General features: G+C 60.7%; 107 protein-coding genes, 2 tRNA genes and 1 pseudogene (2 of these 110 only partly in view). 39 read left to right on the forward strand and 71 right to left on the reverse strand.

Translation table 11 applies throughout. The features are described 5' to 3' along the window. A protein-coding gene (ptsP, locus tag BLU85_RS16365) for a phosphoenolpyruvate--protein phosphotransferase (RefSeq protein WP_053180992.1) crosses the window boundary here: on the reverse strand, positions 1-163 show its 5' portion. It extends 2,117 nt beyond the left edge of the window; 163 of the gene's 2,280 nt are visible here — the first part of the coding sequence; its start codon is at positions 161-163; its stop codon lies off the left edge, out of view. A gap of 22 nt (positions 164-185) precedes the next feature. Continuing rightward, complete coding sequence (locus BLU85_RS16370; protein ID WP_003186867.1) at positions 186-665, reverse strand: RNA pyrophosphohydrolase; 480 nt, start codon at positions 663-665, stop codon at positions 186-188. Between the two features lie 143 nt (positions 666-808). Between BLU85_RS16370 and BLU85_RS16375 the strand changes: the two genes are divergently transcribed. Then, a complete protein-coding gene (locus tag BLU85_RS16375) occupies positions 809-1,465 on the forward strand; it encodes a histidinol-phosphatase (RefSeq protein ID WP_092201330.1) in 657 nt (218 codons plus the stop codon). Positions 1,466-1,568: 103 nt separating this feature from the next. Here BLU85_RS16375 and BLU85_RS16380 read toward each other — a convergent pair whose 3' ends face one another. Both BLU85_RS16380 and ilvA read right to left on the reverse strand, forming a co-directional pair. Further along, positions 1,569-1,997 carry a DUF2269 family protein gene (locus BLU85_RS16380; protein WP_092201328.1) on the reverse strand — a complete coding sequence of 143 codons (429 nt, stop codon included), beginning with the start codon at positions 1,995-1,997 and terminating at the stop codon, positions 1,569-1,571. Between the two features lie 47 nt (positions 1,998-2,044). Beyond that, positions 2,045-3,559 (reverse strand): threonine ammonia-lyase, biosynthetic, encoded by a 1,515-nt coding sequence (ilvA, locus tag BLU85_RS16385; RefSeq protein ID WP_092201326.1) that lies wholly within the window; start codon positions 3,557-3,559, stop codon positions 2,045-2,047. A gap of 159 nt (positions 3,560-3,718) precedes the next feature. Between ilvA and rpiA the strand changes: the two genes are divergently transcribed. After that, on the forward strand, positions 3,719-4,393 hold the full coding sequence (gene rpiA, locus BLU85_RS16390; RefSeq protein WP_092201324.1) for a ribose-5-phosphate isomerase RpiA: 675 nt from the start codon (positions 3,719-3,721) through the stop codon (positions 4,391-4,393). Positions 4,394-4,534: 141 nt separating this feature from the next. Here rpiA and BLU85_RS16395 read toward each other — a convergent pair whose 3' ends face one another. The 4 genes from BLU85_RS16395 to BLU85_RS16410 form a co-directional block, all read right to left on the reverse strand. After that, entirely contained in the window at positions 4,535-5,449 is a 915-nt protein-coding gene (locus BLU85_RS16395; protein ID WP_092201322.1) for an SdiA-regulated domain-containing protein, read from the reverse strand. A 121-nt stretch (positions 5,450-5,570) separates the two neighbouring features. Next, positions 5,571-6,503 carry an SdiA-regulated domain-containing protein gene (locus BLU85_RS16400; protein ID WP_092201320.1) on the reverse strand — a complete coding sequence of 311 codons (933 nt, stop codon included), beginning with the start codon at positions 6,501-6,503 and terminating at the stop codon, positions 5,571-5,573. A gap of 231 nt (positions 6,504-6,734) precedes the next feature. Then, a complete protein-coding gene (locus BLU85_RS16405; protein WP_092201318.1) occupies positions 6,735-7,400 on the reverse strand; it encodes a fumarylacetoacetate hydrolase family protein in 666 nt (221 codons plus the stop codon). Positions 7,401-7,441: 41 nt separating this feature from the next. Beyond that, a complete protein-coding gene (locus BLU85_RS16410; RefSeq protein ID WP_092201316.1) occupies positions 7,442-8,836 on the reverse strand; it encodes an FAD-binding oxidoreductase in 1,395 nt (464 codons plus the stop codon). A 205-nt stretch (positions 8,837-9,041) separates the two neighbouring features. Between BLU85_RS16410 and serA the strand changes: the two genes are divergently transcribed. Further along, positions 9,042-10,271 (forward strand): phosphoglycerate dehydrogenase, encoded by a 1,230-nt coding sequence (gene serA / locus BLU85_RS16420; RefSeq protein ID WP_092201314.1) that lies wholly within the window; start codon positions 9,042-9,044, stop codon positions 10,269-10,271. 190 nt (positions 10,272-10,461) lie between these two features. Here serA and BLU85_RS16425 read toward each other — a convergent pair whose 3' ends face one another. Continuing rightward, positions 10,462-10,887, reverse strand: coding sequence for a DUF4399 domain-containing protein (locus BLU85_RS16425; protein ID WP_092201402.1), 426 nt, complete (start codon positions 10,885-10,887; stop codon positions 10,462-10,464). Positions 10,888-11,020: 133 nt separating this feature from the next. On the opposite strand from BLU85_RS16425, the gene BLU85_RS16430 reads away from it, so the two are divergent. Then, the gene (locus BLU85_RS16430) at positions 11,021-11,587 is read left to right on the forward strand and encodes a transporter substrate-binding domain-containing protein (RefSeq protein WP_092201313.1); all 567 of its coding nucleotides are present in this window, start codon (positions 11,021-11,023) and stop codon (positions 11,585-11,587) included. Positions 11,588-11,747: 160 nt separating this feature from the next. On the opposite strand, the gene BLU85_RS16435 is transcribed toward BLU85_RS16430, so the two are convergent. The 12 genes from BLU85_RS16435 to BLU85_RS16495 form a co-directional block, all read right to left on the reverse strand. Next, positions 11,748-12,377, reverse strand: a complete 630-nt coding sequence (locus BLU85_RS16435; protein WP_092201311.1) for a class I SAM-dependent methyltransferase — start codon at positions 12,375-12,377, stop codon at positions 11,748-11,750. A 163-nt stretch (positions 12,378-12,540) separates the two neighbouring features. Continuing rightward, complete coding sequence (locus BLU85_RS16440; protein WP_025211262.1) at positions 12,541-13,185, reverse strand: methionine ABC transporter permease; 645 nt, start codon at positions 13,183-13,185, stop codon at positions 12,541-12,543. Continuing rightward, a complete protein-coding gene (locus tag BLU85_RS16445) occupies positions 13,175-14,299 on the reverse strand; it encodes a methionine ABC transporter ATP-binding protein (protein WP_092201309.1) in 1,125 nt (374 codons plus the stop codon). Before BLU85_RS16445 ends, BLU85_RS16440 begins: the two co-directional genes overlap by 11 nt. Before the next feature lies 1 nt (position 14,300). After that, positions 14,301-15,110 (reverse strand): MetQ/NlpA family ABC transporter substrate-binding protein, encoded by an 810-nt coding sequence (locus BLU85_RS16450; protein WP_092201307.1) that lies wholly within the window; start codon positions 15,108-15,110, stop codon positions 14,301-14,303. A 199-nt stretch (positions 15,111-15,309) separates the two neighbouring features. Beyond that, positions 15,310-16,668 (reverse strand): LLM class flavin-dependent oxidoreductase, encoded by a 1,359-nt coding sequence (locus BLU85_RS16460; protein WP_092201303.1) that lies wholly within the window; start codon positions 16,666-16,668, stop codon positions 15,310-15,312. Beyond that, entirely contained in the window at positions 16,668-17,861 is a 1,194-nt protein-coding gene (locus tag BLU85_RS16465; RefSeq protein WP_092201301.1) for an SfnB family sulfur acquisition oxidoreductase, read from the reverse strand. The genes BLU85_RS16460 and BLU85_RS16465 overlap by 1 nt, the downstream gene beginning before the upstream one ends. A gap of 23 nt (positions 17,862-17,884) precedes the next feature. After that, the gene (locus BLU85_RS16470) at positions 17,885-19,126 is read right to left on the reverse strand and encodes an SfnB family sulfur acquisition oxidoreductase (protein ID WP_092201299.1); all 1,242 of its coding nucleotides are present in this window, start codon (positions 19,124-19,126) and stop codon (positions 17,885-17,887) included. A gap of 439 nt (positions 19,127-19,565) precedes the next feature. After that, positions 19,566-20,336, reverse strand: coding sequence for a hypothetical protein (locus BLU85_RS16475; RefSeq protein ID WP_092201297.1), 771 nt, complete (start codon positions 20,334-20,336; stop codon positions 19,566-19,568). A gap of 504 nt (positions 20,337-20,840) precedes the next feature. Then, complete coding sequence (tcyN, locus tag BLU85_RS16480) at positions 20,841-21,602, reverse strand: L-cystine ABC transporter ATP-binding protein TcyN (protein WP_092201294.1); 762 nt, start codon at positions 21,600-21,602, stop codon at positions 20,841-20,843. A gap of 3 nt (positions 21,603-21,605) precedes the next feature. Further along, positions 21,606-22,271: a cystine ABC transporter permease gene (gene tcyL, locus BLU85_RS16485; protein ID WP_060739686.1), complete on the reverse strand. Its 666-nt coding sequence runs from the start codon at positions 22,269-22,271 to the stop codon at positions 21,606-21,608. Next, the gene (tcyJ, locus tag BLU85_RS16490; protein ID WP_092201292.1) at positions 22,271-23,065 is read right to left on the reverse strand and encodes a cystine ABC transporter substrate-binding protein; all 795 of its coding nucleotides are present in this window, start codon (positions 23,063-23,065) and stop codon (positions 22,271-22,273) included. Before tcyJ ends, tcyL begins: the two co-directional genes overlap by 1 nt. A 307-nt stretch (positions 23,066-23,372) precedes the next feature. Then, a complete protein-coding gene (locus BLU85_RS16495) occupies positions 23,373-24,365 on the reverse strand; it encodes a D-cysteine desulfhydrase (RefSeq protein WP_092201290.1) in 993 nt (330 codons plus the stop codon). A gap of 506 nt (positions 24,366-24,871) precedes the next feature. Here BLU85_RS16495 and betT point away from each other — a divergent pair. Then, positions 24,872-26,833, forward strand: a complete 1,962-nt coding sequence (betT, locus tag BLU85_RS16500; RefSeq protein WP_170847592.1) for a choline transporter BetT — start codon at positions 24,872-24,874, stop codon at positions 26,831-26,833. Positions 26,834-26,984: 151 nt separating this feature from the next. Here betT and BLU85_RS16505 read toward each other — a convergent pair whose 3' ends face one another. Then, positions 26,985-27,725 (reverse strand): SDR family oxidoreductase, encoded by a 741-nt coding sequence (locus BLU85_RS16505; protein WP_092201286.1) that lies wholly within the window; start codon positions 27,723-27,725, stop codon positions 26,985-26,987. 130 nt (positions 27,726-27,855) lie between these two features. On the opposite strand from BLU85_RS16505, the gene BLU85_RS16510 reads away from it, so the two are divergent. The 4 genes from BLU85_RS16510 to mgrA all read left to right on the forward strand — a co-directional run bounded on the left by BLU85_RS16510 (position 27,856) and on the right by mgrA (position 30,648). Then, positions 27,856-28,746: a LysR family transcriptional regulator gene (locus BLU85_RS16510; RefSeq protein WP_092201284.1), complete on the forward strand. Its 891-nt coding sequence runs from the start codon at positions 27,856-27,858 to the stop codon at positions 28,744-28,746. A gap of 127 nt (positions 28,747-28,873) precedes the next feature. Beyond that, positions 28,874-29,056 carry a type II toxin-antitoxin system HicA family toxin gene (locus tag BLU85_RS16515; protein ID WP_092201282.1) on the forward strand — a complete coding sequence of 61 codons (183 nt, stop codon included), beginning with the start codon at positions 28,874-28,876 and terminating at the stop codon, positions 29,054-29,056. 92 nt (positions 29,057-29,148) lie between these two features. Further along, positions 29,149-29,550, forward strand: coding sequence for a type II toxin-antitoxin system HicB family antitoxin (locus BLU85_RS16520; protein WP_063325186.1), 402 nt, complete (start codon positions 29,149-29,151; stop codon positions 29,548-29,550). A gap of 60 nt (positions 29,551-29,610) precedes the next feature. Next, the gene (mgrA, locus tag BLU85_RS16525; RefSeq protein WP_092169235.1) at positions 29,611-30,648 is read left to right on the forward strand and encodes an L-glyceraldehyde 3-phosphate reductase; all 1,038 of its coding nucleotides are present in this window, start codon (positions 29,611-29,613) and stop codon (positions 30,646-30,648) included. Between the two features lie 60 nt (positions 30,649-30,708). On the opposite strand, the gene tauD is transcribed toward mgrA, so the two are convergent. From tauD to BLU85_RS16560, 7 genes are all read right to left on the reverse strand, one after another. Further along, positions 30,709-31,551 (reverse strand): taurine dioxygenase, encoded by an 843-nt coding sequence (tauD, locus tag BLU85_RS16530; RefSeq protein WP_092201280.1) that lies wholly within the window; start codon positions 31,549-31,551, stop codon positions 30,709-30,711. A 49-nt stretch (positions 31,552-31,600) separates the two neighbouring features. Beyond that, entirely contained in the window at positions 31,601-32,440 is an 840-nt protein-coding gene (gene tauC, locus BLU85_RS16535; RefSeq protein ID WP_092201278.1) for a taurine ABC transporter permease TauC, read from the reverse strand. Next, complete coding sequence (tauB, locus tag BLU85_RS16540) at positions 32,437-33,231, reverse strand: taurine ABC transporter ATP-binding subunit (protein ID WP_092201276.1); 795 nt, start codon at positions 33,229-33,231, stop codon at positions 32,437-32,439. The genes tauC and tauB overlap by 4 nt, the downstream gene beginning before the upstream one ends. Before the next feature lie 25 nt (positions 33,232-33,256). Next, complete coding sequence (gene tauA / locus BLU85_RS16545) at positions 33,257-34,234, reverse strand: taurine ABC transporter substrate-binding protein (protein ID WP_092201274.1); 978 nt, start codon at positions 34,232-34,234, stop codon at positions 33,257-33,259. A gap of 317 nt (positions 34,235-34,551) precedes the next feature. Beyond that, entirely contained in the window at positions 34,552-36,135 is a 1,584-nt protein-coding gene (gshA, locus tag BLU85_RS16550) for a glutamate--cysteine ligase (protein ID WP_092201272.1), read from the reverse strand. A 269-nt stretch (positions 36,136-36,404) separates the two neighbouring features. Beyond that, the gene (locus BLU85_RS16555) at positions 36,405-36,788 is read right to left on the reverse strand and encodes a PaaI family thioesterase (RefSeq protein ID WP_060739674.1); all 384 of its coding nucleotides are present in this window, start codon (positions 36,786-36,788) and stop codon (positions 36,405-36,407) included. After that, positions 36,788-39,112, reverse strand: coding sequence for a Tex family protein (locus BLU85_RS16560; RefSeq protein WP_092201270.1), 2,325 nt, complete (start codon positions 39,110-39,112; stop codon positions 36,788-36,790). Before BLU85_RS16560 ends, BLU85_RS16555 begins: the two co-directional genes overlap by 1 nt. 357 nt (positions 39,113-39,469) lie before the next feature. Here BLU85_RS16560 and ompR point away from each other — a divergent pair, with 357 nt between their 5' ends. Together ompR and BLU85_RS16570 are read left to right on the forward strand one after the other, a co-directional pair. Beyond that, complete coding sequence (gene ompR, locus BLU85_RS16565) at positions 39,470-40,210, forward strand: osmolarity response regulator transcription factor OmpR (protein ID WP_003196691.1); 741 nt, start codon at positions 39,470-39,472, stop codon at positions 40,208-40,210. Positions 40,211-40,324: 114 nt separating this feature from the next. Next, positions 40,325-41,638, forward strand: coding sequence for an ATP-binding protein (locus BLU85_RS16570; RefSeq protein WP_060739672.1), 1,314 nt, complete (start codon positions 40,325-40,327; stop codon positions 41,636-41,638). Between the two features lie 124 nt (positions 41,639-41,762). On the opposite strand, the gene rimK is transcribed toward BLU85_RS16570, so the two are convergent. Continuing rightward, positions 41,763-42,668, reverse strand: coding sequence for a 30S ribosomal protein S6--L-glutamate ligase (gene rimK / locus BLU85_RS16575; protein ID WP_003196697.1), 906 nt, complete (start codon positions 42,666-42,668; stop codon positions 41,763-41,765). Then, positions 42,665-43,129, reverse strand: a complete 465-nt coding sequence (locus BLU85_RS16580) for a retropepsin-like aspartic endopeptidase RimB (protein WP_170847591.1) — start codon at positions 43,127-43,129, stop codon at positions 42,665-42,667. The genes rimK and BLU85_RS16580 overlap by 4 nt, the downstream gene beginning before the upstream one ends. 253 nt (positions 43,130-43,382) lie before the next feature. On the opposite strand from BLU85_RS16580, the gene BLU85_RS16585 reads away from it, so the two are divergent. The 3 genes from BLU85_RS16585 (at position 43,383) to BLU85_RS16600 (ending at position 46,710) form a co-directional block, all read left to right on the forward strand. Beyond that, on the forward strand, positions 43,383-43,787 hold the full coding sequence (locus BLU85_RS16585) for an RNA-binding S4 domain-containing protein (protein WP_092201268.1): 405 nt from the start codon (positions 43,383-43,385) through the stop codon (positions 43,785-43,787). 297 nt (positions 43,788-44,084) lie between these two features. Then, positions 44,085-44,987, forward strand: coding sequence for an Hsp33 family molecular chaperone HslO (hslO, locus tag BLU85_RS16590; RefSeq protein ID WP_092201266.1), 903 nt, complete (start codon positions 44,085-44,087; stop codon positions 44,985-44,987). A gap of 178 nt (positions 44,988-45,165) precedes the next feature. Further along, a complete protein-coding gene (locus BLU85_RS16600; RefSeq protein ID WP_092201264.1) occupies positions 45,166-46,710 on the forward strand; it encodes a phosphoenolpyruvate carboxykinase in 1,545 nt (514 codons plus the stop codon). A 77-nt stretch (positions 46,711-46,787) separates the two neighbouring features. Here BLU85_RS16600 and BLU85_RS16605 read toward each other — a convergent pair whose 3' ends face one another. The 3 genes from BLU85_RS16605 to BLU85_RS16610 form a co-directional block, all read right to left on the reverse strand. Beyond that, positions 46,788-47,141, reverse strand: a complete 354-nt coding sequence (locus BLU85_RS16605; RefSeq protein WP_060739667.1) for a DUF1493 family protein — start codon at positions 47,139-47,141, stop codon at positions 46,788-46,790. Between the two features lie 90 nt (positions 47,142-47,231). Then, on the reverse strand, positions 47,232-47,363 hold the full coding sequence (locus BLU85_RS31425; RefSeq protein ID WP_256326549.1) for a hypothetical protein: 132 nt from the start codon (positions 47,361-47,363) through the stop codon (positions 47,232-47,234). Positions 47,364-47,484: 121 nt separating this feature from the next. Next, a complete protein-coding gene (locus BLU85_RS16610) occupies positions 47,485-48,549 on the reverse strand; it encodes a S8 family peptidase (protein ID WP_092201262.1) in 1,065 nt (354 codons plus the stop codon). A gap of 257 nt (positions 48,550-48,806) precedes the next feature. Between BLU85_RS16610 and BLU85_RS16615 the strand changes: the two genes are divergently transcribed. The 3 genes from BLU85_RS16615 (at position 48,807) to BLU85_RS16625 (ending at position 52,535) form a co-directional block, all read left to right on the forward strand. After that, positions 48,807-50,735 carry a RecQ family ATP-dependent DNA helicase gene (locus tag BLU85_RS16615; protein ID WP_092201260.1) on the forward strand — a complete coding sequence of 643 codons (1,929 nt, stop codon included), beginning with the start codon at positions 48,807-48,809 and terminating at the stop codon, positions 50,733-50,735. A gap of 107 nt (positions 50,736-50,842) precedes the next feature. Beyond that, entirely contained in the window at positions 50,843-52,069 is a 1,227-nt protein-coding gene (locus BLU85_RS16620) for a 3-hydroxyacyl-CoA dehydrogenase (RefSeq protein ID WP_092201258.1), read from the forward strand. Between the two features lie 46 nt (positions 52,070-52,115). Continuing rightward, complete coding sequence (locus BLU85_RS16625; protein ID WP_092201256.1) at positions 52,116-52,535, forward strand: acyl-CoA thioesterase; 420 nt, start codon at positions 52,116-52,118, stop codon at positions 52,533-52,535. Positions 52,536-52,613: 78 nt separating this feature from the next. On the opposite strand, the gene BLU85_RS16630 is transcribed toward BLU85_RS16625, so the two are convergent. The 4 genes from BLU85_RS16630 to BLU85_RS16645 form a co-directional block, all read right to left on the reverse strand. After that, entirely contained in the window at positions 52,614-53,093 is a 480-nt protein-coding gene (locus tag BLU85_RS16630) for a glycine zipper domain-containing protein (RefSeq protein WP_072409178.1), read from the reverse strand. A 281-nt stretch (positions 53,094-53,374) separates the two neighbouring features. After that, on the reverse strand, positions 53,375-55,723 hold the full coding sequence (locus tag BLU85_RS16635; protein ID WP_092201254.1) for an FdhF/YdeP family oxidoreductase: 2,349 nt from the start codon (positions 55,721-55,723) through the stop codon (positions 53,375-53,377). Beyond that, complete coding sequence (gene fdhD / locus BLU85_RS16640) at positions 55,720-56,559, reverse strand: formate dehydrogenase accessory sulfurtransferase FdhD (protein ID WP_092201252.1); 840 nt, start codon at positions 56,557-56,559, stop codon at positions 55,720-55,722. The genes BLU85_RS16635 and fdhD overlap by 4 nt, the downstream gene beginning before the upstream one ends. Before the next feature lie 93 nt (positions 56,560-56,652). Then, the gene (locus tag BLU85_RS16645) at positions 56,653-57,540 is read right to left on the reverse strand and encodes a LysR family transcriptional regulator (protein ID WP_060739659.1); all 888 of its coding nucleotides are present in this window, start codon (positions 57,538-57,540) and stop codon (positions 56,653-56,655) included. 133 nt (positions 57,541-57,673) lie between these two features. On the opposite strand from BLU85_RS16645, the gene lysM reads away from it, so the two are divergent. Further along, a complete protein-coding gene (gene lysM, locus BLU85_RS16650) occupies positions 57,674-58,114 on the forward strand; it encodes a peptidoglycan-binding protein LysM (RefSeq protein WP_092201250.1) in 441 nt (146 codons plus the stop codon). A 110-nt stretch (positions 58,115-58,224) separates the two neighbouring features. Here the strand turns inward: lysM and yrfG are convergent, their stop codons facing one another. Next, positions 58,225-58,887: a GMP/IMP nucleotidase gene (gene yrfG, locus BLU85_RS16655; RefSeq protein ID WP_092201248.1), complete on the reverse strand. Its 663-nt coding sequence runs from the start codon at positions 58,885-58,887 to the stop codon at positions 58,225-58,227. 88 nt (positions 58,888-58,975) lie between these two features. On the opposite strand from yrfG, the gene nudE reads away from it, so the two are divergent. Beyond that, a complete protein-coding gene (gene nudE, locus BLU85_RS16660; RefSeq protein WP_053117370.1) occupies positions 58,976-59,542 on the forward strand; it encodes an ADP compounds hydrolase NudE in 567 nt (188 codons plus the stop codon). Then, positions 59,539-60,366, forward strand: a complete 828-nt coding sequence (gene cysQ / locus BLU85_RS16665) for a 3'(2'),5'-bisphosphate nucleotidase CysQ (protein WP_092201246.1) — start codon at positions 59,539-59,541, stop codon at positions 60,364-60,366. The genes nudE and cysQ overlap by 4 nt, the downstream gene beginning before the upstream one ends. Before the next feature lie 74 nt (positions 60,367-60,440). On the opposite strand, the gene BLU85_RS16670 is transcribed toward cysQ, so the two are convergent. The 7 genes from BLU85_RS16670 to rfbB form a co-directional block, all read right to left on the reverse strand. Beyond that, a complete protein-coding gene (locus BLU85_RS16670) occupies positions 60,441-60,896 on the reverse strand; it encodes a YiiD C-terminal domain-containing protein (RefSeq protein ID WP_092201244.1) in 456 nt (151 codons plus the stop codon). 37 nt (positions 60,897-60,933) lie between these two features. Next, positions 60,934-62,325, reverse strand: coding sequence for a sigma-54-dependent transcriptional regulator (locus tag BLU85_RS16675; RefSeq protein ID WP_092201242.1), 1,392 nt, complete (start codon positions 62,323-62,325; stop codon positions 60,934-60,936). Continuing rightward, positions 62,322-64,130, reverse strand: a complete 1,809-nt coding sequence (locus BLU85_RS16680; protein WP_092201240.1) for a sensor histidine kinase — start codon at positions 64,128-64,130, stop codon at positions 62,322-62,324. The genes BLU85_RS16675 and BLU85_RS16680 overlap by 4 nt, the downstream gene beginning before the upstream one ends. A 68-nt stretch (positions 64,131-64,198) precedes the next feature. Continuing rightward, positions 64,199-65,083, reverse strand: a complete 885-nt coding sequence (gene rfbD / locus BLU85_RS16685; RefSeq protein ID WP_092201238.1) for a dTDP-4-dehydrorhamnose reductase — start codon at positions 65,081-65,083, stop codon at positions 64,199-64,201. Next, the gene (gene rfbC, locus BLU85_RS16690; protein ID WP_092201236.1) at positions 65,080-65,625 is read right to left on the reverse strand and encodes a dTDP-4-dehydrorhamnose 3,5-epimerase; all 546 of its coding nucleotides are present in this window, start codon (positions 65,623-65,625) and stop codon (positions 65,080-65,082) included. Before rfbC ends, rfbD begins: the two co-directional genes overlap by 4 nt. Further along, positions 65,622-66,497 carry a glucose-1-phosphate thymidylyltransferase RfbA gene (rfbA, locus tag BLU85_RS16695; protein ID WP_092201234.1) on the reverse strand — a complete coding sequence of 292 codons (876 nt, stop codon included), beginning with the start codon at positions 66,495-66,497 and terminating at the stop codon, positions 65,622-65,624. The genes rfbC and rfbA overlap by 4 nt, the downstream gene beginning before the upstream one ends. Next, entirely contained in the window at positions 66,494-67,576 is a 1,083-nt protein-coding gene (gene rfbB / locus BLU85_RS16700; protein WP_092201232.1) for a dTDP-glucose 4,6-dehydratase, read from the reverse strand. The genes rfbA and rfbB overlap by 4 nt, the downstream gene beginning before the upstream one ends. 207 nt (positions 67,577-67,783) lie before the next feature. Here rfbB and BLU85_RS16705 point away from each other — a divergent pair, with 207 nt between their 5' ends. The 8 genes from BLU85_RS16705 (at position 67,784) to BLU85_RS16740 (ending at position 76,820) form a co-directional block, all read left to right on the forward strand. Further along, complete coding sequence (locus BLU85_RS16705; RefSeq protein ID WP_092201230.1) at positions 67,784-70,696, forward strand: aminotransferase; 2,913 nt, start codon at positions 67,784-67,786, stop codon at positions 70,694-70,696. A 253-nt stretch (positions 70,697-70,949) separates the two neighbouring features. Then, the gene (gene aguA, locus BLU85_RS16710) at positions 70,950-72,056 is read left to right on the forward strand and encodes an agmatine deiminase (RefSeq protein ID WP_092201228.1); all 1,107 of its coding nucleotides are present in this window, start codon (positions 70,950-70,952) and stop codon (positions 72,054-72,056) included. Between the two features lie 243 nt (positions 72,057-72,299). Continuing rightward, the gene (locus BLU85_RS16715) at positions 72,300-72,500 is read left to right on the forward strand and encodes a hypothetical protein (protein WP_057449186.1); all 201 of its coding nucleotides are present in this window, start codon (positions 72,300-72,302) and stop codon (positions 72,498-72,500) included. A 537-nt stretch (positions 72,501-73,037) separates the two neighbouring features. Continuing rightward, positions 73,038-74,324 (forward strand): OprD family porin, encoded by a 1,287-nt coding sequence (locus BLU85_RS16720; RefSeq protein ID WP_092201226.1) that lies wholly within the window; start codon positions 73,038-73,040, stop codon positions 74,322-74,324. Positions 74,325-74,616: 292 nt separating this feature from the next. Beyond that, positions 74,617-75,363: a 2OG-Fe dioxygenase family protein gene (locus BLU85_RS16725; protein ID WP_092201224.1), complete on the forward strand. Its 747-nt coding sequence runs from the start codon at positions 74,617-74,619 to the stop codon at positions 75,361-75,363. Positions 75,364-75,376: 13 nt separating this feature from the next. Next, positions 75,377-75,814: a GNAT family N-acetyltransferase gene (locus BLU85_RS16730; RefSeq protein WP_170847589.1), complete on the forward strand. Its 438-nt coding sequence runs from the start codon at positions 75,377-75,379 to the stop codon at positions 75,812-75,814. Then, positions 75,811-76,524 carry an AzlC family ABC transporter permease gene (locus tag BLU85_RS16735; protein ID WP_053117411.1) on the forward strand — a complete coding sequence of 238 codons (714 nt, stop codon included), beginning with the start codon at positions 75,811-75,813 and terminating at the stop codon, positions 76,522-76,524. The genes BLU85_RS16730 and BLU85_RS16735 overlap by 4 nt, the downstream gene beginning before the upstream one ends. After that, complete coding sequence (locus BLU85_RS16740; protein ID WP_072409143.1) at positions 76,503-76,820, forward strand: AzlD domain-containing protein; 318 nt, start codon at positions 76,503-76,505, stop codon at positions 76,818-76,820. The genes BLU85_RS16735 and BLU85_RS16740 overlap by 22 nt, the downstream gene beginning before the upstream one ends. Here the strand turns inward: BLU85_RS16740 and BLU85_RS16745 are convergent. After that, positions 76,737-77,663, reverse strand: coding sequence for a LysR family transcriptional regulator (locus BLU85_RS16745; RefSeq protein ID WP_092201222.1), 927 nt, complete (start codon positions 77,661-77,663; stop codon positions 76,737-76,739). The two genes, BLU85_RS16740 and BLU85_RS16745, sit on opposite strands and share 84 nt — an antisense overlap. A gap of 343 nt (positions 77,664-78,006) precedes the next feature. Between BLU85_RS16745 and BLU85_RS16750 the strand changes: the two genes are divergently transcribed. Together BLU85_RS16750 and BLU85_RS16755 are read left to right on the forward strand one after the other, a co-directional pair. Next, positions 78,007-78,417, forward strand: a complete 411-nt coding sequence (locus BLU85_RS16750) for an MbcA/ParS/Xre antitoxin family protein (protein ID WP_072409138.1) — start codon at positions 78,007-78,009, stop codon at positions 78,415-78,417. Further along, positions 78,417-79,094, forward strand: a complete 678-nt coding sequence (locus BLU85_RS16755) for an RES family NAD+ phosphorylase (RefSeq protein ID WP_060739640.1) — start codon at positions 78,417-78,419, stop codon at positions 79,092-79,094. The genes BLU85_RS16750 and BLU85_RS16755 overlap by 1 nt, the downstream gene beginning before the upstream one ends. Positions 79,095-79,148: 54 nt before the next feature. Here BLU85_RS16755 and BLU85_RS16760 read toward each other — a convergent pair whose 3' ends face one another. Next, positions 79,149-80,756, reverse strand: a complete 1,608-nt coding sequence (locus BLU85_RS16760; protein WP_092201220.1) for a methyl-accepting chemotaxis protein — start codon at positions 80,754-80,756, stop codon at positions 79,149-79,151. A 332-nt stretch (positions 80,757-81,088) separates the two neighbouring features. Continuing rightward, positions 81,089-81,367, reverse strand: coding sequence for a DUF3077 domain-containing protein (locus BLU85_RS16765; RefSeq protein ID WP_060739638.1), 279 nt, complete (start codon positions 81,365-81,367; stop codon positions 81,089-81,091). 581 nt (positions 81,368-81,948) lie between these two features. On the opposite strand from BLU85_RS16765, the gene BLU85_RS16770 reads away from it, so the two are divergent. Then, a complete protein-coding gene (locus BLU85_RS16770) occupies positions 81,949-82,590 on the forward strand; it encodes a BRCT domain-containing protein (protein WP_092201218.1) in 642 nt (213 codons plus the stop codon). Between the two features lie 551 nt (positions 82,591-83,141). On the opposite strand, the gene BLU85_RS16775 is transcribed toward BLU85_RS16770, so the two are convergent. Continuing rightward, positions 83,142-84,011 carry an ImmA/IrrE family metallo-endopeptidase gene (locus BLU85_RS16775; protein WP_092201216.1) on the reverse strand — a complete coding sequence of 290 codons (870 nt, stop codon included), beginning with the start codon at positions 84,009-84,011 and terminating at the stop codon, positions 83,142-83,144. A gap of 14 nt (positions 84,012-84,025) precedes the next feature. Further along, entirely contained in the window at positions 84,026-84,397 is a 372-nt protein-coding gene (locus BLU85_RS16780; protein ID WP_092201214.1) for a helix-turn-helix domain-containing protein, read from the reverse strand. A gap of 212 nt (positions 84,398-84,609) precedes the next feature. On the opposite strand from BLU85_RS16780, the gene BLU85_RS16785 reads away from it, so the two are divergent. From BLU85_RS16785 to BLU85_RS16800, 4 genes are all read left to right on the forward strand, one after another. Next, complete coding sequence (locus BLU85_RS16785; protein ID WP_092201212.1) at positions 84,610-85,359, forward strand: multiubiquitin domain-containing protein; 750 nt, start codon at positions 84,610-84,612, stop codon at positions 85,357-85,359. After that, positions 85,334-86,521, forward strand: a complete 1,188-nt coding sequence (locus tag BLU85_RS16790) for a ThiF family adenylyltransferase (protein WP_092201210.1) — start codon at positions 85,334-85,336, stop codon at positions 86,519-86,521. Before BLU85_RS16785 ends, BLU85_RS16790 begins: the two co-directional genes overlap by 26 nt. Further along, positions 86,518-86,949: a ubiquitination-like system serine protease family protein gene (locus BLU85_RS16795; protein ID WP_092201208.1), complete on the forward strand. Its 432-nt coding sequence runs from the start codon at positions 86,518-86,520 to the stop codon at positions 86,947-86,949. Before BLU85_RS16790 ends, BLU85_RS16795 begins: the two co-directional genes overlap by 4 nt. 780 nt (positions 86,950-87,729) lie before the next feature. Beyond that, entirely contained in the window at positions 87,730-89,898 is a 2,169-nt protein-coding gene (locus BLU85_RS16800) for a cysteine peptidase family C39 domain-containing protein (protein WP_092201206.1), read from the forward strand. A 738-nt stretch (positions 89,899-90,636) separates the two neighbouring features. Here BLU85_RS16800 and BLU85_RS16810 read toward each other — a convergent pair. Then, positions 90,637-90,912, reverse strand: a complete 276-nt coding sequence (locus BLU85_RS16810; protein WP_092201204.1) for a hypothetical protein — start codon at positions 90,910-90,912, stop codon at positions 90,637-90,639. Continuing rightward, positions 90,909-91,889: an integrase domain-containing protein gene (locus BLU85_RS16815; RefSeq protein WP_092201398.1), complete on the reverse strand. Its 981-nt coding sequence runs from the start codon at positions 91,887-91,889 to the stop codon at positions 90,909-90,911. The genes BLU85_RS16810 and BLU85_RS16815 overlap by 4 nt, the downstream gene beginning before the upstream one ends. A gap of 1,106 nt (positions 91,890-92,995) precedes the next feature. On the opposite strand from BLU85_RS16815, the gene BLU85_RS16825 reads away from it, so the two are divergent. Continuing rightward, positions 92,996-93,343: a hypothetical protein gene (locus BLU85_RS16825; RefSeq protein WP_092201202.1), complete on the forward strand. Its 348-nt coding sequence runs from the start codon at positions 92,996-92,998 to the stop codon at positions 93,341-93,343. Positions 93,344-93,377: 34 nt separating this feature from the next. Here BLU85_RS16825 and BLU85_RS16830 read toward each other — a convergent pair whose 3' ends face one another. The 8 genes from BLU85_RS16830 to BLU85_RS16865 all read right to left on the reverse strand — a co-directional run bounded on the left by BLU85_RS16830 (position 93,378) and on the right by BLU85_RS16865 (position 100,395). After that, complete coding sequence (locus BLU85_RS16830) at positions 93,378-94,697, reverse strand: tyrosine-type recombinase/integrase (protein ID WP_092201200.1); 1,320 nt, start codon at positions 94,695-94,697, stop codon at positions 93,378-93,380. A 172-nt stretch (positions 94,698-94,869) separates the two neighbouring features. Further along, positions 94,870-94,945, reverse strand: a tRNA-Thr gene (locus BLU85_RS16835). Between the two features lie 75 nt (positions 94,946-95,020). Next, positions 95,021-95,845, reverse strand: a complete 825-nt coding sequence (locus BLU85_RS16840; RefSeq protein WP_092201198.1) for an FkbM family methyltransferase — start codon at positions 95,843-95,845, stop codon at positions 95,021-95,023. A gap of 331 nt (positions 95,846-96,176) precedes the next feature. Beyond that, complete coding sequence (locus tag BLU85_RS16845; protein WP_092201196.1) at positions 96,177-97,412, reverse strand: methyltransferase; 1,236 nt, start codon at positions 97,410-97,412, stop codon at positions 96,177-96,179. Further along, positions 97,393-98,082, reverse strand: coding sequence for an ABC transporter permease (locus BLU85_RS16850; protein WP_060739629.1), 690 nt, complete (start codon positions 98,080-98,082; stop codon positions 97,393-97,395). Before BLU85_RS16850 ends, BLU85_RS16845 begins: the two co-directional genes overlap by 20 nt. Further along, positions 98,079-98,774, reverse strand: coding sequence for an ABC transporter permease (locus BLU85_RS16855; RefSeq protein ID WP_092201194.1), 696 nt, complete (start codon positions 98,772-98,774; stop codon positions 98,079-98,081). Before BLU85_RS16855 ends, BLU85_RS16850 begins: the two co-directional genes overlap by 4 nt. Positions 98,775-98,852: 78 nt before the next feature. Next, positions 98,853-99,608, reverse strand: a complete 756-nt coding sequence (locus BLU85_RS16860) for an ABC transporter substrate-binding protein (protein WP_060739627.1) — start codon at positions 99,606-99,608, stop codon at positions 98,853-98,855. Positions 99,609-99,621: 13 nt separating this feature from the next. Continuing rightward, positions 99,622-100,395: an ABC transporter ATP-binding protein gene (locus BLU85_RS16865; protein WP_092201192.1), complete on the reverse strand. Its 774-nt coding sequence runs from the start codon at positions 100,393-100,395 to the stop codon at positions 99,622-99,624. 396 nt (positions 100,396-100,791) lie between these two features. On the opposite strand from BLU85_RS16865, the gene BLU85_RS16870 reads away from it, so the two are divergent. Next, positions 100,792-101,241, forward strand: coding sequence for a hypothetical protein (locus tag BLU85_RS16870; protein ID WP_092201190.1), 450 nt, complete (start codon positions 100,792-100,794; stop codon positions 101,239-101,241). Positions 101,242-101,250: 9 nt separating this feature from the next. Here the strand turns inward: BLU85_RS16870 and BLU85_RS16875 are convergent, their stop codons facing one another. The 10 genes and pseudogenes from BLU85_RS16875 to BLU85_RS16920 all read right to left on the reverse strand — a co-directional run bounded on the left by BLU85_RS16875 (position 101,251) and on the right by BLU85_RS16920 (position 109,798). Beyond that, positions 101,251-101,697, reverse strand: coding sequence for a hypothetical protein (locus BLU85_RS16875; protein ID WP_092201188.1), 447 nt, complete (start codon positions 101,695-101,697; stop codon positions 101,251-101,253). A gap of 40 nt (positions 101,698-101,737) precedes the next feature. After that, complete coding sequence (locus BLU85_RS16880; protein WP_092201186.1) at positions 101,738-103,972, reverse strand: ATP-binding protein; 2,235 nt, start codon at positions 103,970-103,972, stop codon at positions 101,738-101,740. Beyond that, positions 103,969-104,574: a biliverdin-producing heme oxygenase gene (locus BLU85_RS16885; protein WP_092201184.1), complete on the reverse strand. Its 606-nt coding sequence runs from the start codon at positions 104,572-104,574 to the stop codon at positions 103,969-103,971. Before BLU85_RS16885 ends, BLU85_RS16880 begins: the two co-directional genes overlap by 4 nt. Positions 104,575-104,647: 73 nt before the next feature. Further along, a pseudogene (locus BLU85_RS16890) lies at positions 104,648-105,057 on the reverse strand (DUF1016 N-terminal domain-containing protein); the annotation flags it as partial. Positions 105,058-105,146: 89 nt separating this feature from the next. Then, entirely contained in the window at positions 105,147-105,554 is a 408-nt protein-coding gene (locus BLU85_RS16895; protein WP_063323372.1) for a hypothetical protein, read from the reverse strand. A 61-nt stretch (positions 105,555-105,615) separates the two neighbouring features. Continuing rightward, the gene (locus tag BLU85_RS16900; protein WP_092201182.1) at positions 105,616-105,945 is read right to left on the reverse strand and encodes a DHCW motif cupin fold protein; all 330 of its coding nucleotides are present in this window, start codon (positions 105,943-105,945) and stop codon (positions 105,616-105,618) included. A gap of 116 nt (positions 105,946-106,061) precedes the next feature. Next, a tRNA-Phe gene (locus BLU85_RS16905) sits at positions 106,062-106,137 on the reverse strand. Between the two features lie 102 nt (positions 106,138-106,239). Continuing rightward, positions 106,240-106,512, reverse strand: coding sequence for an oxidative damage protection protein (locus tag BLU85_RS16910; protein WP_092201180.1), 273 nt, complete (start codon positions 106,510-106,512; stop codon positions 106,240-106,242). After that, positions 106,509-107,576, reverse strand: coding sequence for an A/G-specific adenine glycosylase (gene mutY / locus BLU85_RS16915; RefSeq protein WP_072409095.1), 1,068 nt, complete (start codon positions 107,574-107,576; stop codon positions 106,509-106,511). The genes BLU85_RS16910 and mutY overlap by 4 nt, the downstream gene beginning before the upstream one ends. Continuing rightward, positions 107,573-109,798 (reverse strand): AsmA family protein, encoded by a 2,226-nt coding sequence (locus BLU85_RS16920; protein WP_092201178.1) that lies wholly within the window; start codon positions 109,796-109,798, stop codon positions 107,573-107,575. Before BLU85_RS16920 ends, mutY begins: the two co-directional genes overlap by 4 nt. A gap of 416 nt (positions 109,799-110,214) precedes the next feature. On the opposite strand from BLU85_RS16920, the gene BLU85_RS16925 reads away from it, so the two are divergent. Together BLU85_RS16925 and hisB are read left to right on the forward strand one after the other, a co-directional pair. Then, positions 110,215-111,876, forward strand: coding sequence for an OFA family MFS transporter (locus BLU85_RS16925; RefSeq protein ID WP_092201176.1), 1,662 nt, complete (start codon positions 110,215-110,217; stop codon positions 111,874-111,876). 297 nt (positions 111,877-112,173) lie between these two features. After that, a protein-coding gene (hisB, locus tag BLU85_RS16930; RefSeq protein ID WP_003186751.1) for an imidazoleglycerol-phosphate dehydratase HisB crosses the window boundary here: on the forward strand, positions 112,174-112,549 show its 5' portion. Its footprint extends 218 nt past the window's final position; the window shows 376 of its 594 coding nt (coding positions 1-376); it begins with the start codon at positions 112,174-112,176; the stop codon falls past the right edge of the window.

Below are 112,549 nucleotides of genomic sequence, written 5' to 3' on the forward strand. Positions count from 1 at the left end.
TGGCCATCAGCACGAAACGGTTGGTCTCGGGGTCCAGCAGGTAGACCGAGCAGACCTGGCTGCCCATGGCCTCTTTGACGCGCAATACAATAATCCCCAACGCCGCCTTGAGATCCTTGGCGGAGTTAACTTCCTGGACGATCTTGCGCAGCGTATTGAGCATGGCTCGGGGTCGAACTCCGTCGTCAGTCGCGCGTCAGAAGGCGCGGGGCAAGCTCTTTGAGAGCGCGTCGATACACTTCGCGCTTGAATGTCACCACCTGGCCCAACGGATACCAATAGCTGACCCAGCGCCAGCCATCGAACTCCGGTTTACCGGTCAAATCCATCCGCACCCGCTGCTCGTTGGAGATCAGGCGCAGGAGAAACCATTTCTGCTTCTGGCCGATGCACAGCGGTTGGCTGTGCGTGCGGACCAGGCGTTGCGGCAAACGATAGCGCAACCAGCCTCGGGTGCAGGCGAGTATTTCGACATCTTCTCGCTCGAGCCCCACTTCTTCGTTCAACTCGCGGTACAAGGCCTCTTCCGGCGTCTCCTGGGGGTTGATCCCACCCTGGGGAAACTGCCAGGCGTCTTGATTGATACGGCGAGCCCATAGCACCTGCCCAGCATCATTCGTAAGAATGATCCCCACATTGGGACGGAAACCATCGGGATCGATCACGGCAACAACCTCGCAAACGCATGTCGCCGCATTGTTCCACAAAGGTTGTGAAAGCAGCAACGAGCGCCCCTAGCTTATGTGCACTCTTGTGAAAAGTCCGTATTCTGGACGCCTTTCTTCAGATTTTTCAGCGAGTAACTGCAATGCGGCTGGCTTTATTCGACTTGGATAACACATTGCTGGGCGGCGACAGCGACCACGCGTGGGGCGATTACCTGTGTGAGCGCGGTTTTCTGGACGCTGTCACGTACAAGGCACGCAACGACGCGTTCTACGAGGACTACCTGGCCGGCAAGCTCGACAACGCCGAGTACCTGAATTTTTGCCTGGAAATCCTCGGCCGTACCGAAATGCACGTGCTGGCCCAGTGGCATCAGGACTACATGCGCGACTGCATCGAGCCGATCGTATTGCCCCAGGCCATCGAACTGCTGAAGAAGCACCGTGACGCCGGCGACAAGCTGGTGATCATCACCGCCACCAACCGCTTCGTCACCGCGCCGATTGTCGAGCGCCTGGGCGTCGAAACCCTGATCGCCACCGAATGCGAGATGATCGACGGGCGCTACAGTGGCCGCAGCACCGACATCCCGTGTTTTCGCGAGGGCAAGGTGACTCGGTTGAACCGTTGGCTGGAAGAAACCGGGTATTCCCTTGACGGCAGCTATTTCTACAGCGATTCGATGAACGACTTGCCGTTGCTGGAGGTGGTGACGCATCCGGTGGCGGTGGATCCGGATCCGAATCTCCGGGCCGAGGCCGAGAAGCGGGGTTGGCCGGTGATCAGTCTGCGCGGCTGAAACAGCTTTCGCGAGCAGGCTCGCTCCCACAAGGATTTGTGGACGACGCAAATCCCCTGTGGGAGCGAGCCTGCTCGCGAAAGGGGCGACACGGTCCAAAGCCTTAAACCGGCTTGGCCCCCATCAAACCCGCAATGGCGATAAAGCAGACGACGCTGAACAGCGCCAGGGCCAAGGTGAATTTGCCGTTGCCCGCCGTCGGCAACTTGCGCAGTTTGTTCAACCGCACCAATAGCCAGAACCCGGCCAGCGCCGCCACGGTGTACAGCACGCTGGAAGCCAGCAGCCAGGTCTGGCCCAGTGGCCAGCCGACTTGATGAACCATCCACCATCCGGTGAAGGGCAGGCTCGCCAGTGCCAGGATCATCACCAGCCAGATGAACAGTCGCGGCCGTTGCAGCGCGCGCGCGGCCGCCGTGGCATCGCCGTTGCGTCGCGTGCGCCAGACCCAGACGGCCAGCCCCAGGGCGCCTGCCAACAGCAACACCGTGGCGACGACGTGAGCGATTTTCAGCGCGGTTAACGTTTCCATCGTTCGATTTCCTTATGGCTTGCTCAACAGCTTAGCCTCTGTAGGGTTCACCCCAGGAACAGTTGATACGCCGGGTTGTCACTTTCATCCCAGTACGGATAGCCGATTTCTTCCAGGGCGGCGGGAACCAGGTGGCGTTCATCGTGAGGCACTTGCAGCCCCGCGACCACGCGGCCGTCCGCCGCGCCATGGTTGCGGTAGTGGAACATCGAGATATTCCAGCGCCCACCCAGCTTGTTGAGAAAGTTGAACAGCGCGCCCGGGCGCTCCGGGAATTCGAAGCGCAGCACCACTTCATCGATGACATGGGCCGCATGGCCGCCGACCATGTGGCGGATGTGCAACTTGGCCAGCTCATTGTCGGTCAGGTCCAGCACCGGGAAGCCTTGTTCGGTCAGGCTGGCGATCAGCGCGCTGCGCGGGTCGTTTTCCGGGTGGGTCTGCACGCCGACGAAAATGTGCGCTTCACTGCCGGTGTTGTAGCGATAGTTGAATTCGGTGATCTGGCGCTTGCCGACGGCTTCGCAGAACGCCTTGAAGCTGCCCGGCTTCTCGGGGATGGTCACGGCGATGATCGCTTCGCGGCCTTCGCCCAGTTCGGCGCGTTCGGCGACGTGGCGCAAGCGGTCGAAGTTGACGTTGGCACCGGAGTCGATGGCCACCAGGGTCTGGCCGCCGATGCCCCGTGACTCGACGTATTTCTTGATCCCGGCCACGCCCAGGGCGCCGGCAGGTTCGGTGATCGAGCGGGTATCGTCGTAGATATCCTTGATGGCGGCGCAGATCTCGTCGGTACTGACGGTGATCACTTCGTCCACATGATGCTTGCAGATATCAAAGGTGTGCTGGCCGATCTGCGCCACGGCAACGCCGTCGGCGAACAGCCCCACGGTCGGCAGCACCACGCGTTCGCCCGCGGCCATGGCCGCTTGCAGGCAATTGGAGTCGTCCGGCTCGACGCCGATGATCTTGATGTCCGGGCGCAGGTATTTCACGTAGGCCGCGATCCCGGCAATCAGCCCGCCACCGCCCACCGGGACGAAAATCGCATCCAGGCGCCCAGGGTGCTGGCGCAGGATTTCCATCGCCACCGTGCCCTGCCCGGCAATGGTGTGGGGGTCGTCATACGGGTGGATGTAGACGTAGCCCTTTTCGTCCACCAGTTTCAGCGAATAGGCCAGGGCTTCGGGGAACGAATCGCCGTGCAGCACCACTTTGCCGCCACGGGAGCGCACGCCTTCGACCTTGATTTCCGGCGTGGTCTTGGGCATCACGATGGTGGCCTTGACCCCCAGCACCTTGGCCGCCAGGGCCAGGCCCTGGGCGTGGTTGCCCGCCGAAGCCGTGACCACGCCGCGGGCGCGTTCTTCGTCGCTGAGCTGGGTCAGCTTGTTGTAGGCCCCGCGAATCTTGAACGAGAACACCGGCTGCAAGTCTTCACGCTTGAGCAAGATGCTGTTGCCCAGCCGCTCGGAGAGCTGGCGAGCGGTCTGCAGCGGGGTTTCCACGGCAACGTCGTAAACGCGCGAGGTGAGGATCTTTTTGACGTACTGTTCAAGCATCGGAAAGCATCACTGAGCGGGTTGGGCAGGACCAGGGAGTCTAACCCGGCTTTTGGCCGGGCCACCACAGGGATCTGCGTTCAATCAAGCAATGACCAAGGCCCTTGCGACGCCTATAATGCCGGCCTTTCGTTCCCTCTCGGCACCTTCGGAGCCCGCATGACCCAGGATCAACTCAAACAGGCCGTGGCCCAGGCCGCCGTCGACCTCATCCTCCCGAAACTGGATGACAAGAGCGTCGTCGGGGTCGGCACCGGCTCCACGGCCAATTGCTTCATCGATGCGCTGGCGCAACACAAGGGCGCGTTCGATGGCGCGGTCGCCAGCTCCGAAGCGACTGCCGCGCGCCTCAAGGGTCACGGGATCCCGGTGTACGAGCTCAACACTGTCAGCGACCTGGAGTTCTACATCGATGGCGCCGACGAAAGCGACGCGCACCTGAACCTGATCAAGGGCGGCGGCGCGGCCTTGACCCGCGAGAAGATCGTCGCGGCGGTGGCCAAGACCTTCATCTGCATTGCCGATGCCAGCAAACTGGTGCCGGTGCTGGGCGCGTTCCCATTGCCGGTGGAAGTCATTCCCATGGCCCGCAGCCACGTGGCCCGGCAACTGGTGAAGCTGGGCGGCGACCCGGTGTACCGCGAAGGCGTGCTCACCGATAACGGCAATATCATCCTGGACGTGCACAACCTGCAGATTACCAACCCGGTGGCGCTGGAAAGCCAGATCAACGCCATCGTTGGCGTGGTCACCAACGGTTTGTTCGCGGCGCGTCCGGCGGATGTGCTGTTGCTGGGAACCGCTGAAGGGGTGAAGACCCTGCGGGCTGAGTAAGTTGGCGAAATAGCTCTTTTGAGTGAAGCAGTCCCTGTGGGAGCGAGCTTGCTCGCGATAGCGGTCTATCCGACACATTGATGTTGGCTGACACACCGCCATCGCGAGCAAGCTCGCTCCCACATTAGGTTTTGTAGTGCATCAAGGCTGTGGCTTCTTGAACACATAGAACAGGTTCGGCTCGCTCACCAGATACAGGTTGCCGTCGTCGTCCATGGCCAGGCCTTCGGCCTGGGGCACGGTTTTCTGCAGGCCCTGGCCCCCCTTGCTCAACGACAACGTGCTCAACGGCCGGCCGTCGATATCCAATTCGATAATCAGCCGCGATTCATCGGACAGCGCCAGCAAGTGGCCGCTGCGTTCATCGTATTGCAGGCTTGAAAGGTCGCGCACGAACAGCCCGGCATCGCGCTTGGGGTTGTTGATCACATGGACCGCGTAGGACTTTTCCGGATTGTGGTGGGGAAACCCATGCACTTCATAAATCAGCATCGGGTCACGTTCCTTGGCCACGAACAGGCGTTTGCCCACCGAATCGTAGGCCAGCCCTTCGAACCCCTTGTTGCCGCTCATGTGCACGCCGAGGGTCATTTGCTCGGCGTCGGCGGCGTCGAGGAATTGGGTGTCGTCCTCCAGGTGAATCTTGATCAGGCGCTGCTGGCGTTCGTCAGTGATGACGTAAGTGTCTTCGCTGATGAATTCCACCGCCTCCGGATCGCCAAAGCCGATCAGGGCGATGCGCCGCAAAATCTTGCCGTCCAGCGACAGTTCGATCAGCTCGGCATTTTTATTGGTCACGGAGAACAGGCTCTTGCGGACCGGATCGAACGTCAGCGCGGAAACGTCATCGTCCAGGCCGTCGATCACCTGCGCCTCCACCGTGACCCGGTATTGGTCCAGGGCGATGGTCTCTTCGCTGGTGGGTTTCCAATAGGTGTTGAGGTTGAACCAGGCGCGCTCGAACAGGCGCAGGTGTTGACCGACGGCGATCAGGAGGATCAGCGCCAGCGTCAGCAATATCAGGATCAAGGGTTTGGGACGGGCGAGTCGACGCATGTTGGGGTGGGCTCGGATGAGAACAGGTGGGTGGAAATACCACGGCTGCCTGAACTGAAGCTTAATGGCTGTGTGCCACACCCTACAACGAAAGGGAACTTGTCCTACAGAATTAGTGCTGTCAGCGCTGTTTTTCGAAACGATAGAACAGATTCGGTTCGCTGACCACGTACACGTTGCCGGCTTCGTCGACGGTGACGCCTTCGGCGCGAGGGATCGTGTCTTTCAGGCCGTTGAAGCCACCCAGCAAGGTCATGAAGCTGACCTGCTCGCCTTTTTCGTCCAGCTCCAGCAGCAGGTGGGAGTCGGCCGAAAGCACCAGCGTGTGGCCGGTGCGCGGGTCGATCGCCAATGCCGAAAGGTTGCGCAGGTCCAGTTCATTGCTGACATGGATCTGCTTGTCGCCCTTGAGCAGTTGGCTGCCATCGCTTTTCCAGGTGAACAAGGCCGGGGGGCGTTCTTCGCCGAGCACCAGTTGCTGGTTGCGCGGGTCCCAGGCGATGGCTTCGAACCCTTTGTTCTGGTTCCGTGAGGCGCCCAGGTCATAGTGAGGAAAATCAGTGCTGTTCAGTTCGCGGGTGTTGGCATCCACCTGGACGATCGACAACATGTGATTGCGCTCGTCGGTAATCGCCAGCAGGCCATTGGTCATGCAGGTCACGCCTTCAGGGTTGTCCCAGCCCACCAAAGGCATCTTGCGCAGCACGTCGCCCTGCAGGGTCAGTTCCACCAGGAACGGGTTCTTGCCCATGACCGCGAACAGGGTCTTGGTCTGTGGGTTGTAGGCCACATCGGACGCCTCGTCCTTCTCCATGCCCGGTAGCGGCTTGGCGTCGATCACGGCGCGGTAATCCGGCAGCCAGATGCTTTCCTGGCGCTGGGCCGGGCTCTGGAAGTGTTCCGATAGCCAAAGCAGGCCGCGGTCGTCCCAATGCATCGCAACCGCCAGGCCATAGGCTGCGGCCACCGCCAGCAGCGACCAGGCATACCAGGGCAGGGCGAAGCGCGAGCGGCGGGCAGGTTTGGCGACAGGCAGTGCTTGGGTTTTGGCCATCGGGGAATGCGTTCCAGAAAATTCGGCTAGGGGAGTGGCTGGCTCAGATGCCGCATTCCCCGGGATTATCCGGATGGCATGTGAAAAAAACGGTAAATGATCGCAGATGCGTCATGTATCCCAGTGGAAGCGAGCTTGCTCGCGATGAAGCCATCACCTTCAACAGGGATGTTGGCTGGCACACCGCTATCGCGAGCAAGCTCGCTCCCACATGGGGGCAAAGGTTGGCCGTCAGCGAACGCTGCTTTCGAAGCGGCACGCCCCTGGCAGTTCCAGGATCAGCTCATCGCCCGCGTTCAGCGGCCCGACGCCCGCCGGGGTGCCGGTGAGGATCACGTCGCCGGCCTGCAGCGAGAAGCAACCGGCCATGTATTGGATCATCGGCACGATGGGGTTGAGCATCAGGCGGCTGTTGCCGTCCTGGCGCACTTCACCGTTGATGGTCAGGCGCACGGGAATGTCGGTCAGGTCGGCAAACGTGGCGTTCGAAACAAAGGGGGCAATCACCGCCGCGCCGTCAAAGGACTTGGCAACCTCCCAAGGCAGGCCCTTGGCCTTGAGCTCGGCCTGTTTGTCCCGCAGGGTCAGGTCCAGGGCCGGGGCGAAGCCGGAGATCGCATCCAGTACTTCTTCAGCGCTGGGCTTGGTGGACAGCGGCTTGCCGATCAGTACGGCGATTTCCGCCTCGTAGTGCACCGAGCCACGGTCGGCGGGAATGCTGAAGCCGCCTTCCAGTGGCACCACACAACTGCCCGGCTTGATGAACAGCAAGGGTTCGGTGGGTACCGGGTTGTCCAGTTCCTTTGCATGTTCGGCGTAGTTACGGCCAATGCACACCACTTTCCCCACCGGGAAATGAATACGTGTACCGTCGACATACTGGTGCTGATAGCTCATTACCGACTCCTGCTTCTGGGGTTCATCAGGTGTTTTAGGTATCAAATCGCGAAAATCTTGCCCGGGTTCATGATGCCGTTCGGGTCGAAGACCGTCTTCACGGCTTTCATGTATTCGATTTCTACCGGCGAACGACTATAGGTCAGGTAATCGCGCTTGGTCATGCCCACGCCGTGTTCGGCGGAAATCGAGCCGTTGTACTTCTCGACGGTTTCAAAGACCCATTTGTTCACGGTCGCGCACTTGGCGAAGAACTCATCCTTGCCGAGGTTTTCCGGCTTGAGGATGTTCAAGTGCAGGTTGCCGTCGCCAATGTGACCGAACCAGACGATTTCGAAATCCGGGTAGTGCTCGCCGACGATCGCGTCGATTTCCCGCAAGAAGGCCGGGACTTTCGAGACAGTCACCGAAATGTCGTTCTTGTAGGGCGTCCAGTGGGAAATGGTTTCGGAGATGTACTCGCGCAGCTTCCACAGGTTCTGCAGTTGGGTTTCGCTCTGGCTCATCACGCCATCCAGTACCCAGCCCTGCTCCACGCAGTGCTCGAAGGTCTCCAGGGCATGGTTGGCGACCTCTTCGGTGGTGGCTTCGAATTCCAGCAGGGCGTAGAACGGGCAGTCGGTTTCGAACGGCGCCGGAACGTCGCCACGACCGAGGACCTTGGCCAGGGCCTTGTCGGAGAAGAATTCGAAGGCGGTCAGGTCCAGCTTGCCTTGGAAAGCGTGCAGCACCGGCATGATCGAGTCGAAGTCCGGGGTGCCGAGCACCATGGCGGTGAGGTTTTTCGGCGCGCGGTCCAGGCGCATGGTGGCCTCGACCACGAAGCCCAGGGTGCCCTCGGCGCCGATGAACAGCTGTCGCAAGTCGTAGCCGGTGGCGTTCTTGATCAGGTCCTTGTTCAGCTCCAGCAGGTCGCCCTTGCCGGTGACGACCTTCATGCCCGCCACCCAGTTGCGGGTCATGCCGTAGCGAATGACCTTGATACCGCCGGCATTGGTGCCGATATTGCCGCCAATCTGGCTGGAACCCGCCGAGGCGAAGTCCACCGGGTAGTACAGGCCATGCTCCTCAGCCTTGTTCTGCAGCTGTTCGGTGACCACGCCGGGCTGGCACACGGCAGTGCGGTCGGTCAGGTTCACGTCGAGAATCTGGTTCATGTAGTCGAACGACACCACGACTTCGCCGTTGGCGGCCACGGCCGCGGCGGACAGCCCGGTGCGCCCGCCCGATGGCACCAGCGCGACCTTGTGCGCATTGGCCCAGCGCACGATGGCCTGGACCTGCTCGGTGGTCTTGGGAAAGACGATGGCTGTCGGCGCCGGGGCGAAATGCTTGGTCCAATCCTTGCCGTAAGCGTTCAGGGAGTCGGCATCGGTCAAGACCTTGCCAGGCTCAACCAGGGTCTTCAGCTCATCTATCACGGCAGGATGGGTCATCGACAGAACTCTCGAACAATTCATGGTCATCCTGAGAACGCTTCACGTCGCAGGAATGAGTGTTTAGCGGGGTGCGTATGCTAGCATACCGACCCCGCAGCGTAGTGCCCAACGGCTGTTCTGCGGCGACGGCTGTCACGCCGGTCGGGCCAGCATGCGCTGTCCGATTCCCTGCCATTTTTCTCCGGGACACAGGTTTACGCAGATGAGCAAGACTTCTCTCGATAAGAGCAAGATCAAGTTCCTTCTTCTCGAAGGCGTCCACCAATCGGCTGTCGACGTCCTCAAGTCGGCGGGCTACACCAGCATCGAGTACATCACCAGTTCTCTGCCGGAAGCCCAGCTCAAGGAAAAGATCGCCGATGCTCACTTCATCGGCATTCGCTCCCGTACTCAACTGACCGAAGAGATCTTCGACCACGCCAAGAAACTGGTGGCGGTCGGCTGCTTCTGCATCGGCACCAACCAGGTTGATCTCAACGCGGCTCGCGAGCGCGGTATCGCGGTGTTCAACGCGCCGTACTCCAACACCCGTTCCGTCGCCGAACTGGTACTGGCCGAAGCGATCCTGCTGCTGCGCGGCATCCCTGAGAAGAATGCTTCCTGCCACCGTGGTGGTTGGATCAAGAGCGCGGCCAACTCCTTCGAAATCCGCGGCAAGAAGCTGGGTATCGTCGGCTACGGCTCGATCGGCACGCAGTTGTCGGTACTGGCTGAAGGCCTGGGCATGCAGGTGTTCTTCTACGACACCGTGACCAAGCTGCCCCTGGGCAACGCCACCCAGGTCAACGACTTGCACGAGCTGCTGGGCATGTCCGACATCGTGACCCTGCACGTGCCGGAAACCGCCGCCACCCAGTGGATGATCGGCGAGAAGGAAATCCGTGCCATCAAGAAGGGCGGGATCCTGATCAACGCCGCGCGTGGCACCGTGGTCAAGCTCGACGCCCTGGCCGAAGCGATCAAGGACAAGCACCTGATCGGTGCCGCCATCGACGTGTTCCCGGTGGAGCCGCGCTCCAACGACGACATCTTCGAAAGCCCGCTGCGTGGCCTGGACAACGTGATCCTGACCCCGCACATCGGTGGTTCCACCGCTGAAGCCCAAGCCAACATCGGCCTGGAAGTGGCGGAGAAGCTGGTCAAGTACAGCGACAACGGTACGTCGGTATCGTCGGTGAACTTCCCGGAAGTGGCCCTGCCGGCCCACCCTGGCAAGCATCGCCTGCTGCACGTCCACGAGAACATCCCGGGTGTGATGAGCGAGATCAACAAGGTCTTCGCCGAAAACGGCATCAACATTTCCGGTCAGTTCCTGCAAACCAACGAGAAAGTCGGCTACGTCGTGATCGACGTCGATGCCGAATACTCGGACCTGGCGCAAGAGAAGCTGCAGCACATCAATGGCACGATTCGTTGCCGCGTGTTGTTCTAAGCAGGCTGGCTTTGCAGTAAAAAAACGGGAGCCTCGCAAGGGGCTCCCGTTTTTTTTGTCTAGCACATAACCTGTGGGAGCGAGCTTGCTCGCGATAGCGTCGGTCCAGTTGGCCGATCTATCCACTGACACACCGCTATCGCGAGCAAGCTCGCTCCCACAGGTTTGTGTTGTGTCAGCCAGTCATGCGTTATTTCACGTTGACAGTGATCTTCTTGGACACGATCGACGGCTCGAATGGCATGTGGCCGCTGTCGCCCAGGATCAATTGCAAGGTGTGCTTGCCTGGGGGCAGTTTGATGGTGGCCTCGGTCTGTGCCTTGCCGAAGTGCATGTGATTGGCGTCGGTTGGAATCGGCGCGCCGGCGGCAGGCAGCTTGTCGACATCAATCAGCAAATGGTGATGGCCCGTGTTCTTGGTCACATCGCCGGCGGGGGCCAGGGCGATGTTCTTGACGCCGAACTTGACCTTGAATTCCTGGGTGACCGTCGCGCCGTCTTCCGGGGAAACGATGAACACTTCAGCACCTTTAGGCGCCGGTGTCGCGGCGCTTGCCAGCATCGAAGCGCCCAATAACAGACCGGCCAACGCGGCACGAGACATAAAGCTTTTCATTTTTTTCTCCAGTTTTTCCATGAAATCCGCCTGGCCATCACAACTTCATGACCAATCGTTGTCGAAGCCTGCAACAACCATAGCAAAGCGAGCCTGAAACGAGCGTCGCTTGTATAAATACAAAGGAGTGACCATGCGCTTTCTGCCTGGCCTGATTTGCCTGCTACCCCTTTTGAGCCCCCTGGCTCATGCCGAACTGATCGATGACATCAATGACCGTGGCGAACTGCGCATTGCCCTCGAGGCCAACACCGCGCCCTTCAACTTCAAGGAAGACGGCAAACTCACCGGCTTCGAAGTGGAACTGGGTGAAATGCTCGCGGCGGAACTCGATGTACGGCCCGATTTCGTGGTCACCGATGCCGGGGATCTACTGTCCGGTGTGGAGAATGGCAAGTACGACGTTGCCATCAACCACATAGCAATGACCCCGGAACTGGCAGAACGTTTCGACCTCAGTGCCGCTTACAGCCGTCCGGATGCACAACTGCTGGCGAGCAAGGAGGAGCCGCAGCGTCCGTTGGTCATGGCGCAGTCGTTCCAGCCGGAAGAGAAGAGTGGCCCGCCGCCGAGCCTGGTGATTCCGTTCCAAAAGGGCAACCCGGCGTTCAAGGCCAGCCTGGATAACGCCCTGACGCGTATCAGGGATGACGGGAGGCTGGAGCAGTTGTCGCAGAAGTGGCTGAAGAAACAGGAATGAAAGCTTCCTGGCGATGAGGCAAGCCATCGAGCTTCATTGACTGTTGGAGCGCTATCGCGAGCAAGCTCGCTCCCACAATGGAGCTGTGGTGCCCACCGATACTGAGTTCACAACTGATCGAGTGTGGGAGCGAGCTTGCTCGCGATGGCGTCCTCGAATCCTAAGCAGGCTTGCGCCAGACACTCGCCAACCAAGGCTGTTGCTCCCGCGGCAGCCCCGCCGGCCGGTAATAATGCTCCAGCTCGACAAAGCCCGCTTGCGTGAGCAATGTGCGCCAGGCCGCGAGGTCGTGATAAGCGCCGAAGCGCTGGCCGTTCCAGCCTTCCTGGTTTTCGCCCCGAGGGTTCGAGCTGAACAGCACCCCACCGGGCTTGAGCGTGGCGTGCAGTTGCTTGAGTACCCGAGGCAGTTCCTGGACGGGGACATGAAACAGCACCGCGTTGGCGAATATCCCGTCAAAGCGTTCGGCCGGCAGGTCGAGTTTCAGGAAGTCCTGCTGCCACACCTCACAACCGCTGTCCTGGCGTGCCATGCGGGCAAATTCCTCTGAACCGTCGAGGCCGACCGCGACATGGCCCATGGCCGTGAAGGTGCGCAGGTCGCGCCCCGGGCCGCAGCCGAAATCCAGGATGTGCAGCGGTGCCTGGCCCTGGATATGACGCAGCAAGGCGTCGATGTTCTGGCTGACATCATGGTCGCGGGTGCCTTCGCGGAAGCTTTCTGCCACGGCGTTGTAATGGCTCAGGGTTGTGGCGGTGATGGCGTGCAGGTCGTCGGCGGTGTGCTTCATGGGTATTGGCTTGGGTGGGAAACGTTGGGCTGACTATACCGCACATCCACGGGGCAGCCCCTGTGAGAGCACAGCTTGCTTGCGATGAACGATGACACGGTATTGAAGTTGAAACCGTGTCGCCTGTTCGCGAGCAAGCTGTGCTCCCACAGTTCCTACAAACTCAGCGCTTGTTCAAGCCCCGCGCCAGGCGGTCACCACCCAATTGGATCACTGCCACCAACGCCACCAGCAACACGATCACCGTGAGCATGATCTGGCTGTCGAAACGCTGGTAGCCATAGCGGTAGGCGATGTCGCCCAGGCCACCGGCACCGATTGCCCCGGCCATGGCCGAGGAGTTGATCATGGTCACCAGCGTGATGGTGAAACCGCCGACGATGCCCGGCAGGGCTTCGGGCAGCAGCACATGCCAGACGATGTGCCAGCGGCGGCAACCCATGGCCTGGGCCGCTTCGATCAGGCCATGGTCGACTTCCCGCAGGCTGACTTCGGCGATACGGGCGAAGAACGGCGTGGCGGCGATGGTCAGCGGGACGACCGCGGCCCACACGCCATAGGTGGTGCCGACGATCAGCCGGGTGAACGGAATCAGCGCCACCATCAGAATCAGGAACGGTATCGAGCGGAACAGGTTCACGAACGCGCCCAGGGCCCGGTTCAAGGCCGGCGCTTCATAGATCCCGCCCTTGCCGCTGGTGACCAGGATCACCGCCAGCGGTATGCCCGCCAGCAACGCGATCAACGATGAAACGCCGACCATCAGGAAGGTGTCGATGAAACCTTGCAACAACCGATCAAACCACATAACCCAGCACCTCCACCCGTTGCGCCCAATTGCCCGCCCGTTGACGCAGTTCTTCGGCGCCCCACGACGAACCGCTCACGGCCAGCAGCAATTGCCCCAGCCCGTGGCCCTGAATCCGTTCGATGCCGCCGTGCAGCAAGCGCACCCGCCCACCGAGGGCGCTGAACAAGGCGGCAAGATCCGGTTCCTCGCGATCTATGCCGGTGAATTGCAGGCGCAGCACCGTAGCCGCGTCCGCCGACGCCGGCAGCGCCTGCAAGCGACTTTGCAGTTCTTCCGGGATGGGGTGTTGCAGCGGCGCCAGCAGCGTCCGGCTGACCTCGTGTCGCGGGTTGCCGAAGACTTCCCAGACCGGTCCCTGCTCGACGATCCGTCCCTGCTCAAGCACCACCACCCGGTCGCAGACTTCGCGAATCACCGCCATTTCATGGGTGATCAAGACGATGGTCAGGCCCAGCCGCTGGTTGATCTCGCGCAGCAGGCCGAGGATCGACTGGGTGGTCTCCGGGTCCAGGGCCGAGGTGGCTTCGTCGCACAGCAGGATCTGCGGGTCATGCACCAGGGCGCGGGCAATCCCGACCCGCTGCTTCTGCCCGCCCGAAAGCTGCGCCGGGTAGGCCTTGTGCTTGCCGTGCAGACCCACCAGCTCCAACAGCTCGCGGACTTTGCGCTGGCGCTGCTCCTTGGGCACGCCGGCGACCTTGAGCGGCAGCTCGACGTTCTGCCACACGGTCTTGGCCGACATCAGGTTGAAGTGCTGGAAGATCATGCCGATGCGCCGACGCAGCTCCACCAGGCGGTCTTCATCGAGCTCGCCGATGTCCACCCGGTCGATCAACACCCGGCCACTGGTGGGTTGTTCGAGCCGGTTGATAGTGCGGATCAGCGAAGACTTGCCGGCACCGCTGCGGCCGATGATGCCGAACACTTCGCCGCGCTGGATCGCCAGGTCGATGCCTTGTAGCGCCGCCACCGGGCCCTGGCTGCCGTTGTAGGTCTTGCCCAGGCCGATGAAACGTACGTGGGCGCGGTTCAGCTCTGGATGCAGTTCAGTCTGGTCGGCGCTTTGCGGCGCGGGGGCTTCGTCGCGGAGTCGCGCGTTGACGGCATTCATGTCAGCCTTCCCAACCGGCTTGGTAGAGCTTGCCGTGGGCCTTGTCCAGGGCGGCGCGCACGACTGGCGAGTGCTGGTAGATGTCGACGAACTTGATCAGCCGTGGATCGTTCTGGCTCTTGGGCTGGATCACGAACTGAATCACGTATTCCTTGTGATCGAGGCCGTCGAACAGCAAGGCCGAGCTGGCATCGAAGGTCTTGGCCAGGCGGATGTAGGCCGGGTAGCCCTGCACCAGGTCGGCGTCTTCATAGGCACGCACCAGTTGCACCGCTTCGACTTGCAGGATCTTGAGTTTCTTCGGGTTGGCGACGATGTCGTCTTCGGTGGCCTTGTAGCCGACGCCCGGCTTGAGGCTGATCAACCCGGCCTTGGCCAGCAGTTGCAGGCCGCGACCGCTGTTGATCGGGTCGTTGGCAATGGCGACGCTGGCGCCTTCGGGCAGTTCGTCGAAGCTTTTGTATTTTTTCGAATAGAGGCCGACGTTGTTGATGATTCCCGGCGCAAACGGCACCAGGTCGAACCCGGCGGCGGCCTTGGCGTTTTCCAGGAACGGGATGTGCTGGAAGTAATTCACGTCGATGTCACCGGAAGCCAGGCTGACGTTGGGCGCGATCCAGTCGCTGAACTCCACCAGTTCGACCTTCAGGCCTTGTTTGCCGGCTTCTTCGGCCGCTGCTTCCAGGGGAATGGCGAACGCGGCGGTGGTACCGATCTTCAACGGTGCGTCGGCGGCAAACAGCGCCGAGCTGAACAGGCCGAGGGCCAGGGCCAGTGCTTTGACTGGCAGGGTCAGGAATTGCGTGGTCATGTCAGTTATTCCAGTCATTGATTAATTGAGTCATGCGCTTTTGTAACAAGGGAGCCTGCTCCCGCTCGGCTGTGTAGGAGCTGTCGAGTGCAGCGAGGCTGCGATCTTTCCCCAGCCACTTGAATCTCAAGCGAAAGATCAAAAGATCGCAGGCTTCGCCAGCTCCTACAGGACCGAGCAAGAGCAAGTTCCAACAGAGTCAGTGCCGATAAGTTGAGCCAGTGTGTTGTTCGGGCAAATGGGCCTCTGCGCGGAACAGCTTTTCCCGCAGGGTGCCGTTGTCGTATCCGGTCTTGTACGAGCCGCGTCGCTGCAACTCGGGGATCACCAGGTCGATGAAGTCCACATAGCTTTGCGGCGTCACGATGCGAGTCAGGTTGAAGCCATCGAGGCCGGTTTCGGCAATCCAAGACTCCAGCTCATCGGCCACCTGTTCGGGCGAGCCCACCACCGTGATGTAGCGACCGCCCAAGGCGTGTTGCTGCAGCAACTTGCGGCGGGTCCAGTCGTTGTTCTGCAAGGTCTTGGTGGCGGACTGGATGGCGTTGCTCTTGACGTACTGGATCGGCTCGTCCAGTTCGTACTGGGAAAAATCGATCCCCGTCGACGCGGAAAAATGCGCCACCCCGGCCTCGGCGCTGGCGTAACCCAGGTACTCGGCATGCTTGGCCCAGGCGGCCGCCTCGGTTTCGCCGACAATCACGTTCAGGCCCATGAACACTTTGATGTCCTCGGGGTTGCGTCCGGCCTCGACGGCGCTGGCGCGGACCTTGTCCACCTGGGCCTTGGTCGCCGGTTTGTTCTGGCCGCTGATGAACACGCACTCGGCGTGCCGCCCGGCGAACAGCAAGCCACGCTCGGAACTGCCGGCCTGGAACAGCACCGGGGTGCGTTGGGGCGACGGTTCGCACAGGTGATAGCCCTCGACCTGGTAGAACTCGCCTTGGTGGCGAACCTTGTGCACTTTCTCCGGTTGGGCATAGATCCGCTGCTCGCGATCGTTGAGCACGGCGTCGTTTTCCCAGCTGCCCTCCCACAGTTTGTAGAGCACTTGCAGGTATTCGTCGGCCTGGTCGTAGCGGCGGTCATGCTCCACTTGTGCCGTCAGGCCCATGGCCTTGGCGGCGCTGTCCAGGTAGCCGGTGACGATGTTCCAGCCGACCCGTCCGCGACTCAGGTGGTCGAGGGTGCTCATGCGTCGGGCAAACAGGTAGGGCGGTTCGTAGGTCAGGTTGGCGGTGAGGCCGAAGCCCAGGTTCTTCGTCACGGCGGCCATCGCGGAGACCAGCAGCAATGGGTCATTGACCGGCAGTTGGATCGACTCCTTGAGCGTGACGTCCACCGACTGTTGATACACGTCATAGACCCCGACGATGTCGGCGATGAACAGCCCGTCGAACAAGCCGCGCTCGAGCAATTGCGCCAGGGCGGTCCAGTACTCGAGGGTGTTGAACTGAGTCGACGTGTCCTGGGGATGAGTCCACAGGCCATGGTTGATGTGCCCGATGCAGTTCATGTTGAACGCGTTGAGCAGGATCTTTTTCTTTCCGGCCGCCATCAGATGGTCCCCCGCAGCGGCGGTTTTTCGTCGTTGAGGTAGAAGTTGCCCACGGCGTGGTATTTCCAGCGCACCGGGTCATGCAGGGTGTGCACCCGGGCGTTGCGCCAGTGACGGTCGAGGCCATGTTCGGCCAGGGTCGCCTGGCTGCCGGCCAGTTCGAACAGCGTGCTGCTGGCGGCCAGGGATATTTCGGTGCTGATGGCACGGGCTTCGGCCACGGCAATCGAGGCGGCGGCGACCGTGTCGGCCCCGGTGTCGGCCTGGGCCCGGTCGAGGAATTCACCGGCGCGTTCCAACAGGGCTTCGGCGGCATGCAAGCGGATGCTCAATTGGCCGAAACTCTTGAGGGTGTGCGGGTCTTCGGTGGCGACGTCGCTGGTGGCATCGATCCAGGGACGGGTTTTAGTGCGGACAAAATGCAAGGCGTCTTCATAGGCGGCGCGGGCGATGCCGGTGTCGATGGCCGCGTGAAGAATCTGCGCCAGTGGCCCCACCGGTGTGGGACGTTCGAACGCACTTTGGAAGGGCACGATGTCGTCGGCGGCGACATACACGTTTTCAAACACCACCGAACCACTGCCCGTGGTGCGCTGGCCGAAACCGCTCCAGTCGTCGATCACCGTCAGGCCTTTGCTGTCGCGAGGGACGAACGCCAGTTGTTGCACGCCGTTTTCATCCACCACCGAGGTGGGGATACGCTGGGCGTAGATCGCCCCCGTGGCGTAGAACTTGCGGCCGTCGATGCGATAACCCTCGCCGTCGCGGCGCAGTTGGGTGGTGCGGTCATGGGCAGTCTTGGTGCCAAGTTCGGCCAGGGCGTTACCAAAACGCTGCCCGGCGAGCACTTCGGCGTACAGGCGTTGTTTTTGCGCTTCAGTGCCGTTTACCCGCAGCACCTCCAGGGCGTAGAAATGATTTTGCGGAATCTGCCCCAGCGAGCCGTCGGCCTGGGAAATCAACGCAATGACTTTGGCCAGGGTGACGTTGGACACACCGGCGCCGCCATAGGCCTTGGGTACACTGATGCCCCACAGGCCAGAACGGGAGAAGGCCTCCAGCTCCGGGTACGGCAGGCGCCGCTCGCGGTCGCGCAGGGCACTGTCGCGCTGGAAGTCATCGGCCAGGTCACTGGCCACGATCAGGGCTTGTTCATCGCTGGTGATCACCGCGACGTGTTGAGAAAACGTCATGTACTGCTCCAGAGGTCGGGTCGTCAGATCCAGGAATGCCGGGCCGGCAAGGTGCCGTTCAGGTGGTAGGCGCCTATCGCGTGATACTTCCAGCGCACCGGGTCGTGCAGGGTATGGACCCGTGCGTTGCGCCAGTGGCGATCAAGATTGAATTCGGCGAGGGTGGCGCGGCTGCCGGCCAGCTCGAACAGTTTTTCGCTGGCTTGCAGAGCGATCTCGGTGGTGAGTGCCTTGGCTTCGGCCACGGCAATCGAGGCGCGGGCGGACGATTGCGCGGTGATAGGGGCGGCACTGACCTGGTCCAATACGTGTCCGGCCTTGCGCAGCAACGCTTCGGCAGCGTGCAACTCGATTTTCAGCTTGCCGATGTCGGCGATCACGTAGAGGTCATCACTGGCCCGGTCGACCTTGGCGTCGATCCAGGGCCGGGCCCGTTCGCGCACGAAGGCGATGGCATCGTCGATGGCGCCACGGGCGATGCCCGCATCGATGGCGGCCTGGATCAGTTGGGAAATCGCCCCTTGCACGCCGGGCGTTTCGTTGATGCGCCAGTTTTCCAGTACCAGTTCGCCATCCACCCGCACATTGTTCAGCAGCACGGTGCCGCTGGCCGTGGTGCGTTGGCCGAAGCCCGACCAATCGTCGACGATCCGCAGGCCAGGGGTGCCGCGCCGCACGAACGCCAGCACTTGCCGGCCCTCGTCATTCAGCGCCTTGACCGCGACCCAGTGGGCGAACAGTGCGCCAGTGGAATAGAACTTCTGGCCATTGATGACGAAGCCGTCACCGTCGGCGGTGATCCGCGCCTTGAGTTCAAGGGTGTTGCGGGTGCCACGTTCGGGCCCGGCATTGCCGATGCGCCAGCCTTCGAGCACGCTCTGCAACAGGATTTTTTTCTGCCGCTCGGTACCGGTACCGAGAATCAGCTGGAGCACGCCGAACTGGTTCTGGGGAATCTGCCCCAGGGCCGGGTCGGCGGCGGAAATGATTGCGAACACGTCGGCCAGGGTGACGAACGAAACCTGCGGGCCGCCGTAGGCCCGGGGAACGGCGATGCTGCCCAGTCCGCTGCGGGTGAATTGCTCGATTTCCGCCCAAGGCAGCTTGCGTTGCTGGTCACGACGCGCGGCTTGCTGACGGGCGACCTGTGCCAGTTCATGGGCGGCTTTGATCGCCTCGGCATCGTTGCGCAACACCTGTGCGGGCAACAGCAGGGGGGCGATGTCCAGGTCGCTCTGGACCTTTGCTTGCGCCAGATCCGACATTACAGCCACTCCGTGGCTGCGGGCAGTGCCTTGGCATACTGCACTGGGGCGATTGTGTTGCGTTCCATACCCACCTCACATCTCAAGAAACGCCGCGATGAAGGCGGCGAGCAAAAATCAAGAATGTCCGGTGGTCCGGTTTATATACCCTAAGCGTGTGTAAATTATTTTTGAACTAACTTTTAGGAATATGGATAGGTTGGTTTTAAATTGACGCCCGTGGGTTCACGTGGGTGAAGCCGCTTTTTGTGGCGAAGGCGCTTGCCCCCGCTTGGGCTGCGCTGTAGGAGCTGCCGAAGGTTGCGATCTTTTGATCTTTCGCTTGGGACTCAAGCGTGAGGGGAAAGATCGCAGCCTCGCTCCGCTCGACAGCTCCTACAGGCCCAACGGGAGCAAGCGCCCTCGCCACAACAGCAGGCGTGCCGCATAACTGTTTGCGTCAAGGCTCTCGGCGGCGCGTTTCGGCAGCCATGAGCGCCGGTTTCGGTGAAGTGCTCAGGTACGGATTGGCGCAACCGATCGTCAACGTCCGTGGCGGTGCCCAGTGGGAGTTGTTGCCCACGCGGTCGAGGATGCAGTAGGTCACTTCCAGGCGCAGGTCTTCTCCCGCCTCCAGGATGATCTGCGGCGGGACCCAGATATTGATCGGTTGGCCGACTTCGCTGGCGGTGAGCGCAGGCAGGTCCATGCGCACATCGCCCCAGCGCAGGGTCACTGCATCGCCGGCGGCCATGTTCAGGTAGGGTTCGATGGTCAGCGGTACGCCGCGCTTGATCTGGCTCGGGTTCACCCCTTGGCGCCGGATGGCGGTGGGAATGCGCACCGGCGCCAAGCCCTGGTTTTCATCGCCGCTCAGGGCCAACGGTTGGCCGCCGGGACAATCGAGCTTCACCAGCACCTGTTGCTTGGCCGACAGCGCCGGCCCGCGTCCGACCTGCATCACCCGATAATGGATGCGCGAGGTCCCGTTGACGATGAAGCTCTCCGGGACCCGCATCGTGATGTCGCGCAGTACATCGGCCTGGGACAGCACGCGCGAGCCGACGTAGCAGTTGTCCCAGAACAGTTCGATCAGGTCACCGGCGTCCATGTCGGGATAAGGTGCAATGGCTACCTCCAAGTGAGCGGCGTTGGCGATATTGATGCCAACAGGATGGGCATTGGCCAGGGTGGGGGCGGCCAATTCAGGACTCTTCGACTTACATGTCATGGTGTTCTCCTTGAGGCTTGAAAACTAAGTCCGTTTCGGGAAGATCAAAAGGCGGTGGACCATCGCGATATATGTGTTATGGGTGTAGCCATAGGGGCTGTCTGCGCTTAGTCACTGCGCAAACTAAAATACGGTGCGTCGCCTGTCGGGCACTAGATAAGGGCTCTGCAGTTTCAGTGTCAATAGAGCCGGTTGCTTAATAACTCATTGTGAAAGGCTTCAGAAACATCCTACGTGCGCATGTTAAGAATACGCGGCGCAGCAGGCCAATTTCCTAGGTTAGTCGGTTTTTTCGAAAAGGGTTGGAAACTGCATCTGACAACTAAGTTTGTGAGGGGCGCGGAGGGTAAGTGTTGCGAGAGTTATATATAGGTTACTTCCTATATAAAATCGGAGGCTTTTAAAAAAGGGTAATTGCAAGTTGTGTCGTTCGGATAAAAAGGTGGCGATGCCGTGTAAGTTGTGCAGCGGTCTCACTTCCATCCCTGGAAGTGATAATACGAATTACTGGTCGCCGTGTCCGGCAGAGAGGAACTTGCTGAGGAACTGTCGCGTGCGTTCTTCCTTGGGGGCTGCAAACAAGGCCTTGGCTTCGCCTTGCTCGACGATCACGCCTTTGTCGAAAAACACCACACGGTTGGCCACGTCCCGGGCGAAGCCCATTTCGTGGGTCACGATGACCATGGTGCGCTTTTCTTCAGCCAGGCCGCGAATGGTCGCCAGGACCTCGCCCACCAGCTCCGGATCGAGGGCCGAGGTCGGCTCGTCGAACAGGATCACCGCCGGTTCCATCGCCAACGCCCGGGCAATCGCCACGCGCTGTTGCTGGCCGCCGGAAAGGCGCCGTGGGTAGGCGTTTTCCTTGCCGGCCAGCCCGACCTTGGCCAACAGCTTGCGTCCCAAGGCTTCGGCGTCGGCGCGGGGCATCTTCTTCACCACTTGCGGGCCTTCGGTGACATTTTCCAGGGCGGTGCGGTGGGGAAACAGGTTGAAGTTCTGGAACACGAAGCCCACCTGCTGGCGCAAACGGCGCACCAGGCCTTGTTGCTGGTTCAGCGGGCGACTGCCATCGATCTCGATGTCGCCGACCTTGATCCGGCCGCTGGTAGGCTCTTCGAGGAAGTTCAGGCAACGCAGGAACGTCGTCTTGCCCGAGCCGCTGGGGCCGATGATCGCAACCACTTCGCCTTCTTCGATCTTCAGGTCGATGCCGTTGAGCACCACCTGACCCTTGAACTGCTTTGTCAGTTTTTCCACGACAATCATGGGTCAGGACTCCTGGTCATGCCGATTGACCCGGGCTTCCAGGACGTTCTGCAGATGCGAGAGCACGGTGGCAAGAACCCAATAGATCAGCGCGGCGGCAAGGTACATGGTGAAGATTTCGAAGGTTCGCGCGGTGATCAACTGCGCCTGGCGGAACAGCTCCGGCACCTGGATGGTCGCCGCTAGCGCGGTGTCCTTGACCAGGGAAATGAAGCTGTTGCCCAACGGTGGCAGGGCCGTGCGTGCGGCTTGCGGCAGGATGGCCCGACGCAGGGTCTGGGCGCGGGTCATGCCGATACTCGCCGCTGCTTCCCACTGGCCGCGCTCGATGGAGCTGATGGCGGCCCGCAGGATTTCACACGCATAGGCAGCCATGTTCAGCGAGAAACCGATCAGGGCCGCAGGCAGCGGATCCAGCTCGATGCCCAGTTGCGGCAACCCGTAATAGATCACGAACAACTGCACCAGCAACGGCGTGCCACGAAAGAACGACACGTAGATGCGGGCGATCCAGCTCACCAGTTTGAAGCGCGACAGGCGCATCAGCGCCAGGCCGAACCCCAGCAGCAGGCCGAAAAACATGCCGCCCAGGCTGAGGATGACCGTGTAGTACGCGCCCTTGAGCAGAAAGGGCGCGGAGTCCAGTGCGAGTTGAAGAGCTGCTTCCATTATTTCGTGACGTCAGCGCTGAAGTATTTTTCAGAGAGCTTCTTCAGCGTACCGTCGGCGCGTAGTTTCTCGATGGCCTTGTTCACCGCTGCCAACAGCTCAGGCTCGCCTTTGCGCAGGGCGATACCGGCTTCCTGGCGGGAGAACGCTTCGCCGGCGGCGGCAGTGTCCTTGGCTTTCTTGGCATATTCGAGCGCGGCGAGGCGGTCGATCAGGATGGCGTCGATGCGGCCGACGCGCAGATCCTGGAACTTGGTCGGATCATCTTCGTAGGTGCGTACATCAGCGCCGGGCACGTTGGCCTTTACCCATTGTTCGTAGTTGGTGCCCAGGCCTACGCCGACTTTCTTGCCGGCCAGGTCGGCGGCGGTCTTGATGGAGTCTTTATTCTTGGTCAGGGTCAGCGCCTGAATCCCGGAAACGGTATAGGGCTCGGAGAAGTCATACTTCTTCTTGCGCTCTTCGGAGATTGTCACTTGGTTGATCACCGCGTCCAGACGCTTGGATTCCAGCGCCGCGAGGATGCCGTCCCATTTGGTTGGCTGCAGCTTGACCTTCACGCCCAGTTCCTTGGCCAGTGCCTCGGAAAATTCCACTTCGAAACCGGCCAGCTTGCCGTCGGCGTCGACGAAGCTGAACGGAGGATAAGTGCCTTCCAGACCGACGTTGATAACGCCCGCATCCTTGATTTTCTGCAGTTGCTCACCGGCAACCGCTTGCCCCAGCAGCCCGGCGCTCAATGCCAGGCCCAGCGAACCGACCAACAGGTTGCGACGTAATGCGGAAAAATTCATGACAAGCCCCTGTGTTTTCTTATGAAGAGGTTATTTTGGCTGAGATAAGGCGTAGCCGCGATTCGAAAAGGTTGCCACATCCTGCCTTAAAGCAACCTGGGCGTCTCGCGGCAAATGCGCCTGCGGCGAGACTATAAGTTGGCTTTTATAGATTGGAAAATAATATTAAATCAACCATATATGTCTGTTTGGAATGAAACCCTGTGGGAGCGAGCTTGCTCGCGATAGCAGTGGATCAGCCCAATTCGAATCAACTGACGCACCCTCATCGCGAGCAAGCTCGCTCCCACATTGAGGTTCCATATCTTCAGAAGACTGCGTTATAGGCAAACAACGCGGGCGCACCGCCAGTGTGCAGGAAGATGATCGGGCCTTCGTCGAAACGGTCGCGGCCAATGCCATCGAGCAGGCCGGCCATGGCCTTGCCGGTGTAGACCGGATCGAGCAACAGGCCTTCCTGGCTGGCCAGCAGCTTGACCGCCGCCAGTGTCCCGGCGTTCGGTTCGCCGTAGCGGGGGGCGAAATATTCGTCCCACAGGATCACTTTGAACGCTTCCGGAAGGGCGACTTCGAGCAACGCTGCCGTGCGCTCGGCCAGGCCCTGGACCTTCGGAAACTGGTCCTCCTCGCTGCGGGAAACGGTGACGCCAATGACCGGAAGCGCCGGCAGGCTTTCACTCAACGCCAGCGCCAGGCCGCTGTGGGTCCCGGCACTGCCCGAGGCCAGTACCACGGCGGCGAATTCGATTCCGCTGTCCTTGATCTGCTCGGCCAGTTCCAGGCCGGCGCGCACGTACCCCAGCGCGCCCAAGGCGTTCGAACCGCCAATCGGCACCAGGTAGGGCTTTTTCCCATTGCTGCGCAGGCGCCCGGCGAGGGCTTGCAATTGCTCGTCGGCGTTGTCCAGGTTTTCCACCAGTTCGACCTTGGCGTCGAACAGTTCCAGCAGCAGCCGGTTACCGTTGCCCAGGTAATTGCTGTCTTCGGTGCCGATGGGGTTTTCCAGCAAGGCCACGCAACCCAGGCCCAGCTTCGCGGCCAGGGCGGCGGTCTGGCGTACGTGGTTGGACTGGATTGCCCCGGCGGTGATGAGGGTATCGGCCCCTTGGGCGATGGCATCGGCGGCCAGGTATTCGAGCTTGCGCAGTTTGTTGCCGCCCAAGGCCAGGGGCGTCAGGTCGTCGCGCTTGATGTAGATGTCCCGGCCGAGCCAGGTGGAGAGGCGGTCGAGTTTTTCCAGCGGTGTCGGATGGCTGAGCAGGTCGAGACGGTTAAAGCGAGACAACTGTTCTTTGATCATGGGTCCGTACTGGTTGTAGGCGATGTCTGGACTATAGGCACGCGGATATTCGTGGGCAACCGGCAATCATTTGTTTGGAAGTAAACCGGCGACGGGCAGGGAGTGACACATGATTTATGAACACCCCAAACCCTGTGGGAGCGAGCCTGCTCGCGATAGCGGTGTGTCAGTAAATACATGTGCCAACTGAACCACAGCTATCGCGAGCAGGCTCGCTCCCACAGGGTTTGTGTGGTGTCTGTTGAACACTGAACGAATACACATCAAGCAGCGTCTATCCTCCCACTGGCCTGCGTAGGAAACGCGCCGTTGAGCCCTGCGATTAGTCCTTAGCTGCCTATTCATGTTTAACTTGAACGTTCATTCAAGTTAAACCGTCGGTTTGCTGCCCGCTCACAATAAGGAGGCTTGCTTTTGCCGAGTCCGTTTTCGACCCTCGCTGTTTCGCTGCCCGGGGGCCCTCGTCCATGAGTGCTTCGTCCCTGCCACCCAGCGGCCTGGTCCGCATGAACCCGCCGGTGTTTTACTTCGCCGCGACCTTTATCCTGCTGTTCGGCCTGGTGGTGATTGCCATGCCTGCCCAGGCCGGCGCCTGGTTGCTGGCCGCGCAGAACTGGGCGGCCAATACGGTCGGCTGGTACTACATGCTCGCGATGACGCTGTATCTGGTCTTCGTGGTGGTCACCGCCTTGTCCGGCTACGGCAAGATCAAGCTCGGTGCCGACCACGACGAGCCCGAATTCAGCTATCTGTCCTGGGCCGGCATGCTGTTTGCCGCCGGCATCAGCATCACGCTGTTTTTCTTCTGCGTCTCCGAACCGCTGACCCATTTGGTGCAGCCGCCCCAGGGTGAGGCCGGTACCGCCGAGGCAGCGCGCCAGGCCATGCAGATTCTGTTCTTGCACTGGGGCCTGCACGGCTGGGGTGTCTTTGCGTTCGTCGGCATGGCCCTGGCGTATTTCGCCTACCGGCACAATCTGCCGCTGGCCTTGCGTTCGGCGCTGTACCCGCTGATCGGCAAGCGCATCAACGGCCCCATCGGCTATGCGGTGGACGGCTTCGGCATCATCGCGACCGTGTTCGGCCTCGGCGCGGACATGGGTTTTGGTGTGCTGCACCTCAATTCCGGGCTCGACTACCTGTTCGGCATCGCCCACACCCAGTGGATCCAGGTCGGCCTGATCGTGCTGATGATGGGCGCGGCGATCATCGTCGCGGTGGCCGGTGTCGACAAGGGTGTGCGGGTCATGTCCGACATCAACATGCTGCTGGCCTGTGCGTTGTTGCTGTTTGTGCTGTTCGCCGGGCCCACCCAGCATTTGCTCAATACCTTGATCCAGAACATCGGCGATTACCTCGGTGCCCTGCCGATGAAGAGTTTCGACCTGTACGCCTACAACGAGCCCAGCGAATGGCTGGGCGGCTGGACGGTGTTCTACTGGGCCTGGTGGATCGCCTGGTCGCCGTTCGTGGGGCTGTTCATCGCGCGGATTTCCCGTGGTCGGACCATTCGTGAGTTCGTGTTCGGCGTGCTGCTGATTCCCCTGGGCTTCACCTTGGCGTGGATGTCCATCTTCGGCAACAGCGCCATCGACCAGGTGCTGAACCACGGCATGAGCGCCCTGGGCATGTCCGCCCTGGACAACCCGTCGATGAGCCTTTACCTGCTGTTGGAAACCTACCCTTGGAGCAAGACTGTCATCGCGGTCACCGTGTTCATCAGCTTCGTGTTCTTCGTCACGTCCGCTGACTCGGGCACCGTGGTGCTTTCGACGCTGTCAGCCAAGGGCGGCAATCCCGATGAGGATGGGCCGAAATGGCTGCGGGTGTTCTGGGGTGCGATGACAGCCCTGGTGACCAGTGCGTTGTTGTTCTCCGGCAGCATCGATGCCTTGAAGTCGGCGGTGGTGCTGACGTCCTTGCCGTTCTCACTGATTCTGCTGTTGATGATGTGGGGTCTGCACAAGGCGTTTTACCTGGAGTCCCAGAAACAGATCGCACAATTGCATTCCCTGGCGCCGGTATCGGGATCGCGCCGGGGCACGGGTGGCTGGCGTCAGCGCTTGAGCCAGGCGGTGCATTTTCCGTCCCGTGACGAGGTGTACCGTTTCCTCGACAGCACGGTGCGCCCGGCCATTGAAGAAGTGACCGCGGTGTTCGTCGAGAAGGGGCTGACGGTGGTGACCCAGCCCGACCCGGCCAACGACAGCGTCAGCCTGGAGATCGGTCACGGCGAGCAGCATCCGTTCATTTACCAGGTGCAGATGCGTGGCTACTTCACGCCGTCCTTCGCCCGCGGCGGCATGGGCTCGAAGCAGCTCAACAACCGGCGCTACTACCGTGCCGAGGTGCACTTGAGCGAAGGCAGCCAGGATTACGACCTGGTGGGCTACACCAAGGAGCAAATCATCAACGACATCCTCGACCAGTACGAGCGGCACTTGCAGTTCCTGCATTTGGTGCGCTGAGCGAGGCCGTAGGTTTTCCATCTTTACCGGCCTCATCGCGAGCAAGCTCGCTCCCACAGGGGCAGTGAGTCCTTCTTGGAGGGCTGCCGATTCGCTTGTGGGAGCGAGCCTGCTCGCGATAGGGATTTGGCGGACGCCGCCGGGCGAAGCTTCAGACAAGCCCGCCATTGGCCCGCAGGACCTGCCCATTCACCCAGCCAGCGGCCGGGCTCACCAGGAACGCGATGATGCTGGCAATGTCCTGCGGCTGGCCGAGGCGTTCCAAGGGCGGCATCTTGGCGTAGTGCTGCACCTGTTCTTCGCTCTTGCCGTGCATGAACAGTTCGGTGGCGACCGGGCCGGGGGCCACGGCATTGACCGTGATCTGACGCCCGCGCAGTTCCTTGGCGAACACCTGGGTCAGGGATTCCACTGCCGCCTTGCTGGCGATGTATACCGAGTAGCCGGGCAGGTTCAGCCCTACGGTGCTGCTGGAAAAATTCACGATCCGGCCACCGTCGTTCAGGCGGGTCGCGGCTTCGCGCAGGGTGTTGAAGGTGCCACGGGTGTTGATGGCGAACGTCTGCTCGAACAGCTCGTCGCTGTGTTGCGCCAGGGGCATTACCTGAAGAATGCCGGCGTTGTTGATCAACACATCGACCTTGCCCAGTTGGGCTTCGGTTTCGTCGAACAGTCGCCGCACATCGGCGGAAGAGGACACATCCGCCTTGATCGCTATGGCTTGGTGGCCGGCCTGGCGCAGCTGAACCACCAGTTTCGAGGCTTCGGTGGCGCTGTTGGCGTAATTGATGACGACGGCAAAACCTTCGCTGGCCAATTGCTTGGCAATCTCTGCTCCGATACCGCGGGAGGCGCCGGTCACGATGGCAACTTTCGAATTCTGAACAGTCATGTGAGGTTCCTTTGAGGTTGAAGTGTCGTGATTCGTTGAAGCCAGATTCACATGTTTACTCTTGGCGATAAATGCCCGAGAGTTGCCTTGACTGTTCAATATTTTCCAACAATCAGTGCATGGGACTCCGATGGACCAAGTCAAGGCGATGAGGGTATTTGTCCGCATATACGAGCGCAGCAGCTTTACCCTGGCCGCTGAAGACTTGAATATGCCCCGGGCCACGCTCACCCATACGCTCAATCAATTCGAAGCCTGGCTGGGCATTCGTCTGCTGGAGCGTAGCACCCGCAAGGTGCGCCCGACCCTCGACGGCGAAGCCTACTACCCACGCTGCGTGCAATTGCTGGCGGAGCTTGAAGAGGCCGAACTGGCGTTTCGCGGCGTGGCGCCCAAAGGCAAGTTGAGGGTGGACCTGCATGGTACCCAGGCCCGGTACTTCGTGATTCCGGCGTTGCCGCAATTCATGGCGCGCTACCCCGAAATAGAACTGTTCATCAGCGAGGCGGATCGTTTCGTCGACCTGATTGCCGAGGGCGTCGATTGCGTGCTGCGTTCCGGTACGCTGGCGGACTCGTCATTGATTGGCCGGCGTGTCGCCAATCTTCGGCAGATCACCTGTGCCAGCCCCGGTTACCTGCGCCAGTATGGCGAGCCGAAGAGCCTCGATGACTTGAAACATCACCGGGCGGTGAATTACGTCTCGCGAACCACCGCCAAACTCTATCCGTTCGAGTTCATGGTCGATGGCGAACTTAAGGAGGTGCCGATCGGGGGCTCGTTGTCGGTGTCCGGCGCCGAGATCTACGCCGCCTCGGCCATCGCCGGCCTGGGCCTGATCCAATGCCCGCATTACCGAATGGAAGAACCGATCCGGCAGAGAATGATCCAGGAAGTCCTCACCGCCTACCCGCCGCCCTCCATGCCGGTGTCGGTGCTCTATCCCCACAACCGACACATGTCGCCACGGGTTCGCGTGTTCGTGGATTGGGTGACCGAGGTGTTTGCGCAGGCGCGATGACCGAGTGGTGATGGCGGTGCATGGGTTGGAGAGTTGAACTAATATTTTTCTGGGTGTGTATTGTGTGTATCAGGGGCTTATTCGCAGCTAGAGTTTTCCGGCAGAGTTGTCGAATAAGGCAAAGGTGATGCGAAGTCGGGAAATGATCAGGAAGATCGAAGAGGACGGTTGGTATCTGGTGGCAGTCAAGGGTAGCCATCATCAGTACAAACATTCCATCAAGGCTGGGAGGGTGACGATCAAGCACCCTGACACCGATCTGCCCAGAGGCACGATCAATAGCATATTGAAACAGGCGGGCCTGAAATGAAGCCCATGACCGATTACGAAATCCCCGATGGGGATGCATTGTTATCAGACCGGTTGCTGCGGTTGCCGGATCTGAAGGAAGGATTCGTCCACATGAAATTTCCGGTCGTTCTGCACAAGGATGCCGATTCCGACTACGGAGTGACGGTCCCGGATGTACCGGGTTGTTTCTCCGCAGGCAGTACTGTGAGCCAGGCATTCGAAAATGTGAAAGAGGCGCTCTCGTTGCACTATGAAGGCTTGATAGCCGACGGCGAACCGCTGCCGCAGATCCATGAAATCGACGATCATCTCGACGATCCACAATACGCCGGGGGGATATGGGGGGTGGTCGAGTTTGATGTCACGCCCTATTTCGGAAAGTCAGTGCGGTTCAACGCCACGTTGCCCGAGCAATTGCTTGAGCGCATCGACCAAACCGTACGACGGGACCAGCGTTATAGCTCGCGTTCGGGTTTTCTGGCAGCGGCGGCCTTGCGCGAACTTTCAGCCTGACCGAGGCGTCTGTGAAATGTTAGCGTCTGTCACCCGCCGTCCGAACAGAGAGCCTTTTCGATGACCTACACCGCTGCGCAAAACCGCTACGAGTCCATTCCTTACCGCCGCGTCGGTCGCAGCGGGTTGGTGCTGCCGGCGCTGTCGCTGGGGTTGTGGCACAACTTCGGCGACAGTACGCCCATCGATACCCAGCGTGCCTTGCTGCGCACGGCGTTCGACCTGGGTATCAACCACTTCGACCTGGCCAACAACTACGGCCCGCCCTATGGCAGCGCCGAGATCAATTTCGGCCGGTTGCTGCGCGAAGATTTCCAGCAGTACCGCGATGAGCTGATCATCTCCAGCAAAGCCGGTTGGGACATGTGGCCTGGACCTTATGGCCAGGGCGGTGGCTCGCGCAAATACGTGTTGGCCAGCCTCGACCAGAGCCTGCAACGCCTGGGGCTGGACTATGTGGATATCTTCTATTCCCACCGCTTCGACCCCGATACGCCACTGGAAGAAACCGCCAGTGCACTGGCCACTGCGGTGCAGCAGGGCAAGGCGCTGTACATCGGCATTTCCTCGTATTCCGGGGTGAAGACCCGGGAAATGGCGGCGCTGCTCAAGGAATGGAAAGTCCCGCTGCTGATCCATCAGCCGGCCTACAACCTGCTCAACCGCTGGGTGGAAAAAGACCTGCTGGACGCCACCGACGAATTGGGGACCGGTGTGATTGCCTTCACCCCACTGGCCCAAGGGCTGCTGACCGATAAGTATCTCAAGGGCGTTCCGGCCGATGCGCGGGTGAATCGGCCGGGGGGCGGCTCGTTGCAGGCTTCGCACTTGTCGCAGGAGAACCTCGCCCACGTACGCGCCCTCAATGAGATCGCCCAACGTCGTGGCCAGAGCCTGGCGCAAATGGCCCTGGCCTGGACCTTGCGCGATCCCCGGGTCACCTCCGCCCTGATCGGCGCCAGCCGGCCGGAGCAGATCATCGAGAATGTCGGAGCCTTGCAGAACCTGAACTTCAGCGCTGAAGAACTGGCCGAGATCGACCGATTTGCCCAGGAAGGCGGGATCAATCTTTGGGAAAAGCCTTCGTCGGCTGAGTAACCCAAACCCCCTGTGGCAAGGGGATAAATCCCCTCACCACAAAGGCGATTCCATCGCTGTTCAGCGAAAAAACGGCACATCCCCCAACACCGTCGCCCGGTGCATCACCCGCCGGGCAGGGCGGTAGTCGTCCACGGCGAAATGCTGGGTCACACGGTTATCCCAGAACGCCACGTCGTTGACCTGCCAGCGCCAGCGCAGGGTGAACTCCGGGCGGGTGGCGTGGGCGAACAGGAGTTTCAGGATCGCCTCGCTTTCGCTTTCCGACAGCTCGTTGATCCGTGTCGTGAAACCTTCATTGACGAACAGTGAACGACGTCCACTCACCGGATGGGTGCGGATCACCGGATGGGACAGCGGCGGGTTTTTCCGCCGTGCCTCTTCCCAGCGGGCCAAGTCTTCGGCGGTGTTGCCAAACCGCTCCAAGGGAAAGGACCGGGTAAAGTCGTGAGTCGCCGTCAGGCCTTCCAGCAAGCGTTTCAACGGTGTCGACAAGGCTTCGTAGGCGGCGATGCCACTGGCCCACAACGTGTCGCCACCCACCGCCGGCAACAGCTTGGCGCTGAGCACCGCGCCGAGGGCTGGCGTTGGCAGAAAGGTCACGTCGGTGTGCCACACGGCGTTGTCGCGCACATCGGTGACGGCGGTGTCGAGCACCAGTACTTCAGGCTGTTCCGGTACGTTGGGGTAGATCGGATGAATGTGCAGGTCGCCAAAATACGCGGCGAAACGCGCCTGCTGGGGCGGTTCGATCGGCTGGTCGCGGAAAAACAGCACCTGGTGTTCGAGCAGCGCCTGCTCGAGGGTGTCGCGGTCGGCCTGGCTCAGCGGCTGGCGGATATCGATTCCTTCGATCTGCGCGCCGAGGGCGGTGCTCAAGGGCGTAATGGTCGGGCGGTTCATCGCAGTGTTCTCGGTGTGGGCGCCGAATGGTCGGCGTGGTCATTGGGTGTCAATGGGTCTGGCCGTGCCACGGCACCAGTTTGCGTTGCAGGGCGCGCAGGCCCATTTCCATGGCGAAGGCAATCAGCGCGATCACCAGGATTCCCAGCACCACCACATCGGTGACCAGGAACTGCGCCGCTGACTGCACCATGAATCCCAGCCCGCTGGTGGCGGCGATCAGTTCGGCGGCCACCAGTGTCGACCAGCCCACGCCCAGGCCGATGCGGATACCGGTGAGAATGTCCGGCAGGGCACTGGGCACGATCACATGGCGAATCAACTGTGCCCGCGTGGCGCCCAACGATTGCGCCGCGCGCAGCTTGGCCCGGTCGACGGTGCGCACGCCGGTGGCGGTGGCAATGGCAATCGGGGCGAAGATCGCCAGGTAGATCAGCAGCACCTTCGACAACTCGCCGATGCCGCACCAGATCACGATCAATGGCAGGTACGCCAACGGTGGGATCGGCCGGTAGAACTCGATCAACGGATCGAGCACGCCGCGCGCGATGCGGTTGGCGCCGATGGCGATGCCCACCGGCACCGCCGTCAGCACCGCGAACAACAGGCCCAGGCCGATGCGTTCAAGGCTGGCGGCCAAGTGTTGCCAGAGGGTGGAGTCCATGTAGCCGTGGGTCGCCAGCAGCCAGCCTTTTTGCAGCACGGCCGACGGCGGCGGCAGGAACAGTGGTTCGATCAGGCCGCTGGCGGTGACGGCCCACCAGGCTGCCAGCAGCGCGATCAGGGTCAAGCCACTGATCCAACGTGTACTCAGGTGGGGTCTCAAACCGCTGGCCGTAGGCCGGGTCGTCGCGTCACGGACCACGGCTGGAATTTCGTAGCTGCTCATGCGCGCTCCTGGGGGCGAGTGGCGCTGCGTTGGGAAAACACTTTGGCGAGCACATGCTCGCGGGTTTCGATGAAGCGTGGGTCGGACTTGATCGAGCGTGCCGATTCCCCGGCCCCGTAGCGCTGGCCGAAATCCAGGCTCAGGCGCTCGACGATCTGCCCCGGGTTCGGTGCCAGCAGAATCAAGTCCGTGGCGAGGAAGACGGCCTCTTCAATGTCATGGGTGATCAGGAACACCGGCTTGGCGGTGCGCTGCCAGACCTGCAGCAACAGTTCCTGCATCTGCTCGCGGGTGAAGGCGTCCAGCGCACCGAATGGCTCATCCATCAACAGCACACGCGGGTCGGCCGCCAACGCCCGGGCCAGGCCGACGCGTTGTTTCTGGCCGCCGGAAAGCTGCCAGACGCGGCGTCGCTCGAAACCGGCCAGGTCCACCAGGGCAAGCATTTCCCGGGCGCGAGCCTCGCGTTTTTCCTTGGGAATGCCGGCCAGTTCCAGGCCGAACCCGACGTTTGCCAGTACGTCCTGCCATGGCAGCAGCGCATCGTCCTGGAACACCACGCCGCGTTCGGCGCTCGGGCCCTTCACCGGCGTGCCGTCGAGGGTGATCTGCCCGGCGCTGGGCTCGACGAACCCGGCGATCAGGTTCAACAGCGATGTCTTGCCACTGCCGGACGGGCCGAGGGCGACCAGCAACTGCTGGGGCCCCAGGGTCAGTGAAATGTCCGCCAGCACGGGTTCCGCCGCGCCGGGGTACTGTGCGCTGATGCGCTCCAGCTGTAGCAAGGCCATCGCCGTGACTCCTTTTAGTGTTCGATCACTGGGTGATGTATTTGGCGCTGACAAAAGGCGCGTAGTCCGGCAGCACGGCTTCGACCTTGCCTTGCTCCTTGAGGAAGGCGGCGGTGTCGGTGATGGCTTGGGTGGTCGGAGCGCCGAGGCTTACGACCTGATCGGCCGCCAGGGGGAAGACGTTGCCTTGCAACAGCAGCGGGATATCACTGGCCTTGGCACCGGAGAGTTTCACCAGTTTGTCGACGTTGGACGCATCGGCCAGCCAGGCCTGTGGGTCCTTGCGGTAGTGGGCGTAGGCGTCCAGGGTCACTTTGGCGAAGGCGGTGACGATTTCAGGATGCTTCTGGGCGAAGTCCTTGCGCACGATCCAGGCGTCGAACGTCGGTGCGCCGAACTTGGCCAGCTCCGCGGAGGTGATCAGCACCTTGCCGTTTTCCTTGGCCACACCCAGGGCCGGGTCCCAGACGTAGGTGGCGTCGATGTCGCCACGCTTCCAGGCGGCGATGATGGCCGGTGGCGCCAGGTTGAGGATGGTGACTTTCGACGGGTCGATGTTCCAGTGCTTCAACGCGGCGAGCAGGCTGTAGTGGCCGGTGGACACGAACGGCACGGCGATTTTCTTGCCGATCAGGTCTTGCGGGGAATTGATGCCGGAGCCGTCACGAACCACCAAGGCCTCGGCGGCGCCGATCTGGGTGGCGATGAGGAAGGTTTCCACCGGGACCTTGCGGGTGATGGCGGCGGTCAGCGGGCTGGAGCCGAGGTAGCCGATCTGCACATCGCCCGAGGCGATGGCGGTGATGACGTCGGCACCGTTGTCGAACTTGCGCCAGTCGATCTTGGCTTGGGTGGCTTTTTCATAGGCGCCGTCGGCCTGGGCGACCTTGGCCGGGTCGACGGTGGTCTGGTAGGCGACGGTCAGGTCGGCTGCCTGGGCAAAAAGACTCGTTGCTGCCAGGGAGGCGGCCGCGAGAAGGCGAAGGGGGAAACGCAAAGACATGGACAATCTCCTCAACAGGCCACCGGACGTTCGGCGTTCGAGGAGACTAATTGATCTAAGAATTCAAAAATAAATAACTTTTTAGAATTAGCTTATTTGCGAAAGAACATCCGGAAACGACTAAGGCCTCCGTGGCGAGGGAGCTTGCTCCCGCTCGGCTGTAGGAGCTGTCGAGCGAAGCGAGGCTGCGATCTTTCCGCTGGTGCTTGAGTCTCAAGCGAAAGATCAAAAGATCGCAGCCTTCGGCAGCTCCTACAGCGCAGTCCAGCGGGAGCAAGCTCCCTCGCCACAAGAGTATCCCCGCCAAAGAGGGCTGGTCAGTTACTGATCGCCAGGATGCTCGCCTGGTAGGAACCCACGAACACATCGAAATCCCCCACCTCGTTCTGCTCCAGCTCGGCTTGCTGGACCAGCGACTCGCGTGCGGTCGCTTCGAATGTCGCTTGCTCCTGGGCAGGCAACGGCTCGGCGCGGAAGAATTCGGCGTGGGCCTTGCTTTGGCGCAGGGAGAACTGGGCGAAGCTTTCCTGGTGTTCGGCCATCGCGGCCAGCACCTGGGCGGAAGGCGTCAGGGACGGATCGCGGACTTTCGCCAATTGCGCGTCCAGTGCCTGGCGATGGGCATCGCCACCCTGGCTCTGGTCGAGCAGCGAGGCCAGCGGGGCGATTTTTTCCAGCAGTTCCACGGCCCAGGCCTGCATGTCCACCGCTTGACCCTGGCGCTGCAATTGCAGGCCTGGCTTGCGACCTTCCTTGACCACGGTCAGGAAGTTGCTCGTGGCGTTGCCGCATTCGTTGTTCTCCAACTGCGGGCTGTCATTGAGGCCGCAATACAGCAGGAACGCATCGAGGAACCGCGCCTCGGTGAGGTCGATACCCATCGGCAGGAACGGGTTGATGTCCAGGCAGCGCACTTCGACGTACTGGATCCCCCGGGCCATCAAGGCCTGGATCGGTCGCTCGCCGGTGTAGGTCACGCGCTTGGGACGGATGTTGGAGTAGTACTCGTTTTCGATCTGCAAGATGTTGGTATTGAGCTGCACCCACTCGCCGTTCTGGTGAGTGCCGACTTCGACGTACGGCGCGTAGGGCGTCGCCACCGCTTTGCGCAGGCTGTCGGTGTAGCTCGCCAGGTCGTTGTAGCAGGGCGTGAGGCCGGCCTGGGCGTTGCTCTGGTAACCCAGGTCGCTCATGCGCAAGCTGGTGGCGTAGGGTAGGTACAAGGTGTCCGGATCCAGTTGTTCCAACTGGTGCGGGCGGCCCCGCAGGAAACCGACGTCCAGGGCCGGCGAGGCCCCGAACAGGTACATCAGCAACCAGCTGTAGCGGCGGAAATTACGGATCAGCGCGATGTAGGCCGACGATTGGAAGTCCCGGTCGCTCATCTCGGCGGCTTCGTCCTGGCGCAACAGCGGCCAGAGCTTTTCCGGCAGGGAAAAGTTGTAGTGGATCCCGGCGATGCATTGCATGGTCTTGCCGTAGCGCAGGGCCAGGCCCTTGCGATAGACGTACTTGAGCTGGCCGATATTCGAGGTGCCGTAGTAGGCGATCGGAATGTCTTCTTCGGCCGGCAGTGGGCACGGCATCGACGGGCTCCACAAGTACTCGTCACCCAGTTTGCTGTAGGCAAACCGGTGGATCTTGTCGAGGCTGCGCAAGGTATCGGCCGGGTTGGCCAGGGCCGGCGTGATGAACTCCAGCAGCGACTCGGAATAGTCGGTAGTGATCTGTTCGTTGGTCAGCGCCGAACCGAGGGCCTTGGGGTGCGGAGTCTGCGCCAGGCGCCCATCGTCCGTGACACGCAGGCATTCACGCTCGATGCCGTGCAGGCACTGTTCGAGCAGGGAGAGGTTGGCGCGCTCGCCGAGCAGGGCCAGGCGGCGGTTTAAAAGGTCGCTCAAGTTGAATTCCTTCACGCGTCGGTCGCCCCAATATGGGGGTGGGCAAGACGGTCTACAAGGGTGAAGTTAAAACTGGCGTTTTCGCCTGGTTTTCGTGCCAAAAGCTAGCCACCGCAACCCCACTGTGGGAGCGAGCTTGCTCGCGATGGCGGTGGATCAGCAACGTTGATCTGGACTGACCCTCCGTTATCGCGAGCAAGCTCGCTCCCACAGGAAAGCCCGACACTGCATTCATGGCGTCGAAATTAACTCAAATCGATGACAGGGAGCTATAGGACAGCGAACGTGCCTTGCGCTTTTGCGACCAGTTTGTCGCCTTGCATCACCTCGGCCTCGACCACCAGCGTGCGCCGCCCCGGGTGGATGACCCGGGCGGTGCACAGCACTTCGCCGTCGGACACGGCGCGAATGTAGTTGATCTTGCATTCGATGGTCGCGCTCTGCTGGTCAAAGCCATGGACACTGGAGCAGGCCAGGCCCATGGCGATGTCCACCAGGCTGAACAGTGCGCCGCCGTGCAGCTTGCCGCCGCGGTTGCGCAACGGCGGCTCAAGGCCCAGGGCGACTTGCGCCACCCCGTCCCCCAGGCTTTGCAAGCGGCAGCCGAGCAGCTTGAAGAAGGCGCTTTCCACCAACCCGGCCGGCACGTCCATCAGCGCTTCTTCAACTGCTTGGCGTTGGCGAACAGCGAAGCCATGGCGTTGTTCGCCGGGGCCGCGGTGGCGGTTTCCTTGCGCGGCGCGGTGTTCTGCGACTGACGCGGCGTCGAGCCAGGGCGAGCACCACGGGCACCATCGACTTTCTCGCCGGGCGTGTCGCTCATGCGCATCGACAGGCCGACACGTTTGCGCGGGATGTCGACTTCCATGACCTTCACTTTCACCACATCGCCAGCTTTCACCGCTTCGCGCGGGTCCTTGATGAACTTCTCGGACAACGCCGAAATGTGCACCAGCCCGTCCTGGTGCACGCCGATGTCGACAAAGGCACCGAAGTTGGTGACGTTGGTCACCACGCCTTCGAGGATCATGCCCGGTTGCAGGTCCTTGAGGTCTTCGACGCCGTCCTGGAACTCGGCGGTCTTGAACTCGGGGCGCGGGTCGCGGCCCGGTTTTTCCAGTTCCTGAAGGATGTCGGTGACGGTGGGCAGGCCGAAGGTTTCGTCGGTGAATTTCTTCGGGTCCAAGCGCTTGAGGAATGCCGAATCACCGATCAGCGAGCGGATGTCGCGGTCGGTCTGGGCGGCGATGCGTTGCACCAGCGGGTAGGCTTCGGGGTGGACGGCCGACGAATCCAGCGGGTTGTCGCCGTTCATGACCCGCAGGAAGCCGGCGGCCTGTTCGAAGGTTTTTTCGCCCAGGCGTGGGACTTTCTTCAACGCGGCGCGGGTCTTGAACGCGCCATGTTCGTCACGGTGGGTGACGATGTTTTGCGCCAGCGTGGCGTTCAGGCCGGAGATCCGCGCCAGCAGCGCCACCGAAGCGGTGTTCACGTCCACGCCCACGGCGTTCACGCAATCTTCCACCACCGCGTCCAGGCCACGGGCCAGTTTCAGTTGGGAAACGTCGTGCTGGTACTGGCCGACACCGATGGATTTGGGGTCGATCTTCACCAGCTCCGCCAGTGGATCCTGCAGGCGACGGGCGATGGACACCGCACCACGGATCGACACATCCAGGTCGGGGAATTCCTTGGAAGCCAGTTCCGATGCCGAGTAAACCGAAGCGCCGGCCTCGGAGACCATGACCTTGGTCATTTTCATGGCTGGGTATTTCTTGATCAGCTCGGCGGCCAGTTTGTCGGTCTCGCGGCTGGCGGTGCCGTTGCCGATGGCGATCAGGTCCACCGAATGCTTGGCGCACAGGGCGGCGAGCACCGCGAGGGTCTGGTCCCATTTGTTGTGCGGCACGTGCGGGTAGACCGTGGCGTGATCCAGCAGCTTGCCGGTGGAGTCCACCACCGCCACCTTGCAACCGGTGCGCAGGCCCGGGTCCAGGCCCAGGGTGGCGCGAGGGCCGGCCGGTGCGGCCAGCAGCAGGTCGTGCAGGTTGTGGGCGAACACGTTGATCGCCTCGGTCTCGGCGTTGTCGCGCAACTCGCCCAGCAGATCGGTTTCCAAGTGGGTGTAGAGCTTGACCTTCCAGGTCCAGCGCACCACTTCGGCCAGCCATTTGTCGGCGGCGCGGTTCTGGTTCTGAATGCCGAACTGCTGGCCGATCATGCCTTCGCACGGGTGCATGGTGCCCGGCAATTCTTCACCGACCTTCAGTGCGGAGCTGAGGATGCCTTCGTTGCGACCCCGGAAAATCGCCAGCGCGCGGTGGGACGGCATGCTCTTGAGCGGTTCGTCGTGTTCGAAGTAATCGCGGAACTTCGCGCCTTCCTCTTCCTTGCCGGCGATCACCCGGGCGCTGAGGATGGCTTCCTGTTTGAGGAAGTTGCGCAGTTTTTCCAACAGGTTGGCGTCTTCGGCGAAACGCTCCATGAGGATGTACTTGGCACCCTCCAGCGCCGCTTTCACGTCCGCCACGCCTTTTTCGGCATCGACGAAGCGCGCGGCTTCGGTTTCCGGGGCCAGGGTCGGGTCGTTGAACAGGCCGTCGGCCAGCTCGCCGAGGCCGGCTTCCAGGGCGATCTGGCCCTTGGTGCGGCGTTTTTGCTTGTAGGGCAGGTACAAGTCTTCGAGACGAGTCTTGGTGTCGGCCAGCTTGATGTCGCGCTCGAGTTGCGGGGTCAGCTTGCCCTGCTCCTGGATACTGGCCAGGATGCTGATGCGCCGTTCGTCGAGTTCGCGCAGGTAGCGCAGGCGCTCTTCCAGATGCCGCAATTGGGTGTCATCGAGGCTGCCGGTCACTTCTTTCCGGTAACGGGCGATGAACGGTACCGTGGAACCTTCATCGAGTAGCGCGACGGCCGCCTCGACCTGCTGTGGGCGTACACCGAGTTCCTCGGCGATGCGGCTGTTGATGCTGTCCATAAAACCACCTGACAAATTGTGAAATCAGGCTCGCCACCACAGAAACCGGGCTCGGCGAGACTGGTTGAGCGGCCTGGCCTGCGCCGCTGCCTGGGTCAAAAGGCTGCCTGTCGACCCGCGAAATTCAAAAAGTTGCCTTGCCAAGGCTAAAAAAAATGGCACGCCGGGATCACGATCCGACATTCCCTGGCACAAAAGGCCGCGCATTATAACCAGCGTTCCGTCCTGAGGGGGGGACATGGTCTGTAGGCTCGATACCCGGATTTGTGGAGATAGAGGAAAAATCTGCTAACAATGCACACGGTGCGTATAACGGCAGCTAGGCCATAATGCGCGCCGAGATCAAAGGAGCTTCCTATGAGCAGCACTGCACAAACTGCTGAAGGCGAAAAAATTCTTATTGTTGACGACGATCCAGGGCTGAGCAGCCTGCTGGAACGCTTTTTCGTCAGCAAGGGCTACCGCGCCCGCACCGTCCCGAACACCGAGCAAATGGATCGGTTGCTGGCCCGTGAAGTATTCAACCTGGTCGTACTCGACCTGATGCTGCCCGGTGAAGACGGTCTGACCGCCTGCCGCCGCCTGCGCGGCGCCAACAACCAGATCCCGATCATCATGCTCACCGCCAAGGGTGACGAGTTGAGCCGTATCAAGGGCCTGGAACTGGGCGCCGACGATTACCTGGCGAAGCCGTTCAACCCCGACGAGTTGATGGCCCGTGTCAAGGCGGTGCTGCGCCGCCAGTCGGCGCCGGTGCCGGGTGCGCCGGGCAGCGAAGATGAAAGCGTGACCTTCGGCGACTACGAACTGTCCCTGGCCACCCGTGAGCTCAAGCGCGGCGATGAGGTCCACATGCTCACCACCGGTGAGTTCGCCGTGCTCAAGGCCCTGGTGATGAACGCCCGCCAGCCGCTGACCCGCGACAAGCTGATGAACCTGGCCCGTGGTCGTGAATGGGATGCGCTGGAGCGCTCCATCGACGTGCAGATTTCCCGCCTGCGCCGGATGATCGAGCCTGATCCTTCCAAGCCGCGGTATATCCAGACCGTCTGGGGCGTGGGTTACGTGTTCGTGCCGGATGGCGCCGCCAGCAAGTGATCGGCGATTTGTAGGAGCGGGTGGCCTGGCCGGTTGAAATGTCTTCTTCCAGGCGACTCGCGGTCTGCCATTGTGCGAGCATCGCTCGCTCCTGCAAGTGTGTAGCGGTTATTCATGAAAACCCCCGTTTGGTTCCCCCAGAGTTTCTTCTCCCGCACCCTCTGGCTGGTGCTGATCGTCGTGCTCTTTTCCAAGGCACTGACGTTGGTGTACCTGCTGATGAACGAAGACGTGCTCGTGGACCGACAGTACAGCCACGGCGTTGCCTTGACCCTGCGGGCCTATTGGGCGGCGGACGAAACCAACCGGGCGAAGATTGCCGAGGCGGCGACGCTGATCCGTGTCGTCGGTGCCGGCGTGCCGGAGGGCGAGCAGCATTGGCCCTACAGCGAGATCTATCAGCGCCAGATGCAAGCCGAACTGGGCGCCGATACCGAGGTGCGCTTGCGCATGCATTCGCCGCCGGCGCTTTGGGTACGGGCTCCAAGCCTGGGGGATGGCTGGCTGAAAGTGCCGTTGTACCCGCATCCGTTGCGCGGCCAGAAAATCTGGAACGTGCTCGGCTGGTTCCTGGCCATCGGCCTGCTGTCGACGGCATCGGCGTGGATCTTCGTCAGCCAGCTCAACCAACCGTTGAAACGCCTGGTCTACGCCGCCCGCCAACTGGGCCAGGGGCGCAGCGTGCGGCTGCCCATCAGCGATACGCCCAGCGAGATGACCGAGGTCTACCGCGCCTTCAACCAGATGGCCGAGGATGTGGAACAGGCCGGGCGCGAACGCGAGCTGATGCTGGCGGGCGTCTCCCACGACCTGCGCACGCCCTTGACCCGGCTGCGGTTGTCGCTGGAGTTGATGGGCGAGCACACCGACCTGACCGACGAGATGGTCCGCGACATCGAGGACATGGACGCGATTCTCGACCAGTTCCTGGCGTTCATACGCGACGGTCGTGATGAGTCCGTGGAAGAGGTGGACCTCAGCGAGTTGGTGCGGGAAGTGGTCGCGCCCTATAACCAGAACGACGAGAAAGTGCACCTGCGCCTGGAGCCGATTCAGCCGTTCCCGTTGCGCCGGGTGTCGATGAAGCGTTTGTTGAACAACCTGATCGGCAATGCCCTGAACCATGCCGGCGCCGGCGTCGAAGTGGCGGCCTATGTTTCCGGCGACACCAGCGCGCCTTACGTGGTACTGAGCGTCATGGACCGTGGCGCCGGCATCGATCCCTCGGAGCTGGAAGCCATTTTCAACCCCTTCACCCGGGGCGATCGCGCCCGGGGTGGGAAAGGCACGGGGCTGGGCCTGGCCATCGTCAAGCGTATCGCCTCGATGCACGGCGGCAACGTCGAGTTGCGCAACCGCGCCGGTGGCGGGCTGGAGGCTCGGGTGCGGTTGCCGTTGGGGTTGATGCTGCCAAGGGATGCGGTGTAATCGATCTGATTGCAGGAACCTGTGGGGGCGAGCTTGCTCGCGATGACGGTGTGTCAGTCAACCGATTCGGCACTGATGTACCGCTATCGCGAGCAAGCTCGCTCCCACAGGGTTTTATGTTGACTTAGCCTTTTCCTTTAGTTCGGGTCATGTTCGGCCCGCCATTCTTTTCCAGATGCTCGATGATGATCCCCGCCACGTTCTTGCTGGTGGTGGTCTCGATGCCTTCCAGGCCCGGCGAGGAGTTGACCTCCATCACCAGTGGCCCGTGGTTGGAGCGCAGGATGTCCACGCCCGCCACGGCCAGGCCCATGACTTTTGCGGCCCGCAGGGCGGTCATGCGCTCTTCAGGGGTGATTTTGATCAGGCTGGCGCTACCACCGCGATGCAGGTTGGAGCGGAACTCACCGGGCTTGGCCTGGCGTTTCATCGAGGCAATCACTTTGTCGCCGACCACGAAGCAGCGAATGTCGGCGCCACCGGCTTCCTTGATGTATTCCTGGACCATGATGTTCTGCTTCAGGCCCATGAATGCCTCGATCACCGACTCCGCCGCCGTCGCGGTTTCACACAGGACCACGCCGATGCCCTGGGTGCCTTCCAGCACCTTGATCACCAGCGGTGCGCCGTTGACCATCGCGATCAGGTCGGGAATGTCGTCGGGCGAGTGGGCAAAACCGGTGACCGGCAAGCCGATCCCGCGCCGGGACAGCAATTGCAGCGAGCGCAGCTTGTCCCGGGAACGGGCGATGGCCACCGACTCGTTGAGGGGAAACACCCCCATCATTTCGAACTGGCGCAACACCGCGCAGCCATAGAACGTCACCGATGCGCCGATGCGCGGGATCACCGCGTCGAACCCTTCCAGCGGCTTGCCGCGGTAGTGGATCTGCGGCTTGTGGCTGGCGATGTTCATGTAGGCGCGCAGGGTATCGATCACCACCATTTCATGGCCACGTTCGGTCCCGGCTTCAACCAGGCGACGAGTGGAATACAGACGCGGATTACGCGACAGCACAGCGATCTTCATGCAACACCTGTGGCAGAGGTAGTGGACACCGGGAATGCCGGCTTTTCTTGAACATATTTGGTGCCCGGATTGACTACCAATTGGCCGTCGATCAAGGCTTTGGAACCCAGTAACAGGCGATATCGCATGGATTTTCGGCAGGCGAGGGTGAACTCGACCCGCCAGACCCGGTCACCCAGTGCCAACGTGGTGCTGATCACGTAGCGGACCTGAGCGTGGCCGTTGGAACTCTTTATGGTCTTGCGTGCCACCAGCGGGGCTTCGCAGCGGCGATGGCGCAACTGCACCACCGTGCCAAGGTGCGCCGTGAAGCGCACCCACTTTTCGCCATCGCGCTCGAATGGCTCGATGTCGGTGGCATGCAGGCTGGAGGTGCTGGCCCCGGTGTCGATTTTTGCCCGCAGGCCCACGACTCCCAGATCCGGGAGCGCCACCCACTCGCGCAGACCGACAACGGTCAAATGGTCAAAAGTCTTCAATAAAAAAACCTGCGATCAGTGCATCGGATCGTGGACTCCGCGAATCGCGGTATTCACGCAGAATAATCACAAAATGGCGACAGTTATCTACGCACTTGTGTGTGCTTGTAACCGATTCCGGCCGAAGCGATGGGTGTGGCGTCGGTTTGGCGGGCATTCTATCCGTCGGGCCTGATTCGTGCGCTCGACAAAAACGGTAGTACAGTTCCGGCTAATGGCAGAAAGAGGAATTGCAGTGGCACAAAAAAAGGAAGAAGACGACAAGGTCCGTCTCGATAAATGGTTGTGGGCGGCGCGCTTCTACAAGACGCGGGCCCTGGCCAAGACCGCCATCGAAAGCGGCAAGGTCCATCACCGGGGAGAGCGCTGCAAGCCGGGCAAGGAGCCCCGCATCGGCGATGAGTTTGTCATCCGCACCGGGTTCGATGAAAAGACCGTGGTGGTCGAGGCCCTGTCGATCGTGCGTCGCGGCGCACCTGAAGCGCAGGCGTTGTACCGCGAAACCGAAGCCAGCATCGCCAGGCGCGAAGCCGCCGCCGCGCAACGCAAGGCCGGTGCCCTGGGGGTCAGCACCGATGGCAAGCCGAGCAAGAAGCAGCGCCGGGACCTGTTCAAGTTTCACGGCAGCAACAGCGAGTAGGCGCGCAGGCCTGGCTGCCTGTCAGTCAGGCGATTGTGGCGAGGGGATTTATCCCCGCTGGGCTGCGTAGCAGCCCCAACCAAACATATGGCGCACAGGTGCGAGGGTGCACGTTAAAAGGGCTGCTGCACAGCCAGCGGGGATAAATCCCCTCGCCACAGGTTCCAGTGGGATCTGTCCATGGGGTTAAGTCATGCGGATCTTCCCGTCAGGCAAACCCAAGCCTTGCTTGGAACCCACCCTGAATGCCCATAAAATGCCCGCCATCATTTGTCATCACCGCAGATACCAGATCCTATGACTGATTTACCGGATACCGACTACACCCAACGTTTCATCTTCGATGACAGCGACGCCCGTGGCGAGCTGGTGGCGTTGGAGCGTAGCTACGCCGAAGTCCTCGCCAAGCACCCCTATCCGGAGCCGGTCGCACAACTGCTCGGCGAGCTGATGGCGGCTGCGGCGTTGCTGGTGGGCACCTTGAAGTTCGATGGCTTGCTGATTCTCCAGGCGCGTTCCGAGGGGCCGGTCCCGCTGCTGATGATCGAGTGCTCCAGCGAGCGCGAGATCCGTGGCCTGGCCCGTTATCATGCCGAGCAGATCGCGCCCGACGCGACCCTGGCCGACATGATGCCCGACGGCGTGCTGGCCCTGACGGTGGACCCCACCCATGGCAAGCGCTACCAGGGCATCGTCGATCTCGACGGCGCGACCCTGGCCGAGTGCTTCACCAACTACTTCGTCATGTCCCAGCAGACCAATACCCGGTTCTGGCTCTACGCCGACGGGCGGCGCGCGCGCGGTCTGCTGCTGCAACAACTGCCTGCCGATCGCCTTCGCGACCCGGAGGAGCGCGACGCCAGTTGGCAGCACATCACCGCTCTGGCCAGCACCCTGAGCGCCGATGAGCTGCTGAGCCTGGACAACGAAACCGTGCTGCATCGCCTCTACCACGAGGAGCAGGTACGCTTGTTCGACGGCCAGCCGTTGCGCTTCCAATGCAGTTGCTCTCGTGAACGTTCCGGCAATGCGCTGGTCAGTCTGGGTCTGGAAGATGCGCAGCAACTGGTGATCGAGCATGGCGGCGCCATCGAGATCGACTGCCAGTTCTGCAACGAGCGCTACCTGTTCGACGCGGCGGACATCGCTCAATTGTTCGCCGGTGCGGGTGTCGACACACCGTCAGATACTCGACACTAAAACGGTTCAGCGCAGGTAAATCTCCTGGCAAACGCCGGATTTACGCCGTACTGACGGGAGGGCCCTACTTTTTTTGGGCTTTTCTGGCATAATCCGGCCCACTTTTTTCGGGTAGTAGTGCGCGACTTCCTACTACAAAACGTTTGGAGCACTCGGCCACGGGCCGACGGGGAATCTCATGACGCAAGCCAATAACGCCGTGTACACCGATCTGAGTGTCGATGATCTGGTCAAAGAAGCCCTGAATCGCGGTGAAGGCGAGCTTGCCGATACTGGCGCGCTGGTTGTCCGTACCGGTCATCGTACCGGTCGCTCGCCAGTCGACCGTTTCATCGTGGAAGAGCCAACCACCCAGGACGCCATCGCCTGGGGCCCGATCAACCGCAAGTTCCCGGCCGACAAGTTCGATGCCCTGTGGAACCGCGTCGAAGCCTACCTGGGCGAGCGCGAGCGTTTTGTCTCCCATGTGCATGTAGGCTCCGATCCTGCGCACTACCTGCCGGTCAAGATGACCACCGAGACGGCGTGGCACAACCTGTTCGGCCGTTGCCTGTTCATCAACCCCGAGCAATACAACGCCGGCGGCAAGGACGAGTGGCAGATCCTCAACGCGCCGAACTTCGTCTGCGAGCCTGAGCGCGACGGCACCAACTCCGACGGTACCGTGATCATCAATTTCGCGGCCAAGAAAGTGCTGATCGCCGGCATGCGCTACGCCGGTGAAATGAAAAAAGCCCTGTTCTCCGTGCAGAACTTCCTGCTGCCAGCCGTTGACGTGCTGCCGATGCACTGCGCCGCGAACATGGGCGAAGAGGGCGATGTGACTCTGTTCTTCGGCCTGTCGGGCACCGGAAAGACCACCCTGTCCGCCGACGAAAGCCGTTACCTGATCGGTGACGACGAACACGGCTGGGGCGTGGGCGTGGTCTTCAACATCGAAGGCGGCTGCTACGCCAAGTGCATCGACCTGTCCGAGAAGAACGAGCCGGTGATCTGGAAAGCCATCCAGCACGGCGCCGTACTGGAAAACGTCGTCCTGGACCCGGTCACCAAGAAAGCCGACTACGCCGACGACAGCCTGACCCAGAACAGCCGCGCTGCGTACCCCCGTGAGCTGATCGAAAAACGCGCACCGAAAAACCTTGGTGGCGAGCCAAACGCCGTGATCTTCCTGACTTGCGACCTGACCGGCGTACTGCCGCCGGTGTCGATCCTCAGCGAAGAACAAGCCGCCTACCACTTCCTGTCCGGCTACACCGCACTGGTGGGCTCGACCGAAATGGGTTCGGGCAGTGGCATCAAGTCGACCTTCTCCACGTGCTTCGGCGCCCCGTTCTTCCCGCGTCCGGCCGGTGAGTACGCTGAGCTGCTGATCAAGCGCATCCGTGGTTTCGGCTCCAAGGTCTACCTGGTCAACACCGGCTGGACCGGTGGCGGCTACGGCGTCGGCAAGCGCTTCAATATCCCGACCACCCGTGCGGTGATCGCGGCGATCCAGAGCGGCGCGCTGATCGGTGCTGAAACCGAACACCTGGACATCATCAACCTGGACGTGCCGCTGGCTGTACCAGGCGTCGAGACCGGCCTGTTGAACCCGCGCAACACCTGGGTCGACAAAGCCGCCTACGACGAAGCGGCCAAGGCATTGGCCGGTCTGTTCATCGAGAACTTCAAGAAGTTCGACGTGAGCGACGCGATCAAGGCTGCAGGTCCGCAGTTGTAAGACTTGGTTGGTGAATGAAAAAAACCGCCCTTCATGGGCGGTTTTTTGTGGACGGCTATTTGAGGCGCGCCGATCAGCTAGGCCTCTTCCACTTCCCGCGTATCCCATCGCTGTGCCTTGATCGCCTTGTAAAGCATGCCGATGGTCAGTGGCAGCTTGTTCCCCCGTCCCTTGGCCCTGCGCTTTTGAAACACATCGAACCCTTCCGGCTGAAAATAGCGGTAGGCGTCGTAGTCGATGAGCTCGATGGCGAACCGCTCCTCCAGTGCTTCCATCAGGTGTCGGGCGTCCGCGCCATCGCAACCCAAGTCGAGATTGATCGCAGTGCCCAGGCGAATCGTCTTGCGTTCAGGCAGGCCGATTTCTTCGTGGAGCAGTTCCATGAGTTGGCGCATGGCATGGTCATCGGGGAAGTCTGGCGCAAGGTGCATGATGAAATGTCCAGAATAGAAGAGGTGCGTCTGTACCGGTGAAAGTTTAGGGGGAAATCGTTGCCCGTTGGAAAAAGAAGGACGCTGCAATCAAGAAATCGCAGGCGTCGCGGTTGTGGTTTTGACCATCGCGAGGATTGGCGGGTCGTCAGGGAATTTCATGCATCCGCCCAGTAGTAGGGACAGCATCAGGACGGTAGGTAGATTCAGTTTGTGCGTCATGGTCATTTCCTTTTTCAAACTGCGAACCGCGGGCGTCCTGCCGTTGGTGGGGCAGGTGTAAAATGTTCATGGGTATCGCGAGTCGATTGCTGCCAGGCTCGCGAGCGATAAGGGTTTGGGTTCAGTCAGCCATCTGTTCAGGCATGCGTAGTGCGGCGGCCTCAAGGTCCATCAATCCTCTGCCATAGGCTTCGCTGTTGGCATAGATACCTGTGCGGTTGGCTGTCGCCAGCAGATGTTCGCGTATCTGCTGCGGGCTGAGTTGCGGGTGAAGGCTTTGTAGCGCCGCCAGTGCGCCACTGACCAACGCGGCGGCGGGAGATGTGCCAGCGGTCTGCACGTAGCGGCCGTCCTTGCCAACAGTGAGCAGGCCGGCCTGTGCACCGGCGTCGCCGCCGGGAACGGCGATGCACCAGGCGGCTGCGACGCCGCAATAGTTGGATTTGCCATTGATGGCGCTGCCGTCGTTCTTCAACGCCACCACTGCGATCCAGCCTTTTTCCAGTTCTGGCAATGCGACCGGCAGTCCTGGCTCGGCCAGGGGCTCGCGCTTGAGTTCGTTACCGGTGGGGAAGACCAACACGGCGCCGTCCGCGACCAGTTTTCGAGCGACGGCCAGGGAGTCGGGCATCACCTGGTTGTAGCGTGCCTCATTGATCTCGGTGGCGGGAATGGCATTGGCCCACGAGTTGTTGAACAGCCGGGCACCCTTGTCAAAACCACTTTGCCAGGACCGGGCGATTTCGCTGTCGAAGAAAAACGGCTCGTTGTCGTCGCCAAAGCGAAAGGGGATCAACCGCGCATTGAACGCGATGCCGTGCATGCCCCGGTCGTCCTTGTTGGCGGCAAGAATACCGGCCATCTGCGTGCCATGACCGATGCGGTCAACGGTGCCGGGACGGTCTTCGACATGGTCGAATCCAGGATCACCCAGTCTGCCCTCGAACTCCTCGAGGCTGGCGTTGAGCCCCGAGTCGATCAATGCCACGACAACATCCTGGCCAGTCCCGCCACGAGCGTAGAGCGCTGATGCCTTGACGACAGCCAAGCCTTGTTGAGCGTGATACTCCGGGGTTTCGAACCGGGCAGGATCCACGCCGGGTGGCTCGGGGACGGTCAAGCAACCGGCGAGCAATGAGGCCGACGTGATCGTCAGCGCGCGTAGAGCGGAAAATGGGTGTGGCATGGTTCGTTCCTTGAAGAATTGAAATCGAGCGTCAGGCTTCCTGGCCTTGACGTACAGCAGGAGCTTTCGGCGCACCTTACCGTGCTGGCGAAATCGGGACGAGACATCAAATTGCCCGGATTTGTATCTGCTCGTGGCAAGGCGAAGGCGCTCGACGCTGTATCATCCAGTATCGTTTTTACCCCCGACCTTTTCTCGACGCGCTGCGTTGTCCCGCTAGTCTTTGGGGCTCGCAGCAGTCAAAGGAGCGACCGCGCATGCACAGCACCCTGGAACAGGTTTTCGGTTATCCACAGTTTCGTCCCGGTCAGGAGGCGGCCATCGGCGCCGTACTGGCCGGTCGGTCGGCGGCGGCCATCTTCCCCACCGGCTCGGGCAAGTCCCTGTGTTATCAATTGCCGGCCCTGCTCCTGCCGCACCTGACCCTGGTGGTTTCGCCACTGCTGGCATTGATGCAAGACCAGTTGACGTTCCTCAAGCGCCACGGCATCGCGGCGGCCAGTATCGATTCGGCACAGAGCCGTGACGAAGCCAACGACGCCATGGCGCGGGCCCGTTCGGGCGAGTTGAAGATCCTGATGATCTCCGTGGAGCGCCTGAAGAACGAGCGCTTTCGCAATTTCCTGCAGCAGGTGCCGATTTCGTTGCTGGTGGTGGACGAGGCCCACTGTATTTCGGAATGGGGGCATAACTTCCGACCTGACTACCTCAAGCTTCCCGATTACCAGCACCAGTTCAATATTCCCCAGGTATTGCTGCTGACGGCCACCGCCACGCCCAAGGTCGTCGCCGACATGCAGGCGAAATTCGCCATTGCCGCCGCCGATGTGGTGACGACCGGCTTCTACCGACCGAACCTCAATCTGTTGGTCGAGCCCGTGCCGGGTGCCGACAAGCGCGCACGGCTGGTGCAGTGGTTGAGCGAGCGTGCCGGGCAGCCGAGCATCGTCTACGTCACCTTGCAGCGAACCGCCGAGCAGATCGCCGAGCACCTGGGCCGGCACGGTATCGAGGCCGAGGCCTATCACGCCGGTTTGCCCCATGAGCAACGGGAAGCCATCCAGCGGCGATTCATGGGCGGGCAATCCAATTGCATCGTCGCCACCATCGCTTTCGGCATGGGCATCGACAAGAGCGATATCCGCAACGTCGTGCATTTCGACCTGCCCAAGTCCATCGAGAACTACAGCCAGGAAATCGGCCGGGCCGGGCGCGACGGACAGCCATCGGATTGCCTGGTACTGGCCAATCGCGACAGCCTCAACGTGCTGGAGAACTTTGTGTATGGCGATACGCCGGAGCTCGCAGGCATTCGTTGCGTGCTCGACGAACTGAAAGCCGCCGCCCCCGATGGGCAATGGGAGTTCTTGCTGGGCCCGCTGGCGGACCAGAGCAACATCCGCCAACTGCCGCTCAAGACGTTGCTGGTCCAGTTGGAGCTGCGCCGGCTGATCGCGCCGCGCTATGCCTATTTCGCGGAGTATCGCTTCAAGTTCCTGACCGAGCCCCAGGAGCTGCTGGAGCGCTTCGAAGGTGAGCGCAGGGACTTCGTCGCGGCCATCATCCAGACCTCCAGTCGCGCCCGGAGCTGGGCCACGGTGGATTTCGACGGGATGCACCGGCAGTACCACGCTGAGCGTAATCGGGTGGTCAAGGCGCTGGATTATTTCCAGGAGAAGGGCTGGATCGAACTGGAAAGCAAACAGATGACCGAGGTGTACAGCGTGCTGGAAGCGGATCTGGATGTGCAGGCCTTGAGTGCCGAGCTGCATGCCTATTTCACCCGGCACGAACACGGTGAAATCGAGCGGATCCACGCCATGCTCGAATTGTTCGCCACCGACCGTTGCCTGGGTCATCGCTTGGCGCAGTATTTCGGCGACGACAGTGCGCCACACCTGTGTGGTCATTGTTCGGTGTGCCATGGGCAGGTCGCTCGCCTGCCGGAGCCGCCTGCGCTGCCGGCGCTTGTGGATAAAAGCTTCGGGGCGTTGTGTGGCGATTTTATCCACAAGCATGAGCAGCACAGCGGCAGCGTGCCGTCTGCCGAGCGCCTCACCCGCTTCCTGTGCGGGATCAGTGTGCCGCTGTTCACCCGATTGAAGGCGCGGAAGATCCCTGGGTATGCCGCGCTGGAAGCGTATCCATACGCGGAAGTTCGCCAGTGGACTCAAGCGCACCTGTGAGCTGCATCCATCCGCTGAATGCCCTTCATCACACGAATAAATTTCAAAAACGTTCGGCGGCTGACTAAGGTGAAGGCTGTCTTCGGATCGCCAACAAGAGAGCCAACATGAGCCAGACACCTTTCGATATTCAGCGCGCCGCGGTGGTCGGTGCAGGCACCATGGGGCGGGGCATCGTGATGTGCCTGGCCAACGCCGGCGTGGCGGTGCAGTGGGTCGACAACAATCCGCAGATGCTCGAGCAGGCACTGGTTGCCGTGGCCGAGACCTATGCCCATGGTGTGCGCCAGGGCCGTATTGACCAGGGTGAGGCAGATGCGCGGATCGCCCGGGTGACACGGGCGGATGATTACGCGGCGATCCGTGAGGTGGACCTGGTGATCGAAGCGGTCTACGAAAACCTGGAACTCAAACAGACCATCTTTCGCGAGCTGGACGGCCTGCTCAAGCCCGGGGCCATCCTGGCGAGCAACACGTCGGCGCTGGACATCGATGCAATCGCCGCCGTCACCCGCAGGCCAGCCCAGGTCCTGGGCCTGCATTTCTTCAGTCCGGCACACATCATGAAGCTGCTGGAGATCGTTCGCGGCGCACAAACCTCCAAAGCGGTGCTGGATGCGGCCCTGGTGCTGGGCCAGCGCATGGGCAAGGTCAGCGTGATATCAGGCAACTGCCATGGCTTCATTGGCAACCGGATGCTTCATCCGTATGTGCTGGAAGCGCGCAAGATGTTGCTGGAGGGGGCGTTCCCCCATCAGGTGGATGCGGCGTTGCAAGGCTTCGGTTTCGCCATGGGGCCGTTTCGCATGTACGACGTCGTTGGCATCGACCTGGAGTGGCGTGCCCGTGAGCTGGCGGGCAAGGGCCAGGATGCGCCCGAAGTGCAGGTGGACAATCGTCTGTGCGAGCTGGGACGGTTCGGCCAGAAAAGCGGCAATGGGTATTATCACTACGAGCCGGGCAGTCGACAGGCCGAGCATGATGTCGAGGTCGATGCGCTGGTGTTGCGGGTCAGTGAGGCGCTGGGCTTCCAGCGTCGCGAGATCGGCCCGGAGGAAATCCTCGAGCGCTGCTTGCTGGCGCTGGTCAACGAGGGGGCGAAGATTCTGCAGGAAGGCATTGCCGAGTCGGCCCACGCGATCGACCTGGTCTACCTCAACGGCTACGGCTTCCCTGCGGACAAGGGCGGGCCGATGGCCTGGGCTGACGGGCAGGGGCTGGAAGCCATCCACGCACGCCTGCTGGAGCTCGAAACGAAGCAGGGCGACCAGTGGAAGCCCGCGCGCCTGATCGGCGAGCTGGCGGCGCAGGGCAAGGGTTTCGCGCAGGCCTGAGCCCCGTGCCACGTCAAGACCATCGAACAACCGTAAAGGACAGCTGATGCCCCAACGCAACGAATACCCACACTTGCAGCCCATCATCACGCGCTGGCACGACAACGATGTGTACGGTCATGTCAACAACGTCACCTACTACAGCTTTTTCGATACCGCTGTGAATACCTACCTGATCGAAGTCGGCGGCCTGGATATCCATGATGGAGACGTGGTGGGGTTCGTGGTGAGTTCGGCCTGCGACTACTTCGCCTCGATCGCCTTTCCAGACCGGATTGAAATCGGCCTGCGGGTTGGCAAGTTGGGCAGCAGTTCGGTGCAGTACGAGCTGGCGGTGTTCAAGGCGGGCGAGGAGGAGGCTTGTGCGGCGGGGCGTTTTGTTCACGTATTCGTGGATCGGGCGTCGAATCGGCCGGTGGCGATTCCGGATCGGCTACGTGGGGCGTTGGAGCGGTTGGTGGTCTGAAACAAAAAATCGCAGCCTCCTGTCAGCGCTGGGCGCTGTCGGAGGCTGCGATCTTCAACGGCTGGTATCGATCAGCCGTTAGTCGCGGTAGTGGCGATGATGTTTTTTGCGGTGCCCATAGGCATGGCCGCGACCTGGGTGGCCGTCACGGTAGTAGCGACGATCACCACGGCGATCGTCATAACGGCGGTCATCGTCATCGTCCTTGCCCATGTAGTTACCCAGGGCGCCACCCGCGCCACCGCCCGCCGCCGCACCGATCAGGCTGCCGGTGCTGCCACCGACGCTACGGCCGACCACGTTGCCGCCGGCCGCGCCCAGCGCGCCGCCGATCGCCGCTTCGCCGCGGCTGTGTTTGTCTGCGCCGACCGCACTACCGCCCGCACCGCCCAGCGCCGCGCCGATAGTGGAACCGGTGTTGCCGCCCAGGGACTGGCCGACGACCGAACCCAAAACCCCGCCCAATGCGCCGCCCACACCTGCTTCGGCAGTACCACCGGCGCAAGCGATGCCACTGGCCAGGCTAAGGGACAACAAGAGAATGGAGGAGAACTTCATAGAGGAGCCTCAAAGGGATGACGGCGCGATCCTGAGGCTCGCTTCGCTTGCTTACAATCGAAATCCGACGAGTAACACGACTTGTGCACAATTCTCTAAGTTATTGTTTTTTGGTGGGAACTTAAGGCTGATCAGTCGGTCTTTAGCTACTTAAGACGGGCCGTTTTCCAGGGGAAACGGCCTTTTTTGTGGGCGCTAGAAAAGTACGCTCATGGGAGCGAGCTGTGTGGGAGCAAAGCTTGCTCCCACACAATCCAATCGCCTCGCCAATGAACTGTGTGTCAGGCCGACTTGGCCAGGATCAGTCCACTCTCGCTCGCCTTTTCCAGGCGGATCGCAACGAATTTCGACGTCGGCGTGTGGCTGCCGTCGCCCGTGCTTTCCAGGGGCACCAGCGGGTTCACTTCAGGGTAGTAGGCCGCAGCCTGCCCGGCCGGAATGTCGAACGCCAGCAGGGTAAAACCCTTGACCCGACGTTCGCGACCGTCATCCCAGAGCGAGACGATGTCGGCTTTCTGGCCCGGCTTGAAGCCCAGGCGAATGATGTCCGCTTCGTTGGCGAACAACACGTCACGCTGGCCCTTGACGCCGCGATAGCGGTCATCGAGGCCATAGATGGTGGTGTTGTACTGATCGTGGGAGCGCATGGACTGCATGATCAGGTCGGGCAACTGGCCGGTGGCACGGGTGCGTTCATGCACCAGGTCGCTCGGCAACAGGTTGGGCTTGAAGTTGGCGCGGCCCGACGGGGTGTTCCAGCGACGCGCACCAGCGCTGTTGCCCAGATAGAATCCGCCGGGGTTTTTCAGCTTTTCGTTGAAGTCCTTGAAGCCGGGTATGGTATCGGCGATCAGGTCGCGGATGCGACTGTAGTCGGCCACCAGCCAGTTCCAGTCCACCGGACGGCTACCCAGCGTGGCGGCGGCGATACCGGCGATGATCCACGGTTCGGAGCGCATCTGGTTCGACAGCGGCTGCAACTGGCCGAATGAGGCATGCACCATGCTGAAGGAGTCTTCCACCGTCACCGCTTGCGCACCTTCGGTTTGCAGGTCGATGTCGGTGCGGCCCAGACACGGCAAAATCAACGCGTCCTTGCCGTGAGCCAGGTGGCTGCGGTTGAGCTTGGTACTGATCTGCACCGTCAGGTCGCAATTGGCCAAGGCCTGGAAGGTTCGCTGGCTATCCGGCGTGGCTTGGGCGAAGTTGCCGCCCAGGGCGATGAACACCTTCGCCTGGCCGTCGGCCATGGCGTGGATCGCCTCGACCACGTTGTGGCCGTTTTCCCGCGGTACCTTGAACTGGAAGCGCCGCTCCAGCGCGTCGAGGAATGCCGCCGGTGGGCGTTCGTTGATGCCCATGGTCCGGTCGCCCTGCACGTTGCTGTGGCCGCGAACCGGGCACAGGCCTGCGCCCGGCCGGCCAATGTTGCCGCGCAGCATCATCACGTTGGCGATTTCCTGGATGGTCGCCACCGAATGACGGTGCTGGGTGATGCCCATCGCCCAGCACATGATCACGTTCTCGCTTTTGGCGTACATGCGCGCCGCCTGCTCGATTTCGACCAGGGTCAAGCCCGATTGCTCGAGGATCTGTTCCCACGGCGTATCGTCGACCGCCGCCAGGTAATCCAGCACGTTGGTGCTGTGTTCATTGATGAACGCGTGGTCGAACACCGACGCCGCGCCGCTGTTCTGCGCCTCACGCTCCCATTGCAGCAGGAACTTGGCCATGCCGCGCAAGATCGCCATGTCGCCACCCAGGGCCGGGCGGAAATACGCGGTATTGGTTGGCTTGTCACCGTTGGTGAGCATTTCGAGCGGATGTTGTGGATGCTGGAAACGCTCCAGGCCACGCTCCTTGAGCGGGTTGATGCACACCACTTGGGCGCCGCGCTTCACGGCCTCGCGCAGTGGCTCGAGCATCCGCGGATGATTGGTGCCAGGGTTCTGGCCCCAGACGAAAATCGCGTCGGCGTGTTCGAAGTCGTCGAACGTCACCGTGCCCTTGCCCACGCCCACGCTCTGGGCCAGGGCTACGCCGCTGGCTTCGTGGCACATGTTCGAGCAGTCGGGGAAGTTGTTGGTGCCGTAGGCGCGCACGAACAGTTGATACAGGTAGGCCGCTTCGTTGCTGGCCCGGCCCGACGTATAGAACTCGGTCTGGTTGGGGCTGGACAGCCCTTGCAGGTGCTTGCCGACCAGGGCGAACGCCGCTTCCCAACTGATGGGCTTGTAGCGGTCGGTTTCGGCGTCGTAGCGCATGGGTTCGGTCAGGCGGCCCTGGTATTCGAGCCAGTAGTCGCTCTGCTCCAGCAGCGAGGTCACGCTGTGCTTGGCGAAAAAAGCACCGTCGACGCGACGCTTGGTGGCTTCCCAGTTCACGGCCTTGGCGCCGTTCTCGCAGAACTTGACCATGCCGCTTTCGGGAGAGTCGCCCCAGGCACAGCCAGGGCAGTCAAAACCGCCATTCTGGTTGGTCTTGAGCATCATGCGGATGTTTTTCAGCGCGTTGTCGCTGGTCAACCAGGCCTGAGCGACACTGATCAGCGCACCCCAGCCACCGGCCGGGCCCTTGTAGGGCTTGTAGCGCGGTACGGGTTTCTGGTCGGCTTGTTGATGATTGCTCACGCTTGTTTCTCCATCGCAGGGCTGTAGACCCGCGGCGCACTTTTTTGCGGCAGGTGGATGAGGTTGAGGTTGTGTTGGCGGGCCCACTGCACGGCGAGGCCCGTGGGCGACGACAGGCTGACCAGCGTCTGGATGCCGGCGCGCAGTACTTTCTGGATCAGTTCGAGGCTGCAACGGCTGGTGACGATCGCCACGCCACCGGCCACCGGAATCTGTTGCCGGATCAACGCGCCGATCAGCTTGTCGAGGGCGTTGTGCCGGCCAATGTCTTCGCGGCCCAGCAGCAATTCACCCTGGGCGTTCATGAACAACGCCGCATGGACCGCGCCGCAATGTTGGCCCAGGGGCTGGAACTGGCTGATACGGTCACGCAGGCCATCGAGCCATTGCGCCGCGGGCAGTGGTGCGCCGGGCAGCACCTTGAGGTTTGGCAAGGCCTGTTCCACCGCTTCCACGCCGCACAATCCGCAGCCACTGGTGCCCGCCAACTGCCGGCGTTGCTGCTTGAGGTTCCAGAAGGCGCGGTTGGCGATGGTCACCTGGGCATAGTGCGCGGCACCCGTGCCGCTCAGTTGCAGGTCATAGATGTCCGATGAATCTTCGATGATGCCGCTGCCGAGGCTGAAACCGACGATGAAGTCTTCCAGGTCGGTGGGGGTGACCAGCATGACTGCCTGGCTGATGCCGTTATAGGCAATCGCCAGCGCCACTTCCTCGGCCAGCGCGGTGCTGTCCGATTGGGAGTGGTCCAGATTGCAGTAGCCATAGCTCTGGCTGGCGACCGGCGTGGATGTTTCCATCGCTGGCGCTGGACTGACCGGAGGCTTGTCGTTCATGGGCATCACTGAAAGTAGGAATAGTGTTAAGACTAAATGCGGCAATCTGCCACGTCTAATCGCTATTACTGATCTTCCAATAGATGACGTCGATCAAGAAGTCGTCGCTGATTTCTGGTAGAGGGCAAAACAGGCCTCTGCCAACGCCGAGCGGGGGGCACCGCGCCGCATGATCAGGCCCAGCGGGACTAGCGTCTGGGCGTTTTCAATGGGTTGGATGCGCAAATCCTCGGTCAGGACGTCCAGGCCGCTGTCCAGGGGCATCACCGCGCAACACAGCCCGCCGTGCACAGCTTGTAACAATTGGTGCACCGCGTCGGTTTGTAACAGCGGTTGGGGCGTCAGGCCCCGGCTGTGGAAGTTGTGGTCGATGGACTGGCGAAAATGCATGCCGCTGGTGAGCATGCCCAAGGGCAGTTCGATCAGGGCTTCCCAACTCAGCGGTTGTTCACCGAAAAAGAAATAACGCTGGTCGTAAAGCAGGCCCATGCGGGTGGGGCTGAAGGGCAGGGCCTCGAAACGTTCGTTGTCCAGGCGTTCCAGGTAGGAAACACCCAGGTCGATGCGGTTGTTCGCCAACTGTTCGAGGATGCGTTCGGAGCTCAGGGACGACAATTCGAAACGCAGGCTGGGGTGCTCGGTGTGCAAGCGCTGCATCATCGCCAGCGGGTCGAAGTCCGACAACGGCACCACGCCCAGGCGCAGCGTACCCACCAGGTTGCCCCGACAGGCCGCCGCTTCGGCCTGCAGCCCATCATAGGCCGCCAGCACCGTGCGCGCCCAGGCCAGCACCCGTTCGCCCGGCGCGGTGAAGCCTTCAAAGCGCTGGCCGCGGTTGACCAGCGGCAGGTCGAGTTCTTCTTCCAGGCTACGCAGGCGCATCGACAGCGTCGGCTGGGTGATATGGCAGCGTGCGGCGGCCTGGCCGAAGTGACGGGTTTCGTCCAGCGCGATGAGAAATTTCAGCTGCTTGATGTCCATCTTCGCTCCAGGGCGCGGGAAGATCCGGATTCTAGCGCTTGCGCGTGGCGGGGTCATTGGTCGGCTGGGAGCCGGGTGCGTCCCGCCTGGTCTAGTCTTTGCGTCTGAACACTTAAATCAAGGAGCGTGTGCCATGAGTATCTTTAGTTTTGTGAAGGAAGCCGGTGAAAAGCTGATCGACCTGCTGACCCCCGGCAATGCCAATGCCAGCGAGCAACTGAAAGAGCACATTGAAAAGGTCGGCCTGGGCAATCCGAACGTTCAGGCCACCGTCGAGGGCGACAAAGTCATCGTCACCGGTGAAGTCGCGAGCCAGGAAGAGAAGGAAAAGATCCTGTTGGCGGTGGGCAACATCGAAGGCGTCGGCAGTGTCGACGACCAGATCACCGTGACCGGCCCGGTGGCCAAGGCGGCGCGTTTCGTGACGGTGAAGAAAGGCGACACCCTCAGCGCCATTTCCAAGGCCGAATACGGCGATGCGAACAAGTACAACAAGATCTTCGAGGCCAACAAACCGATGCTCAAAGACCCGAACAAGATCTACCCGGGGCAGGTGTTGCGTATCCCTGAGTAACTTGCAGGCCTGTGTCGCCTTCATCGCGAGCAAGCTCGCTCCCACAGGGGGCTTGGTTCGTCGCGAAACCAATGTGGGAGCGAGCTTGCTCGCGATGAATACGGCGCGGTTCAAAGCCCGGCAATCAAGTCCCGATAATCCCCCAGCGCCTCGAACTCCCCCGTATCCTTCGGCCCCTTGCGACTGTCCGGCTCGCTGACCGCCAACAGGTGCGCCACGCCGAAATCCCGGGCGCTGCGCAGCACCGGCAGGGTGTCGTCGATGAACAGGCTGCGGGCCGGGTCGAAATTCAGGTCGGCTTGCAGTGCGTCCCAGAACTGTGGGTTTTCCTTGGGGAAGCCGTAGTCGTGGGAACTGATCAAGCGTTCGAAGTAGGGGGCCAGTTCGATGCGTTCCAGCTTCAAGGACAACGAATCGCGGTGGGCATTGGTGATCATCACCACGCGTTTGCCGGCCCGCTGGACTGCCGCCAGGAACGTATCGGCGTCCGGGCGCAAGGCGATCAAGTGGGCGGTTTCCAACTTCAGTTCGCGCACCGGCAACTTCAGCTCAGTGCTCCAGAAATCCAGGCAGTACCACTGCAACTGGCCGGCGTTGCGCTCGAACAGGGGTTGCAGCTCCATCTCGGCCATCGCCCGGCTCACGCCATGCAGTTCGGCGTAGCGCTGGGGCAGGTGTTCGAGCCAGAAATGGTTGTCGTAATGCAGGTCCAGCAGGGTGCCGTCCATGTCCAGCAGAACCGTATCGATCTCATGCCAGGGCAGCAAGGCCATAAAACTTCTCCAGCGGTAATCGGATATCCGACACAAACAATCAGAATAGGCCGGGTATAGTAGCCTGCTATCGCCCAGGGAGCCGTTTATGCGCCAGAAACCCACCATACTCGATCGCCGGATCGTCGCTACCAGCCGCCTGTTCTGTGTGGAAGAACTGAAATTGCGCTTTTCCAACGGCGTGGAGCGTACCTATGAGCGTCTGGCGAGCAAGGGTGCGGGCTACGGCGCGGTGATGATCGTGGCGATGCTCGACGCCGACCACGCGGTGCTGGTGGAAGAGTATTGCGGTGGTACCGATGCCTACGAACTGTCCCTGCCCAAGGGCTTGATCGAGCCAGGGGAAGACGTGCTGGCGGCGGCCGAGCGGGAGCTCAAGGAAGAAGCCGGCTTTGGCGCGCGACAGTTGGAACACCTGACCGAGTTGTCGCTGTCCCCTGGCTACATGAGTCAGAAGATCCAGGTGGTGCTGGCCACCGATCTGTATGAAGAACGGCTGGAGGGCGACGAGCCCGAGCCGATGGGAGTGGACAAGGTCAACCTGCGTGAGCTCTCGGCCCTGGCGCAGAACCCGCAATTCACCGAGGGCCGGGCCTTGGCGGCGCTGTACCTGGCCCGTGACCTGCTGGCCCAGCGTGGAGCGTTCCTGTCATGACTTTCCCTCATCCGTTGATGGCTCCCGTAGTCGGGCTGGCGCTCCAGGCCGGTGAAGCGATCCTGCCGTTCTGGCGCGCCAACGTGCAGGTCAACCATAAGGCCGACGAGTCGCCGGTGACTGCCGCGGACATGGCGGCTCACGATGTGATCGTGGCCGGGTTGACGGCGCTGGCCCCGGATATTCCGATTCTCTCCGAAGAGGACGCCGATATTGCCCAAGGCGTGCGTGCCGGCTGGCAACGCTGGTGGCTGGTGGACCCGCTGGATGGCACCAAGGAGTTCATCTCCGGCAGCGAGGAGTTCACCGTCAATATCGCCTTGGTGGAACAGGGCCGTGTGGTGTTCGGTGTGGTATCGATGCCGACCAATGGACGCTTTTACGTCGGTGGCGCCGGGTTGGGTGCCTGGCGTGGCGACAAGGGCGGTGTGCCTTTGCCTATCGCGGTTCGTGATGCATTGGCGCCGGGCGAAACGTTCACCGTGGTCGCCAGTCGCCGGCATACCAGCCCGGCGCAGGAACGCCTGCTGGAGGGCTTGAGCGAGAGCCTGGGCGAGCTGCAACTGACCAGCATTGGCAGTTCGTTGAAGTTTTGCCTGGTGGCTGAAGGCGCGGCGGATTGTTATCCCCGGCTGGCGCCGACCTCCCAGTGGGACACCGCCGCCGCCCAGGGTGTGCTGGAAGGCGCGGGGGGCGAGGTGTTGGACTTGAGCGGCGAAGCGTTCTGCTATCCACCGCGGGAGTCGCTGTTGAATACGTCATTCCTGGCGTTGCCGGCCAAAGCGGCGTGGCGTGGGAAGCTGTTGGAGCTGGCTCGCTCTTAAGTCTGGCTCGATCCCTTGTGGCAAGGGGATTGGCTCCCACACAGCGATACCTCGCCACAGGGGCCGGCGGTGTTTCAGCGGTGCAACACGTATTGCCCCTCGAATTGCACCGCGATTTCATCGCTTCCCACGTTCATCACCTGTGTCTGCAACGCCAGCCGCGCCCGGCCATAGCGCCGATACGTGGCCAGGAAGCGTTTCCACAGGTTTTCCTCGGGCGCATCGCAGACAACCGTCGCATCGCGGGTCACTGGCAGCGGATAGCTGATCTGCCCTTCCTGAATCACGATATGCCCGTCTTCGATGCCTTCCTCGCGCAGGGCCAGGTGCAGCCAGCCCCAGCCACCCAGTACGGCGCCGCAATACAGGCTGCCACCGAACATGGTGCTCTTGTGGTTGACGTTGGCCGCCAGCGGCAAGGACAGGCGCAGTTGCCGGGCCTGCCAATCGAGCACCTTGAGGCCCATGTCCCGGGTCAAGGGGATGTCGTGGTGCAGGATCGATTCCAGGTAACGGCTGTCGCGGTTCATTGCGGGGCCTCTTGCTTGACGGGGAAATGACAATAATTCAATCGGACTCATCGGCCGAACCCTGGCTGCTGTCGCCGAAGGTCAGGCCATGCTTGCGCAACTTGTCGTGCAGGGTCTTGCGGGGGATGCCCAGGGCTTCGGCCAGGCTGCGCACCGAGCTGTGGGGGCGGGCCAGTTCGGCGGCGATCAGGGTTTTCTCGAAGTTTTCCACTTGCTCGCTCAAGCCGCCGCTGACCAGTTCCACCGGTGCGCCGGGGCTGCCGTCTGGCGCGTTGTTGTCCAGGGCCAGTTCCAGTCCCAGGGCAAAGCGTTCGGCGGCGTTCTGCAGCTCCCGGACATTGCCCGGCCAACTGTGGCGCAGCAGCAACGCCCGTTGCGCCGGTTGCAATTCGTGGGGCGGCAGGCCATGGCGAGCACTGGCTTCGTTGGCGAAATGCTGGAACAGCATGAGCGCATCCTCGCCCCGTTCGCGCAACGGCGGTATGCGCAGCGGCGCGACGTTCAGGCGGTAATACAGGTCAGCGCGGAAACGTCCCTGGTCGGCGGCCTGGCGCAGGTCTTCCTTGGTCGCGGCGATGACGCGGATATCCAGCGGGATCTGTTGATTGCCCCCCAGTCGTTCCACCATGCGCTCTTGCAGCAGGCGCAGCAGCTTGACCTGGACATCCAGGCTCATGCTTTCGATTTCATCCAGGAACAGCGTGCCACCGTTGGCGAACTCGAACTTGCCGATACGGCGTTTCTGCGCACCGGTAAAAGCACCGGGCTCGTGGCCGAACAGCTCGCTCTCCACCACCGACTCGGCCAGGGCTCCGGCGTTGATCGCCACGAAGGGGCCATTGCGTCGGCTTGAGAGGTCGTGCAAGGCACGGGCGACCACTTCCTTGCCGGCACCGGTTTCACCGAGGATCAGCACGTCGGCGCGGGTGGCGGCCAGTGCCCCGATCTGCTCGCGCAGGCGCAGCATCGGAGCCGATTGGCCGACCAGGCGGGCGCTGAGTTCGTGGCGATCGCTCAGGGCCAGGCGCAGGCTGCGGTTGTCCAGCACCAGGCGGCGCAAGGCCAGGGCCCGGCGTACGCTGTCGAGCAGATGATCGCTGGCGAAAGGTTTTTCCAGGAAATCGTAGGCCCCGGCGCGCATCGCTTGCACCGCCAGCGGCACGTCGCCGTGGCCGGTGATCAGCAGCACCGGCAGTTCCGGGTCCTGGGCGTGGAGTTCGCCCAGCAGTTCGAGGCCGTCCATGCCCGGCATGCGAATATCGCTGACGACCACCCCCGGCCAGTCACGGGGCAGTTGCCCAGCCACGCCCTTGGCTTCGGCCAGGGGCAGGATCTTCAGGCCGGCCAGGTCGAGGGTCTGGCTCAAGGCCTGACGTAGATGGGGATCGTCATCGATCAGCACCACCTCAATCCGGTTATCGATGGTCATACACTTCGGTCCTCGGACGGTTGCAGGCTCACCCCGGGCGCGCCGGCGCGCAGCTTCAGGGTGATCAGGGCGCCGCCTTCCTTGTGGTTGGCGAACGACAGTTCGCCGCCGAAGGCGCGCATCAGGGTGTCGCAGATCGCCAGCCCCAGGCCAAGGCCCTGGGTGCGCGTCTTGGTGGTGTAGAAGGGCTCACCGGCGCGGCCCAGGGCTTCCATGCAAAACCCCGGGCCGTTATCGCGGATGTACAGGTTGACGCCGGTGTCGGTGGCCTGGGCGCTGAGCCAGAGTTTGCGTGGCGGGCCTTTTTCCGTGAGGGCGTCGAGGGCGTTGGCCAACAGGTTGCCGAGCACCTGGCGCAGGCGGGTTTCGCCGGCCTCGACCCACAGTGTGGCGGCCGGCAAGTCGCGGATCAGTTCCACTTCCATGCTGCGCCGGCGTTTGGCGAGCAGCGCCAGGGCATCGTCCAGCGCCGGTTGCAGGGCGACGCTTTCCGGAGCATGGCGATCGCGGCGGGCAAAGGCGCGCAAGTGGGCGATGATCGATGCCATGCGCCCGGTCAGTTCGCTGATCAGCTTGAGGTTGCCGCGGGCATCCTCGGTGCGTTGGTGGTCGAGCAATATCTCGGCGTTTTCCGCGTAGCTGCGAATCGCCGCCAGCGGCTGGTTGAGTTCGTGGCTGATGCTCGCCGACATGGTGCCCAGGGCCGACAGCTTGCCGGCCTGCACCAGGTCATCCTGGGCTCGGACCAACTCCTGCTGGGCCTGCTCGCGCTCCAGCACCTCCTGGCGCAGTCGCCGGTTCAGGCCTTCCAGGTCGCTGGTCCGTTCGGCCACCCGCCCCTCCAGCTCGTGACGGGCCTTGGCTTCGAAGGCGATCCGATCCAGATAATGGCGCCGGCGTTGCATCATCAACCCGAGCAACAGCATCAAGACCAGCAATGCCGCGCCGCCGATGGCGACCACGGTGCGCACCGGACGGTCGATCAGCGTGCGCGGGGCGAGAATGCTCACGCTCCAGCCGGTTTCTTCGATGGATTGGGTCTGGGTCAGCCAGGCGTTGGCATCCAGGTTCAGCGGCTTGGGGTCGCGGGTCGGATAAGGCTGTACCGCGCTGATGGCCTGGCGCTCGTCATCACCTAGCGGTCGAGTCGCGCGAAATCGCCATTCCTGGCGCGACGTGAGGATGACCACGCCATTGTGGTCGGTCACCAGCAACTGTTCCGGGGTCTTGCCCCACAGGCTTTCGGTGTGGTCCAGGTCGACCTTGACCACCAGCACGCCGATGACTTTTTCGCGGTCGTGCACGGCGGCGGCGAAGAAATAACCGCGCTTGGCCGATGTGGTGCCCAAGCCGAAGAAGCGCCCCAGGCGCCCGGCCATGGCTTCGATGAAGTACGGACGGAAGGAGAAGTTGCGCCCGACGAAACTGTCGTGCTTGTCCCAGTTCGACGCCGCCAGGGTCTTGCCGGTGGGGTCCATCAGGTACATGACTTCCGCGCCGGTCTGGGCGCTGATGTTTTTCAGCAGCCGGTTGGCGTTGCCTTGGGTCACGCCGTCGTCCGGGGTCGACAAGACAGCGCGCAAGGCCGGCAGGTCGCCGAGAATCTGTGGCAGCACCTCATAGCGGTGCAGCGTGCCCAACAGGTTGGCGACGTAGAGGTCGAGGGTCTGGCGGTTCTGTCCGGCCAGTTCGCTGCGGTAATAACGTTCGGCCAGGTGCTCGAGCGGCCACAACAACGGCGCCAGGCACAGCGCAAGCAAGGCCAGGCTGCGCCAACGGGGTCTGCGGGGAAGGGTGGAGTTCATGGGCATCGGGCGCCTGTGGTGACAGGCGTATTATGCCTAGTTGCCCCGCAAATACTATTTGTAAGGCCTTACCAGGCTTGTCCGGCAAGACACTGCTGCAACGCGTCTCGCCAGTCGGGTTGGCTCACCGCCCACTCCTCGAGCAGGCGGCTGCAGTCCAGGCGCGAGTTCAGCGGTCGAGGGGCCGGCGTCGGGTAAGCGCTGGACGCAATGGGCTCCAGCAGTGCACACGGCTTGTGTCGTTCGAGCAGGTTTTCGCCGATGGCCTGGGCGAAACCGAACCAGGACGTCTCGCCCCGGGCCGTCAGGTGATAGGTGCCCCAGGCTCCGGGTTGGGCGGCCTGCCAGCGCTCGATCAGTTGGGCGGTGCTGTCGGCAATGGTGCCCGCCCAGGTCGGTGCGCCAATCTGATCGGCCACCACCCGCAGCTGAGGTTTTTCCTGCAACAGGCGTTGCATGGTCAGCAGGAAATTGCGTCCTTCGGTGGAGTACACCCAACTGGTACGCAGGATCAGGTGCTGGCCGCCAGCCTGGCGGATAGCATGTTCGCCGGCCAGTTTGCTGCGCCCGTAGACACTCAGCGGGTTGGGCGTGTCGTCCTCGGTGTAGGGGGCGGGCTTGAGGCCATCGAAGACGTAGTCGGTGGAGTAGTGAATCAACGGGATGCCCAGGTCGAGCGCTGCCTGGGCCAGGATGCCCGGTGCCGTAGCATTGATGGCAAATGCCCGTTCCGGTTCGCTCTCGGCCTGGTCGACGGCCGTGTGGGCGGCGGCATTGATGATCAGGTCGGGGCTCAGGGCCTCGATGGGCGCGCGCAGGGAGTCCGGTTGCGCCAGATCGAGTGGGTCGCTGCCGCGTACGAGCAACTCGCCCATGCCGCTCAGGCGCGACTGGAGTGCCCGGGAAACCTGGCCATTGCGGCCGACGATCAGGATGCGCAGGGGGGTATTCATGGGAACAGGTCTGCCTCGTGCAAGGCCTTGCCGTTCTGGTCCTTGGCCGAGAGGATCGGCGCGCCTTCCAGCTCCCAATCGATGGCCAGTTGCGGATCGTCCCAGCGAATGCAGCGTTCGGCCGAGGGTGAGTAGTAATCGGTGGTCTTGTAGAGGAAGTCTGCCGATTCGCTCAGCACGACGAAGCCGTGGGCAAACCCTGGTGGCACCCACAGCTGCCGATGGTTCTGCGCCGACAGGCGAACGCTTGCCCATTGGCCGAAGGTCGGCGAGCTGCGACGAATGTCCACCGCGATATCCAGCACCTCCCCGGCAGTGACGCGTACGAGTTTCCCCTGGGTCTGTTCGATTTGATAGTGCAGGCCCCGCAACACGCCCCGGGTGGAGCGTGAGTGGTTGTCCTGGACGAACGGCAGGGCGCAGCCGGTCGCCTCGGCAAATGCCCGGGCATTGAAGCTTTCGTAGAAAAACCCTCGATCGTCACCGAAGACTTTCGGTTCGATGATCAGGATGTCCGGCAGACGGGTGGCGATGACGTTCAACGTGTTTCTCCGGCGATCTTGAACAGGTACTGGCCGTAGCCGGTCTTGCCGAAATACTGGGCGCGCTCAAGGATGTGCTCGCGGCTGACCCAACCTTGCTGGTAGGCAATTTCTTCGAGGCACGCCACTTTCAGGCCTTGGCGATGTTCGATGGTCTGCACGTACTGCGAGGCTTCCAGCAGGCTGTCGTGGGTGCCGGTGTCCAGCCAGGCGAAACCGCGGCCGAAGCGCTCGACGTGCAGGTCGCCGCGTTGCAGGTAGGCGTTGTTGACGTCGGTGATTTCCAATTCGCCGCGTTTGGATGGCTTGATGGTCTTGGCGATCTCGATCACGTCGTTGTCGTAGAAGTACAGGCCGGTCACCGCGTAGCTGGATTTAGGCGCAGTGGGTTTTTCTTCGATGGACATCGCCCGCCCTTCCGAGTCGAAGTCGATCACGCCAAATCGCTCGGGGTCCTTGACCCAGTAGCCGAACACCGTCGCGCCACTTGGCCGGTTGATAGCCGTCTGCAATTGCTCGCCGAAATACTGACCGTGGAAAATGTTGTCGCCCAGGATCAGGCACACCGAGTCGCTGCCAATGAACTGTTCGCCGATCAGGAACGCCTGGGCCAAGCCATCGGGCGATGGCTGCTCGGCATAGCTGAAGTGCACGCCAAACTGCTGGCCGTCGCCCAACAGGTTGCGGTATTGCGGCAGATCCTGGGGGGTGGAAATGATCAGGATGTCCTTGATGCCCGCGAGCATCAGCACCGAGATCGGGTAATAAATCATCGGTTTGTCATAAATCGGCAGGAGCTGCTTGGAAACCCCGAGGGTAATCGGGTGCAGGCGGGTGCCGGAACCGCCGGCCAGGACTATGCCTTTCATCATGCAATTGCATCCTTGTTGTCGAGCGAACCCAGGCGCTCGCCCTGATAACTGCCGTCCTGGACGCGCTGGCACCACAGCAGGTTCTCGAGGTACCACTGCACCGTCTTGCGCAGCCCGGTCTCGAAGGTTTCCCGAGGTGTCCAGCCCAGTTCCCGTTCGATCTTGCTGGCGTCGATGGCGTAGCGCAGGTCGTGGCCGGGGCGATCCTGGACGAAGCTGATCAGGTCGGCATAGTGCTCGACGCCTTCGGGTTTGCGTGGCGCCAGCTCTTCGAGCAGCGCGCAGATGCTGCGCACCACGTCGATGTTTTTCTGCTCGTTGTGCCCGCCAATGTTGTACGTCTCGCCGACCGCGCCCTGGGTGACGACTTTGAGCAGTGCCCGGGCATGGTCTTCGACGAACAGCCAGTCGCGCACTTGCTGGCCGTTGCCGTAGACCGGCAGCGGTTTACCGGCCAGCGCATTGAGAATCACCAGGGGAATCAACTTCTCGGGGAAGTGAAACGGCCCGTAGTTGTTCGAGCAGTTGGTCAACAGCACGGGCAAGCCGTAGGTGCGTTGCCAGGCGCGGACCAGATGGTCGGATGCCGCCTTGCTCGCCGAATACGGTGAGCTTGGGGCGTAGGCGGTGGTTTCGGTGAACAGGTCATCCACACCGTGCAAGTCGCCATACACTTCGTCGGTGGAGATGTGGTGGAAGCGAAACGCGCGTTTCTGCGGCTCGGCCAGGGCCTGCCAATAAACGCGGGTGGCTTCCAGCAGGCTGTAGGTGCCCACGATGTTGGTCTGGATGAAGTCTGCCGGGCCATCGATGGAGCGGTCTACATGGGACTCGGCCGCCAGGTGCATGATGGCGTCAGGCTTGAATCGCGCCAGCACCGCACTGACGGTCGCTTGATCGACAATGTCGGCCTGGACGAATTCGTAGCGGCTGTCGTGATCGATGCTGCTCAGCGATTCGAGATTGCCAGCGTACGTCAGCTTGTCGAGGTTCAGGACCTGATGCTCGGTATCGAGAATCAAGTGCCGTATGAGCGCCGAGCCGATGAAGCCAGCACCGCCAGTGATGAGAATGCGCATCCGGTTAAGCCTTTTTCTGTGGGACGACAAAGCATAGGAGCATAGCTTGTCGGCATGGCGGGAGCGGTGCAAGCGAATATCCCCCGACACACTCTCCCCCTATATGGCCCCAGGAGCGCTGTGCATATTTTTGAACAGAGGGGTTGCTTATCCTCCGGCTCAGTGGCGTGATAGGCATCCGAACAAAACCACCTCAGGGGTCGTTGTATGCCACTCGCTACGTTGGTTCACCGTGCCAGTTTGCCAAGCCCACAGATCAGTGCCGAGCAAGCGCTGGTGCTGTTGCGCTTGAATTACGGACTCAGCGGCGACCTGCGACCCCTTGGCAGCAACCAGGACCTCAACTACCGCGTCGACAGCGAGCGCGGGCGCTTTGTGTTGAAAATTTGCCACGGCGACTACGCTGTCCCGGAAATACAGGCCCAGCATGCAGCCCTCAAGCAGTTGGCCGGACACGACGCGGTGAAAGTCCCGCGGGTGATTTGCGCCAGCAACGGGCTGGACCTGCTGACATTGGACGTCGACGGCCAAGCGATTCACATGCGCCTGCTGGAGTACATCGACGGCCAGTCCCTCACGCAACTCAAGCACCTGGCACCCGAGCTTGTAACGGGCCTGGGCCGCCTGTGCGCGGAAATGGACCTGGCCCTGGCGACATTCGACCACCCGGGCCTGGAGCGCACCCTGCAATGGGACGCGCGCCATGCCCCGGCCCTGGTCGAGTACCTGTTGCCTGTCATCGAGGATGAACAACGGCGCCATCTGGTCGCCGAGGTCGCGCAACAGGCCGAGCGGCGCTTGCAGCCGCTCAAGGCCAGCTTGCCGGTGCAGGCGATCCACATGGACATCACCGATGACAACGTGGTCTGGCAGCGCGATGCCCAGCGCCAGTGGCAATTGCAGGGCGTCATCGATTTCGGCGACCTGGTCCGTACCTGGCGCATCACTGACCTGTCGGTGACGTGCGCGGCCCTGCTGCATCACGCCGACGGCGATCCGTTCTTCATCTTGCCGGCGATCAAGGCCTACCACGCGGTCAATCCCTTGCAGCGCCAGGAGCTGTTGGCGCTGTGGCCACTGATCGTGGCGCGCGCCGCGGTGCTGGTGCTCAGCGGTGAACAGCAGGTTTCCATCGATCCGGACAACCAATACAGCCGCGACAACCTGGCCCATGAATGGGAGATTTTCCGAGTGGCTCACTCGGTGCCCTTCGAACTGATGGAAGCGGCGATTCTCACCGCCGTCGGCCACAGCCTGCCGGCCATTGCCAGCGAGGGTTTTGCGCCGCTGTTGCCGACCTTGGTGGGGCGTGAGTTCGCCCTGATCGACCTGGGTGTGTTGAGCCCGCATTTCGAGGCCGGCAATTGGGAGCAGCCGGGAATCGACCAGCGCCTGCTGGACGAAGCCGCCGGGCTTCACGGCCTGGCCGCCAGTCGCTACGGGCAGTACCGTTTGTCTCGCACCCGGCCGGACAGCGCCGTCGACCCCGACACTTATCCGTTGCACGTGGCGTTGAGTGTGCCCCAGGGCACGCCGCTCGAATCGCCGTTCGCCGGGGTTGTGCACAAGGCCGCCGACGGCATGTTGCAACTGGACAGCGCGCAGTTGAGCGTGCGCTTGTGGGGCGTGACGTCGCCGCTGCATTCCGGGGCGGCGCTGGTCAAGGGGCAGGTGCTGGGTGAAGTGACTGGGCCTTTGCAGGTCCAGTTGTGCCGGGGCGCCCAGGTGAATCCGCCGCTGTTCTGCACGCCCTCCAGGGCCCTGGCCTGGCAGGCGCTTTGCCCTTCGCCGGCGGTGCTGCTGGGGCTGGCCTGCGATGCCGAGCCGGAGGTCGATCCCGAGGCACTGCTGGCCCGCCGCGATGCGAGCTTCGCCCGTTCGCAGAAACATTATTACGTCGATCCGCCGCGCATCGAGCGTGGCTGGCGCAACCACCTGATCGACATGCAGGGCCGCTCGTATCTGGACATGCTCAACAACGTCGCCGTGCTGGGCCACGGCCATCCACGCATGGCGGCGGTGGCTGCCCGGCAATGGTCGCTGCTCAATACCAACTCGCGTTTCCACTATGCGGCGATCGCCGAGTTTTCCGAACGCCTGCTGGCGCTGTCGCCGTCCAACATGTACCGGGTGTTCCTGGTCAACAGCGGCACCGAGGCCAATGACCTGGCGATCCGCCTGGCCTGGGCCTACAGCGGCGGACGGGACATGCTCAGTGTGCTGGAGGCCTATCACGGCTGGTCGGTGGCCGCCGACGCGGTGTCGACGTCCATCGCCGATAACCCCCAGGCCCTGAGCAGCCGCCCGGACTGGGTGCACCCGGTGACCGCCCCGAACACCTACCGCGGCGAGTTCCGCGGTCCCGACAGTGCGCCGGACTACGTGCGCAGCGTCGAGCACAACCTGGCGAAAATTGCCGAGAGCAAGCGTCAGCTTGCCGGCTTCATCTGCGAACCGGTGTACGGCAACGCCGGTGGGATCGCACTGCCGCCCGGTTACCTGAAGCAGGTCTACGCGATGGTGCGCGAGCGCGGTGGGGTCTGTATCGCCGACGAGGTGCAGGTCGGGTACGGGCGCATGGGCGAGTTTTTCTGGGGCTTCGAAGAACAAGGCGTGGTGCCGGACATCATCACCATGGCCAAGGGCATGGGCAACGGCCAGCCGCTGGGTGCGGTCATCACCCGCCGGGAAATCGCCGAGGCACTGGAAGCCGAGGGGTACTTCTTCTCGTCGGCCGGTGGCAGCCCGGTCAGTTGCCAGATCGGCATGGCGGTGCTGGATGTCATGGAAGAAGACAACCTCTGGGAAAACGCACGGGTGGTTGGCGGGCACTTCAAGGCTCGACTGGAGGCCCTGATCGACCAGTATCCATTGGTCGGTGCGGTGCATGGTTCCGGGTTCTACCTGGGCGTGGAACTGATCCGAGATCGCGAGACCCTGGAACCGGCCACTGAAGAGACCATGGCGCTGTGCAATCGCCTGCGGGAGTTGGGGATCTTCATGCAACCGACGGGCGATTATCTGAACATCCTCAAGATCAAACCGCCGATGGTGACCACGCGTCAGAGTGTGGATTTCTTTGTCGATATGCTGGCGAAGGTATTGGACGAGGGGCTGTAATCGATCTGGAACGCCAAGCTGTTCTCCTGTGGGAGCGAGCTTGCTCGCGATGACGGTGCTTAAGCCAATATCTACGTGGCTGATTCACCGCTATCGCGAGCGAGCTCGCTCCCACAGGGTTTAGTGTTACTTTTCAAATCGATTTTTGTCGGTGTTTTACGCTGTTTTTTGATGGTGTTTAGTTTCTGTGGCTTTATTAGTCGATATTTATCGTTTATAAAGTTGCCACTGCCCATCGCCCAGGAGATGACCCATGACAACGTTGCACAGCACTCCGCGCGCGGATGGTTTCCATATGCCTGCCGAATGGGCGACCCAGACCCAGGTCTGGATGATCTGGCCCGAGCGTCCGGACAACTGGCGCCTGGGCGGCAAGCCCGCGCAGGCCGCCCACGTGGCGGTCGCCAAGGCCATCGCCCGTTTTGAACCGGTGACTGTGGCAGTGTCCGCGGCCCAGTACGAAAATGCCCGGGCGCGCCTCGACCTGCCGAATATCCGCCTGGTGGAAATGTCCAGCGACGACGCCTGGGTCCGCGATACCGGCCCTACGTTCGTGATCAATGACAGCGGGGAAGTGCGCGGTGTCGATTGGGATTTCAACGCCTGGGGCGGTTTCGACGGCGGCCTGTATGCGCCCTGGAACCGTGATTCGCAAGTGGCCGGCAAGATCCTCGAGATCGAACGCAGCCCGCGTTATCGCACCGAAGGTTTCGTGCTCGAGGGCGGGTCGATCCATGTGGATGGCGAAGGCACCCTGATCACCACCGAGGAGTGCCTGCTCAACCGCAATCGCAACCCGCACATGAGTCGTGAGCAGATCGAGGCGGTGCTCAGCGCGCAATTGGCGGTGGACAAGATCATCTGGCTGCCGGACGGTCTGTTCAATGACGAAACCGACGGCCATGTGGATAACTTCTGCTGCTACGTGCGTCCGGGCGAAGTCCTGCTTGCCTGGACCGACGACCCGCAAAACCCGAACTACACCCGCTGCCATGCGGCGATGGATGTGCTGCAAAACAGCACTGACGCCAAGGGGCGCCCGTTCACAGTGCACAAAATGCCGATTCCGGGGCCGATGTATGCCACCGAAGAGGAGTGCGCGGGCGTGGATGCGGTGGAAGGTTCCCAGGAGCGCAACCCAACCGTGCGACTGGCCGGTTCCTATGTGAACTTCCTGATCGTCAACGGCGGCATCATCGCGCCCAGCTTCGACGACCCGCTGGACGCGCCGGCCAGGGACATCCTGCAGAGCCTGTTCCCGCAGCACGAAGTGGTCATGGTGCCCGGGCGCGAACTGTTACTGGGCGGCGGGAATATTCATTGCCTTACCCAACAGCAACCCGCGCCGTACGTAAAATGAGTGGCGATGTAACAGCCCGCTGGTAGTGCCTGCGCCGGCCCTGGGTCGGCGATTTTGGATCCATCCCGGCAAGCCCGCGGCCCGATTGGGTCGCGGGTTTTTTTGTATCTGTTCATGGGTGGGCGTGGATACATTGGCATAGCTCTTGTATCGGATCAGCGGCAGTTCCGGGAATGGAGCTGAGTTGTTTTGTCATAAACCTTGGATAAATTAGCCGCTCATCAACCAGGAGAGGGCGCTGGAATGAATATGACAAGCGAGCGCACATGCCATCCCTTGGCCGTTAATGGTGAGTCGCTTCAAGCCTTGGCGCAGTGGTTGAAGTCCAACGGAACGCGTCAGATCAGAGAACCTGATCCGCGCCGGATGATCGTTGAGCGTTACCCCGCTGGCTTGTTCAGCGAGGCTGAGTTGGAAGCGTTGTGGGATGTGATGCAAGGATAGAATTCGACGGATTGATAAAAAGCGCTGGCCGGGATGGCAGCGCTTTTTTTGTGCCCGCGGGTTTTCGAATTCACACAAAAATCCCTGTGGGAGCGAGCTTGCTCGCGATAGCGGTAGATTAATAACACGGCTGTTGACTGACACACTGCCATTCGCGAGCAAGCTCGCTCCCACAGAGGGTGTCCCGGGCAAGTCCGTGGCCTTCGCTCAAATGGCTCAAGCAAACCCTGCCGGAGCAGGCCTCCGTACCCTCGGCGACTCGCGGTTTGGACGGCTGTTCGTTTGATCGATTCTTAGATGTTTTTCGCCTAATTACAGACGATTCACGAAATTGACACACTGTTGAAGGCGCGACTAGGATTCGCCCTACGCCTGTGGCTGACAGCCATGACTCTTAAATAATAAAAAGGCCCGACACGCTCGCTCGTGGGCGGGCCTTTTCATTATTTTCAGGAGCAAGAGTCCGAAAAAGAGCGCAGAAAGCGCCATTTCGGCTGCTCGCCGCGGTGCGTATCAACCCGTACAAGGAAAATAATCATGTTGAACAAGCGCATTAGTTTGATCGCACTGGGGATCTTGAGCACGACACACGCCATGGCCAACGACCAGGCGGAGTCAAAGGGGTTCGTTGAAGACAGCAGTTTGAAAGTGCTGTTGCGCAACGCTTATATCAACCGCGACTACAAAGACGGCAACGAGGACAAGGCCGAATGGGGTCAGGCGGCCATCGGTACGTTCTCGTCCGGTTTCACCCAAGGCACGGTGGGCGTGGGTGTAGATGCCTTCGGCCTGTACGCGTTGCGTCTGGACGGCGGCAAAGGTCGCAGCGGTGCGCAAGGCATCGATTTCTTCAAGCAGGGTGACAGCGGCAACGCGGCCGATGACTTGTCCAAGTTCGGTGCCGCGGTCAAGTTCCGCGTTTCCAACACCGTACTGGCCTACGGTGACCAGATGCCGGCCCTGCCGGTGCTGAGCTATGACAACTCGCGCCTGCTGCCGGAAAGCTACACCGGCACGCTGATCACCTCCAAGGAGATCAAGGGGCTGGAACTGAATGCCGGCCGTTTCACCGCCGAATCGCGCAAGAGCGCCGAAGGCCGTGACAGCGGTGGCCTGAAGTCGATCAACGTATTGGGCGGCAGCTATCAGTTCACCGAGCAGTTCAAGGCTTCGCTCTACGCCTCGGATGTCGAGGACGTACTGAAGAAGCAATACGTGAACGCCAACTACGTGTTCCCGCTGGCCAAGGATCAGTCCCTGACCCTGGACTTCAACGGTTATCGCACCAAGCTGGACAACAGCTACGTTCGCGAAAACAACGTCACTGGCGACGACAACAAGATCTGGAGCCTGGCCGCCACCTTCGCCACCGGCCCGCACAGCTTCACGCTCGCCCACCAGCGCAGCACCGGCGACAGCAACCTGGGCTACGCCTACGGCGGCTATCAGCGCGGGCAGAACCGTGTGGGTGACGGCGGCAACACGATCTACCTGGCCAACTCCTACTGGTCCGACTTCAACGCCGAGGATGAGCGCAGCTGGCAGTTGGGCTACGGCCTGGACTTCACCACCTTCGGTGTTCCGGGCCTGACCTACAACGTCGCTTATGTGCGTGGCGATAACATCACCACGTCCACCAGCCAAGGCGGTACCGAGCGCGAGATCTTCAACCAGTTCAAGTACGTGGTCCAGGGCGGCCCGGCCAAGGACTTGAGCGTCAGGTTGCGCAGCTCCGTGTTGCGGGTGTCGCAGAAGTCCAGCGAATACAACGTCAGCGGCAATGAGCTGCGGGTGTTCGTGGATTACCCGATCAACGTCTTCTGATGCCTGAACGGGTTACGAGCTTGTAAAACCGTGGCGAGGGAGCGAGCTCCCTCGCCACAACTGATTCATACCCGCCTGAAGTGAATAGCGTTGCGACACCAAACTCGGGTTCTTTTGGCTTTTAGCGCAAGAAAAGCCACTGAAACAGCCTGTTTTCCCGAGAAAAAGTCGTATTAATGCAACGTTGCCCTCCGTTTCAATCGTCGCTTGAAATGCCTCAAATACTTTCTCATGGACGTAAATCCTGCACCTACTAGATTAGGCCGCTCAATGCAGTGGAGACCTATGAAAAATGATCGTTCTGAACAGGGAAGTGGGCGAAGCGCTGAGACGTGACAAATACGTCAACGTTCGCGGTGGGGACTTCAACCTCTACGGTCATTTCGGCGATTTTGTCCGGCTGACCAAAAGCTGGGAAAACATGGAGCCCGACAGTTACTACGGCCAGGCCGAGTCAGGCATGCGTTTTCGCCGCTACAGCGATTTCGAATACAACCCCACGACCCGAGAGCTCAAGCAGCTCGAACACCGGGCCTACGTTCAGTCCAAGGCCAACAACAGCTATGTCGGCGGACTGGAGCGTCACTTCCAGGACTTCTCCAACGAAGTGATCAATTCGCCGGTGATGCGCAGCCTGATCGACACGGATTTCGAGGTATACAAGAACGTCCTGCCCCAGGACTTGCACGATCAAATCTGGCAGTGCCAGATCCATCAGATCCGCATCGAGATCAAGCCGGGCAAACAGTTGGAAATCACCCCCGAAGGGATTCACTGCGACGGCTACCCGTTCAGTGGCGTGCACTTCTGGGGGCGCCAGAATGTGGCGGGTGCGGAGAGCCGTTTGTACAGCGCCCAGGAAGAGCAGCTGGCGGCGACGACTTACGAGGACATCCTCGACACCACGTTCTTCCTGGACCGCGACATGCGCCACTACGTGACCCCGGCGCGCAACATTCACAAGCATGACATGGCGTACCGGCAGATCCTGGCCATTTCCTTTTCGCGGCCCGGGACCGCTTTCGACATTGTTCGCTGAGCGGCTCGAACCCATGGACGACCCGACGCAGCAAGTCCTGTTGCGCCGGGCCATGGTCCGGGACGCCGAGCGACTGGAGTGGTTCTTTCGCGGTTTCGACGAAGTGTCGTTCTGCGAATGGCAGGATGCCCGATTCCTGCGCGGTGTGTTGTTGCAGGACACCACCACCGCGTACCTGGCCATCGATGCGAGCGGTGATGTGGTCGGCGCGGTGATCGGCGGCATGCTCGGTACCCGTGGCACGATCAATCACTTGGCGGTCAGCCCGCAGCATCGCACCAAAGGCCTGGGCCAGCGCCTGGTCGAGGCCGCATCGGCTGACATGAAGCGGGTAGGCGTGCTGCGCATGTTCCTTTTCGTCGACGATGCTAATCTGGCCGGCAAGCGTTTCTGGGCCGCCCAGGGGTTCTGTGAGCCCCGGGGTGAAATCACCTTCGAGAGGGATTTATGAACAAGACTTCCAGCCAGCCGCTGGCGGTCGAACCACAAGCCTCGCGTACCTTTGCTGAAGCCAGTCCGGTGGTAGCGGGTTATTTCACGGTTTCGTTTGTGTTCGGTCTGATGGCGGTCAACGCCGGGCTGCCCCTGTGGTTGCCGGTGGCGATGTGCCTGTTCGTCTATGCGGGCGCTTCGCAATTCGCGGCGCTGGCGTTGATTTCCAGCGGTGCGTCACTGACCACCATCGTGCTCACCACCTTCCTGATCAATGCCCGGCACATGCTGATGTCGGTCTACATGGCCAAGGCCCTGCGGGCGCTGGGCCTCAGTCGTTTCGAACGCTGGTGCTACGCGGCAGGGTTGACGGACGAGTCATTCGCGTTCCACAGCGTCAAGCTTGGCAGCGGGGCGCCGGTGAGCGTGCGCTACCTGGTCGGTTTCAACCTGTTCTGCCATACGTCCTGGGTGCTCGGTGGCTTGCTGGGCGCGGTGTGTGCGCAATACGCGGCACACCTCATCAAATACCAGCTCGACTATGCGCTGACCGCAATGATGCTCTATGTGCTGGTTTCGTTGTGCGACACCCGCAACAAACTGATCGCGGCCCTGGCCGCCGTCGTCTGCATGGGCGGGCTGAGCCTGCTGGGCAGCTCGCCGTTCAATGTCTTCATTGCCACGTTCGTTGGCTGCGGGGTAGGCGTATGCCTGACCAAACGTTCCTGATCCTGGTCGTGGTCCTGATGATGGCCGTGACCTTCCTGCCACGTGCCCTGCCGTTGCAGGTCAACACCGAACACTGGCCGCCCTTCGTCGCCCGTGCCCTGGAATACCTGCCAGTGGCGATCGTCGCTGCCATCAGCCTGACCCCGCTCTTGATCAAGGACCAGCAGATACAACTCGACCGCCCTGAGTTTTATGCCGCGATTCCGACGCTGTTATGTGCGTATTTCAGCCGCAACCTGTTTCTCAGTGTGGCGCTGGGCACGGCGGCGTACATCGCGCTCGGTTCGTTCCTGTAGCCTCAGGTCCACCACATCGTGCAGCGCCTGGCCAGACAGCTCCGGATTATTCACCGCCAGGCGGACCTCGAGGAAGTCCTCGAAGTCCGGGAAAATCGCCAGGCCGTTGCGCAGCGCCGCCTCCCGGGACACCAGCCCCAGGCCGTCGAGCTGCGTGATCAACGACAATGTCAGCGTCTCACTGCAGGAATACACCATGCGCTGGCTCGACCCGTATTCACCCAGGCCAGCGTCGAGAAAGCGCAGGAAGCTGTGAGAATACGGACATTCTTCTGCCGGACGCACCTGAAACTTGTCACCGAGCAGGCCCAGGGAGTCGTCTTCGTCGCCACAATGGGCACCGACCACCCGCACCTGCACATCCGGCATGTCGATGCTGGTAAAACCGCCCGGTTGCTGCCCGATCAGGATCGCCAGGTCAAAATCTTCGTTCCTGAGCTTGCTCAGGTTCTCCATCGACTCGGCGTAGCTGAATTCCAATTGATACTGGGGGAACACGGCGATCAATCGATCGATCATCCGCCGGTTGAACTCCGCCGGCAGGGTGGTATTGAGCGCCACCCTGAGCGTGCGCTGTCGCGGTGTCTTGAGTGCCGCGACTTTTTCTTCCAATTGCCGGGTGGCAATCAGCACCTGATCCATGAAGGGGGTCAGTTCCGAGCCCTGGCTCGTCAACGTCAGGCCCTTGTTCGAGCGCCGGAACAACCGGAAACCGAACTGTTCCTCGACCTTGTTCAACTGCGCCGCCAACGCCTGCACCGTGAGGCACGAATGCTCGGCCGCTGCCGACAACGAGCCGGTCTGCACGATACGCATGAGGTTGCGTAGGGTTCTGCTATCCATGAGGTAATGCCCTCTGCTTAAGTGGGCTCGCTATTGTTGTGCACCTGGGCCGGCCAAGTGGCCATGCCGGCTATCATCATGCACCTTGTCACGCTTGTCGCGATTTTGTGCCGAAAAGCGCCGGGAGGCGATGGTTGGAGCTTATGCGGGATTTGGGGATTTTGCCCAGCAGATGCTGGCCAAGACCCGTTGGTGGGAAGTTGATCACGTTTGGCGGCCCGGGAAGCCATGCCGAATTGTTCAAATAGCGTGGCGATAGAGTCCATTTGCGAATAAAAACTTAAAGATAATCCATATGTGTACTATCCTCTCAGCACCACCCGCTAAAAAGGAGCCCAAACCCATGGCGACCTCTTCCATCACCCTCAACGCGCAGCAGCAATTGGATTCCCCGGATGCGGGTCGAGTCGCGTTGAAGTTTTTCTTCAATCTCATGGCGCTCTGGGGCTGCAGTGTCGAGCAGCAGCGCACCTTGTTGGGCAAGGTGGGCAACACGACCTTCTACAAATACAAACAGTTGCCGGAGAACGTGAGGCTGCCTCGCGATACGCTGGAGCGCATTTCCTACCTCATGGGTATCCACAAGGCGCTGAGCATCATCTTCAGCAATAACCGGGACCGTGCCTATCAGTGGGTCAGCAGCCCGAATACCGCGGCACCGTTCAACGGCCAGTCGGCGCTGTCCTACATGTTGACCGGGCGGGTGGTGGACATCGCCGATGTACGGCGATACCTGGACGGAGTGCGCGGTTAATGATGCCACCCCTGGCGGACCCGCAATGGAAACGGGCCTATCGGATCGTCAACAGCAGCTTCCCACCGATTTCGCTGTTCGAAGACGTACTCGACCCTGAAGACCTGCCCACGGCCTACGCCCTGGAAGCGCTGACCAACGATCGGCTGATGGAACAGGCCGGCGTGCTGTCCCGGGTCCGCCCCGAGGACCGCGTTTCCGGGCCCGGCTCCTCGCCGGTGATGGCGGCGTTTACCCACATCGGCAAAAGCAGCCGCTTCAGCGACGGCACCTTTGGTGTCTACTACGCCGCCAGCAGCCAGGAAGCCGCCATCGCCGAGACCTGTTACCACCAGGCGCGATTCCTCGGGGCGACCAACGAGCCAGACCTGGAGTTGACCATGCGCACCTACGTCAACAAGGTCGTCAAACCCCTGCACGACATTCGCCACGACTACCCCCACCTCCACAACCCGGACCCTACGGCCTACGGCCCATCCCAGGTGTTCGCCCGGCAACTGCGTGAAACCTTGTCCTGGGGGCTGCTGTACAACAGCGTCCGCCTGCCCGGCCACGAATGCGTGGCCGCGTTTCGCCCGCCGGCGGTTTCGATTCCGGTGCAAGGCAAGCACATTCGGTATGTCTGGAGTGCCCAGAAGCGGGAGATTTCGTTTGTGTTCGAGGTGAGCGAGGTTTGAAAAGGGCTGCCAGGCAGCCCAGCGGGAGCAAGCTCCCTCGCCACGGGTATCCGATCAAATCTTGAACTGCTGCACCGAAGCCTGCATCGATCCCGCCGCATCGTTCAATTGATCCGCCGTTTGCGTCAGGTTGTGAATCGAACGGGTGTTCTCGCGGGACTGCTCGGCAATCGACTCCACCCGCTGAGCCATTTCATCACTGGCTTTGGATTGCTCGGCAATGGTCTGGGAAATTTCCTCCACCACTTCGGCCGCATGCCGGGCACCGGTGCGGATCTCGCTGATAGACACCCCGGCCTGTTGGGCCAGGTTGACACCTTCGTCCACGCGGCTGACACACGCCTGCATGTTCGCCACCGCGTCCCGTGCGCTGGACTGGATGCGCTCGATCATCGCGGTGATTTCCTGGGTGGACTGGGTGGTGCGCGCCGCCAGGTTGCGCACTTCGTCGGCCACCACCGCAAAACCGCGTCCCGCCTCGCCGGCGCGGGCGGCTTCGATGGCGGCGTTGAGGGCCAGCAGGTTGGTCTGTTCGGCGATGCTCTTGATCACCTGGATGATGGAATGAATGTCTTCGGACGAGGCGTCCAGCGCGGTGATCTTGCTGGAGGACTGGTTGACCACCTCGGCGATCCGGTTCATGCCTTCCACCACCCCGAGAATCACCTGGCCGCCGCTGCTCGCCAATTGTTCGGACTGCGCCGAAATCGTCCGGGCGCTGTCGGCGTGCTGATGGATCTGGCTGATGTTCGCCATCATCTGCTCCATGCTGGCCGCCATGCTGGTCGCGCTCTGGGCCTGCTGGTCGGCACTGGACACAATCTGCCGCGCCGTATCGCCCAGGTTCCGGGACGTGCCATGCAACTCATCGCTCTGGCCGCGGATCGTGGCGATCATCTGCCGCAGATTGGTCTGCATCTGCTCGATCACGCCTTGTAGCTGGCCCAGCTCATCCTTGCTTTGGGCCCCCATCGACCGCTGCAGATCCCCTTGGGAAATCGCCTGGGTATTGAGGATGATCTTGTTCAGCGGCGTAAGCACCGCCTTGAGCAGGCTCCACGACAACAGCGCCAGCGCCACGCAGGTGGCCAGCAGCGTCCCGATCAGCCAACCCTGCGAGCTTTGAATGCTGCCGTCCTGGAGTTCGCGGGACGTCTGCGCCTGGTTTTCGATCAGCTCACTCACCGCCTCGTTGCGCTCCTCAAGCGCCGAAAATGCCACGTCGAACTCCGCCCGCAACGCGTGGCCGTCCTGGGCGCCGCTCAGCGCCTTGCCAATCACTTGCTTGGCTTTTTCGATATAGGTCTCGACCTGGGGCTTCAACTCGACAATCGCCTGGGCGATGTCCTTCGGCAACTTCGCCTCCGCGTTCTCGGCAATGACCTTGCGCATGCGCTGCGTATGCTCGTCGAACGCCTCCGTCACCTGCTTGGCCGCCTGCGCATCCCCCGGCGTCACCAGAAGCGCGGCCAACACATCGGCACGGATGGCGTCATGCATCATGTCCGCCTCCATGTGCTTGCGCATGGCCGAAATACTGGTCTCGTTCTCGGCCAAGGCGTGGGTCATGGAGTGATAACCCCACAACCCGATGCCGCCGAGCAGCAGCGCAAAGGAAAGACTGACCAACCCCGAGCCTATGACCTTGGTGCGGATCTTCATCGCTTACTGCTCCTGGAGCGGGGGAATTCTGGGAAAGTGTAGTCGAGCGCGAGCAGAGCCTTGCGGTATTCCATGCGCTTATCTGAGATATCGGCGGGGGATTTGATTAGATGAATACGTTGCAAACTGTTTGGACTGGGGCAGGGGGGGAGGGAACACAGCCCATTCAGAAATTCCACAAACTCATTGCAGTCAGTAATTATGTTCTGTCCCTAATCCGTGGCGAGGGAGCTTGCTCCCGCTGGGCTGCGAAGCCCTTTCTTCAACCTTTCCTGTCATACAGAAGAAACCCAATGCTGCTCGACCCAGCGGGCAGCATTGGGCCTGTGACCTTAAGCAGGATTACTCCCCGGCGCCTCCAGCACCTTCACCACGTCGTCGATGACGGCCTTGCTCATATCCTGCAAATAACACGACGCCCAGGCATACCGATCCGTACCGCGAATCATCGCCGCGTCCTCGGCCAACACCTTGGCAACGTGGAGCAGATCGGAAGCGTGGGACAGGGCTTCGCCGATGGGTATGCCGCTGTTGACGCGGAATAAAGGGCGGTCGGAGTGGTAGCAGAAGGGGGTTAGGCCTGGGGTTTTAAGGTCTTTGGGATGGGTCATTGCGCACCTCCATTTGCCAATTGGCGGCGGACGATGACTAGCAAAGCGATAAAGCGAGACTGCAGCAGATCCATGGCATGCATCGATAAACTCCCATATCAGATGAGAGCTGCCACGTTCGTTCTCAGGCGAATGGGTGGCAGCTGTGCGCAGGCTGAGAAACCGGAGATACAGGAACCCGGCAGACCCGAAGGTCTCCCACGCACAGCCGCCATTGCACGGAATGCGGACATAAAAAAACGCCGCAAAACGTGGTTCGGGCGCTGTAGCGCCTGCATCTTACTCGGGTTCTCAGGCCCGGTCGCTGAATTGGCAGCGACGGTTGAAGAGTAGTCAGCGATTGGAGGAGGGGCAATCGTGGCGCGATGCTGGCGAATCCAAAATTGCGTATCCAGATTTTACCTGGCTTGTAGCTTCTAACTGGCTGGAGTCCAGTGGTCTGAAACCTTCTTTTCATGGGGCACTGGCAAAGCGATTAAAAAATGGGGGGGCGTGCGCAGGAGTGCTAGGTTTGAACACAACATTTCCCCAACCGGTAATGCTTCAGTGCTGAACCGATACCCATCCTAAGGAACCCCGTAATGGACCTACACAACGAGTTCGAAAACAGCAAATTCCTCCACCACGCCCGTATCGATCGACGCGCCGCCGATGCCTTGGTGGGACTGGCCGCGGGGATTACGGCGGACGGTGTCGTGAACACCAGCGAAGCGGTTTTCCTAAAGCAATGGTTGGAAAACAACCTCGCCCATCTAAATGACCCTGTGATCAATCTGTTGTATTCGCGTCTGGCGTCCATGCTTCAGGACGATGCTTTGGACCCGGACGAGTCTCTTGAGCTGCTTAACATCCTGCGTAGCTTTTCTGGCGTGGGCATTGAGAGATCGAAGGTCGGCGAAGCTGTTGCCATTACTCCAACGGACCTTCCCTTCAATTCCCCAGCCCCTGACTTGGTGTGGGATGGCCGAATGTTTGTATTTACAGGCGTCATGGCCTTTGGACCTCGCAAAGATTGCCAGGCATTGGTCGAGGAGCGTGGCGGTTTGATTGGTGGTGGGGTGAGTAAGAAGGTGCATTACCTAGTGGTCGGCAGCGTGGGTAATGAGCAGTGGCGCCACAGCACTTACGGAACGAAGATCATGAAGGCAGTGGAGCTGCGGGAGGCGGGGGCTTCGATTGCCATTGTGGGTGAGGAACACTGGCAAAAGATGATGTTTGGTTAAGCCGGTCCAGGGAAGGCTGCCTGTTGTCTTGGCTGAAAGATTGTCGGTGGGGTTGATGGCCTCATCGCGAGCAAGCTCGCTCCCACAGGTTTTTAGGGGGATGGAGGAAAAGTGAACACCCCAGAAACAACAAAGCCCTCGCATTTCTGCGAGGGCTTTGTTTTGTATGGTGCGGCACCAGGAGTCGAAAATCTTATTAGCCATATGATTTATAAATACTTTTCTTGATGATGTACAACCAACTACCTCTAAAAATATCCTTTGACGTGTCCGTTCTTTCATCGACGCAAGAAAAGCCAAATTAGGAGCGATTACTCGGTGAGATTGATCGAGCAACGGGGCGGTTTCAACGAGGCGTTGGTGTATTTCCCGGACTCGATGATTCAGTTCATTTCGCGACGCCTGAAGAACTCGCCAGATGAGCTGGGAACCACCGTTCCCTATCGAACGCCGGGCTCAGGCCAGATCGCGTTGTACAAGCATACTTGCGATATCAGATTTGAGCTTGTGAGCGCTAGCTGCTCACTCTCTGTTAGATGCCGGGGGAGCGGTTAGTAACGGGGCTTCGACCACCCAGGATAGCCATCGAGCTCCTCCAGCAAACCACCGTTGTCATCGGCGGCACGATAGCCTGCTGAAGCCGGGCGCTGTTCAAGCTCATCGAAAATGATGATGGACTGGGTCTGTTTGGTCGGTGCGTAATAAGTTGCTTGCTCATAGCAGGCGAACCGCCTAGCGTCATCACTATTACTCCAATCCAGACCTTCCGTATCTGCTTCATGAAGTCCGCTGACACCCGACTTCAATGCCTCGGCGGCAGCGGAGTTTTTAGGAAGGACGACGTTTTTGCTGATCCATACTCTTGATGCCTTGAGTGCCTTAGAAACGATGGAGTATTTGATGATGCCGTCTTCGGTCACCACGAATGCCAAGTGATCATTGGAAGCTTGGGCAAATCTGGAGGCAATGCAGGAGCGGGAAGCCTGGAACTGCTCAGCCAGTTCGGTCAGATGCTCCAGCGTAAAGTCCTTCTGTTCCGCGAGCGGTTGGATCAATTGCCATGGCACCAAGCATTCTGCAGCAAAGATGTCGCACAGAATTTCCTCGGGAGGGCGCCCGGTGAAGCGCTCTAGTTCGTCAGAAGGCACCTTCTCATGTTTGGACGGTTGATCGAGCACATGGTGTGCAATCTCATGGAGAATTGTGAAGCGTTGCCTCACTACGCTGTCCTGCTGGTTTACGCAAATGTACTTCTTCTCGCGCCGTATGAGCGTGAAGCCTGCCTCACCCTCATCGAGCTCTTTCCGGGAGATTTGGAAGCCCAATGACTGCGCCAATGCCTCAACATCAACTGGCGCCGTTGTGACGTTGGCGTCTTTCAGCAGCTTGCGGGCCAATAAAACAGCAGTGGTTTCGTCCATGAAAATCTCCGTTCCTACATCTGTTGAATGAGCTCGATCCGCTTTATCCAGGCTTCTTTGGTATTTGGGCGTTCGCCCCGGAAGCTCATGGTGGCCACATCCTCGAAGTCTTCCCAAGGGATGTCCTTGCGCTCGAGCATTAGGAGATACAGCGCGTTATCTACCGTCACGGACTTGGCCAGTAACCGAAACACGTCACTCTCTCGGTTGTCGAGCTCGAGTGCATGGCTCAGGCGGACGACGACATCCTCTGACGGAGCCGCCCGATCTCCCTTCTCCAGCCTCCAGATGTAGGCGTGATCAAGATCACCTGCCCGCTTCTCCAAGTCACGGAAACTCAGCTCTTTTCGTTCACGCATGCTCGCGATGAACCCGGCCAAATCCATTATTTTCTCCAACCTATTGCAATGCCCATTGGGGCGGGAGTAGGCTGTTGTCTAGCTAGGCAACAGCTCGCGATTCATGATCCATGATAAGCGGGTTTTTTTTGAAGTCTACTGTTGTCTGGCTAGGCAACGACCTTCGGGGTCGTTTTTTAGAGCCATAGTGTTGTCTGGATAGGCAACGGCTCATCTGGTTCAAATGCGAGGATTTATCCATGACACAGTTGAACGACTTAGAGATTGAAGACGTTGCCGCCGCCCTCGCCGCAGGTCGCCAGGTACGTGACCATGGCCCCTACAAAATTCAGATTGGGAACGAAAATCTGGAGTACCGGCCTCTCGTAATTACTGACCCCGTTCCAACCGGGCGGCAGGTGCTGGAGGAGGCCGGCTTCCGTCCGGTCGACGAATACCTGCTGTATCAACTTCTCACCAACGGCCATCTAGATCTGCTCAGCGCGGGAGGCACGACAGATCTGCGTCTGGCTGGTATTGAGAAATTTTTAGCTTTCAAAAGCGACCGCTCCTACCGCTTCTTCATCGATGGCCAAGCTCAGGACTGGGGGGCTCAGCGGATCTCCGGGCGCACTCTCAAGCAACTCGCCGGCGTTGACGCGCAGAAGTACGACATTTTCCTGGTGGTGCCGGGCGATGACGATGAGCTGATCGAGGATCGTGACCTGTTCGATCTGGCCCGCCCGGGTGTGGAGCACTTTGCTGCGGTTGAAATCAACATCAAGGTCTTCGTCAATACGCAGCCAGTGTTTGTTCACTCCCACACTCTGTCGTACTGGGAGGTAGTGCACTTGGCCTACCCGGATGCACAGCCGGCCCCCAATGCCCACTTCACCGTGACCTACGCCAAAGGCCACGAAGGCAACTCGCTCACTAACCTGGTTGATGGCCAGCACGTCCGTATCAAGAAGGGGATGCACTTCAATGTCACACCAACTGATAAGTCGTAGTCCTCATCTCCTGAGCCTGCGCAACGAAGGGTACAACCTAGACACCAAGGAAGGTTATCTCCTGGTTCGGGACGTCCCCTACGTGAACGCTGAGCGTCAGGTGTGCAAAGGCGTGTTGGTTATGGCGCTCAACTTGGTGGCTGATGTTGCGGGAAAACCGAGCGACCATACAGCACATTTCATTGGTGACCGCCCTTGCAATTCGCAAGGGCGTCCCCTCGATGAAATCATCAACAACAGCAACGCGGCTACGCTGCTGCCGGACTTGGTGGTGAACCACTATTTCTCGGCCAAGCTTCGGGGTAGCGACTACGCCGATTACTACCAGAAAGTCTCGATCTACGTATCAATGTTGACCGGCCAAGCCCAGGCAATAGACCCTAGCGTAACTGCTAAAACCTTCGCTCCCATTCGGTCGGAGACGGAAGACACTGTGTTCGCCTACACGGACACGGCGTCACCACGCGCAGGTATCGCGATGCCCACACAGAATTTCAAGGGGCTGAAAATTGCGATTGTAGGGTTGGGCGGCACCGGTGCTTACATCCTGGATCAGATCGCGAAAACGCCAGTGGCAGAGATTCACCTCTATGATGGCGATCTGCTCCAGCAGCACAACGCATTCCGCTATCCAGGTGCTGTACCGTTTGCCACATTGGAGCGAGGACTGAAAAAGGTGGAGTATCTCCACGAGGTATACAGCCAGATGCATCGTGGAATCACTAAGCACCCGTCGATGATCACCGCAGAGAACGTGGGTGAGCTCCGACAATTTGATTACGTGTTTCTTTGTGTAGACAACACCCCAGCGCGAGCTCTGGTCGTCCGGGAACTCAATGGAACTCGTACGTCACTGCTTGATGTGGGCATGGGAGTACATCTGGTCAATGATACTCAGCAGGTCTGGGGCACCTGCCGGGTGACGGCTCTGACACTGACTCACCATGACCACGCCGCCCGTACGATGCCGTTGACCGACAATGAGGCAGAGGATGCTTACCGCTCGAACATTCAGATCGCTGATCTGAATGCACTCAACGCGGTTCTCGCAGTGGGCATGTGGAAGCGGCTTTGTGGCTTCTACGTCGATCAATGTAAAGCGGGCCACGTCACTTACTCGACCAACCTCAACGAGATGGGCAACAGCGAGGACGAGTCATGAAGGTAAAGCATTTGGCACCGCAGTTTGTCGAAAGCTTCCCAGGCAAGCTGGAGCCAGGAGAGCTCTATCTCGCCATGGAGTTCGCCACCGCCGCTCACCTGTGCGCCTGTGGTTGCGGAACCAAGGTGATCACACCTTTTTCCCCAACCGATTGGCAAATGTCATTCGATGGGGAAAACGTTTCTCTCAAGCCCTCTGTGGGCAACTGGACGTTTCCTTGTCGCTCGCACTATTGGGTACGCTCGGGTCGTATCGAGTGGGCTGGGGACATGTCTCAGGAAGCGATCAGCGCCGGGCGTAAGCGAGACGCGGAAGCGAAGGCGCGCCTTCAGGTTGCCAAGCCAAGCGGCGAGACTCATCAACCTGTGCCGACATTACAGTCAGAGCTCTCACTGTTCGAAAAATTGAGGAAATGGCTGGGGTTGTAATGGCCAGCTTGGCCTCTCACGTTCCAATGTATGTAGAGAAAGAGGAAGGGCCCGTGCTAGGAAGGGCCCTAATTCTACGATTGAAGCGACCTCCCCTCGATTGAATCTCCCGCCTTTTTGCACCGTTAGGGTGCTCAAATTTGTCGAAAATTACACTTTAAGTGTACGACGGCCATATGCCATACTGGATCCATCCAATGCCTCCTGCCCTCGTTAGGGCACTTCCATGTGTGGAGGTTTCGGCATTTCTGTGCCGTAGTGTAAGGCGGGCCAACCAAGATCTGCGTGAGCGGATCACCCTCTTGGTACTGCTCGTTGCCAGCTCTGGAGCTGTTTTTCATGAACCTTGGAGCTTTTGCTCGGTCTGAACTACAGTCTTATTGCCGCTTGTCGGCTGGTGAGATGGTTGCTTGTAGTGAGAGATGGCGAGGATTGATAATCCGCGCCTCCTTGGTGAGCGTCTCGAGTACCACGCTAGCTTCGATTTTTCGAAGTCTGTGGTCGCGCATTGGGTACTACTTGTTGTAAGTGGAACCTGTATTTTAGAGGATAGAGCGATGACTCTTGAGCGTCTGATTGAAGAAGCCCGCACTCGCAATGGCACGCATGCAGAGAGCCTACGGGCTGCGCGTGAGCGTATGGTTAACACCAATAAGCGTCTGGCTTCTCATTTCACGGCTCAAGAAGTGACTCCGGCTCTGTTGGCCAAGACCTGCAGCCTCTGAAAAATCTCTTCATATAAAAGCAGCCTGATGGGCTGCTTTTTTTTGCGTGATCACAATGACCCCATACCTCATTACCAGCTTCGAGGAAGCGACGCTGGCAGCGTTGATCCATGAGCCGTTTGCCTACGACCACGCTGACATCTTCGAAAAGCGCCAGATCAAGTACATCTACAACTACCTCAAGTCGTTCATGCCGGAGCTACCGGAAGATAAGAAGACTGTCGGTAGCATTCTGCTCGAGCATCAGTACATCGACCGAGACTTCCTAGAAGATTACTCGCGTTTCTACCTGGGGCGTTTCGGCAACGATGGCTATAAGTGCGCTCGGTTGCATTTCTTCAACTGCGACCTCACGCACAAGCAGCTCGACGCGCTGCTGGTGGGGGACTCGGATGTGGTTTTTGCAGACAAGCCAGAACTGAAGCTGACTCTGGAGTCGCTGCAGGAACATTATCTCGGTTTCATGGTGATCAAGCCACTGACCCGAACGTTCGTGGGTAAAACCTGCCTGCGGGTAAGTGGTGACAGAGGGCCGGGCAAGAAGAAAATCGACAGGCGCTACGAGGTGAACCTCTTCGGGCTGAAGCTCACCGTCGACTCAATCGCCTTCCAAGAACAGGACAAGGTTGTTGCTGCATGCGCTACCACCGCGATCTGGACGGCCCTTCATGGCCTGCCAGGCCGAGGGGTTAAAGACATCAAGTCCTGCAGTGAGATCACCACCGCGGCTTTGAATTTTGTGGACGGATCAAGCAACGGTTTCCCAAACAAAGAGCTTAGCAATAAGCAGATTCAGCGAACGTTGGATGTCGAAGGTTTGCGTTACCACAACAGCAACCTGGAGAAATCCAGCCAGGAATTCTTCCAGGAATACTTGGCCGCGCACATCGACAGCGACTTGCCTGTAATTTTGACTGGTACTGTGTTTGGCCTGACACCTGACGAATCCGGAGAGTTTGTCAAAGCTGGGCACGCCATCACCGCCCTCGGTTACGATTTCCGAGATGGCAATAAATGGGTCTATGTCCATGACGACCGCCTTGGGCCATACGCTCGTGCTCAAATGATCATGCTTAAAGACATCCTCAAAAAGAACACGCCTGAGGGGATGGAGACGCGCTGGGGCTTGGCGATGTCGATTCGAGAGCCTGATGCCTCGACATGGGTCGAGCCGCACGAAGTGATCGTGCCTGACATCTCCATCGTTCCAGCCGATAGAAAGTCTCGGTTGCCTTTCATCTATGCCCATGGCACGGCAATTCGGATCGCCGAGCAGATCGACGGCTTCCTGGTATCAGAGGTATGCCCTCTGATTAAGGTTAAGGTGCCGAAGGTTAGCTTCCACATAAAACTGGCCTCGATTGCCGAAGCCCGTGATGATGTGCGAACACATGTGACTCATCGCAAGCCGGGCGATCGCTTGGGCGAATGGGAGTTAGATGAGTCCTTGATCGTTCGCTGGAGAGAAGACAAGCTCGCTTTCTTGAACGGCCACCTTGCCCGCCTGCAATGGCAGATCGACTTTTTCTGGGATGGCGAGCCTGCGTTTCGTATATTGCTTGACGCTACGGATATTCCATTGGGCAACGCCGTTTCGGGCATTTATATACACGATCCGATCTACGCTGATGCCATGCTTGGAGGATTCAAGGGCCTGGAGCTGAAGGTTGGGGGGCTCGACGATCAACACTTTTTCTCTGCCTTCACTCGAGCGCTCAAGCGTCGCCGGGATGACTACGAAAGCCACCTCAACAGCATGTATGGAACGTTGAGAGCGCCCAACCATATCAAAGATAACGAAGTTTCACGGGACGGCAAGGGTACCAATCCGACCGCGAAGCGATTCTGGGATCCTCAACAAATACCCCTCAGTGAAATTCATGAGGCGTACAAAGAGGTGGCTGAAGACCCAAGCTTCACGCGAAAGCTTATTTGGGCGATTGGTAAGGATGGTGTGCTATTCCTCGCCGAAGACATTCCTAAGCCGGCTGAGCTAGGGCACCCGAGCATGACGGGGATGCAAGCTGCACGAATTGCAGGAGAGATACGTCGCACCAAAGACGGCTGGGTCGTCAATTTCTTCTCTGGCCGATACAGCAGTGACTACTCTGCGGCTGAGAAGACCCTGTATCTTGCGAATGCCCTGCTGAAGATCCGATCACTGTTTCCTCGCGATACGTTTGAAGCGTTTTACCCGGACGCTCCCGCTCCCAAGGCGGAGTGATGGTTTCATTAGGGGAGGGCTATGTCCTTCCCCCTAATGACACTGAGGCGGCATGCTTCCGTAGTCTAGGCTGGCAAGGCACTCCACTCGCGAGAAGCCAGAGAAGCCACAGTCACCTTACGATCAGCACCGACACATCCTTCTGGACGACTCCTACGGAACCGCACGCCGGCTCCAGGATTTTGTTCTCCGCCAGCAAGACAGCGATCGTACCCGTTCGACATTGGTCAGCATTGGGGTAGCTTCGACAGCTACCATCGCCAAATCTATTCGGAGCTCAGAGCGTGGGTGTGGGAGCACGGCCTGGATTCAACGTTCAATGAGGTAGCCGGGATCATCATCGCCAGGCGGCGAGAGGCTGCCCAAGCGCCGGCGGTGTCATGCGAGAGCACCTTCGCCGCTCTGATCAAGCCCGGGCACTACTGGACGCACTGATCTTATGATGCATAAGACATGCATGGTATATCCCAAGATGAGCTGCATCGAGATGGTGTAGCCCCGCACGTCTTGGTGTGCGCACGATGGCCGCTTATGGCCCAGAGTGTGTAAAAACGCTTCGCCAAAATTGAGGTGCGCGCGTCTACGTTAAATCTGAAATTTATCGGCACGTCAGCAGATGTGGATTTTGCGTAGAAGCGCGATTTCCAGTCCGGTTTTGAGTACCTGTCGCGCTGAAAAATGTTTTTACACAGCCTCGGCCGATTGCTGTCGGCCGTGACTATCAAGACCAGGTCCGACTCAGAGATTGAAAATCCATGATGTTTCTAGGCGTCGAGCGAGCAGCCGGATCGTCAGCAGGTAGTAATACCGCGCCGCCTCACTGCGCTGGCTCATGCGATGTTCGAGAAACCAAGCCACATGCTTTCTCTGCCAAGCCCAAGGCGTCTCTCGCTGCCAACGCTTTGCAATTTCCGTTTGGATTAGCTTCGCCTGACGTAAATGACGTTGCCGGGTCGCATGCGATCCGGTCAGCACGCCAGTCAAGAACAGTTCCATATCGAATGACTTACTCATGTGTGCCTCCCAATGTAGGCGCCGACCACATCGATCCGACCGTGCCCGAGCTCATAGCTGATTTGCCTCCGTGCCTCACGATCAAGGCACCGATCTACCTGGCTACATTTACCTCCGTTGATAGGTGCGCGATGCTGGGTGATCTGCTCATAGCGTTCGCATGCGTACGCCGCCCGGAGCTCATGAAAGCCTTTGAGGTTGGATGCATGAAGAATGTCCCGTGCAGGGCGGACGACTTCCTGCAGAACATTCAAATAACTTTCGCTTGGCGCAATCAGGTTCCGGCTACCAGCAGGCGACACCTGCTTCGCAAACTCAAGCGCGCCACGAATATGGTCGTCCACCGCAATCCAGCGATGTGCTGATGCACCGGCGCGGCCGCCTTTGGTGCCGTCCTGAATGTTGATCTTGGCTAAGCTTTCAGCCTCGCGGCTCAACCGTGACAGATCAGCCAAGATGGCCTCACGCAAACGCATACCGGTGGCTCGTGCCAGCTGCACGATCGCCGCGGCCCTTAGATGTTGATGGCTGCAAAGCGCCTCGACTATTCGCTGTATGTGTTCGCGATCTTGGCCCTGCGGCACCGATTGACGAACCCCGGTTCGTTGCATACCCAACGCATTGCGCGGACTTGGCACTTTTACATACTGATCACCGCGAAGCGCCGCCATGGTCCTGTTAACACTGGATAGCCGGTTTTGCGCAGTGCTGATGGCTAGGTCGCCGTGCTCAACCAGCCCGCGAAGGTATGCGGCATAGTCTGACAACATCTCGCGATCAATCTGCCGGGCATCGTTGACGCCGGGCCCCGCTTCTGACCGGCACCACTTCACGAATGCAAGCCACCGATCACTGTGCGCCTTGACCGTGCCGTAGTGGCCACCGCCGAACATATCTTTCAGCGCCTGCGGCCCTGCATAGCTCAATTGCCTGCCGTAGCCGAAATTGCGGCCATTGCGTCTACCCACCAATGCCATGTCAGTCACCTCATCATCCGAACTCCGATCCTCGCCCCACGTCATCCCGCCAAGAATGTTGAGTGTTATCAGGGATCAAGGTCCCTGCGACCTGTGAGGGTTGTCCACTAACGCCGGACTGGCGGCTCTTTACGACCGGGAGCTTGGGCAACTCATAATCTAGCCTCCTGAACACTTCCGAAGACGTGGGCGGGTGGAGGCTGCGCTGGCTGACGAGACCAATGCCGCGAGATCCTAAGTCGGGTGAAGGCAGTGAAGCGATGACCGGGGCATGCCTGACTGTCAATCAGGTGCAGTCCATTCCGAGGGCTGCGGCACCATCATCGGCATCGCTGTTGCTGGCGACTTCGGTGTTTGTCACGCCGATTGTCACTAGGGGGAATGCCGCAAAGCCTTTTACGAGTTGGGCTGCAGCAGCGGTAGGAGCGCCCGTCTCTTTCCAGGAGAAAGAGACGGGTGCAGGTTGGCGCAATGAAATGGCCAAGCGGATAGGTTGCTGCAGGGCAGCTATGAAAGGGAGTGAGTTGCCGCAGTGGGCACACTGTTAAAAGTAGGCATCCATCACATCGCTGTGACCGTGCGAGCCGCCGGACGCTAATCGCACTTTGGGAGAACCACCACGGTGTGGCGTAGCCTTAAAGGTTCTGGCTACCTGGGTTGCTGTCAACGACAGAGCTTTGCCCGATCTTTTCTACGCCTGTGGATAATTCGGGTCAAGGCTCGAATTTTTGGGAGTTCTGCGGCTGTGGATGAAATTATCCAGCGGTGGAAATCTGTGGTTTTCCACAGACAGTTGTGTGGGCTTTAGATTTTTTAAGTGAGGTCCATCCAAGCAGGGCGGCTTTGCAGCCCTGCTTGGATGGACCCGCGTGGACAAGCGGATCACTGAGATTTGAAGACCGAGCGCTTACTCGATTGCGCCACGTTTTGCTTTTAGGCGAGTGACGTTCGCTCCGGTCTGGTTCGCAAATTCGTGCGGAGTGACATGCTCCTGCCGATTTGTGGGAGAAATGCGCCTGCTTCGGGTGGCAACGGTCAGAGAGAGTTCTTAATCTGTGACTAGATGACATGGTGATCGGCACTGTGATCTCAAAAGGGGCATATCAATGAGACCGAATTTCTTTCTGGACGATGAAGATGAAGCCATCGCCAAGAGCTATTTCAAGAAAGTGAATAGCATTGGTTTTGTTTGTGTTGGTTTGGCGTTGACCATAATCACAATGCCTCATCCTGAGCGCGCTGCATGGTTTGTCTTCGCGATAGCGATCGCCTATGCGTTTAGCCACGGTGATGCTTACAGGAAGATTGTTGCCAGTTACTTGTTGCGTCATAAAGGGCTCGGCGGTGGTATTCGCTTGGTGTTGAAAGTAGCTCTCTTCTTGCTGGGTACAAGTCTGCTGTCGGGGATTGGGCTTCAGATCTTGACTCCTGAGGTTTTAGGCGTCTTCCCATAGTGGGATTACCTCAGGGATCTAGGGGCGGGCGGATTCAATCAATGATCCGCTTCGCCTTCATCCGAGTAACATTCGCCCCAATCTGATTTGCGAATTCGTGTGGAGTGACATGCTCCTGACGGTTGGCCTCCAGGTACCGGCTCCACCAGTTCATGATCAGCCTGCGCTCTTCGATGAACTCGGCCTTGTGGATGTAGGCGGCACGGACGTTGTTGCGTTCCTTGTGGCTCATCTGCCTTTCAATGGCGGTCTCCGACCACAGTCCTGACTCGATCAGTGCGCTGCAGGCCATCGAACGAAACCCATGCCCGCAGATATCGGTTTTGGTGTCGTATCCCATCGTCCGTAGCGCGTTGTTCACGGTATTTTCGGACATGGGCTTCCAGGGTTTGGCATCGCCTGCGAAGACCAATGCGAAGTTACCTGTGAGCGCATGGATTTTTTCGAGTAGCGCCACTGCTTGCGGCGATAAGGGTACAAGGTGGATGTCCCCGGCCATCTTCGTACCCCTTGTGGAAAAGGGTACTCCCTCCAACGCGGGTCGAGTGTCCGGTATCTCCCAGGTGCCGCGCTTGAGGTCGAACTCGCTCCAGCGTGCGAAACGCAGCTCGCTGGATCGTACAAACACATGCAGCGACAGCATCACCGTCAGACGGGTAAGTGCCCGGCCTTTATAGGTGTCGATCCGCTCCTGTAGTTCCGGCAGTCGCGATAAGGGTAGAGCGGGGCGATGTACCACCCGCGGGGCTTTGATCAAGCCTTCGAGGTCGTAAGCAGGGTTTGCGGTGATAAGCCGGAGGCGTTTTGCCTCGCGCATGATGCTCTGCAGGTAGTTTTGTACCCTTAAAGCAACGTCTATCGTTCCGCGCTTCTTGATCGCTTCCAAGGGCTGCATAAGGTCATGGGTGTCGAGATCAACAATGGCGCGTGCGCCGATCAGCGGGAACACGTGGGTTTTGAGGCGACTCATTACAGTCTTGGAGTGGCCTGGTGCCCACTTGGCCGACATTTCCGTGTGCCAGTCCAGCGCAACGCTTTCAAAGGTTCTGCCTTTGATCACGGCTTGCGCCTTGGCTTGGTGCTTGGTCTCTATGGGGTCAATGCCATCCGCCAGCATTCGCTTGGTCTCCAAGCGCTTGCGGCGTGCATCGGCGAGGCCAATAACGGGGTAGTTGCCGAACGAGGTCAGTCCTTCGCGTCCGTCAGGTTTGACGTAACGGAGCCGCCAGCCTTTGCGGCCATTGGGTTGGACTAGAAGGTAGAGGCCGTCGCCGTCGAAAAGCTTGTAGGCGCGGTCGGTGGGCTTGGCTGAGCGGCAAGCCGAATCAGAGAGTGGAGCAGTGGTGCGCGACATAAGGGTACTCCCTTTTATCGAAGTGACCTTTATCCCAAACTCTACCCTTAAAACGGTTGGAATCCACCAGTTTCTGACGGAAACCGATGGAACGCCAAAACGAAAAAACCCGCCAGAAGGCGGGTTTTTCGGGGGGATCAGAGATTTTGAAAGCCTTCTCTGGAACCTTGTATGGTGCCGGCACCAGGAGTCGAACCCGGGACCTACTGATTACAAGTCAGTTGCTCTACCAACTGAGCTATACCGGCGTGTGGGCGACGATTATAGCGATTGGGTGCGTTCTGTAAACCCCTGAATTCTGACTATTTTTGCGCAGGTCCGGCTTAGGCACGGTGCAGCAGGTTGCGCAGTTTGTTCAGGGCTCGCCAGGTGCGGCTGTTTTGGATGGCGTGGAGTTGGGCTTCGGCCTGTTCGGCGCGTTGCAGGGCGGCGTTGAGTTGTTGGTCGGTGTCGTCGATGGGGTGGCTGAATTTGTGGCCTTTGCAGAGTTGGAAGCCGTCGAGGTTGCACGGTGGGATGTCGAAGGCGGGTTTGAGGGCCAGGTGTTCTTCGGCGAGGTAGTAGGTGTTGATGCCGTCGAACAGGATGGCCTGGTAGCCAGCGTCGGTGACCAGGTGCTCCCAGGTTTGGTCGCGGGCCCACGGGGTTTCGATGAGGATGATCCAGGGGCGCCAGCGGCTGAAGTCCATGCCGCGCAGCACGGTTTCTTCGTGGCCTTCGACGTCGATTTTCAGGAAGTGGATGGGACGGTCCTGGGCGTATTGTTCGCAGATGGAGGCCAGGGTGCGGGATTGGACGGTCTGGTTGCGCACGTCCATGCCGGCGTCGCGGTGCTGTTGGGCGACGCTGGCTTCTACCGTGGACAGACCCGTGTCGGCGATGGTGTAGAAGGTCAGGCTTTCGGCGTTTTCACCGGCCACGCATTGCAGGTTGGTGTCGTGGGGGCGTTGTTGACAGAGAGCGTCGTAGTAGGCCGGCACCGGTTCGATGTTGATGCCACGCCAGCCGCGGTCGTAAAACGCTCGGGTGACTGAATCATCTGTCGGATGGTTGGCGCCGACGTCGAGGTAAAAGCCGTTTTCCACCGATTGAAGGGCGCGCCACAGGCGTATGTCTTCGAAGTTTTGTGCGTAGGAAATGAACGTCACGGCCAGTCCTTGAGTGTGTCGGCATTGTGTCAATCACGATACGTGGGGCTGTTGTATAGCACGGGCGCGGAGGACGCAATTGTTGGCGCGGGGCAGCACTGAATTCGGCGGTTATGTCGTTTTGCTTGGACGCTTATGCACAACGGGCGCGATGAGGCGCAGGGCCTCTTGCGATTTTGTGACCGCTTTCGCGTTTCGTCGCAAATGCCTGTTTTCATGGTTTTTTATCCATATGAACAAAAAATGACCAATGCTGATTCGGTCAGGAAATCACGGATTTCTTGGATTCGGGTTTATTTCATCAACAGAGTTATCCACAGGCTGTTTCGCCTCAGTAACGCTCTGCCAGCAACAGCAGATTGCGCGGCGTCAGTGGGGTTTCGCAGAAGGTGCCAAGGCGAACGTCGTAGCCTTTTTGCGTAAGGAAAAGTGCCCGGTCCAGCACCAGCCAAAGCTCTAGCGGCCGTCGGAAAAGACCTCGCAGTAACTCCAGGTTGCGCACCTCGGCCAGGCGCTGATGGCCCGCTGCCTCCAGGGCGAGCCAATCAGGCGTGCCGACTGTGGATAAGTCTTTCAGGGCTGCCAGATCGGTGCAGTACTGAGCGAAGGATTTTTCCAGCCATGCGCTGGGGAGTGACGGCGTGGGCAAGTAGTCGTTGCGTCCTCTGAGTTGCCGTTGCAGCAAGTCGAAGCCCAGGCGCCAGGCCATGGAGTGGTCCCGTTGTCTTCTGACGCGCGCGCCAGCGGTGACGGTTTCGGTCAGCGGCAGGCTGAGATCGTCGAGCGACAGCTGTAGGGCGGAGCCCTTGGCGGCGTCGGACAGCGCTTGATAGTGCTCGGCGTTGATGCGGTTGTAACAGCACGGTGCGATAGCCAGTTGTGCACAGCCAGCGGCGCTGGCCAGTTGCATCAAGTGCACATGCAGGTCGCCACAGGCGTGCAGGGCTACGGGAGTGTGTTCGGGGTGGAGCGCCTGGGCGGCGTCCGCCGCTAGCACGTCTTGTTGCAGGTGCGTGGCGGGAAGGTGATGGCGCTGGCTCAGTTGTTGGCCGCTGGCGACCAGTGCGGGGTCGTATTCCAGGCAAGTCAGTTGCTGTTCACCGTGCAACAGACGTCGACCGAGGTGACCCTTGCCGGCACACCAATCGAGCCAGTGGGTCGGTTGGGCGGTGAAGTGCAGGCGGCTGGCGAAGGCTTCGATCTGCTGCCATTTGCGCCCGGGCACGTCCACGTTCAGGCGATGGCTTGGGGCAGCGAGTGTGCTGGCGGGCAATTCTGCGACAGCGCTCAATGTGCGAGAGATAGCGGCCAATTCCGGGAACGGCGCGGGTGCGTCTTCCATCAACCACGGCTGATGATGATCATTTTCCGCCGCTTCCAGCGAACGCTGGCGTAGCCATCGGGCCAATTCCGGGTGGGACGTTTCCCAAGGCAGCTGCAGGTGGGTGAACGGACGTGGTTTCCACAGCGCCTGGTGCGTGGTGAGAAAAACGTCCAGCGCCGTGAAGCGGGCGAGCAATGCCTCCTCGCCCGTCAGCACGCCGCTGTCAGCGCCCTTGGCAGGCATCGACGCGCAACCAGCGCTCCAGCTGCTTGAAGCCTTGCACCAACAGGAAGGACATCAGCAGGTAGAACATGCCGGCGGCGAAGAAGATCTCCACCGGCAGGTAGGTCCGGGCAATGATGGTGCGGGCCATGCCGGTGAGTTCCAGCAGGGTCACGGTGCTCGCCAGGGCGCTGGCCTTGAGCATCAGGATCACTTCGTTGCTGTAGGCCGGCAGGCCGATGCGGGCAGCACGGGGCAGCATGATGTAGAACAATGCCTTGGGTCGCGACATGCCCAGGGCTCGTGCGGCTTCGATCTCGCCCTTTGGGATGGCCTGGATCGCGCCGCGCAGGATCTCGGCGATGTAGGCGGCGGTGTGCAAGGTCATGGTGACCGTGGCGCACCAGAACGGGTCCCGCAGGTACGGCCACAGCGCGCTGCTGCGCACGGCATCGAACTGCGCCAGGCCGTAGTAGACCAAAAACAGCTGAACCAACAGCGGCGTGCCACGGAAAAAGAAGATGTAGGCGTAGGGCAATGCCCGCACCTGCCACAGGCGCGAAGAGCGGGCGATGCCCAGCGGAATCGCCAGCAGCAGCCCGGCGATCACGGCGATGGCCACCAGCTCCAGGGTCAGTGTCGCGCCCTGGGCCAGCTTCGGCAGCCACTTGATGATGACGTCCCAGTTCATTGGGTGCTCCTGGCAAATCCATGGGCGGCGCGTCGTTCCAGCAGGTGCATGCCGATCATGGCGAGCACCGTCAGCCCCAGGTACATGAACGCTGCGACCATATAGAAGGTGAACGGTTGCTTGGACACGGTCACGCCAATCTGTGCGTGGCGCATGATTTCTTCCAGGCCGATCACCGAGACCAGCGCGGTGTCCTTCATCAGGATCATGAACAGGTTACCCAGGCCCGGCAGGGCGATGCGCCACATCTGCGGCATGATCAGTCGGGTGAAGATTCGCCACTTCGACAGGCCCAGGGCGACGCCGGCCTCACGGTGGCCCTTGGGAATTGCCAGGATCGCGCCGCGAAACACTTCCGTGGCGTAGGCGCCAAAGCACAGGCCCAGGGCAATGACACCGGCGGCGAAGGCGTTGAGGGCAAGGTCAGGCATGCCCAGGTACTCGCCCAGCGCACGCATCAGGTTGACGGTACCGAAGTAGATCAACAGCACCCAGAGCAATTCCGGAATGCCACGAACCAGTGTCGAGTAAGTGCCGCCAAGCCATTGCAATGGCTTGTATGGCGAGGTTTTGGCCAAGGCGCCGAGCAGGCCGAGCACCAGCCCCAGGCACAGGGCCGAGAGTGCCAGTTTGACGGTCATCAGTGCGCCAGCGGCGAGCGCCGGGCCGAATCCGTGGAGATCGATCATCATGGGTGTGTGTTCATATCGCGGCAGGCTTTGCTAAGGGCCGGCGCTGCGGTGTGGCAGCGCCGGCCGGGTACGTCAGCATCAATAGATGTTGAACGGAAAGTACTTGTCGTTGATTTTCTTGTAGGTGCCGTCGGCGACAATTTCCTTGAGCGCGGCGTTCAGTTTGTTGCGCAACTCGTTGTCGCCCTTGCGCACGGCGATGCCGATCTTGTCGCTTTCCACCACCGGGTCGCCCTTGAATTCGTAGGCGCGGCCGGCCTCGGTTTTCAGCCAGTCATAGTTGACGTATTTGTCCGCCAGGATCGCATCGACGCGGCCAGAGGTCAGGTCCAGATAAGCGTTTTCCTGCGTGTCGTAGAGCTTGGTGGTGATGTCGCTACCCAGTTCGTCTTCCAGCCAGGTGCCGGCCAGGGTCGCCCGTTGTGCGCCGATGACCTTGCCTTTGAGCGAGTCCTTATCGGTCTTGAACTCGGCGCTTTTTGGCGCGATGAACTGCAGTTTGTTGGAGTAGTACGGGTCGGTGAAATCCACCGCCTGCTTGCGTTCCTCGGTGATCGACAGCGAGGAAATCAGGAAGTCGAATTTCTTGGCGTTCAGGGCCGGGATGATGCCGTCCCAATCGGAGGTGACGACTTCGCACTCGACTTTCATCTTGGCGCACAGGGCGTCGCCGATGTCTTTATCGAACCCCACGACCTGGCCGCTGGCGTCTTTGTTGTTGAACGGCGGATAGGCGGCTTCGATGCCCATCTTCAGTTTATCGGCCGCCATGGCGTTGGCCGAGAACACCAGGCTGACGGCTGCTGCCAGGAGGAATTTTTTGTAGGTCTGCATCTGTACTGCTCCGTTAGCGGTTGCTGGACATGAATTGTTTGCAGCGCGCCGAAAGCGGGTTCTCGAAGACCTGCTGTGGCGATCCTTGCTCCTCGACCAGGCCTTGATGAAGGAACACGACTTCGCTGGAAACCTGACGGGCGAAGCCCATTTCATGGGTGACCAGCAGCATGGTGCGTCCTTCTTCGGCCAGGGCGCGGATCACACTAAGTACTTCCTGGACCATTTCCGGGTCAAGAGCGGAGGTGGGTTCGTCGAACAGAATCACCTTGGGCTGCATTGCCAGGGTGCGGGCGATGGCGGCGCGTTGCTGCTGGCCGCCCGACAGTTCGGCCGGGTAGGCGTGGCGCTTGTCGGCGATGCCGACCTTCGCCAACAAGGCCTCGGCCACTTCGACGGCTTCGGCCTTGCTCTGGCCGAGCACCCGGCGCGGGGCTTCGATGATGTTATCGAGCACGCTCATGTGCGGCCAAAGGTTAAAGTTCTGAAACACAAAACCGATCTCGCTGCGCAGGCGGTTGATCTGTTTGCCGTCGGCGGCCACCAGTTCACCGTTTTTCACGGCCTTGAGCTTGAGCTCTTCGCCGGCCACCAGGATCTGGCCCTGATTGGGGTTCTCCAGCAGGTTGATGCAGCGCAGGAACGTGGACTTGCCGGACCCGGAGGATCCGAGGATCGAGATCACATCGCCGTCGCGGGCGGTCAGCGAGACGCCCTTGAGCACCTCCAGCTGTCCGTAGCGTTTGTGCAGGTTGCGGATTTCAAGCGCGGGCGTGGCCTGGGCCATGTGCGGTCCTCATGGTGTGTGCTCCCTTGCTGTTGGCTGCCTTCCTTGGCGAGGCGGCCAAGCTAGCATGCGTCCGAATGACAGCCAACAGCGCTTCGGCTGGTAAACCGGGGATGTGTGGCAGGTTGTCGCATCGGCACAGCAGTCTGTCGCGCCATCAACAACCGAACGGCCGTTTGAACCCTGTCTACCGGTGAAAAGCCCGGGGAGTCGCGTGAAAAAAGGCGCGATGGTGCCAGCTTTGGGCGGGGGTTGGAAGGGTTAACCGGATGAGCGTGTCGCTGTGCTTTGAGTGGTTTCTCGGTTTCCGTTCATAGCCAATAGATCTAAACCTTGCCGCGTAATCAAAATCAAAAGAGAACTCATGAGCTGTTTCCAGTACTTGGAGTCCTCGCCATGAAGCATAACCATTACTTTTTACTGCCCTTTCTTCTGCTCGGCGCGCTGTTGTTCCCGATCATGCTCAACGCTACGAACCTGGCCCCGGTAGACAGTGCTGGCGTGCAGGTCCAGCCACAGCAACAGAACGGCATCACTTATCTGTCCGGGGGTATCGGCGAGGACGAAGCCCGGGCCATCGGGCAGGCCCATGGCTATAACCTGCACATGACATTCGCGATAGGCCCGGAAAACAAATACGTCCCGGATGTGGACGTCACCGTGCAGAACGCATCGGGACAAACATTGCTGACGCTCAGCGATGCGGGGCCGCTGGTTTATGTGCAATTGCCGCCGGGCAAGTACAACGTGGTGGCGACGCGCAACGGGGAGGCGCGACGCGACACTGCTGAGGTAGGCAGCGGGGCCGCGCGCAACCTGGTGTTCCATTGGAACAGTGACGAATAGCCGAGCGGCTTATTCGCTGGTGGGTTCTTCCTGGGTCTGGCGATAGCGGTCCAGCGCTTCGCTGAAGTCCTTGATGAACTCCGGAGTGCTGAGCCAGCGCTGGGCGGTCTCGCGGTCCATGTCATCGACCCACATGCGGTAGTCTACCAGCATGTCGGCGGCCAAGTTGGTCGCCGCCATACCCTCGTTTTCAGCGTTCTTCAGGTCGAGCAGGCCTGGGCGTTCGATGATCATCACGCTCAGGGACGTAAGCAGCGTATCGAGCATTTCACTGCGGCTGACGGCCTCGGCTTCGCGCAGCTTGGCGAACAGTTCCAGCACGTAGACCGGTGGCTGGGCGGTGGCGTGGGCCGGATCGCCATACATCGGGATCGATTTGCGCCCGCTCATGCGGATTTGCTTGGCTTTGTCTTTGGCGCGCTTGGCGCGTTTTTGCTGTTTGTTCAGTGAGGCCATTGGGCTTCGGTTTCCAATTCATTAGGGGGTGGTGCCCGGCTCAGTCGATTTTCGGCACGGTGAAGCGGAATTCGCTGCCCTGGCCTGGCTGGCTTTCGGCATGCAGTTTACCGCCATGGGCCTGGACAATCCCCTTGGAAATGTACAACCCCAGCCCGGTGCCGTTCGGGTTGCCCTCCTTGGTCGTCCAGTAGCGCTCGAAAACATGGGGCAACTGCTCTGGCACAATCCCTTCACCGGTGTCACGGACGCTGAACACGATCTCGTTCCCGACGGACATCGCACTGATGCCCACGGAGCCCTGCTGCGGGGTGAACTTGATGGCGTTGCCGATCAGGTTGGACAGCACCTGGAACAGCCGTTCGGGGTCGGCATTGATTCTCAGGTTCGGTTCGGCCTGGAAGGAGATGTCGATGGCCTTGGCAGTGGCCAGCGGCGTCAGCAGCGAGCAGGCGTCTTCGAAGATCTGGCTGACGTCCATCGGCTGGGGATTGATGGTGTAGCGCCCGGCGTCGATGCGCGAGGTGTCGAGCAGGTCCTCCAACAGGGCATTCATGCGGCTGGTAGCCTGTTGCATGGTGTCGATGGCTGAGGCGATCCGCTTGGAGCTGTGGGAACCGTCGGAACTGAAAGCCTTTTGCATCATGCCGCAGAGCATGGAAATGACCGTCATCGGGCTGCGCAGGTCATGGGACACCACGGCCACCAGTTCATCGCGGGCCTGCACGGCCAGGCGCTCCTTGCGCACCTGGCGGGCCAGGTCGTTTTCCAGGGCCGAGCGCCGCAAGTCGTTGGCGGCGAACAGATCGCCATGGGTCCATTTGGTACTGATGCCGGCCATTTCGACTTTCCAGATCTCGAAAGACGTCCGGGGCCGCAGGCGCAGACCGGTCTCGCTGTTTTCCAGGTCCAGGGGTTTTTGTGGATCGCCGCTCCATTGGAGGGTTTGCTTGACCTCCGGGCGGAACCACAGCACGCCGTTTTCCACAGGCTTGGGCAAGTGGATCGCCAGCACGCCGCTCGCCACGTCCTGATACGCCTGGGCCGCAGGGAACACGCTGCTCAGGTTGTGGTGAGAGAACACCGGCTTGCCGGTTTCCAGGATCCATTTGTGCAGCTCGCGGATCTGCTCCGGTTCCGGGCACTGGCCGTGACGGTGCAGCTTGTTGTCCTCGAATATCGCGACGCCACTGGCGCCGGTCAACTCCATGAGGCGTTGCGGCTCTTGGGACAGGCCATCGAAGACGTTGTCGCTGGACTCGGCCATGACTGCGGCGAGGACCTTGAGGTCTTCCAGCTTGGCGTCCCGTTGCCGAGTCAGCTCCAGGGCTTGCATGGCGCTGATCTGCAATGACAGCACCTGGCCGATGGTCTGGCAGGCCATGCGCATTTCATGGGGCACCAGCAGCGGTTGGCGATTGCCGCAACTGATCAGCCCCCACAAGCGTTCGCCTTCCATCAACGAGATGCTCATGGACGACAGCACGCCCATGTTTTTCATGTACTGGCGGTGGATCGGCGAGACGCTGCGCAGCGTGGCAAAACTCAAGTCCAGGGGTGCCTGGGTGTCGGGCCGCAACTCCGGAATCAGCGGCACCGGCGTGTAGTCGGCGTTGGGGATGATCCGTAGCCAGTTGATGCGATACAGCTCGCGCGCCTGTTCGGGAATATCCGACGCCGGGAAAAACAGGCCCTTGTAGAGCTCCATCGACGGCGCGCTGGCCTCGGCAATCACCTGGCCGTGGCCTTCTTCCTCGAAGCGATAGATCAGCACCCGGTCGTAACCGGTCATGGCCTGGATCTCCCGCACGCTGATTTCGTACAGGGCCTGGAGGGTTTTCGCACTTTGCAGGCGTTGCAACATGCGGCCCATGTTGGCCTCGCCGCTGACCCCTTCGGGGCGATAGTCGCTCAGGTGCTGTTCCAATTCGACGATCAGGGCGCCCTGATGGCGATGCACCAGGGCATCAAAACGCTGCTGGTTCACCACAATGGCCACGGGCACGTTGTCGCTTTCCGGGGCGGCACGACAGGCGATGAGGATCGCCTCGGCCTGTTCCAGCCCCAACAGGGCGTCGAGTGTCTGGCCCACCAGCCTGTGGGGATCCTGCGCCATCAATTGCAACACGTTGGCGCTGACCTGACGGATCACGAAATCGGGCTCGGACAGCATCAGCAACACGCCATGAGGCTGGATGGTCCCGGGAAAGCGAATCGGTTCGTCTGCGCAATTGGCCAGCAGTTCTTCGAAGGCTTCCTGGTTTTCCGTGTTCATAACAATACCTTTTGGCTGTCCAGCCAGTGTTCAAAATGGGAGAACGTCGCCTTGGCGGCACGTGTGACTTCGAACACCTGGGCCTCGCCAAGGTTCCTGTCGTCCAGGTATTGGAGGAAATCCTTCCAGCGTCGGCCAGTGAGCTCGCCATACACGTTGAGGAAGGCTGCTCCGCTGGAGGCGTCAAGCCCGAGCTTCTCGACCACCCTGCGCCGCAGGATCTGCCCCCCGAGCGTTGCGCCTTCCAGCACGTAGGATACGCCGAGTGCGGCGGCACGGGAGTCGATCAGCGGTAACGCCTGGCAGGTGGGCAGCGCGTCGATAGCGGCTGCTTCCAGACCCAGAGCCGTGAGGTCCGCCCGCAGCACCGGAAGTTTGATCCGTAGGGATTGGTCCAGCCCGATCGGCGTCAGTGCAAGTACATGAAGACGTTGTTCCAACGGTTGATAGAAACCGTAGTAGGCCGCCATCAGGCGCCGATACAGATCGAAGTCCAGTTGTTCGGAGAAAAACGGCAGGCGTTTTTCCAAGGCGACGTGCAGTTCAGCGGTTTCGCTCCGCAATGCCTGGATCAGAGAAGGGTAGGGTGCGGCCGATGACATGCAGGATAGAGTTCTTTGGCTGGAGCGTTGCTGAAAAAAACGCATAAATCTTACATGGGTTTTGGGGGATGCAGTCATCAAGAGTGCCGGCATTGGGCAGCCGGAGAAACTCCAGCACTACCGGATCCCTGACGAGATCCCTGGGGCCGAGGTTCTGTTCCTTGAGATTGACGAGGGCCTCCTGCTCCACCGCCGGCCTGTCGCGACTGGCCAGCAGGCGTTCGTAATAGAAGGTGCCGATCTGGCGTTCCAGGGCGCAGGTGGACCGGTTTTTGGATGGCCACTTCGTTCATGTACCAATGTCGGGCGTTGTCGTTTTCTACGCGCAAAAGCGTACGGTAATGGGTCCAGCTCAATTCGGTACGCACTGCGTTCCAAATCGGGAACTTCCTTCCCAAACCGCGCCGTCAGCACTTTCGCCAGCGACGGCAGCAGACGTTTTCCATAAGCCGCCCGTTCGGCGCCTCCTTGCTCGAACTCAAGGCGATTGACCCTGGCTTGTAGGAGCTATCCCTGAGGATTGTCGTCCACCGCAAGCGCCTTCATCACAAAAGCGCTAGGCGGAATGACGGTCAGATCGAGCCTTGGGCCAGTGCCTGGGACGCAGCCACATAATCGGCCTGGAATGGCTTGCTTTCCACCCAGTCCAGCGCGGTCTGCTCATCCACGCCCGTGGTCAGGCGGCGGTATTCGATCAAGGCGGTAATGATGAAGTCGGTCGCTTCTTCCTCACCTTCCTGTTCCAGCACCAGCGCCAGCAGGGGATGGGCCAGGAACGCTTCGCACATCGCCTTCTGGCTGACCTTTTCGGCGGCACTCATGAGTTGGAACAGCTCCGTCAGGTCCACGGTTTCCAGATCGATGCGCTCGTCGTTCGGGTCCAGGAAATCGTTCGGCGCAGCAGCACGCCGAGTGCGGTTCTGCTTGGCTTTCGCCTTGGCGCGCTGGCTGCGCTTGTGCTGTTTGTTCGCCGATGACATGGTCGGATTCCTGATGGATAAGGCCATCTATCCTACAGCTTCAGCGCGGGCGCTTCGAATCTCAATCCACGACGAAGAGCGTAGCCCCTGATGAGGTGGAGGAGCGATGAGGCTCGGCCTGGTCGGCCACCTGATAGCTCATGCCGGGCTTGAGCGAAAATTGCCGACCGTCTTCGAGTTCAGTATTGAGCTCGCCCTTGAGGCAAAACAGGATGTGGCCCTTGGTGCACCAATGGTCGGCCAGATACCCGGCGGTGTATTCCACCATCCGTACTCGAATGTTCCCGAATTGCCGCGTGCGCCAATAGGCGGTTCCGGTGACGCCTTTGTGCTCGGTGGGTTCGATGCTTGACCAATCGGTAGTACCGAAGGGGATGCCGGTGATGTCCATGTCGACTCGCTTGCCAGAGGGGAGCGGACGAATGTAGCTGAGTCGACAAGGCGGAGGAAGGAAATGCCGGGCAATAAAAAACCCCGATCAATTGCTTGATCGGGGTTTTCGGTATTTGGTGCCCAGAGACGGAATCGAACCGCCGACACGGGGATTTTCAATCCCCTGCTCTACCGACTGAGCTATCTGGGCAACGGGGCGCATTAAACGGGTTTTTCAGGGGGGCGTCAAGCAAGTTCTCAAAAAAAATTTAACTATTACCGTCGCTTACGATCCGCCCCCGCGCTGAACAGCTTATTCGGATGGCGGTACGTAGCCTTCGGCCTTGGCGTAATCTTCGCCGGAAAAGTACTTGTCCATCTCGCCCTGAAGGTATTTGCGATCTTCGGCGTTCATCATGTTCAGGCGTTTTTCATTGATCAGCAGGGTCTGGTGTTTCTGCCAGTCGGCCCATGCCTTGGCCGAAACATTGTCGTAGATGTCCTGGCCCTTGGCCCCCGGGAACGGTGCACGTTCCAGGCCTTCCAGTTCTTCTTTGTACTTGCGGCACATGATGGTGCGGGTCATTGCAACTCTCCTGCGTTCATTACGGCGGCCGCGCGTTCGAGCAAGGTTTTGACCGGGGCGGCAAGGCCCAGGCGCGGCGGGGTGGCGAGGTTATACCAGAGCCAGTCGGCCTCGGCCACGTGATGGCCGGTTTCCCGGACCCGGACCAGCCAGGGTTCGATCGCCAACTGGAAGTGGCTGAAGGTATGCACCAGGCCTGGCATCTCGTGTTGGCTGCCCAGTTCCAGCGAGTGTTGCAGGGCCAGGTGTTGCAGGTCGTCGAGGTCGTCGAGTTCCGGCAGGCTCCACAGCCCGCCCCATAGCCCGGTGGAAGGGCGACGGTAAAGCAGGATCGCGCCTTCGTGGTTGGCCAGCATCGGCATCAAGGTGCGCTTTTTGGGCACCTCTTTACGAGGCTTGGGAATCGGGTAGCGGGTTTCCAGGCCCAGCATATGAGCCTCGCAGCCCTGTTTCAGTGGGCAGAGCAGGCAACTGGGCTTGCTGCGGGTACAAAGTGTGGCGCCCAGGTCCATCATCGCCTGGGTGTAGGCGTTGACCCGGTCTTGCGGCGTGAAGCGCTCGGCGGTGGCCCACAGCTGTTTCGCCACCTTGGGTTCGCCCGGGTAGCCTTCCTGGGCGGTGAAGCGCGCCAGCACCCGCTTGACGTTGCCATCGAGGATCGGCGCCCGCAGACCCATGCTGATGCTGGCGATGGCGCCGGCGGTGGACAGGCCGATCCCCGGCAGCTCGGTGAGTTTTTCCACGTCCCGGGGGAATTCGCCGCCGTACTGCTCGACGACGATTTTCGCGGTTTTTTGCAAGTTGCGCGCGCGGGTGTAATAACCCAGCCCGGTCCACAGGTGGAGCACTTCGTCCTCCGGCGCGGCGGCCAGGGCTTGAACGGTGGGCAGCGAGGCCATGAACCGGTCGAAGTAGTTGAGCACGGTACTGACCTGGGTCTGCTGCAACATGATTTCCGAGACCCACACCCGATAGGGAGTGATGTCTTGCTGCCAAGGCAAATCGTGGCGCCCGTGGCGGTCGAACCAGTCCAGTACGGCGGTGGAAAACTGCTCGGCTCTCATCGCTTGAACAGCCCCTTTAGCGCATCTTTCAGCTCGGGACTGACCTTGTCGCCGAGCTTCTCCTCGATCTTGTCGCCGAGGCGGTCGCCGGCCAGTTTCGCCGCGACCTTGCCCAGCCCGTCGTTGTCCAGGCGGCAGGCCTTCGCCCCCAGCTCCAGGGGACCGCGGCAGCGCAATGGCCATTCGACGTCGACGTAGCGTTCGTTGACCTGGCAGGCCGGGTCGGGCATGTCGCTCTTGTCGCCTTCGACGATGACGCCGACGCGGTAATCCATGCCCAGCACCCGCAGGTCGATATCGCCGTTGCCGTTGACGGTCATGCCGGGGACGCGGACTTTCAGGTCCGGGTTGTGGGCGACGCCGTTGGTGAAGGTGAGATTGCCGTTGAGTTGCTGGAACGGCGTGTCCTTGCCCCGGGGTTCGCCGCTGAGGGACTTGCGATTGAGGGTGGCGATGCCTTTGCACAATTGCTGTTCGAGGTTGGCATTGAGCAGCACGCCATCGTTGATGACGAACCCGGCGTTGCCGTTGAGGCTGTCGATCAGGGCCTTCTGGCTATTACCGGTGGCGGTGATCGCACTGTTGACGGTGACCAGGCCTTTGACCGGCGGATTCTTGCCCTGGCTTTCGATGATCTTTTCGGCAGGGACCCGGTTGATACGGGTTTGCAGGCTCAACAGCGGGGTAGGTTGGCGCACGTCCAGGGTGCCCTTGGTTTCGAAGTTGCCGCTGTACAGATCGCCCCGCAGGTTCTCCAGGGTCAGCAGGCCGCCCAGGCCGGTGGCCTTGAGCGCGGCGTTCTGGATCGGCAGTTTATCCAGGGTCAGTTGCCCGAAGGTCAGGTCGGCATCGAGGTCCAGCTTGCTCAGGCGCTCCACCGGAAACAGCCGGTCGTTGCTCCAGGCACCCTGGGTCGGAGCACTCGGCAACGGTGTGCTGCCTGCACCGGCCATGGCGCTGGCTTCGGTGTTGCTGACTTCGGCCTCGCGGGCCGCCTTGGAGCTGTCGGCTTCGGCGGATTTTGGCGGCAGGTAGCGGTCGACATTGAAGGTGTCGGCCTTGAGCTGCACGCGCAGGGCCTGTTTGGCAAAGTCTTCCACGGCGATACGACCGCTGAAGGTGCTGTCGTCGAGCTTCAGGTTGATGTCGTTGAATTCGACGCTGGTCGGCGTGCCGGCAATGCGGCTGGCCAGTTCGACTTTGCCCAGGCTGCCTTCGGCCATGGCCGGCAACGTCTGGCCGATGCTGTCGACGAAGTTAGCCAGGTCGAACTGGGCAACCGACAGGCCGCCGTTCAATTGTGGGGTCTTGTCGAGGTCGTTGACCTTCAGTTCACCCAATGCGCGCAGCTGGTTGAGGGACAGCTTGATGCCGGTCCATTCGGCGACGTTGGCTGCCTTGTCCAGGAACAACTGGCCTTGGGCCGCGAAGTTCAGTGACTTGCCCTGCAAGGGATCGCCCGTGGCTTCGCCGGACAGTTTCAGGTCTTCGAACTTGTAGCGCTGCAAGGCGCGTTCGTAGCGCAGTTCGCCGGTGACCTCGGTGCGCACGCGCACGGCCGGCTGGTTGCTGGACAGGAACGCGGTCAGGGTGACCGGGATGTTGGTGGAGTCATGGACCGGGCCGGTGCTCAGCTGGATGCTTTCGGCGGTGAACAGCTTGCCGGTCTGCTCGTCGGCGTATTCGACCCGGGCGTTGTTCACCGTCAGGCTGTCGATGTCCAGGCGGGTCGGCTGGGCCGGTTTTTCCGCCGGGGCACTGGTGGTGGGAGCGGACTGTTCCGTCGTTGCTGGTGCGTTCGCCGTCGTCGCCGAGGCCGGCACCTTGCCGATGTCTTCCCAGTTACCATGGCCGTTCTTGTCACGGTTGAGCCGCAGGTTCAGGCCTTCGACGCGCACATCGCTCATCTGCACTTCCCGGCGCAGCAGCGGGAGCACCCGGACCGAAAGACCGAGCATCTGCAGGTCGGCGAAAGGTTGGGTCGGATTGGCCAGGGTCGCGACGCTGGCATCGTGCAATTCCAGACCCAGCCATGGAAACAGGCTCCAGCCGATATCGCCATTGAGGGTCAGCTCGATGTGGGCCTTGTCGCGGGCTATCTGGCGGATCTCTTCCTTATAGTCGTTGGGATCGAACAGGTGGGTCAGGGCAAAGCCCAGGGCCACGATGATCAGCAACAGCCCGAGAAGTACCAGACCCAGGATTTTGCCGAACGCTTTCATGGGCGAATCCTTGTAGGTTGAGTTCAAAATTTAGCCTGGGAGTATAACGCTGTGGATTGCCGGTGCGTTGGGCGATCGCTTTTCGATCTTCGCCGCCAGCCAGGCCATTGCTGTCCCGGTGCTCTGGCTTGCAGGCGCACGCCGGGGCCAGTTTGCAGGCATGGCTGAAAAATAAACCGTTCGCCCCCTACAGAAAGCGAGCAAGCGTGCGATAAGACAGATGACACGAAAAAGGTGATGTCACTTTGATTCTTCTTTTGCGATCAAATGATAATCTTTGTCCGTTCGTCCGCCCTTCTGCGACTTGATGTCGCACACTATGGAGCTTCACCGGAAAATACAGCCATGCCTGCGTGCAATGAAGGCTGAGGGTGACGCGTGGCTGACGGACCATTCCAATAACTGGGGGATACACAATGAGCACGAGCATCACGGCGGGCGGCGTCGCCGACCAGCCTGCGTTCCTCTCCAAGGAACGCATCATCGCCAAGCCCGGTTTCAACCGGTGGCTGGTTCCACCGGCCGCACTGGCCATTCACCTGTGCATCGGCATGGCCTACGGCTTCTCGGTGTTCTGGCTGCCACTGTCCAAGGCCTTGGGTATCACCAAGCCTGTGGCCTGTGCACCGGATATGAGTTTCATCTCGCAAGTCTTTTCGTCCCAATGTGACTGGCCGATCTCGATGCTCGGCTGGATCTACACCCTGTTCTTCATCTTCCTGGGTTGCTCGGCAGCCATCTGGGGTGGCTGGCTGGAACACGCCGGGCCACGCAAGGCCGGCGTTGTATCGGCGTTGTGCTGGTGCGGTGGCCTGCTGATTTCCGCGTTGGGTATCTATACCCATCAGATCTGGCTGATGTGGGTCGGTTCCGGGGTGATCGGTGGTATCGGCCTGGGCCTGGGCTATATCTCCCCGGTGTCGACCCTGATCAAGTGGTTCCCGGACAAGCGCGGCATGGCGACCGGCATGGCGATCATGGGCTTCGGCGGTGGTGCGATGGTCGGTGCTCCACTGGCCGCGGCGCTGATGAACCATTTCGCTTCGCCGACGAGCGTGGGCGTATGGCAGAGCTTCCTGGTCATGGCCGCGATCTACTTCGTGTTCATGATCGGTGGCGCCTTGTCGTACCGCGTCCCGCCGACCGGCTGGAAGCCTGAAGGCTGGACCCCGGCGCCGAAGAAAGCCGCGAACGCGATGATCACCCATCGCCATGTCCACGTGAACGTGGCCTGGAAAACCCCGCAATTCCGTCTGGTATGGCTGGTGCTGTGCCTGAACGTATCGGCCGGTATCGGCATCCTGGGCATGGCTTCGCCACTGTTGCAGGAAGTGTTCGGTGGCAAGTTGCTCGGCAACGACCTGCCGTTCGGCCAGTTGGACGCTACGCAACTGGGCCAGATCGCGGCCATCGCGGCCGGCTTCACCGGTCTGTTGAGCCTGTTCAACATCGGCGGCCGGTTCTTCTGGGCGTCCTTCTCGGATTACCTGGGTCGTAAAAACACCTATTTCGTGTTCTTCGCCCTGGGCTTCGCCCTGTACGCGCTGATCCCGAACCTGGGTCACCTGGGCAGCGTCGCGCTGTTCGTGGCGGCGTTCTGCATCATCCTGTCGATGTACGGCGGCGGTTTCGCCACCGTGCCGGCCTATCTGGCGGACCTGTTCGGTACGCAAATGGTCGGTGCGATCCACGGTCGCCTGCTGACCGCCTGGGCTGCGGCGGGCGTGCTGGGTCCGGTGTTGGTGAACTACCTGCGTGAGTATCAGCTGAGCATCGGCGTTGAACGCGCCGCGGCCTATGACATCACCTTGTACATCCTCGCCGGCCTGCTGGTGCTGGGCTTCCTGTGCAACCTGATGGTCCGTCCGGTCGCCGACAAGTACTTCATGAGCGACGCCGAACTGGCCGCCGAACAGGCGCTGGGCCACGACAAGGGTGCCGACAGCACCACGTCGCTGGAGTGGAAAGCCGCGCCGGGCACCAAGCTCATGGCGATCGCCGCCTGGCTGGTGGTGGGCATTCCGTTGGCGTGGGGTGTGTGGGTGACCCTGCAGAAGACGGCGGTGCTGTTCCGCTAAGACCGTTGCCCTGACCCATCGGGCCAGGGCAACCCTTGTGGGAGCGAGCTTGTGTGGGAGCGAGCTTGCTCGCGATGAAGGTATGTCAGTCGACATCATGGTCTGCTGACCCACCGCCATCGCGAGCAAGCTCGCTCCCACAGTCGTTTTGGGTGATGGCAAAGGCTTGTATGGACATGTCTATCACCGACAGCCCGGGATTCAGCCCGTCAGTGATGTCACCTCTTGTGTTTCTGTTTGCCGCTCGCGCCCCTATAATGGCTGCCTTTTTCGCCCAATGATTTTGCGGAGCTGGTGATGGCCGAACGTAAGGCGTCTGTCGAGCGCGACACTCTGGAAACCCAGATCAAAGCCTCGATCAACCTGGATGGCACCGGAAAGGCCCGGTTTGATATCGGCGTGCCTTTCCTTGAGCACATGCTGGACCAGATCGCCCGTCACGGGCTGATCGACCTGGACATCGTCAGCAAGGGCGACCTGCATATCGACGACCACCATACGGTGGAAGACGTGGGTATCACCCTGGGCCAGGCCTTTACCAAAGCCATCGGCGACAAGAAGGGCATCCGTCGCTACGGCCATGCCTACGTGCCGCTCGATGAAGCGCTGTCGCGGGTGGTCATCGACTTCTCCGGCCGCCCGGGCCTGCAGATGCACGTGCCGTATACCCGTG

The organism is Pseudomonas sp. NFACC14, from assembly GCF_900106885.1.
In the GTDB taxonomy this organism is placed as follows: Bacteria; Pseudomonadota; Gammaproteobacteria; order Pseudomonadales; family Pseudomonadaceae; genus Aquipseudomonas; species Aquipseudomonas fluorescens_AA.

Coding starts and splice junctions, on each gene's coding strand:
- BLU85_RS16375 (WP_092201330.1), top strand. CDS start 809: ATGCGGCTGGCTTTATTCGACTTGGATAACACATTGCTGGGCGGCGAC.
- BLU85_RS16380 (WP_092201328.1), bottom strand. CDS start 1,997: ATGGAAACGTTAACCGCGCTGAAAATCGCTCACGTCGTCGCCACGGTG.
- ilvA (WP_092201326.1), bottom strand. CDS start 3,559: ATGCTTGAACAGTACGTCAAAAAGATCCTCACCTCGCGCGTTTACGAC.
- rpiA (WP_092201324.1), top strand. CDS start 3,719: ATGACCCAGGATCAACTCAAACAGGCCGTGGCCCAGGCCGCCGTCGAC.
- BLU85_RS16395 (WP_092201322.1), bottom strand. CDS start 5,449: ATGCGTCGACTCGCCCGTCCCAAACCCTTGATCCTGATATTGCTGACG.
- BLU85_RS16400 (WP_092201320.1), bottom strand. CDS start 6,503: ATGGCCAAAACCCAAGCACTGCCTGTCGCCAAACCTGCCCGCCGCTCG.
- BLU85_RS16405 (WP_092201318.1), bottom strand. CDS start 7,400: ATGAGCTATCAGCACCAGTATGTCGACGGTACACGTATTCATTTCCCG.
- BLU85_RS16410 (WP_092201316.1), bottom strand. CDS start 8,836: ATGACCCATCCTGCCGTGATAGATGAGCTGAAGACCCTGGTTGAGCCT.
- serA (WP_092201314.1), top strand. CDS start 9,042: ATGAGCAAGACTTCTCTCGATAAGAGCAAGATCAAGTTCCTTCTTCTC.
- BLU85_RS16425 (WP_092201402.1), bottom strand. CDS start 10,887: ATGAAAAGCTTTATGTCTCGTGCCGCGTTGGCCGGTCTGTTATTGGGC.
- BLU85_RS16430 (WP_092201313.1), top strand. CDS start 11,021: ATGCGCTTTCTGCCTGGCCTGATTTGCCTGCTACCCCTTTTGAGCCCC.
- BLU85_RS16435 (WP_092201311.1), bottom strand. CDS start 12,377: ATGAAGCACACCGCCGACGACCTGCACGCCATCACCGCCACAACCCTG.
- BLU85_RS16440 (WP_025211262.1), bottom strand. CDS start 13,185: ATGTGGTTTGATCGGTTGTTGCAAGGTTTCATCGACACCTTCCTGATG.
- BLU85_RS16445 (WP_092201309.1), bottom strand. CDS start 14,299: ATGAATGCCGTCAACGCGCGACTCCGCGACGAAGCCCCCGCGCCGCAA.
- BLU85_RS16450 (WP_092201307.1), bottom strand. CDS start 15,110: ATGACCACGCAATTCCTGACCCTGCCAGTCAAAGCACTGGCCCTGGCC.
- BLU85_RS16460 (WP_092201303.1), bottom strand. CDS start 16,668: ATGGCGGCCGGAAAGAAAAAGATCCTGCTCAACGCGTTCAACATGAAC.
- BLU85_RS16465 (WP_092201301.1), bottom strand. CDS start 17,861: ATGACGTTTTCTCAACACGTCGCGGTGATCACCAGCGATGAACAAGCC.
- BLU85_RS16470 (WP_092201299.1), bottom strand. CDS start 19,126: ATGTCGGATCTGGCGCAAGCAAAGGTCCAGAGCGACCTGGACATCGCC.
- BLU85_RS16475 (WP_092201297.1), bottom strand. CDS start 20,336: ATGACATGTAAGTCGAAGAGTCCTGAATTGGCCGCCCCCACCCTGGCC.
- tcyN (WP_092201294.1), bottom strand. CDS start 21,602: ATGATTGTCGTGGAAAAACTGACAAAGCAGTTCAAGGGTCAGGTGGTG.
- tcyL (WP_060739686.1), bottom strand. CDS start 22,271: ATGGAAGCAGCTCTTCAACTCGCACTGGACTCCGCGCCCTTTCTGCTC.
- tcyJ (WP_092201292.1), bottom strand. CDS start 23,065: ATGAATTTTTCCGCATTACGTCGCAACCTGTTGGTCGGTTCGCTGGGC.
- BLU85_RS16495 (WP_092201290.1), bottom strand. CDS start 24,365: ATGATCAAAGAACAGTTGTCTCGCTTTAACCGTCTCGACCTGCTCAGC.
- betT (WP_170847592.1), top strand. CDS start 24,872: ATGAACCCGCCGGTGTTTTACTTCGCCGCGACCTTTATCCTGCTGTTC.
- BLU85_RS16505 (WP_092201286.1), bottom strand. CDS start 27,725: ATGACTGTTCAGAATTCGAAAGTTGCCATCGTGACCGGCGCCTCCCGC.
- BLU85_RS16510 (WP_092201284.1), top strand. CDS start 27,856: ATGGACCAAGTCAAGGCGATGAGGGTATTTGTCCGCATATACGAGCGC.
- BLU85_RS16515 (WP_092201282.1), top strand. CDS start 28,874: ATGCGAAGTCGGGAAATGATCAGGAAGATCGAAGAGGACGGTTGGTAT.
- BLU85_RS16520 (WP_063325186.1), top strand. CDS start 29,149: ATGAAATTTCCGGTCGTTCTGCACAAGGATGCCGATTCCGACTACGGA.
- mgrA (WP_092169235.1), top strand. CDS start 29,611: ATGACCTACACCGCTGCGCAAAACCGCTACGAGTCCATTCCTTACCGC.
- tauD (WP_092201280.1), bottom strand. CDS start 31,551: ATGAACCGCCCGACCATTACGCCCTTGAGCACCGCCCTCGGCGCGCAG.
- tauC (WP_092201278.1), bottom strand. CDS start 32,440: ATGAGCAGCTACGAAATTCCAGCCGTGGTCCGTGACGCGACGACCCGG.
- tauB (WP_092201276.1), bottom strand. CDS start 33,231: ATGGCCTTGCTACAGCTGGAGCGCATCAGCGCACAGTACCCCGGCGCG.
- tauA (WP_092201274.1), bottom strand. CDS start 34,234: ATGTCTTTGCGTTTCCCCCTTCGCCTTCTCGCGGCCGCCTCCCTGGCA.
- BLU85_RS16555 (WP_060739674.1), bottom strand. CDS start 36,788: ATGGACGTGCCGGCCGGGTTGGTGGAAAGCGCCTTCTTCAAGCTGCTC.
- BLU85_RS16560 (WP_092201270.1), bottom strand. CDS start 39,112: ATGGACAGCATCAACAGCCGCATCGCCGAGGAACTCGGTGTACGCCCA.
- ompR (WP_003196691.1), top strand. CDS start 39,470: ATGAGCAGCACTGCACAAACTGCTGAAGGCGAAAAAATTCTTATTGTT.
- BLU85_RS16570 (WP_060739672.1), top strand. CDS start 40,325: ATGAAAACCCCCGTTTGGTTCCCCCAGAGTTTCTTCTCCCGCACCCTC.
- rimK (WP_003196697.1), bottom strand. CDS start 42,668: ATGAAGATCGCTGTGCTGTCGCGTAATCCGCGTCTGTATTCCACTCGT.
- hslO (WP_092201266.1), top strand. CDS start 44,085: ATGACTGATTTACCGGATACCGACTACACCCAACGTTTCATCTTCGAT.
- BLU85_RS16600 (WP_092201264.1), top strand. CDS start 45,166: ATGACGCAAGCCAATAACGCCGTGTACACCGATCTGAGTGTCGATGAT.
- BLU85_RS16605 (WP_060739667.1), bottom strand. CDS start 47,141: ATGCACCTTGCGCCAGACTTCCCCGATGACCATGCCATGCGCCAACTC.
- BLU85_RS31425 (WP_256326549.1), bottom strand. CDS start 47,363: ATGACGCACAAACTGAATCTACCTACCGTCCTGATGCTGTCCCTACTA.
- BLU85_RS16610 (WP_092201262.1), bottom strand. CDS start 48,549: ATGCCACACCCATTTTCCGCTCTACGCGCGCTGACGATCACGTCGGCC.
- BLU85_RS16615 (WP_092201260.1), top strand. CDS start 48,807: ATGCACAGCACCCTGGAACAGGTTTTCGGTTATCCACAGTTTCGTCCC.
- BLU85_RS16620 (WP_092201258.1), top strand. CDS start 50,843: ATGAGCCAGACACCTTTCGATATTCAGCGCGCCGCGGTGGTCGGTGCA.
- BLU85_RS16625 (WP_092201256.1), top strand. CDS start 52,116: ATGCCCCAACGCAACGAATACCCACACTTGCAGCCCATCATCACGCGC.
- BLU85_RS16630 (WP_072409178.1), bottom strand. CDS start 53,093: ATGAAGTTCTCCTCCATTCTCTTGTTGTCCCTTAGCCTGGCCAGTGGC.
- fdhD (WP_092201252.1), bottom strand. CDS start 56,559: ATGAACGACAAGCCTCCGGTCAGTCCAGCGCCAGCGATGGAAACATCC.
- BLU85_RS16645 (WP_060739659.1), bottom strand. CDS start 57,540: ATGGACATCAAGCAGCTGAAATTTCTCATCGCGCTGGACGAAACCCGT.
- lysM (WP_092201250.1), top strand. CDS start 57,674: ATGAGTATCTTTAGTTTTGTGAAGGAAGCCGGTGAAAAGCTGATCGAC.
- yrfG (WP_092201248.1), bottom strand. CDS start 58,887: ATGGCCTTGCTGCCCTGGCATGAGATCGATACGGTTCTGCTGGACATG.
- nudE (WP_053117370.1), top strand. CDS start 58,976: ATGCGCCAGAAACCCACCATACTCGATCGCCGGATCGTCGCTACCAGC.
- cysQ (WP_092201246.1), top strand. CDS start 59,539: ATGACTTTCCCTCATCCGTTGATGGCTCCCGTAGTCGGGCTGGCGCTC.
- BLU85_RS16670 (WP_092201244.1), bottom strand. CDS start 60,896: ATGAACCGCGACAGCCGTTACCTGGAATCGATCCTGCACCACGACATC.
- BLU85_RS16675 (WP_092201242.1), bottom strand. CDS start 62,325: ATGACCATCGATAACCGGATTGAGGTGGTGCTGATCGATGACGATCCC.
- BLU85_RS16680 (WP_092201240.1), bottom strand. CDS start 64,130: ATGAACTCCACCCTTCCCCGCAGACCCCGTTGGCGCAGCCTGGCCTTG.
- rfbD (WP_092201238.1), bottom strand. CDS start 65,083: ATGAATACCCCCCTGCGCATCCTGATCGTCGGCCGCAATGGCCAGGTT.
- rfbA (WP_092201234.1), bottom strand. CDS start 66,497: ATGATGAAAGGCATAGTCCTGGCCGGCGGTTCCGGCACCCGCCTGCAC.
- rfbB (WP_092201232.1), bottom strand. CDS start 67,576: ATGCGCATTCTCATCACTGGCGGTGCTGGCTTCATCGGCTCGGCGCTC.
- BLU85_RS16705 (WP_092201230.1), top strand. CDS start 67,784: ATGCCACTCGCTACGTTGGTTCACCGTGCCAGTTTGCCAAGCCCACAG.
- aguA (WP_092201228.1), top strand. CDS start 70,950: ATGACAACGTTGCACAGCACTCCGCGCGCGGATGGTTTCCATATGCCT.
- BLU85_RS16715 (WP_057449186.1), top strand. CDS start 72,300: ATGAATATGACAAGCGAGCGCACATGCCATCCCTTGGCCGTTAATGGT.
- BLU85_RS16720 (WP_092201226.1), top strand. CDS start 73,038: ATGTTGAACAAGCGCATTAGTTTGATCGCACTGGGGATCTTGAGCACG.
- BLU85_RS16725 (WP_092201224.1), top strand. CDS start 74,617: ATGATCGTTCTGAACAGGGAAGTGGGCGAAGCGCTGAGACGTGACAAA.
- BLU85_RS16730 (WP_170847589.1), top strand. CDS start 75,377: ATGGACGACCCGACGCAGCAAGTCCTGTTGCGCCGGGCCATGGTCCGG.
- BLU85_RS16735 (WP_053117411.1), top strand. CDS start 75,811: ATGAACAAGACTTCCAGCCAGCCGCTGGCGGTCGAACCACAAGCCTCG.
- BLU85_RS16740 (WP_072409143.1), top strand. CDS start 76,503: ATGCCTGACCAAACGTTCCTGATCCTGGTCGTGGTCCTGATGATGGCC.
- BLU85_RS16745 (WP_092201222.1), bottom strand. CDS start 77,663: ATGGATAGCAGAACCCTACGCAACCTCATGCGTATCGTGCAGACCGGC.
- BLU85_RS16750 (WP_072409138.1), top strand. CDS start 78,007: ATGGCGACCTCTTCCATCACCCTCAACGCGCAGCAGCAATTGGATTCC.
- BLU85_RS16755 (WP_060739640.1), top strand. CDS start 78,417: ATGATGCCACCCCTGGCGGACCCGCAATGGAAACGGGCCTATCGGATC.
- BLU85_RS16760 (WP_092201220.1), bottom strand. CDS start 80,756: ATGAAGATCCGCACCAAGGTCATAGGCTCGGGGTTGGTCAGTCTTTCC.
- BLU85_RS16765 (WP_060739638.1), bottom strand. CDS start 81,367: ATGACCCATCCCAAAGACCTTAAAACCCCAGGCCTAACCCCCTTCTGC.
- BLU85_RS16770 (WP_092201218.1), top strand. CDS start 81,949: ATGGACCTACACAACGAGTTCGAAAACAGCAAATTCCTCCACCACGCC.
- BLU85_RS16775 (WP_092201216.1), bottom strand. CDS start 84,011: ATGGACGAAACCACTGCTGTTTTATTGGCCCGCAAGCTGCTGAAAGAC.
- BLU85_RS16780 (WP_092201214.1), bottom strand. CDS start 84,397: ATGGATTTGGCCGGGTTCATCGCGAGCATGCGTGAACGAAAAGAGCTG.
- BLU85_RS16785 (WP_092201212.1), top strand. CDS start 84,610: ATGACACAGTTGAACGACTTAGAGATTGAAGACGTTGCCGCCGCCCTC.
- BLU85_RS16790 (WP_092201210.1), top strand. CDS start 85,334: ATGTCACACCAACTGATAAGTCGTAGTCCTCATCTCCTGAGCCTGCGC.
- BLU85_RS16795 (WP_092201208.1), top strand. CDS start 86,518: ATGAAGGTAAAGCATTTGGCACCGCAGTTTGTCGAAAGCTTCCCAGGC.
- BLU85_RS16800 (WP_092201206.1), top strand. CDS start 87,730: ATGACCCCATACCTCATTACCAGCTTCGAGGAAGCGACGCTGGCAGCG.
- BLU85_RS16810 (WP_092201204.1), bottom strand. CDS start 90,912: ATGAGTAAGTCATTCGATATGGAACTGTTCTTGACTGGCGTGCTGACC.
- BLU85_RS16815 (WP_092201398.1), bottom strand. CDS start 91,889: ATGGCATTGGTGGGTAGACGCAATGGCCGCAATTTCGGCTACGGCAGG.
- BLU85_RS16825 (WP_092201202.1), top strand. CDS start 92,996: ATGAGACCGAATTTCTTTCTGGACGATGAAGATGAAGCCATCGCCAAG.
- BLU85_RS16830 (WP_092201200.1), bottom strand. CDS start 94,697: ATGTCGCGCACCACTGCTCCACTCTCTGATTCGGCTTGCCGCTCAGCC.
- BLU85_RS16845 (WP_092201196.1), bottom strand. CDS start 97,412: ATGCCTGCCAAGGGCGCTGACAGCGGCGTGCTGACGGGCGAGGAGGCA.
- BLU85_RS16850 (WP_060739629.1), bottom strand. CDS start 98,082: ATGAACTGGGACGTCATCATCAAGTGGCTGCCGAAGCTGGCCCAGGGC.
- BLU85_RS16855 (WP_092201194.1), bottom strand. CDS start 98,774: ATGATGATCGATCTCCACGGATTCGGCCCGGCGCTCGCCGCTGGCGCA.
- BLU85_RS16860 (WP_060739627.1), bottom strand. CDS start 99,608: ATGCAGACCTACAAAAAATTCCTCCTGGCAGCAGCCGTCAGCCTGGTG.
- BLU85_RS16865 (WP_092201192.1), bottom strand. CDS start 100,395: ATGGCCCAGGCCACGCCCGCGCTTGAAATCCGCAACCTGCACAAACGC.
- BLU85_RS16870 (WP_092201190.1), top strand. CDS start 100,792: ATGAAGCATAACCATTACTTTTTACTGCCCTTTCTTCTGCTCGGCGCG.
- BLU85_RS16875 (WP_092201188.1), bottom strand. CDS start 101,697: ATGGCCTCACTGAACAAACAGCAAAAACGCGCCAAGCGCGCCAAAGAC.
- BLU85_RS16880 (WP_092201186.1), bottom strand. CDS start 103,972: ATGAACACGGAAAACCAGGAAGCCTTCGAAGAACTGCTGGCCAATTGC.
- BLU85_RS16885 (WP_092201184.1), bottom strand. CDS start 104,574: ATGTCATCGGCCGCACCCTACCCTTCTCTGATCCAGGCATTGCGGAGC.
- BLU85_RS16895 (WP_063323372.1), bottom strand. CDS start 105,554: ATGTCATCGGCGAACAAACAGCACAAGCGCAGCCAGCGCGCCAAGGCG.
- BLU85_RS16900 (WP_092201182.1), bottom strand. CDS start 105,945: ATGGACATCACCGGCATCCCCTTCGGTACTACCGATTGGTCAAGCATC.
- BLU85_RS16910 (WP_092201180.1), bottom strand. CDS start 106,512: ATGACCCGCACCATCATGTGCCGCAAGTACAAAGAAGAACTGGAAGGC.
- mutY (WP_072409095.1), bottom strand. CDS start 107,576: ATGAGAGCCGAGCAGTTTTCCACCGCCGTACTGGACTGGTTCGACCGC.
- BLU85_RS16920 (WP_092201178.1), bottom strand. CDS start 109,798: ATGAAAGCGTTCGGCAAAATCCTGGGTCTGGTACTTCTCGGGCTGTTG.
- BLU85_RS16925 (WP_092201176.1), top strand. CDS start 110,215: ATGAGCACGAGCATCACGGCGGGCGGCGTCGCCGACCAGCCTGCGTTC.